The following is a 115343-nucleotide window of genomic DNA, read 5'->3' as shown; positions in this document are numbered from 1 at the left end:
GTGTATTGCAATAATAAGTTTGGGCTTTCCGCAGAAGAAACCCTTAAAATCGCCCAGCAACTTTACGAACAAAAGGTAATCACCTATCCAAGGGTTGACACCATATTTTTACCAAATGACATCTACCCCAAAGCACCTGGAATCTTACAAAAGCTAACCAATTATCAACCGTTGACTCAAGCGATTTTGGGTAAAAAACTGAAAAAGTCATCCAAAGTTTTCAATGATAAAAAGGTAACCGATCACCATGCCATTATTCCTACAGGAATGCAGGAGAATTTGCGCGGAAATCACCAAAAAGTCTATGACATTATTGCCAGGAGATTCATCGCCGTGTTTTATGATGATTGCTCGGTGGCCAATACCACAGTTTTAGGAAAAGTAGATACCGTTCCTTTTAAAACAACCGGGAAAGTAATTTTAGAAAAAGGCTGGAGAGTTGTTTTTGAAACGGCTGATGGCAAAGAAAAAAAGGAAAAAGATGAGCTCCCGCTCTTTAAGAAGGGAGAAAAAGGACCACATGAGCCTTCTTTTACAGAGAAAGAAACCAAAGCACCAAAACACTTTACAGAAGCGACTTTGCTGAGAGGTATGGAAACTGCCGGCAAACAGGTGGACGATGAAGAGTTGCGGGAATTGATGAAAGAGAATGGCATCGGTCGACCTTCTACCCGCGCGAATATCATAGAAACGCTTTTTAAACGTCAGTACATTGAGCGGAATAAAAAGCAGATTTTGCCTACCGAAACAGGGATTCAATTGATCGATATCATAAAAAATGACCTGCTGACCTCCGCAGAATTGACAGGACAGTGGGAAAAGCAATTGAAGGAAATAGAAAAAGGGAATTTTCACGCAGGGTCTTTTGTGAAAAACATGAAGAATATGGTGAATCATTTGGTGTATGAAGTGATTCGTGAGCAAAGCCATACGATCATATCCCAGCCGAGTGAAACCAAAGTCCCGGAAAAAGAAAAATCATCCGCTCCTACAAGCGTTGTGGGTTCGTCTTGTCCAAAATGCAAGAAAGGATCCCTTCTAAAAGGCAAAGCCAGTTATGGCTGTAGCTCCTATAAAAATGGATGCGACTTTTTACTTCCTTTTTCCTTTGAAGGAAAGACCATCTCGGAGAATCAGTATTTGCGATTGTTACAGAAAGGATCTACGGTCAATTTGAAGGGATTTAAAACCTCCTCTGGAGATCAGGAAGGATTAGTCCGATTCAATGATGCTTACCAATTGGTTTTGGAAGAAAAGAAAAAATCCAGTTCCTCGGAATCCAAAAAAACTCCTCGGGTCATTCCTTGTCCCTTATGTCAAAAAGGAAGCATCATCAGAGGTAAAACAGCTTATGGATGCAGTGCTTATAAAGAGGGATGTGACTTCCGTTATTCATTTGAAACCCTAAGGGAAAAAGCGAACAACAAACCATTAACTGAGGAGTTGGTGATATCCTTGTTTAAAGAGAGTGTGGGAGTTTGAAATCGCATGAATTAATAGATTTGGGGCCCATTCTTTCTCCTTATTAAAGGCTAACTACCTTCTCTGTTTTTTTCTCAAGTTCATTCAATTTCGAATACTATTTATTGGCATTCTATACTTATTAAAATGAAGAGATGCAGGATAGAGCAATTTTAAGAATAAATCCATTGATTAAAATATTGGTCATTTTTTCGATGACTTTTTTTATCTTTTTCGATGAGTAATTGATTTTAACAGGTAACATTTCAAATGATTAGACTCTTTTTCCTGCCTTTACTTTTTTTTGCAAGCACAGTTTTGGGACAAACCAAGGACAGGAAGGCCAGTTGGGAAGAAATGATTGAAACTGGCTCCCATCAAACTGCCTTGGCAGAAATCGAAGAATTTACCCAGAGTCTGATTAATCAAAAACAGTACGATAGTTTACCTGAATACCTGGAGATTTATGGTCGGATTCTACTTGCAAATTCCCCAGAGAAAGATGCATCTGATCAGCTCCTAAATACCTACCAAACATGGGAGAATTTATCGAAAAGCCCCAAGTTCCAGCGCTTGCTGGTCAAGAGTCTGGCCGATTGGTATGAGTATGTAGGAAATCCCACTGCAGCCTATAAGCATACACTTACGGCACTGGAATGGGCCAAAAAAGAATCCCCTAAATCAGAAGAAGTTTTCAGTAACCTGTACCTCAATCTAGGAGGTTTGGCCATTCAAAACATGGATTTGCCTGCCGCAAAGAAACATCTGAATGATTTCCTGAGTTTGGACCTGTCACAGGCTGATCCTGAAAACACCTATTTTGCCAACAGCTATTTGGGAAACATTTCCTATTTCAATTCCAACTTGGACTCTGCGGGATTCTACTATCAAAAATCTATCGAAGCTATAGATAAGCTTGAACCTACCCCTAGAAATCAATTTTATCGCAAGAGTATAATTCTAAATAACCTAGCCGGTGTTCAGATGGCTCAGAGTGATTTTGATGCAGCAGAGCAGTCCATGAACCTGACGATTTCCTATCAGGAAAAATACCTTGCTGCTGATTTAGAAGAGCTGGAGAAACAAAAAGTATTGCAAGGCTATTTCAGGTCTATGGACAATCTGGCCGGATTATATAGGCAGTTGGGCTCCTATCATCGGGCCAAGCAACTTTTGGAATTTTCCTTTCAAAGAAAGTCTGAAGAGTTTGGGAATCAGGATTTGGAAACAGCCAAATCCCGGATACTTCTGGGACAGGTTTACTATGATATGATTCAAATGGAGCAGTCAAGGGAATTTCTTTTGGAAGGACTCAAGCAAATGCAGGAACTGGAGGAGGAGAGCAGTTATTGGCAGGCAGACGCCATCAATACTTTGGCCAGAATGGAGGATTATTTACAAAATGAAGAACTGGCAGATTCTCTATACAGAAAAGCTAAAACCATTTTTGACCAAGAAGTCCAAGGAGATTATGATGTGATTTACCTGGATTTCTTAAAAAACTTCAGCAAGTTTCTGGCGGAAAACAAGAAGATGGATGAGGCCATCCAATTATCTACTCTAGCAAGAAATTACCTTGCGGATGTGGGTTCTGAAAATCTCTATCTCGACTATAATCAAACCATCAATCAAGCTTCCATTTATGAGTTGGGGCAGAATTATCAAATGGCCTTAAAATACACTTCGGATGCCTTAAGCCAAATTGATCTTTTGATAGCACGCAGTAAAAGCCCGAAGGATTCTATACAGGCAATGTTTCTAAAGTCCCAGCCTATTTTGATCAGGAATCGTAGCAGATACTATTTGGAAGAGGTAGATGAAGCTTTATTAAAATCCATTGAGAAAGAACTCAGGGAAGGATTAAAAATCATTGACTCCCAGTCAGACTTTTTATTTGAACCCTCAGATGTAAGCATACAGCTCGACGTAAATCGGGAATATTTTGAGTTTCTTGAACTAATAGAACTGGAACTCTATCAATTAAGTGGTGAAGAGAGCTATTTGGATCGGCTGCTTGCCTATCATGAGCATGCGAGATATCGTAAGATCAGATCCCGACTTCAGAAAAATCAACAGGTACATTTTGGTGGTTTGCCAGCAGAGATTCTAAATCGGGAAGAAGAACTTAAAGAGCAGCTCCGGCAATCTTTACAGGCCGAGGTGACAGACTTATCAGCCTATGCAAAGGCAAATAGCGAGTGGAAAGCCTTTTTGGATACGCTTAAGATCAATTACCCCAACTATTTTCAACTTCACTTTGAAACCAGTGAGAGCGTTTTGGCCAGAGTGTTTTCAAAACTGAATCCAGAAATCACCTACCTCCGATACTTGAATGTGGGAGAAAAATGGATGCTCCTGATCATTCAGGAAAATGAAAAAAAGTTAATTTCTCTGAGCCCAATTCCTTTGACAAGAACCTTGGAAACGCTGGCTGAGCAATCCTCTAAAAACAAAATCCAGCCAGCCATCCTTCACGAACTCTATAATCTTTTGTGGAAACCGGCAGAACCATTTATCCGAACACAAAGAATTGCTGTCATTCCAGAAGGCTTATTGTTTAACCTGAGTTTCGAAACCCTGACGAAAGTCCCTGTTTCTGATTGGGCAGATTTAGCTGATCATTTTTTACTTCTAGAACATAGCTTTTCCTATCAATACAGCCTTTTATTTCTTGAGGAGCAAGCTACTAGTAAGTATGAAGATCAGTTGGTTGCTTTCGCACCGGGCTTTTTTGATGGTATGAAAAAGACCTATAGTGCATCATTTATGGATCAGCAATTCTTGGATATTGATTATCTAAAGCTTCTCCCCCAGCCTTTTACCCGGCGGCTGGTGGAACAGATTTCTTCAAAATTTGAGGCAAAGACTTATTTGGAACACGGCTCTACCCTGATGAATTTTAAGAATGAGGCAGGACAGTCGCGGATCATTCACATTGGCACACATGCTATCTCCAGCAATGTGAATCCAGGCGATTCCAGACTGGTATTTGCAAAATCAGCCGAGAACCCATTAGATCCCAATGAGCTTTTTGCCAGTGAAATTTACGAACTGGACCTGAGTTCGGAGCTTGCAGTCCTACTTGCCTGTGAATCCGGCAAACCCAGCTATTCTCCTGGAGAAGGAATGATCTCCCTAGCTCACGCATTCAATTATTCCGGGACCAAATCCTTATTGATGGGACTTTGGAAAATCGATGAGCAGGCCAGTGTCAGCATAGCTGCTGATTTTTATGATTTTTTGGAAGATGGCTTACCTAAAGATGAAGCTCTAAGAAAGGCCAAACTAAATTACCTAGCCAAAGCCAAAGGAAGAGCTCTCGACCCTTCATTTTGGTCCGGGTTGATTCTCCTGGGGAATCCTGAGCCTGTCACACTGGAAACTAAGCAATCTTTTTGGCCACTTTATGCAGCCTTACTACTTGGCATTGTTTTCCTTGCTTGGTTCTTTAAAAAGAAATTTTCCGGCAATTGATGACTTTTGAGCATTCATCCGATGTGAAGTAAAGAACCATAAACTTCCATTGATATGAAAAACAAATTTCTTACAATTTCCAGATTTTTACTTGTTTCACTTTTAGCCTTCCAGTTTTCCTGTTCAGAAGATTCTGACCCCACACCCCAACCTCAGAATCCTGCTCAGCAAGAAGATATAAATGCAGTGGACAGCCAAATAGAAAGTTTCATTTCGCAGTATAACATTCCCGGAGCCAGCTTGGCAATAGCCAAAAACGGCAAATTGGTCTATCAGAAAGCCTATGGGCTAGCAGATGAAGCACAGGGAAAAGCCATGGAAACTAAAACTCAAATGCGGGTGGCAAGTGTTTCCAAATCCTTTACTGGTATGGCAATCATGTTACTAGTCCAAGGCGGGGAAATCAGTCTGGATGATAAGGTATTTGGAGAAGGTGGTATACTAGGTACAACTTATGGAACCAAAAACTACTCTGATCGGGTGAAGCAGGTGACTGTAAAAAATCTGCTGCAGATGACTACCGGTGGATGGGTAGTCAATGGAGATCGTGATGCGATAGACTATGAGCAGCAAAGAACCAATGAAGGCTTCTTTAACTGGATGATGGATAATGCAACTTTGACCTTTAACCCAGGGAGCCAATACTGGTATATCAACACCAATTATTTCGTGGCTGCCCGTATCGTAGAAAAAGTATCAGGCAAGAGCTATGCACAGTTTATCAAAGAACGGATCACCGATCCGCTGGAGATGAGTGCAACTGTTCTCGGTAAAAACGGAACACAAGGCAGACAGCCGAATGAAGCCATCTATTATGGTCAAGGCGGCACCAAAGGCTACGAATACAATTTCAATCTGGAGCGAAGGGATGGTGATGCGGGTATCGTAACTACTGCCCCGGATCTGCTTCGTTTTGTGATGGCGATTGACGGTAGCTCTTCCAATCCCGATTTATTGCAGGCAGCTACTTATAATCAATTTATTCAGGGATCTTCTGTAAATCCAGGTTTCGCCAACGGAATCGCTATTTCCAACCAGTTCAAGTTCTTCTACGGAGCATTGCCCGGAACCCGTTCTGCCTATATGTTTCACTCGAACGGCATGGCGGCAGCATTGATATTTAATGGAAACGCAGATTATACACAATCCAATTATAACACCTTTGCCAATGCCCATGATGCCTTGATGGTAAACCTACTGACTAAGAATATTGATGCTTATCAGGATATTGATCAATTCTAGCAACAATAAGTGTAGGAAGAGGCTTGGGATAAAATAGATTTACTAGTATCTTTTTGGCAACTAGCCAAGTATGCCAGAAGATTCGATCAGTCATTTATCACAGGAGCAACTCATCCAGGGTATCAAGGAGAACCAAAGGGATGTGATGTCGGCCTTATATCTGGAAGTCTTTCCAAAGGTAAGGAGCTTTGTAATTCAAAACAGCGGTGATGAGGATCAGGCAAAAGACATCTTTCAAGAGGCTTTTCTGGTCGCCTGGCAAAAAGTAAAAAACGGAGATTTCCAGCCTCAAAACGCCACGGCGATGCAAGGATTTCTATTTCAGGTTTCTAAAAACAAGTGGTTGGATTGGCTTCGGTCAAGTCGATTTAAGATGGAAAGCTCTATGGGAGCCATCTCCATTGAAGTGGCAGATTCGGAAGATGAAATTCTTTTAGAAGAAAGGCTGAGCTATCTTGAAGAGGCTTTTCAACAGTTGGGAGAAAGCTGCAGGGAATTACTGAAGCGATTTTATTTTGAAAAAGAGTCGCTGGAGGAGCTGGCAGAAAGATTTGGATGGACCAATCAAACTGCCAAAAACAACAAATATCGCTGCATGGAAAAGCTTCGAAAATTGATTAAACGCTAATGTCCAAGGAATTAAATATAAGCCCAATAGAGTACGAACTCATCGAAGCAAAGCTTGATGGGACGCTCAACGAAGAGCAGCTTCAGGCATTGCGCGAATTGGAAGCGCAGGATGCCGATTGGAGCCTGAAGGTGGAAGAGGTAAAAACCCTCCGTCAGGATCTGGAATCCTATTTAGTAAAAGCGGAGTTGGACAAAATCCATGAAGAGGCTTATCCAGAAAAAACACCTAAAACAAGAAAGCTTCCTCAATGGATATATGCCGTGGCTGCTTCGATTACATTAATTTTGGTGGGATGGATCAGTTTTCAATTTCTTTTTGTCGAATCAAACGAAAAACTGTTTACCACTTATTATGAAACCGACCCAGGCTTGATAACTGCCATGTCCGGAACTGATTCCTATGAATTTGACCGGGGCATGGTGGATTTCAAGGAAGGAAAATACGAAGAGGCTTTAGCACTATGGCAGCCATTATTGGAGGAAAACCCTACCGGGGACACTTTGCTCTATTTCGTTGCCATGGCAAATTTGGAGTTGGAAAACTATACCGAAAGTCAGGAGAATTTAGAATTGATTATAAAAGGAAATCCCTCCGAATTTAAGCAAGATGCTGAATGGTATTTGGGTTTGATTTATCTTAGAAATGGGCAAACTGAAAAGGCAAAAGGCCTCTTCAGCAACTCCAGCAAACCAGAGGCAAAAGAAATTTTAGAAAAGTTGGAATAATTTTTTTCCAAAGCATGATGACCTTCTGAGTTGAGTACGATGAGTAATTGAACCACTTATCGTACTCAATATGAAAAAGCTGCTATTTTTATTCTTGGTGATGATGACTCTTTCTTGTCAAGATGACACTGAACCTCAAACACCTACCAATCCGCAAAATCCAGAAAAGAATTTTACACTTCAGGATGTTCAAATTCAATTGCCCGAGGGCAGTAGTTTAGACTTAACCGGTTCAGAATTGCTGTCTTTCGGCGAAAGCTTCCCTGTGGAAAACGATGGTAAAACCAAAGCTATTGCGATCCCAAACGTAGGTCAGATTGCTTATTTATTTAACTCTGAAGGCCAATTGCTATTAGCAGGATACCTGAGTGAGGATCAAAAAGCCTTAAGTCCAGTCACCACAGCAAATTACCTGATTTATCTGGCCTCTGGCTATTGGCTGAGTGAAGCAGACCTTGCCAGTCCATTTTTTAAAAACATAGGAAACTACGAAGAAGTAATAGCCTGGCAAGACGAATTTGAGGAAATGTGGAAAACTGATCCCAAACTATTATCAGGAGATTCCTATCAAGCACCACTTCAGGAATTGATGAAGAAACTTTCCCCTAAACCCAATGAGCTTGATATCAGAAGCAGAATTGCCGAGCAAGCTAGGGTTTCCGATATCGCCATAGATGAATCGGACATCAAAAGCGGAATTCAGGTATTCGAAAAAGAACTTGGGAAAATTGCCATCAGCAACTATTACCGAAGAAGAGCACATGCATTTTTTTATAAGATGAAGACCAAAAAAACCGACGGTTCGGTTGTCGAACATTTGAATAATATAGGAAAAGGCACTGGTTCAGAATTGGATTTTCCTGTCAATGCCACTACCGGATATACCACTGCCACAGGAGCTATGGGAGCTGCAATAGAAGGTAGCGTTGAAGCTGGAGATGTGGTGACTACTGATCCCAAGTCTCTTTCCCTTGCCGATAATGAAGATGAGAAAACCTACAAAGTACGTGTAGTCGGAGCAGGAGGTGTCAATAATTCCATTCAGCTCACTGATCAGGAGCAGATCAAGCAGATCAGACTTTCTATGGAAACCTTCGTTTTGGATTTTTTCCTGCCAATAGGCATGCAAATGGTGAGTTGGAAAGGTGAGCTTAACTCCGCGGGATTCAATGTAGGAGACGGACCTTTGGTATCATTTATCGACCAAATGGAAGTCATTATTAACGCCAGCCCTGCCACCTATGACAAAATTAAAGAGGGAGATTATAAAGGGGCTCTCACCACTTTTCTGAAATACATTGCTTTTGAGGGAGCAGGAAATAAATACTTTGAACAAGTATTAGGTGGAGTTATCAATGTGACAAAATACATTGCTTCCAAACAGAACATAGATATTGAGGGAGTTTCCGAAAACCTGGACACCAAAGCCATCAGCAAGTTTGCCAATATTCTAAAAATTGTGAACTCAGCCATGGCCTTTCAAGATCTTTCCAGAGTTTCTTTCGGCATAAGCATGTCAAAGAATATTGAAGAATGGACCATTCATGCCCGTTCTGCAAAAGTCAGTCTGCTTCCTGCCGAGGCTACAGTTTCCAGCCGGGGCAATAAAGAAATCAAAGCAGAGATCAAAAATCTTGAAGAAGAAGGTGGAGATAACTTCCCCTATTTCAAATGGAGCACTTCTGGGAAATTCGGCTACATCCAAGACCGAAAAGGCAACAAAGGCAAAAGTTTTGACAGTTCAGATAAAGAGATTATTTATTATTCAGAAACCAGCGCAGCAGATTTACCGGAGGAAAATAACTTCGAATATGTTTACGTAGAGGCCTATTATAAAAATGAACTTATCGGTCGGGACACTACTGTCTTGAATCTCAAAAAGAGCAGTTATATGCTCAAGCCCGGTGGATTGGTTCTTTCAGGAAAAGAAGATCAGATCAGCTCGGCAAAACTATATATAGAGCCAGTTAACCTGAGGGATGCGGATTTTTCAGGAAAAAAAGTGGTTTGGTCAACAGAAGGAAAACATGGTCGACTGGTGAATTTTGCAGAAAATTCGACAGTCATCACCACTTACGAAACCAATTCCATACGCTACCTCTGTACGGATGAGGATACAGAAAAAGGTAAAGAAACTGTTAAGGCTAGGATCTATGAAAAATCAGCCGTTGACGGGGAATATTTCCTATATGAAGAATTAACCCTGGAAATCGAAATTGACAATTCGGATAATATCAAAATCATCACGGTCGATCTTTCACTAACTAGCTTTGAAAATGATACAGATAAATATTTCACCTGTGGATCCAGATTGCAGTTTCTGGTCGAGCCAGAGCCAAATGCCATTTCCTACACGGCAAAAATCATTGATTTGACACCAGGAGGGAATTTTTTAGGAAATACAGCTTCATGGAACGCAAGTAAAACTCCTGAGGAGAATGGAAAATACCGTGCGTTTATCGTAGCCTACAAAACACAGAGTCGACCGAAAAATCTCGGCCCACCACCTTGCGGGGCGATTGCGGCAGAAGTAGCCTCCAAATTTGTAGGCAAAGCCCAAGTGGTCATCCGTCTAAAAGATCCTGGATAAAAACACTGGAATTCTACCCTTCATCCTATGATAGTCCTCGGTTCAAGTTGAATCGAGGATTTTTTTTAAAAAAAAACTAAAAATCTTGATGACTATAAGAAATTCAATCGATGTGTAATAAAACCACGCATCGTATGACTTCGAGCTTGACTAAGCAAACTTTTCAACAAGCTAGATTCCATATGACTTTTAAAAGACAAAGTATAAACATATGAAAAAGCTATTCTTATTATTCTTGGGGATTTGTTTCAGTTTTTCCTCCTTTTCTCAGACTTCTTATTACTATCCTCCAGGATACTTTGGACTGTTAAACAATCAATCAACCAGCGCCCGGGCTCAGGGAATGGGGTTCACGACACTTACCAAGTCAGGAATCGAAAACTCATTTTACAACCCTGCTTCGATTCGAAGTTCCACCGCTCCTATTCAGGCCTACGCCAATTACGCAAATGGACATTCCTATCGACCAAAGTCCCGATATTACTTTGCCGGAGGAGCGTTTAAAGTAAAAGACAAATTTACAGTAGGTCTCTCCTATTTTAGCTATCAAAATCCTGATCCTTTATGGACCACCATCATAGGCTGGCAGACTTTTGATACAGATTACTTTTCGCAGCGAGCCATATCCGTACTGGCAGCATATGAAATCATGGAAGGATTGCATGCTGGGCTCAGCGCCAATATGATGCAGGAAAATGGAGTCAATGGAGAGAAAACCAATTCCGATTTTGTCCCAAGCCTTGGCCTCCAATATGAGAAGTCCATTCAACTCTTCAAATCTGAAAAAATCCAAAACCAACAGTTGTTTGGAGCTATGTCGCTCTACAATTTCTTATTTAAAGGTGAGACTACCCAAAGCTACCAAGATGCTGTAGATGAAAGCTATTTGCCTATTATATTACGTTTAGGGGCAGGCTATGCTTTTGAAATCCCATTAAAATCCAACCTGACCCAAGGCAAAGCATATTTCGAAAACACAGCCCAAGCAGTGGATCTTCGCCTGGACTTACAGTTTCAGGATTACCTTCCTGGAGGCCCAGACCACATCACAGATCATGAATTGAATACCGCTTTTGGTGTTGGAGCAGAGGCTTGGTTTTTTGAACGACTGGCATTTCGAATGGGATATTTTACTGAAAAAGGTCCTTCTGGCACACAAGAAGATGGAGACCTATGGGTAACTGGCAATCGTGCTGGCTTCACTTGGGGCTATGGTACGTTGATTCCTACCAATCAATTGACTAAAGGAAAAATGCCTTTTGATCTGGAAGTCAATCTGGTTACGGGAAAGAAAGTCTCTTCTTTGAATGAAAAGATTTATACCCATCCAAATGTATTTACCGAAAACAGCTTCCAGTTTGCTTTTGGGCTCAATTTGCTTTGGAGATAAGACTTTCCTTCCTCATTAAATACTTTATATCATGAAAAATAGCATCTTTTACTGCTTTATTTTTGCCTCATTCCTTTGCCTTTCCTGCAATACTGAAGATGATACCCTTCCCAATAAGCCTGACAATTCGGATCCTTTGGCAGGACTGGAGACCTTCAGCGTGAATGTGGAGTTTCCTGAAGGAAATCAACCCGATTTGACAGATGCCACTATTTGGTCTTGGGATAAATCCAGTGTGCTAGATGACCAAAATTCCGGAAAAGTGATGAAATTTCCTTCCGAATCATCCTTTGCTTACCTGATGGATAGGCAAGATCGATTGCTTTTAGTTGGAGTGATTGACGCAAATCAGCAAAAACTGGATCTGTCCTCCACTGCCAAAACCTTGCTTTATTGGGGCTTGGGGGGACCATTTTTCGAACCCGAACTTGCACCAAAATTCTTTGCAGAAGTGGAATCTTTCCCTATTTGGACGGAGTGGAAATCCCTAGTGGATCAGGCATTTGAAAAAGACCCTTATTTCCTTTCCGATCCAACTATTGGGCAAAAATTCGGGGAGCTAATAAAAGGCATGGAGCCCAACTTTCCCCAAGCTAGAACCAACGAAGATACAAAGGCCTCGGACCTGCTGGTGAATGGGGATATTAAAAGCGGGCTCCAAGTATACCAGACAGGCCTGAGTCAGTTTGAAGTGGCCAATACCTTCCGAAGACGGGTCACGGGATTTCTTTACAAAACCAAAAAAGTGAATGAAGCCGGGCAAGAGGAAGGGATCAATGAATTTCCGGCCTCGAGCAATTCAAAAGATCCAGATCAGATCATCGAAATTCCTGTCGTCACCGGTATCACCAGCTTCTCCGGTACCGTTTACGAATACCTTTTGGGAAATACCGAAAAGTCTTTTCGTATCAATACCGAACCAATCGAGATTCCATTGAATCTAAATGAAAAAGAAGCTACCTGGCAACTTCATGCTATCGGTATGGGCAAAGGAGGGCAAAATCTCAATCAGGCTGAAATCTCCGAAAGAACCAAACTTATGATGTTGACCTTTACGCTGGATTTTGTGGTGCCTTTGATCGCAGATGGACTTACTGCTAAAGCTACTGCTGCCAAAAATACCGGCGCGCCTAAAACGCAGCAAGACTTTTGGGAGGCTATGATCATTGCCACTACAGGCTATGTAGATCAGATGCCAAGCGTGAGCAAAAAGGTACAAGACGGTGAACTGGCGGAGGCAGTGAAAGATTTTTTTAACATTGGATACAATCAGTTTGGCTCCATTTTTCTCGAAGATTTAGCCAGAGTAGCTGCAGAGACCATTTGGGAAAATGCACCTGCGAACCTACCTAAACCGAGTTTGGAGGATTTCAGTAAAAGCGCCGTCAGAAAAGCAAAAATCCTCACTACAATTGATCTGATGCTCAAAGGATCAGATTACGCAAGAAAAGTCCATGATATTAAAAATTCCAAAAGTTTGGAGGTCTTTGAAATCAAGGCACGTGAGATCGAAATCAACCTAGAACCTAGAGAATCCAAAGTAGCTCCAGAAAACACCAAGGAGCTTACTGTTTTTATCAAATCATCTGTAGCCGATGGGCAGGTCATAGAATATGAATGGTCAACTACAGGAAAATATGGATACCTATTTGATGATATTCATGAAGGAAAAAGCTTCTCAAGCTCCAAAAATAAGGTCAAGTATTTTGCCTCAGTGAAAGTCGGCAGCGTACCTGAAGATGCCGTTGATACAGTCCGGGTGAGTACCTACATAAAGCAGGGACAAAACAGAACCAAGATTGGGCAGGATCAGGCCATCATTCAGATCCAGGATAAAATCCAGTTTATTGTAGGTTGGGAAATCTTTGTACCTGTTAACGAAAGGGAGACGCCCATTTCTCCGACTGGAGTTGAATACACCATATCAAATGGTGGCTTTGAGGCCAAATTCACCACTGATGTAGAACCCGCAGGGTTTCAATTTCAGGTAATACGTCAGGATGGAACCCGTGGGAATATCGTCAGCAAAAGCGCTGATGAAGTTGGTAGAGAGGATGGCGCGTATGTGTATAAAGTTGGGGTCGGAAGTATTCGCGTAGTACATACCTATAGCGAAGAGGTAAAGGATGAATGGCTGAAAAAATTCACCGAGGAGCTGGAAGCAAGAAGAAATGTTTACCATTCACTGGAAGTCACAGTCATCCCCAAAGAATAGTATTATGATTGCCTTTATTGCCACCAAATCTACCGATAAACCATTCGTTATGAAGCAGTGAAATATTTCTGGCTATGAAACAAAACAGGCAGTCCATAATGAAATGTCTTTCTCCATATTGTACTGCCTGTTCAGCTACCTCAAAAAGATAAGCAGGCCAACTGAATGACCATTTAATTCCAGTATAGGAACCGTTTAAGATTACTTGTGATCGCTTTGCTCTGCCCGATAAAAAACATCCTGCAAAGCTTCCCGAATATGTAAACCATACAATTTCTGATGGTCTCTGGAAGGATAAACCCTGTTGGAAAGGAAAATATATGTGATTTTATTGATAGGATCCGCCCAAACGAAAGTTCCGGTAAAGCCTGAGTGCCCAAAACTTTCTGGACTCACCAATGGAGAAGGATATGCTTCGCCTAAAGGAAGTTCTGAATTGTTCAACAAAGGTTTATCAAAACCCAGTCCTCGGCGGTTTTCATTTTCTGGATATTGTACTTTAGTGAATTCTTTGACTGTTTCGGTAGAAATTAACTGTTTGCCATTTACATTTCCATAATGTTGATATAAAAGCATCAATTTAGCCAGGTCATCTGCTGTGGCAAACAATCCAGCATTTCCAGATATGCCCCCTTTCAGTGCCGCGTTTTCGTCATGTACCCATCCTTTTACCAAGGATTTACGAAAAAGGGAATCCACTTCTGTTGGAACTATGTCATTATCAAAATTCTTCTGAGACGGAAGGTATCCTAATGTTTTTGCACCTATAGGTTTGTAGAAATTCTCTTCCAAATAGGTTTGATAGTCAGTACCAGTGATTTGTTCGATTAATCTAGGATAAATCAAAAAAGTAAGTCCCGAATACAGGTATTTCTTATCATCCGATACTTCTGAGCGGTTTATGATTCGGTTCATTTTTCGCTCAAATCGATCATTGATATAAATCCTATCGTATGCTTGACCCTGAAATCGTTTATTGGTTGATTCATGTACAAACCTTCTTTTGACTTTTCCATTTTCCTTTATCACCTCATTCAAAAACACGATGTAGGGAACCAAACCGGCCTGATGGGCCAAAATCTCCCGAAGTGTCAGATCCTTTTTGTCTTTTCTGTGTCTCCATGGCTTCCAATAGTTGCTAAAGGGCTTATCCAGATCCAACTTTCCTTCATCCACCAATTTCATCAAAGCAGGTAAAGGCCCGGTAATTTTGGTCACCGACGCTAAATCGTATAAGTCATTCAAAGCAACAGCTTGCTTCTTGTCATAGGTATGATATCCATAGGCTTTATGAAAAATCACTGTATCGTTTTTAACTACCAAAACCTGCGCTCCCGGAAAAGCCAAACTGTCAATGCCCATTTGCATGATAGAATCCACTTTCTGATTAATGTAAGCTTCATCAAAACCAAGTGCAGATGGCTTTGCATGCACCAATTCTCTTTGGGCAAATCCTATTTGAACTAGGGTAGTAAAAAATAAAAACGTAAAGACTATATTTTTCATTATTGCAAAATTTGAAGCGTTCTTTTAAAGATAGTTTTCCTTGAATTGGATAAAGCAGCTAAATTTCAAATGATTTTATAAAATCAATATCAGTTAGTTAAATAATTTTTCATCTCAAAATTCATCTAATTGGAAAATCTATTACAAGTAAACAGCCTTGATTAGGTTGACTTTCTATTGAAAAGGTACCGTTGAGCATTTGGACTTTTGTCTCTATTCCCAACAGTCCCATCCCCCACTGCTCCCGGTCTTTTTGAATACCTATCCCATTATCTTCGAGGGTAATATTCAAAAAATCTTGATGGTTGATCAATTGAAGCCTTAACTGATCTGCTTGGCTATGTTTGATAATATTTTGAAGTAGCTCTTGGCAAATTCTATATATTGTCAATTCAATTTGCTCTTCCAGTCGATTTTCAAATCCCAAGACTTGAAGTTCTGTTTTGATATTCGTGGATTCATGAATGTCTTCAAGTAATGACTGAAGTGCCGAACTAAGACCAAATTTGCGTAAGGAAACCGGAGACATATGATGAGCAATTCTTCTAACTTCCGCGATAGCAACATCCAATTTATACAAGGCATCATTTCCTTCTTTTAAAAAATTGGATGCTCCATTTTTCTCAAATAAATTCGCCAAACGAATTTTAACCGTCGAAAGTTGCGAGCCCAGACTATCATGTAGATCTCCCGCAATCCGCTCTCTTTCATACTCTTGTACTTTGAAGAGATCTTTGAAATGGGTGTTTTTCTGCTGCTCCAAAAGTGCCATCAACTCTTGCTTTTTCTTCACTTCAAGCCGTACTTCCTCATTAAGGAAAAGACTTTTTTCATATATCCTTGCATTTTCCAGAATGATCCCGCCTTGGCTAGAAATGATCCTTACCCATCGAACTATTTCATCTGAATAGTTTCCCTCCACAAATCTGTTTTCAAGGTAAATTAACATTGAAAGGGACTCTGAAATAGAAACAGGGAAAACCATCAAAGATTTTACACCTTTCTCTTTCAAGATTTTTAATTCCGGGAATCCTGTATCATTTGTGATTTTATTAAAAATCAAAGGAGATTTAGTCCTGAAAGCCATCAGAAAAAGACCAGTAAGATCAGTTGGGCTTTTTAAATCTCCATCATTTTTATCAAGGTCCAAAAGCTGCAATTCTTTGAGGTGAACCAATTGTCCTTGATTTTCCACCAGTTGAATGGTGGCTCCACTTGATGCCGTGACTCTGATAACTATGGTTAAAAGCTTTTTGATTATGAGAGAAACATCCATATCACCACCCAACTCACGAAGGATGTTTTCAATGTCAATCGGATTTTTAGCTTTGATCTCATTATCGAACAGGAAAGAATATTGACGGACCAATTGACGCACTTTTCTCTTTGCTTCCCATCGCTCGTAAAAAATTACAGAGACTCCAAAGTGATCCTTGGCAGCAGATAAATTATTACCCCTTAAATAGAATTTGCCAAAAATCTCATGACAAAGCGCCGTCTGGTAAAGATTTTCTCCCGCACTTTCTATGGAGGATTGAAAATGACTTATAATCTCATGATCAGGTTGCCCTGTAATCCTACTGAATTCTGCCATTAAAAGCCAATAATCCGATCCATAGTTTGTTGGCGCATTATTCCTCCAAACACTCAAATTTCTAATTGCCATTTCCAGATCCGAAATGCATTCTGCCTTTTCTTCCGGGTTGATATTTGGCCAATTCTGGGTAATGGAGAGACTTTGAATAAGTGTATTTACAGGAACTAGAGGAGACCCTTGCTGAAGTTTTTTATTCTGATCGGCAGTTCGAGCACAGTTCCTGGCCTGTTCAAAATATCCAAATAAAAAGTAGTATCGAGCCAGAATATAGTTTCTATAAAACAACTCTTCCTGAAGAGTAAGTTTCGCTGCTAAGCCTCCAGGTTCTTGTTTAGGTAGAGCCAAAAATGGACTCTCGGTCATAAGATACTTTATCAGTTCTTTTTGGTAATGAGTGATATAATAGGTCAACTCCATTCCTGGATAAGTCTCTTTAAACTGATACTTCAACAATTCCGAAAGTGGCTTTCCACTAATAAAGTGAAGGTTGAATAAATGAGTCTTAAGTATATATAAACCAATTACATCACCTGACTTTCTTCCCGCTTCCATTCCTTCCATTAGCAGTGTACTACTTTCTTCAAATGGCAGTTTCCAAGGTTGAATATAAAATGCAAACACCCCTAAAACCCTGCATCGAAAATGCAGATCTTTTAGCGAGGAATTAATCTCAATTCCTTTTTTCCCGAAATCAAAGCCTCCACTGATATTACCTGCAATAATCTGCATTCTGCCATAACTGACATAACCAATCGCACTTACATTTGGTTGATCAAAATACCTTGATCGAATAATTAGCTGCAGCGCAGCCCAAGTAATCAAGGTTTCTGAAGTATGATGTAAAGCCATCCCTCCAACATACAGCAATCTTAAAATGGCTTCCTGAAATTCAACTTTCTGGTCTAGAAACAATGCATTTGGAATAGCTTCATTACCAGCCACATGTAATTGGAGGTTTTGTATCTCATTCTGTAATTCTAATTCCTCAAAAGGAATTTCCAGACCCAAGTCCAGTAAAATTTCCTGAAGAATAGCAACCGCCTTCCTATATCTACCTAAGTGGTTATTGATAATTATTTTCAGCTCAAACGCTTCCGCACGTTGTCTATGAGATATTAGATTTTCGATCAGGAAATCAATTTTGATTTCAGCTAAATCATATTCACCCAAAAAATACTCTACTCTTGCACTTTCCAAATGAGCTTGAAAAAGCACCGAATTAGCCTCGTCCCATCTGAGGCCTTTCAATATAGTTAAGGCAGCATTTACAAAGATTTTGGATTGGCTGTAAGCATGCTCACTTTTCTGAATTTTGGCTACTTCAAGAATTAATTCCGCAAATCTAATTTTTTCGGAAGGCTCTGAAATGCTTTCTGAGGCACGATTTAAATGATGTGCCAAGATCACTTTTTCAGAATTACTAAGCAGGAAAAAGTCGCTCTTTAGCAGCTCTTTAGCTATCTGAAAATGCATTTTTGACTTCTGAGAAGAGGGTATTTTCGAGTAAATAAACTCTCCAAAATTGCTTTCAACAAACTCCATTTCACCTTCTTTTCTAACCAAGACACCATCTGAAATTAGCGATTCAATGACTGAATTAGGTTCTGGGATGGAACTACAAAGGGAAACAAGATCCTTTTCAGTTAAGATCTCGGCACAAGCCAGCCATTCTAATACATTTATTTTAATGGAAGTTTTTGAATTTAACCTCTCCTGATAAAACTTTGAACTATTAACACCCTGAAATCGACCCTCTATTTCAGTCAAATTGCCAATCCAAACACCCTTTTCACTTTTCATTAATCCTTCCTGTACCAATGCCTCAACAAGGTTATTTAGAAGGGCTGGATTCCCTTGACCAAGCTTATGGATTAAAGCTAAAGTATTTGTTTCACAGATTCCATCCAGGCACATTTCTATAAATTGCTTGCTCTGGGATAAATTGAATTCACCTAATTCTATTCGCTGGATGTGTTTTTGATCGAAACCCAAACTTCGAATCAACTGATCTACCTGTCCCAAATCCTCTTTTGAATCACGTACAGCTCCGATCCAAATCAGTTTAGATGGAGGCAGTTGGGAAAGTAAATATTGAAGAAGGCTGGCGCTGGAACCATCTACCCACTGTAAATCATCCATAAACAAAATTTGAACCCTTTCAGAAAAATCACTGAAGTATTCAAAAAGAATCTTAAAGTGGATATATAACTGATTTTCTATTTTGGTAACCCGATGATCTGGACTGGGAATGCTTCTACCCTGAAGTAATTTCAATTCTGGGATATATTCAGAAAGCAAATTATAATCCTCTCCCAATGCCTTGGAAAGCCCTTCAGAGAACTTGGTGAATTCTTGAGAATCCATTTCTTTAAATTTCAACCTCAGGTAATTACCAATAGCCAGTTTCAATCCAGCATAGGGAACATTCTGAAGCTGTTGGGATTGGTTGCTGATCAACACATCACACGGGATGTTTTTCAGATAATTTTGAATTAAAAAAGTCTTGCCAGCACCTGTTTTGCCCACCACCACTGCACCTGTCCATAGGGTATTTGTGGGATGAAGCATTTTCTTGATATATCCGTCCAATTCATCCAACAGCAAGTGATGGTAGGAAATTTCTTTCCCTTCCTTGGAATATTTTATAGATGAATTGAACATATAAAATTAAAACTCAAATCCTCAAATAGCTATCCATTACAAAATGCTAAAATTTAAGAAAGAACTTTTCTTCTATTTTATAATTGATTCAAATAAGCTATCCAGAGGATTTACTCTTTCTTGAATTGCTGGATTGCAGCATAAACAGAACCATGCTTTGCCAATAAATCCGCTGCTTGACCATAAGTCAATTCAGGGATTTCCGAAAGTACCATTCTGATTCCCCGATCCAATAACTTATTATTACTCAGCTGCATATAAACCATCATGTTTCCTTTGACTTTTCCCATTTGAATCATCAAGCTCGTGCTGATCATGTTGAGGATCATTTTCTGAGCAGTACCGGATTTCATCCTAGTGCTACCAGTGACAAACTCAGGCCCAACTTCCACTTCGATCGGAAAATCTGCAAATTCAGAGATTTTAGCCTCAAGATTACATGAAATTCCGGCAGTAAGTAATCCATTTTGCTTAGCCTGTTCTAAACCTCCGAGTACATATGGTGTTTTTCCAGAAGCGGCAATACCGATTACTGTATCACTTTTATTTGGTTTGTAGATGGTAAGGTCCTTCCAAGCTTGAGAATAATTGTCTTCTGCACCTTCTACAGCAGATCGGATTGCAGAATCTCCCCCAGCGATCAATCCTATCACAAGATCCGGTGAAGAACCAAAAGTCGGAGGAATTTCCGAGGCATCTAATATCCCAAGTCTTCCTGAAGTACCAGCGCCGATATAAAATAAACGTCCTCCTTTTTGAAATCTTTCCACAATTTGGTTTACCAATTTTTCCAATTGTGGTAAGACTTTTTGAACAGCTAAAGCTACTTTCAGATCCTCTCGATTAATCGCCTCAAGCAACTCTCCAATGGGCATTGATTCTAGATTATCATACGTAGAAGAAGATTCGGTAGCTAGTTTCATGAAATTAACTGAGAAATGTAAGGTGGATAGATTTGTTTAGAAGCTTGCAAAAGTATGGCTATGATAATTTTTCAATCCTTCCATTGGGCTTTGCTCGATAAGTTCTATGATTTCACTATATTCTTGAGCCACAATAGAAAGATGCTCAGCAAAATGAAATGCAACCGAACCCGTAAACTTCAAAGACAAAGTCGGATTGGATTTTCTTAATGGAAGGATATAGAAATCAAAAAACTGTCTGAAATTTTGGTAAATAATTCTATGAATGACAGGATTTGAAGCATGTTTCAATAGAAAAGGCGTAAATGAAGCCAAAAATCGATTAGGTCTTGGCTGATTATAAATTTTATCCAAAATTTCCCGTTGATCCAACTGATAGGTTTCAAAAAACTCCTCTCTCAAATCAGAATTGTTGTTACTTTGTAACAATTCTCGAATAAGATCCCTCCCCAACACAGTCCCACTACCTTGATCCCCTAAGATAAATCCAAGAGAAGGAACTGTTCCTATGATGTTTTTGCCATCATAAAGACAGGAATTGGACCCCGTGCCCAAAATGCAGGCAATCCCAGGTTCATGCTGGTGCAAACTTCTTGCAGCACCTAAAATATCCCCGTTGACTTCAGATGAGTTTTCTGTAGGGAAAACTTCATTAAGAACTTGAGCTAATTCGGCCGCTTTAACTGGATGTCCACAACCGGCTCCATAAAAGACTACTTTATTTACGTTTGATATATGGCCTTTTATTTTTTCCAAAAGGACATGTTTGATATCCTTAGGTTGGAGAAAATAAGGATTTAGACCTTTGGATTTTAGGGAAACCAAGCAATCACCTGACTTATCAATCAATCTCCAATCGGTCTTAGTCGACCCGCTATCTGCTATTAAAAGCATTTATTTTCAGTTTAAAAGGAAAGAGCTCTTGCTAAACCCTATTTACAGGGAGTACAAATATGTTTTGAAAGAGACAGTAAGACATCCCTGAAAATAGGGATTTATTATAATCACTATTCGCAATTATTTCTGAATGGATTAGGGCATTTCTCCATTTCATGGGATATTTTCCAATTGTCTTCTAGTCCGCAATAGATTAGTAATGCTTTTAAACTTAATTAAAAAAATAAAATATCGCTTTAGAATTTAATGAAATTATTGAAATACTACAACCTTAAATTGTAGTTTATATAATCAAAAATTGTTTTTGCAATCATGATCCAATCTACAATTTAAATTAATAATCTAATCTACCTAGTTTATTAAACCTCTTTTGTAAGCATTATTAACCAGTTCGGCCGTATTTTTAGCTTTAAGTTTATACAGAAGGTTTTTTCGATGAGTTTCCACTGTATTCTTACTTATAAAGAGTTTTTCCCCAATTTCTAAAGTTGTCAACCCAATCGCGATACAGTCCAACACTTCTGACTCCCTTTCCGAAAGTCTTTCTTTCACTTCATATTTTGAAGAATCCTTCAAAAAACTAGCCAATAGAATTTTATTGACTTCCTCACTAACATAGGTTTCCCCTTTATAAAGAGAATAGATCGCATCCAAAAGATCCTTTTTTCCTGTGTTTTTCAGAATATAGCCATTGGCCCCACTTTTCAGCATGTCAGAAATAAAATGTCTATCACGATGCATGGATAACCCCAAAACCTTCAATTTTTTATTGGTTTTAAAAAGTTCCTTGGTTGCCTCCACACCATCCATTTCAGGCATATTCACATCCATGATCACTATATCCACTTGATTTTCTCGGCAATGAATAATAGCTTCTTTTCCATTGCATGCTTCTCCCACCACCTTTATTCCTGGGATATCTTGAAGTAAAGCTCTTATTCCATCAATAAACATTTGATGGTCATCTGCTATTAAGACATTGATCATTGGTAAAAATTTATTTTAAATTAACTGAGTTCGAAAGATGCTATTAAATAATAGGATTGACAGCTAATATTCCATCGGTGGAAAAAACTCCAAACTGCCCCCTAACTTTTATCAAAATCAAACTACACCTAAGACCTTCTTAAGATACAAAATCATGTTCTAATTAGCATTAGTGATTTATCAATATCCCTGTTTTCAGGGATTGAATTAGATCCATTTTTAGAAAGATTTGACAGTGAAAAAGTAAGGATGAATTAGAGTCATACAAATTGTCATGTTTGGAAATGCTCCATAAAGCCTTGTAACTGGTTCATAAAATCACTATTCAAATCTTTAATTAATTATTTAACATGAAAAAACTTCTACATTGTTCGTTTGCTGCAATGTGTTTTCTCCTGTTCCAGATTCAGGTAAATGCCCAGACCCTCCAGGTTTCGGGAACAGTTACCAGTTCAGAAGATGGAATGACATTACCTGGAGCAAGCATTTTAGTAAAAGGAACAACACGGGGTGTCACCTCCGACATCGATGGAAAATATCAGATTTCTGCTGAAAAAGGTCAGGTTCTGGTATTTAGTTTTATAGGTATGATCACTCAGGAACACACCGTCAACGACAATAAAGTAATAGACATTGTATTTGAACCTGATGCACAGTCGTTAGAAGAATTTGTTGTTGTGGGTTATGGAACCCAAAAGCGAAGTGACTTGACCGGTGCCGTTTCTTCAGTAGACACCAAGGTCCTGGAGTCCAGACCCATTACAGACGTGGCAAGAGGTCTTCAGGGAACCACACCTGGTCTTACCATCACCACCCCAAGTGGTCAAATTGGACAAAATCCTACTATTAGACTTCGTGGATCTATTGGAACTTTAAGTAATTCCGGGGGAGCACAGCCTTTGATTTTAGTAGACAATGTAGAAATCCCCAATCTACAATTGATAAACCCAGAAGACATTGAGTCCATATCGGTCTTGAAAGATGCTGCTTCTTCTTCCATTTATGGTGCTCGAGGAGCTTGGGGTGTAATTTTAATTACTACTAAAAAGGGTAAAAAAGGTGAAGCTCCTAAGGTGAATTATTCCAACAACTTTTCATTTGCTACCCCAACAATCACTCCTAGTATTGCCAATACTGCCGATGGTGCGGAAATGGCTTTTAGAGCTTTGCAGCGTACTAACCCTTCTACTAATGTATTTGGTGTTGTGGGGATGTATTTTGATGAAACAGGTATTCAGAAGATGCGTGACTGGGAAGCTCAATACGGTGGACAGCAGCTTGGAAACGAAATGGTACTTGGTAGAGATTTCGAAATCAGAGATGGGCGATTGTTCTTCTACAGACCATGGGAAGCTGGTGATATGTTTATGAAAAACTGGACTCCACAGCAAAAGCATGATATCTCTGTAGCTGGAGGAAGCGAAAAAACCACCTATCGCCTCGGAGTTGGTTATTTGGGACAAAATGGAGTTTTAAAAGTAAATCCAGATGAATTCAACAGATACACCGCAGATCTGAACGTCAGCACCCAAGCCACGGATTGGATGGAAGTAAGAGGCGGCATTTTATACAGTAACACCAAATTTACACGACCTTTCTATTTTTCCAGTGAGACGTATGATCCATGGTATTATTTATTAAGATGGCCTAAAAACTATCCTTATGGAACTTATGAAGGGTATCCTTTCAGAAGTGCTGTAACAGAAGTGCAGCAGGCAAAAATGAATGAGCAGAACACTTCTTTGACCCGACTAAACCTTGGCACGACCATCACGCCCATAGATGGCTTATCGATAGTTGCAAATTATACGTATGATTCCCAGAACTTTCATGACCACCAAACAGGTGGTGTGGTATCGGCTTATAACTTCTGGTCTACTGGAGCAAACCTTCAGTATGCTCCTTATACCAGTGCTGCTTACAACCGGGTTCAATACGCCTCTTCCTGGAGTAACAGAAACGTAGGAAAAGTATTTGCTACCTATGAGAAAATGTTTGGAGACCATTCTTTAAAAGCTATGGTCGGTGGAGACATAGAAGCTTACGAATACTGGTATCATAGCTCACAGAGAAGAGATTTGATGGATTTAGACAGAGGTGAATTGGATCTTGCATCAGGAGATCAATTTGTTGATGGATCAAGAAACCAATGGTCAACAGCAGGTGCATTTAGCCGTTTGAACTACAATTACAAAGGAAAATACTTCTTGGAATTAAACGGAAGATATGATGGTTCGTCCAGATTATCACCTACTGAAAGATGGGCTTTCTTCCCTTCTATGTCTGCAGGTTACGTGATTTCTGAGGAATCATTCTTTGAGCCGGTAACTTCAGTTATGTCCTTCTTTAAACTCCGTGGTTCATGGGGTGCAATCGGAAATCAAAACGCATACTTGAGTGATATTTATAGAATCATGAGCTCATATTCTTCAGGATGGTTAATTGGCGGAAATAACCAATTAACATTCGGTACACCTGGAGCATTACCTTCTTCTCTTACTTGGGAAACTATTACAACTCTTGATTTAGGGTTTGATGCTAGATTCTTCCAAGATAGATTCGGGATAGTATTCGATTGGTATAACCGTACCACAAGCGACATGCATAGTGCAGGAGAAGTTCTTCCAGCGTCCAATGGAACAGGTGCTACCAAACAAAATTTCGGAGAACTTCAGACAAAAGGATGGGAGCTTGCCTTGGATTACAACCACAGTTTTTCAAATGGCTTAAGATTAAATACCACCTTCGTTTTATCTGACTACAGAGAAACCATTACAGAATTTGCTGATAATCAAAGTATCTACTCAAACAGACCCGGAAAAGTAATCGGTGATATCTGGGGATATGAAACAGATAGATTATTTACCGAAGATGATTTTGCCCAGGATAGTAATGGTGAATTGGTTTTAGAAAATGGCAAATACGTTTTGAATGATGGAATTCCATCCCAAGAATTATATGAAAGCGGTTGGTTCTATTATGGTCCAGGCGATGTGAAATATAAAGATCTGAATGGTGATGGAGAAATCACTTTTGGGGAAAACACCGAGGAAGATCACGGAGATCTAAAAGTGATCGGAAATTCTACTCCAAGATATCAGTATGGCCTTAGAGTGGGAATGGATTTTAAAGGAATCGACCTCAGCTTCTTTGTTCAGGGAGTTGGGAAAAGAGATTATTGGGCAAATGGTCCGATCATGATTCCTGGTTACCGTCCTGGTGAAGCTTGGTTCCAACATCAATTGGACTATTGGACTCCTGAAAATCCAGATGCTTTCTATCCTCGTCCTACGGATGCTGGTCAGTCAAACAACTCAAGAAACTTCCTTCCACAGACTCGCTACCTGCTAGACATGTCCTACTTAAGAATGAAGAATATCACATTGGGCTATTCACTTCCAGCTTCCTTGATTTCAAAAGTAAATCTGGATAAAGTGAGAGTTTATTTCAGTGGAGAGAATTTATTTGAATTTACCAACCTGGATCTTCCACTGGATCCTGAGGTAGATTATACTACAGCAGGAAACAATGACTCGAATACATTCGGTCGGGTTTATCCTTATAGTAGATCCCTGTCATTTGGTTTACAGGTAACATTTTAAATTGAAAGAACGATGAAACTAAGAATAATAGCACTCGCTCTCAGTCTATTTACAATTTCTGGATGTGATGATTATTTGGAAAAGCCACCTTTGGACAGTCTTACAGATGAGACGTATTGGACTAGTGAAAGCAACGTAAGAAGTTTTTCATGGGGATTTTACACCTCCTATTTCAGTGGGTATGGCTCAGGCTACACTTGGGGAAAATTCTTTTCCTCCCAGACTTTAAACGATGATTTTGCTCCGTCCAGTCCTACCCAGTTCCGAAGAACAGTACCTACAGCAGCTACCAATAGCTATTGGACCTTTTCTTACGTAAGAAAAGCCAATATTTTCCTAGATAGGATCCAAACTGTTCCTATGTCCGATGAAGCAATCCAACACTGGTCTGGTGTAGCAAGATTCTTCAGAGCCATGGAATACCACGATTTGGTAAAACAATTTGGGGATGTACCTTGGTACGAATCTGAATTGGATCAAACTAATACGGAAGAACTGTTTAGACCTAGAGACAGCAGAGAATTTGTGATGGACAGGGTTTTGGAAGACTTTGAGTTCGCCATAAACAATGTCCGAATAAAAGATGGAAATGATGGTTTGACCGTGAATAGAGCAGTAGTTATAGCTTACATGTCCAGAATTTTCCTTTTCGAAGGAACTTGGCAGAAATACCATAACGGAAACAGTGAAAAGGCAAAAGAGTATTTGGAAGCCTCTAAAAATGCAGCTTTGACACTGATTAATATGGGTGAATATTCTTTAGGAAACTATAGAGAAGTATTCAATTCCTTAAACCTAGCTGGAAATCCTGAAGTAATTCTTTATAGACATTATGAACCAGGCATCTTGACACATGCTTTAAATTCTTACAATAATATGGAGCCACAAACTGGTGTTTCTAAAGATGCAATAGATGCATATTTGGCTGAAGACGGACTTCCGATTAGCATTTCTCCATTGTATAAAGGAGATAAGGGTATAGAAAATGTCATGGCAAATAGAGACCCAAGAATGTACGCAACACTAGTCTCCAATGAATTAAGACTTAACGGAATTGCTTCCAATTACAGCACCACTGGCTTTGCTACCCATAAATTCTTAAATGAAGTGATCAAAGATGAGCCAGAAGGAAGTTCCAATTTAAATTACACTGACTCGCCAGTAATGAGATATGGAGAGGTATTGATGAACTATGCCGAGGCAGCAGCTGAACTGGCAACTGTAGGAGGACCGGTACTTTCACAAGCGGATTTGGATTTATCCATCAATGTGCTTCGCGATCGTCCTGGAGTAATGCTCCCCCACCTAGAAGTATCCGGTGAATCTGTAGCAGTCAATGGAATGTCTTATGATGATCCGGCTAGGGATCCTGAAATTTCTTCTATTATTTGGGAAATCAGAAGAGAAAGAAGAATTGAGTTGATGATGGAAGGTTTCAGGACAGATGATTTGAAGCGTTGGAAAAAACTGGAATATTCTGATACTCAAGCAAATTCTGACATCAATAAAGGAGCTTGGATTCGGAGAATTGATTATCCTGAATTACAGAGCAGTGTCACCCTTTCTGAAGGGGAAGAAGGTTATATAATACCGGCTACTGCTGCTGTTTCCCAACGCTTGTTTGAAGACCCAAAAGTTTATTTAGATCCAGTTCCATTGGATCAAATCACACTTTATGAGCAAAATGGTGTTACATTAACACAAAACCCCGGCTGGTAATTAACTAGTCAAACCAATAATGTCCTTCTTTCCTCTTTAGAAAGAAGGACATTTTTTTGAATTTAATAGCACATCAATATCATCCACCAATGAAAAAAACCCTTCTCATTTTATTTATCCTAAAACTTGGAATTAGTCCTGCACAGAATTTTAAATTTGCTTTCATTACGGATACTCATATCGGTTCTCCAAACGGAGTGGCAGAAGAAGATCTCCAAAAGACTGTTTTAGATATCAATTCCTTGGAGGCAATAGATTTTGCATTAGTGACTGGAGATATAACAGAAATGGGAACAGATGAAGAAATCAGAAAAGCGAAGCAGTTACTTGACGGGCTGACCATCCCCTACTATGTGGTACCAGGCAACCATGACACAGGATGGTCTGAATCTGGCGGTGTGAGTTTTATCAATACGTTTGGCTATGACAAATTTGTCTTTGAGCATAAAGGATTTAAATTTATAGGAACTGCTTCAGGACCTCATGTAAGGATGTCAGATGGGCATATTCCCAGAGATGCGGTAGTTTGGTTGGATTCCGTTTTAAATGCCACTCCCTCAGAACAACCGATAATCAATGTCAATCACTATCCTTTGGACGACAGTCTGGACAATTGGTTTGAACTGACCGATCGGTTGAAAAAACAAAATACTCAGTTTTCCATTTGTGGCCACGGTCATACTAACAAGGAATATGATTTTGAGGGAATTCCGGGAACGATGGGCAGATCCAATTTGCGGGCAAAAGAAGAGGTTGGCGGTTATACCCTCGTAGAAATCACGAATGAAATGGCCTATTTTTCGGAGAGGACACCAGGAGGTATCACTCATGAACCATGGAGAGAGATTCCTATTGAACTAAGAGATTATTCTAAATCACCCAATTTTCCTAAACCTGACTATGGCATAAATGCACAATATCCTCAAGTAACAGCAAAATGGAGTTATCATTCTTCAGCCAATGTAATCTCAACTCCCATGGTAGCTTCAGGGAAAGTATTCTTTGGAAACAGCTTGGGAAAATTCGAGGCACTAGACTCGAGTTCAGGTAAACTGTTATGGGAATATCAGACTAATGGAGGAATTTTCTCCTCCCCAGTTTCATTTAAAAATTTAGTTATTTTTGGTTCTGGAGATGGAAATATCTATGCCTTGAATGCTGAAAATGGAAAGCTAGAATGGAGAACCAAAGCCGAGGCAGCAGTTTTGGGATCTCCAATCGTAGAAGGAAGCCAAGTATTTATTGGCTCTAGTGACGGCAAGTTTAGAGCATTAAATGCATCGAATGGAAAAATCATTTGGGAATTTGAAGGCCTAAAGGGGCCAGTAGTCAGTAAACCTCTTATTGTAAAAGGCTCGGTTATTTTTGGAGCTTGGGATAAAAACCTTTACTCTTTAGACTTGAAAGATGGGAATTTAAAATGGAGCTGGAATAACGGTTCTACTAACCGAATGTTTTCACCTGCCATGTGTATTCCCGTTGAAGCAGAAGGAATGGTTTTCATCGTTGCTCCAGACCGATACCTCACAGCATTTGATCTCGAATCTGGAGAGGAATTATGGCGTAGCAATGAAGCGACTGTCAGAGAATCAATCGGAATTTCAGAGGATAAAAAGTTGATCTATGGAAAAACCATGAATGATGAAATTGTGGCCTTTCCTGTCAGTAGAGAAAAATCACCTTTGGCTTGGCGAATGGACGTTGGTTTTGGTTACGAGCATGTTCCATCTATGCTAATTGAGAAAAATGGACATGTTTATTTTGGTACAAAAAACAGCACTGTTTATAGTATCAATCCAATAAAAAAAGAAATCAATTGGGCACATAAGATTGATAATTCCATGGCCAATACAGTAAATGTCATTGACGAACATTCATTAGTAGTCGCAACCATGGATGGCAAAATAGAATGGCTCAGTTTTTAATCAAATTTATGATTTATTCAGCACCTAATTTCTTCAATAACTCATTCACAACTACCTTCCATTTGGCATCGTTGGTTGCTGTTTCCACTGTTAGGATATTCTTGTTCGTCTCATTGAAATTTCCAGTTTGCTGATATTGAAACATTTCTGTTTGCTCCCAGCCGCATGGTAGCAATTCAATAAAAAATAGCTTTTTCGTCGGTCCAAACTTCTTTAGAGCCAATGGGACTTCCACCTTCATGATATATTCTGTAGCCAAAAAATCGGGGCTTAGCATAAAAATGATCAAATCAGAACGGTTCATTTCTTCTTTTATACTATCATCCCAGCGCGTACCAGCTTCAATCATTCGGTCATACCATGGATCGATCTTTCCTTTGTTTTTCAAAACTTCCAAATGGGTAACAAACCGTTTGACAAAACTTGAGTTTTTCGAGCTATAGGAAATAAAAAGCTTTTTGGGAAGGTTTTCAAAGTTTTCAATTTCCTTAAAATCATTGACGGAAAATACTTTTTGGGGAACATCCATTGGGGTCTTTCCAGAAAGCTTTGATTCCCATTTTGTCCATTCTTTCAAGTCGCAATTATCATAGTCAAGCGTGTGTGTAAATGAAAACTGTTTATTGATGACTTGTTTTTTGATTTTATCCACATCGAAAAAATGAATACCATCAGATGACATTTGTTTTTCTACAGTCCAATCTTGATTGAGTTCATCCAAGGTTTCCACAATTTCCTTTTCGAGGCCATTCTTATTGTAGGGTTGCATGGTCTTGATATTGACCAAACCAAACCTTTCATTTTTTGAAAATTCCACAAATACCATCTCCAAAGGACTGGTAATTCCATCTCCTTTTTTGACAATTATTCCATTTCTCCAAAAAGGAAAACTTCTCACACCTAAAGTGGTATCAATATTTTCTTTTTGTAGAAATTTTGCAAACAAATTAAGAATCAGTGTTTTATGGAAAAATGCTTTGTAAACAAACCTCACTTGGGTATATGTAAATCCAGTTAGAAAAAACTCAATGGAAGTATCAGGTTTCACGGGCAAAAATTGTGGCGCCAGAAATTCCTGATCATTGATCTCGATAATGGAATTATTTCTGATCAAAAGCCCTATCACCTGTTCATAATTTTTGATACCCTTGATCTGCTTTCTATTGAAAATTCCTTTCTGATTTCCATCTTTGGCAAGTTCCATCACCTCTTTTACAAGCATGTTGAGCTCCTGCACATTGGTGTAAATCCATCCTCCATCTTGAATTTTCTCAAACAACAACAATCCGGAATTGCTTAGAATTTGGGCTAAAATAATGGCATTATCCAAATTAAAGTTGATCGCAGGATCGTTGATTATTTTCAGACAAAGGGCATAGAATTCATCCAAAGAAAGAATTTCCAAAGGCTTTTCTTCCTTCAAAAAATGTCGGATTACCTCCATTTCATATGTGACTATCTTCCTTCCAGAAAGATTTAAGGACCAGAAATAGTCACTTAGAAGCTCATTAAGTACTGCCGTTCTTTTATTTTTTGCCAGTGAAACATTAAAATATCCCCAAATCATGGGATAATCATTGCAAAGCAGCTGTTGATCCAATTTCCCCTCCAGAAGATCTATTTTATTCTGTAAAATCAACACAGGTGGCAAAATCCGGTCTTTCTTTTCCTTGCTGCTTATACCATCTTCATCCAAGTATATAGATTGGGATTTATCTCTCAGATTATACCTGATGGACTCCAACCAATATTCTAATGGGAAATTTTCAAATTGTAAAACTTCACCAGAATTAGTAGTCTTCTCTTCTATCTTTTCGTATTTGTTAGAAATAGCATCCCAAATCAACACGTATGCCGTATCATGGCTGTAGTATAAGCGATGGGAATCATGATAATAATCCTGTCCTCCGAAATCAAATATTGCTACACGTGTAAGTTTATTATTAGCAGATTTTAAAAATGGAGCTTCCCAGGCTTGGATATCCAACAAATGAGTACTCTTGCTTTTCAGATCGATTTTCCCTGATCTCAAGAACTGGCTAAAATTAGTCTTTCCCACACGGCTGTTTCCCACCAAAATCATTTTGATCAGCTCCAATTTTTCAATTCCGTATTGATCTGCATCCGAAAAATACTTTAGAATAGATTCTCTGCCTTGCTGAATAACCTCCAAAGACGGTTCTGAGAGCGAAGTATTGTCCTTTATAAAAATCCCTGGATTACTTTCATCAAAATCATACTCATAAACCACATTCAAACCGTTCTTAATATGACCAAGCAAAGGTTTAATTGATGAAATTTGATTGCTTGTCAATACAATCCTTTGAAGCTTATCAAGCTGCTCCAAAGCATCTACTTCCTTGATTTGATTATAAGATGCATATAAAACTGAAAGACTTTTCAGACTCTGAACCCCTTCTAATTCAGAAAGTTGATTATTCGAAACACCTAAAATTTCCAATGATTTTATCGAATTAAGGCCATTTAGTTTTTTGATCTGATTATGCCGCAATTCAAGTCTTTTCAATTCAGCTAAACCATTAAGGTTCTCTATTTTGGAAATTTGGTTTTCGGTAAGGTTCAGCTCTTTTAAGTGGATCAGGTGATCCAAATTCTCGATTTTTTCAATTCGGTTTTTTTCAAATGAAACATGCTCCAGATTGGTGAGATTTTCCAGGTATTCAATTCTGGAAATCTGATTTCGATCCATTTTTAGAGTTTTCAACCAATCCATATCATATATATCAACTGGGATATATAGCAGTCCTAAATCGGATAAATTCAAGGCTCCTGATTCTTTGCTTTTTTCTGTTTCGATTAGTTCCAAAGCCTGGGGGTTAGCGATCAAATCCAAAATAGAACGAGTAGCTCTGACAATATCCTCCAAAGCCTTGGGAACATTTGAAAAACTAAAAAGCGGTTTATCGTTAAGGGGTAATTTTAAATAAGGAGCAAAAGGGGAATTTTCCCAAGGGCAGTCATCGAGTAAGATAGGAATTACCCTTTTCCCTTCTTTTTTGGCCATTTCCAGGTTATAATAAACATCTTCCTGAGAATTTGATATGCTGCTTTGCTTAGAAGAAAATTGATTCCCGATCTCAATTGCCTCAAAATAGGCCTTACTAAGAAGAATGAAAATAATATCTGCCTGAAATGCCCAATCTCTAAAAACCATCAATTCGGTTCCCCGTCTTGCCTTGGTATCACCGATAATTTGGACTTCCTTTTCCAGCTGAACCTGAATAGATCTAATCAGTTCATATTTGATTTTTTCATCAGCAAGTGTGAAAGAGATAAAAATTGAAAATTGCCTATTCATCATATCTAAGGAAATTAATCACAAAAAACTTCGAAAAATCTATTTCCTTCTAAGATACGAATACAGGCAATTAACTCAATTTCAATCAAGAGTTTTATGATGTCATTTGAACATTCCAGAATTCTATTTCATCATTTAAATAGATATTAGAAGAAAGGCAGCTCCTCTCGCGTTTTAATATTAGTTAAACAATAGCGGTGCAAACTTATACAGGTTGTTTCTCCATACCGGCCAAGTATGGCCTCCTGGGTACTCTGAATAGGTATAATCCACCCCTAGTTCGTCAAACTTCTTCATCATAATCTGGCAATTTTCGTAGGCTATATCTTCCTTTCCGCCCATGGCTATCCAAAATGACTTTAGATTTTGGTTGATTTTAGAAGCATTTTCTTTCATATAGGCATATTGTGCATCCACAATTTCTGTCTGTCTAGATGCAATCCAACCAGAACTGAAAACTCCCAAATAAGAAAACAAATCGGTATTGTTTACGCCTGCATACAAAGTCTGAATTCCGCCCATGGAAAGTCCAGCCAAAGCACGATCTGAAGCACTTGATTTCGCTCTGTAATTTTTCTCAACATAAGGAATCAAGCTTTCTTTAAGCTCTCGCTCAAATTGCTTCAGACCATTTTCAGTAAAAGCACTTGCTGGCATGTTTCCGTCTGCCATCACCACCAACATCTTTTTAGCCTTGCCTTCCGCAATAAGATTATCCAGAATCAAATCAGTTTTTCCTTGCCTTGCCCAGCCTGTCTCATCTTCTCCTCCCCCATGATAGATATACAAGGTTGGATAGGTTTCAGCAGTATTGGTGTCATATCCGGGAGGTGTGTAAATAAAAAACTGTCTCCATGATCGTAAAGCTGTCGATAAGTATCTTACTCTTCTGACTTCCCCATGCGGCACATCTTTCAATTGATAGTATCCATCTCCTTTGAAAGGAACCTCGATGCCACTGGCATATCGACCCATTCCATAAAATGCTTCACTGGATGGATCCACTACTGCCACCCCATCAATGATCATTGAGTAATAATGAAAACCTTCACTCAAAGAATCTGTCATCACTTCCCAAAAACCGTCCTCACCTTTAATCATGTTATACTTTCTTCCCAAGTCGAGTTGGATTTTTCCAGCATCTGGAGCTTTGATTCTGAACTTGGCTCTGTGATCCGGATAAATCTGTGGGTATTTGGAGTTTCTGATATTAGTTGCAGCAGGAGTTCCAAGGGAACTATATTGATTAAATTTTGATTGGTCCACTGGCTTAAATAAAAGCTGGGAAAACATATACAAACCATTTTTCCAAACCTTGAAATCATGCCCGCCTGTCTCCAAATAGTAGATATGCGGTACATCTTTCTCAACCAAATACTCATGGGTACGGGAGGAGAATCCCAACAAGCCATCTTCATCACCACAGGAAATCCAGAGTACCTTCAGCAATTCTTTTGCTTTTTCGGGATCAGGAATAAGTTCCTCAGGAACTTTGGTGTTTGGAGCAGAGGAAAATCCACCTACCCAGGCAAACATATCCAGATTACCCAAACCAAAGTTTAATGATTGACCTCCGCCCATTGAAAGTCCGGCAATTGCCCGGTTTTCTCTATCAGTAAGAACTGGGAAATTCTTTTCCACATATGGAATCAGATCATTTAGCAAGTCTTGCTCAAATGTCGCAAAGGCCTGTACTTTATCTGGAGCCATGATATTTCCCACTGCACGATCATCCTTCATGGCTCTGCCATTTGGCATGACCACAATCATAGGTTCCAGTTTACCATCTGCATAAAGGTTATCTAAAATCACTTCTGGATGTCCACCAAAAAGCCATTCTTTTTCATCTCCACCGATCCCATGAAGTAAGTATAGAACAGGGTATTTTTTACTTTTTAAGAAGCCTGGAGGAGTATAAACCAAGGCTCTTCGATCATTGCCTACAGTTTCAGAGGAATATGTGACCGTATCGATTTTTCCATGGGAAATCCCCTCTCTAACTTGATCAAAACCAGCTGGAGCTTCTTTTTCGATTTGCTGAGCATTGATTTGCCCCACTAAGAGAAAAAACAGGAGTAATAGGTATTTTGAGCGGTTCATAGGTTATAGGTTATTTTGTGTTTAAAAAGATTGAGTACAAGACTTAGAATTTATTGTTTCGATAGCAATTGGGCCATTTTATCACCATAGCGATATCCCAATAATCGGTAACCTGCTGCAGAGAAATGCAATCCATCTGCAATAGCCTCGCAATCCGCTGAGGAGATCACATAAGCATTTGGAATAACATCAGGTAGAGTAGCAATGATTGGATTCATACTGGCACACTTCCCTCCTTGTTCGGCACTTACCAATTCCCCCGCCAAAAGCGGAACAGAATCCGGATCTAAACCGATATCGCTTAACAAGTTATCATACACTCCTTTCACTTTCTTAGGCCAGGATTGGTCTCCCGTATTGGACTCACCTTGATGCAATAGAATTCCTTTTATAACCCCATCTTCCTGGGCTAGCTTGGCCAATTCAACCAATCTCCCATAGGGATTTCCATCATATTGGGCTATCATGCCTTTCATCCAGCCCGGAGCTGTTTCAGAATAGGACTCGTAATTATCTTTCTCGAAAAGCTCGATTTTGCATCCTCCCACCGAGACATTGATAATTCCGATTTTGATGCTATCGGGGAGGCTTTCAGCCAAAGTTTTCCCAAAATAATCTCCTGGGGTAAGCCCGGTATTGCAGCGACTCAAAGGAGGAACTGCCGGATACCATTTACCCATTTCTCTGTTTAAATCAGGGCAATCAACCGCCTGAAGTACCTTAAATCTTTCATTGGCAACTGTGTCCTGCGGTTCAAACTTAGCATTCCCCTCCATATTAGACTGGCCAAAGCTGAGGAAAATGTAAAAATTAGGGTCTTGAGAATACCCTTTCAGAGTATTCATAAAAAGTAAACAAAGAAGAAGGAAAATAGGCTTTTTCATTTTGGGTATGATTAGGGTTCAGAGTGAAAATAAGGCCATTTGAATATTATTTAATGACAAATTCATAGGTTTCCCCTGCCTCAGTTTTCAAATCATAGACTTTGGTTTCACCAAGATCTGGAAGCTCAATTTTCGCTGCTGGAGAAATAATGGGTTCGGCAGTAACTGGCACTTTATAAAATGGATTAGGATTTTCTCCTTTAGCAATATTTAGATTCTTACTACTTTTTAGATTGACAGCATTTGGAACTCGGATTCTTAGATTTCCACCAATAGTCGATTTTATAACCGCTTTTTCGATCTTTCCATCTTTCCACTTTAGCTCTACTATTTCAAAACCACCTTTGGCACGAATTCCAGTAATGCTTCCATCCTGCCAAACATCAGGTAATGCAGGCAACAAATGAATTTCTCCATTGGCACTTTGGACCAGCATTTCGGTGATTCCTGAAGTACATCCAAAATTCCCATCAATCTGGAAAGGTGGATGTGCATCAAAGAGATTGTTGTAGGAACCACCACCTTCGCCACGCTTAGCGCCTACAGGAGAAAGCTGATTTTGGATCAATTTATAGGCATGATTACCATCCAACATTCTCGCCCACCAATTGACTTTCCAGCCCATACTCCAGCCAGTTGATACATCTCCACGCTGAATCAAGGTGTTTTTTGAAGCAGAATAAAGCTCTGGCGTACGAAGTGGGGAAATCTGATTGGATGGGAATAAACCATATAAATGGGAAATATGTCTGTGATGATCATTAGGATCGTCAATATCATCCAACCATTCCTGGAGTTGCCCATGCTTCCCGATGTGCATTGGAGGCAATTGATCTCGCATGGATCGCAAAGTGTCAGCAAAACTTTGATCTTTCCCTAACATTTCTGAAGCCTGAATGACCGCACTGAAAGCGTCAAAAACCAATTGATTATCCATGGTGGTTCCTGCATCCAAAGATGAACCTTCATGTGCAGCAGGGGCATTTTCAGGAGAAGTTCCTGGGTTGACCACCAGCCAAGGTTTATCTGGATGTTCTACCAAAAAGTCTACATAGAACATGGCAGCTCCTTTTAAGATAGGATAGATAGACTTCAGATAATCCATATCGCCACTATACTGGAAATGATCCCAAAGATGCTGACTCGTCCAAGCTCCGCCTCCACTCCAGATTCCCCAGAATATCGCATCCACAGGACCTGTGATTCTCCAGATATCGGTATTATGATGAGCCATCCAACCTCTCGCTCCATACATCACTTTAGCCGTCTCTTTTCCTGCTTCAGACATTTCAGATACCATTTTCAGGAATGGTTCATGAAGCTCAGCCAGATTCGTTTTCTCTGCTGGCCAATAGTTCATCTGCGCATTGATATTGATCGTGTATTTGCTATCCCATGGTGGGGACATTTCTTTGTTCCAGATTCCCTGAAGGTTTGCCGGTTGTCCACCCGGTTGGGAAGAAGAAATCAATAGATACCTTCCGTATTGATAATAAAGTGTGACCAATTGAGGATCGTTGGAATTTCTAAAATTCTTAAGACGCTCATCTGTTGGGAGTTTTGAAGATTCACTTTCACCCAAATCAAGACTTACACGATCAAAATACATTCGATAATCCTCGATGTTTTTCTCTAGTAATTCTTCAAATGTTTTAGAAGATCCCTTCGCCAAAAATGATTCAGCCCTTGCATTTTCATCTCCAGAAAGATCTAAGTAATTATTAAAATTGGTTGAAACGGAAATATAAATCGTGGCTTCATCGGCATTCTGAACAGTTACCGAATTATTTGAAGCAGCCATGGATCCGCCTTGATTTTTGATTTTAGCTAAGCTTTTGAATTCAATCTGCCCCTTTACTCCTTCATGGTCCGTGGTGGTACCAGCAATCGTTAATTCATTATCAGAATTAAGCGCAATCGTAGCATTCGGCTGAGGAGTAGCCATGGATGCGGTAAAAGAAATCATCCCAGGTTTGCTAGCCGTGAGGTGAATCGCGATAACATTATCTGCAAATGAGGCTATAGCTTCTCGTGTATAGCTAACTCCCTCTACCTCATAAGTCACTTTGGAGATCGCATGCTCAATATCTAATTCTCTTCTATAATTTGTGAAGCCAGAATGGCCATCAAAAGCGATATTCAGATCTCCCACCGGCTGGAATTTCTGCCCATTGGATTTTTTGGTCTGGATAGTTTTAGCGGCCAATTGCTCAGCTTCTTTTTGTTTTCCTTCGAAAATCAATCGTCTGATTTCTGGCAAAGCTGCCAAGGCATCAGGATTATCATTTCTATTTGGACCGCCAGACCAGACCGTATGTTCATTCAATTGAATCAGCTCCTTTTCTACGTTTCCATAGATCATAGCTCCAAGCCGACCATTTCCTATTGGCAATGCATCTGTCCAAACATCAGCTGCTGGCTGTTTATACCAAAGAGTCAAAGGAGAATTTTCCTGCGCGTAAGTCTGAATTGACAGGAAAACTAAAAAGTAAAACATCACATTTTTCATGAGATTAAATTTTGGGTTTTGAAAATTCTTTCTTTTCCTAGAAAGGACATTTAAGTCAGCTTTATTACTATTTAAGGCACTGGAAATCATCAATATATTTTTAACATCAATTATTTGGAGTTTAAAATTCTCCTTCAAAAACCTCGGATTCTCCATTTGAAGATTGGATTGAAACTTTGAAAGAAAGATTGTTACCTAATGGAATAAACTTATCATAAGGAAGATCTATTTTTACTCCTTCAAAAGGCTTGATTCCTTTGATTTTCTTGGTGGAAATGAAAGCACTTTTCCCATCTTCAATAATCTCCACTGAAACCACTGCTTTTTTGGAATTCACCTGTGCAAAATTTTCTACTTGGACACTGACAATCCCATTCTCTTTGAAAATCTCAGGCTTCTTAGCAGATAGAATAGCCTCATTATAATCCACCCAAGGAAGTCTGGAGTAACCAAAAATCATTTCTCCGTTTCGGTCTTTTCCAAGCATTTTCCCCGCAAAATTATTTTCCTTGAAACCATTCCCTTGACCTTCAAAAGTGATCTCCAGATCATTTCCTTTAGCTTTGGAACTCAACACTTTTGCCCCTCTGCCAAAATTCACTTTTTCTGAAGCTCCATATCGTAAAGAAGAAAGATCCAAGTCCTTCTGAGGATCGAAACCTGGCTCAGCCTTTACCAATACTTTTATCTTCTTGGTACTTGCTGTTATCTGCCTTTTATTAAGCAAATCCAGTTGCAATCCTACTTTTAAAGGGATTCCAATATTTTTAGAACTGTGGAAATCATTGGGTTTATCCTCATTTTTCAGCGTATCTATTACAGCAAAATTTGCTTGGACCGCCCTTCCTAACTTATCCTGCAAAATCTTGATTCGCTCATATTTAAACCAATCTTCCTTGGCCCCATCTTCATAAATAGTGATTCCCGGCATATAAGCTTCTCCTGGATCGGTCTTCCAATGAACACCATCTTTGGATCTCTGATAAAATGCAATTCTTCCCAACCAATCATTGACAATCAAATGGTACTGTACATTATCTTTCCAAATCACAGGATCTTCAAATCTGCCATCCACGGGCGGATATACCCTTTCGTTTGAAACCTGGTTAAAAGTATCCAGACCATCTTTGCTAAACCAAACTCCACCTCCCCTACAAACCATCAAAAAGGAACCATCCTCTCTCCGTACGAAAGTCAAATTTGATAGGCCTTCTATGATTGACCTGTCTCTTTGATCAAATTCAAATTTGCCATATTCCCAAGGACCATTAAGGCTATTTGACTTGTAAAACCCATCTATGACATAAATTACATACTTACCCTCAGCTGTCTTATATGCTTCCGGATTATGACCTTTTCCTACTTCATCCAGTACTTTAAAAGGCCCCATGGAATTATCCGAAACTGCATGAACCACAATGGAATTCGGCCATTCATGATGCCCTTTTTGAGAATCTTCTCTCCACCGACAAACGAATAGATGAAATTGCCCATCCTCTCCTTCCAAAATGTTACCACCCCAATAGGACCAATCCTGATCCTCTATGCCATTATCCACATATCTTGGCTTTACTGTGGCTGTTCCCCAGGTTTCTGAAGTAAGCTGGCCAATCGGTGCTATAGGTTGAAATAAATCTATAAACTTTCCTCCTGGAACGAGATTTTTCCACTCTGCTGGCCTGGCTCGTTCTTCAATTTGAGCCCAGCTTTTCGAAGTCGTATAGAAACATACTGCAACAAAAAATATTAAAAACAACCTTGTAAAATTAATCTGGCGCATTTTAATAGTTGATTATAATTCTACTACGGCTTTGATCACTCCGGTTTCTGGTTTCAACCAAGACTGAAAATCATTCTTCACCTGATCAAATTTGACTTTATGGGTGATGTACTTTTCTATCGACAATTGACCGGAAGTCATCGCTTCCAAAACCTGATCAAAATCTTCTCTTGTTGCGTTTCTGCTACTCATTAAAGTTGCTTCCCGTTTATGAAATTCGGGATGAGAAAAAGCAATTTCTCCTTTTTGTAAACCTACCAAAACATATGCCCCTCCATGGGCTATGAATTGAAAACCAGCGTTGATCGCTGCCAAGCTACCCGTCGCATCGATCACCACATCGCAGAAATCATTATTGGTGATTTCCTGAATCTGCTCATGCGCAGAACTTCCAGCTTTGACTACATGGGGAATATTCCAAGCATCTTTACAAAACTGTAATCGCTGCTCATTGATATCCATCGCAATCACCTTGGCACCTGCTATTCTGGCAAATTCCATCACTCCCAATCCAATCGGACCAGCACCAATCACCAATACAGTTTGCCCAGGCTTCACTCCTGCTCTCCGAACCCCATGAGCGCCGATGGCAAACGGTTCTGCGAGTGCAAGTTGATCTAAGTTTAATCCCTCTTTCTTGACCAAAGAAGTAAGTGGAACTGAGACAAACTCTCGCATTCCTCCATCCTCATGAACTCCAAAAACAGAGATTTTTTGGCAGCAATTCGGTTTTCCATTTCTACAGGCTATACATGTTCCACAGCTGAAATAAGGAATCACAGTTACCTGATCTCCTTTGGAGATTTCATTATTCTCCTCGATATCCACGACTTCACCGGCAAGCTCATGTCCTAAAATTCTTGGGTAAGAAAAATATGGTTGGGTTCCTTCAAATGCATGCAAATCCGTCCCACAGATCCCGATTCTCTTAATTTTGACAATGGCTTTTCCTTTAGAGACTTTCGGCATTTCCGCCTCTTGGTATTCAAATTCTCCAGGAGATAAACAGGATAATAATTTCATTCTGCTTTATTTAATTTAAAATCTAATACATAATCGGCGATCAAGCCTTGTTCCTTACAGGAAATCCAGAATTCATTTGAAATTGGAGTTTCACAAAATTTGGCATTTGCCTGAATTCTTCTGCTAGAGGTAGAATTCAGTGCCAAAGAATTTACACCCGGAAGTTGAAGTGCAAACTGGATGCAAGCATGGGCAGGGTCAATTTCTGAAGCTTTGCAAAGCGCAAATAACTGTTCCCTCCATTTAAATTTCTTCTGACTTTCGGCATCATCCAAACTCAGTTTTTGATAATCAAAATGCTCTCCTCCCACCAAAAATCCAGAATGAAATACTGCTGAGTTGACAATCCCCACTCCTTCTTTTTCTAACTGCTTCATATACTCAAAAAGCTCAACAGGATGATCGTAAATCGTCATGCTATTAGCGATCATCACCCAATCCAGCTTGAAATGAGAATGGATTTTCTGGATTACTTCCCAACTTTTAGAACCTACTCCTATGGCTTTCACCTTGCCGGCTTGCTTCAGTTCATCCAATGCTGCATAGCCTTCCAAAATATCCTGAAAGCACTTTTCGTAATCTTTTGGTGAAGAAGCTTGATCCAAATACTCATCAGGATCATGGATAGAAACCAATTGACTCTCAAAACCTTTTAGAAGTGAATTGCCTTCTTCAAAGCATTGTAAAATGCCCTGATAGCTAATATCCTGAACGGCATCGTATTTCAAATCCTTCCAGACATCTTTCTCAAAAGTAGGTTCCTTACCGATTAAAGGAGCTCTCCTCCAAGCCAGTTTATTACTGATTAGTATGTTGTCTTTAGATACATTCAAATCATGTAATGCTTGCCCCAAGGTTTCCAAAGCCAATCCTGCCCCATATTTCCCGGCCGAATCAAGCACTGCCCCATTCGGAAAGCATTCTATGCTTGTTCGGACCAAATCCAATTTTTGTTCATAGGACCTAGCTTCATAGAGATTCCCCAGAGAACTCGTCCCAAAAACCATGGTAGGTACCTGTAAGCCTGTTTTTCCTAATTTCATTCTTATTTCTTGACCAAAATTTGTTTGGCCCAAATCAAGTTTATCAAAACAATAAACCAATATCATAAAAATGATGAACAGTATATTGGTCAAACGTTTGACCTAAACTAGAACCGTTCATTTGAAATAAGATCCTGAATACATGCATTTCTGCTAATTTAGAATTGAGGTTAAGCCTTTGTCCCAAAAATGAAAAAGAAAAGAACCAGCATCACAGATATTGCCAATACACTTCAGGTAACGCCATCCACGGTTTCCCGAGCGCTAAATGGTGGCGGAAAAGTCTCTGAGAAAAAAAGGCTAGAAATCATTTCTTTGGCAAAAAAACTAGGGTACAGACCTAATCCTATCGCTAAAAGTCTTTTGGAAAACCGCACCAATACAATCGGATTGATTATCCCGGAATTCACCCATCATTTTTATAGCCGCATGCTTTCCGGAATAGAAAGTGTCACTTCTAAAGCCGGATATCAATTGCTGATTTGTACTTCCAATGAAGACCAGAATCAGGAAATAAAATCCATTCATACGCTTTTGGATGCACGGGTAGACGGGATTATTGCCACTATCTCCAAGATGAATGACAAGTTTGAGCATCTTCAGGAAGTGATGGATAATGATACTCCTTTGGTTTTGGTGGATAGATTTTCGGAGGAAATTGAAACTCCTTACGTGATCTCGGATGATTTCAAGGGAGCATTCTCAGCAGTGGATCATTTATGTCAAATTGGATGCAGAAAGATCATGCATATCAAGGGCCCTGATAACCTGTCAACTACCTTCAACCGCTTTATGGGCTATAAGGAAGCTCTTCGAAAGCATGAAATAGAATTGGATGAAAGGTTAATCCTGGAGGGAAGTAATCCTGACCTTGTCGAAAAAATAAAATCCTGTTTAGAGAATAATTGGGTAGATGGTGCATTTGCTTATAGTGATTACCTAGCTTTTGAAATTTACAAAGCAGCAAGTCAACTCACTATTCCTATTCCCGGTCAATTGTCTGTGATTGGCTATGCTGATGAACCTATCTCCACTTACATCAACCCTACCCTAAGCACGGTAAATCAGCAACCCTTTGAAATGGGTGTAACCGGAGCCAAGTACCTGCTGAACAAAATCAACGACCCAGAAATCGCCTTAGAGATTAAAAATCTGGAAACCAAGTTGGTGATTAGGGAGTCTTGTAGGAGGCTGGAGGGGTGAGAGAGGTTTGATATTGAAAAAATAGAATGAGAGAGGATGAATATTAACGTTTAAATAAAAACCGTTTTCAATAGGTTTTATTTGGTGTTATCATTTAGTTTTTTCTCTTGTTAAGAGATTCCAGTATTCGTTTTTTCTATAAGAATCCATTTATATATTATCCAGATGTATTTAGAATCCCAACCTGCACCATATTCCTTTGCAAATTCGCCTTCATTTATTGAATTTATTGTGAAAGGATTCTTAGTTTCGAAGTCAAACCAATAGAGATAAAAGAATTCCGTTTCTTGCAAGTCAGAACAATCAAATATTGATTTGCAAATCGTTAAATTATATGGTTCAAACTCCTTAAAACTTTCTATCACTTTTTCCTTCGTTAGTTCGAGCTCAGAAATAACACCGATGTCTTTAATTTTATTTTCTTCGAATTGTAAAACATAACTTTCATAGTTGCTCCCAATTTCCTTTACTAAGAAACTTTCAGATATAGTATAAAAAGTTATTGTTTGAATAGTGATTAAAACTATCAAAACTATTCCTATTCTTTTTAATACAATCATTTGTTCAGTTTTTTATTAAATAATGATAAAGGTTTGGAAATGGTGCAAGTCCCGAAGGCATGATTTTTTAACGATTTTTGTACTGTTTTTTAAAATGTTTTTGCGATTTGAGCCAGTATCCAAATTCCTTTCCTATTCCAATTGTCAATTCTGAAAAAGAGTCTAGTTGGTAAAAGTTCACAAAGAGTTCAACATGCTTAGTAAAAAAGGTGGCTTGACCTACGATCTCAGTTCGACCGTTGTAAAAAGCCGCTTTCCCTGTTAGCAAGGTTTGGACAGAAACTGTGTTTATCCAAGTTCCTAATCCAATCAAAGGAGCTGATAAATTTTCGGTAGTACTTGATAATTTATTTTCAAAGTTAAGATTACTGTATCCAGCAGTTAATCTTAAGTTACCATAGTTGAAGTTGGTTTCAAAAGAGTTTGTTGATGACCTGAATTCGGTGAAGTTCACTCGTCTATAATACCAGTTAAGATCAAAATCGAAATCACAGTTGAAGATGAAGTGTTTGTATTCGAGTTTCCCTTTAATGAACCTTTTGTCATTCAGATCAGATTGAAGAGAAAAGCCAGTAATTAGTGTACCAGAGCTAAAGTTTGGAAATGCAAAGTCAACTTGTCCACCGATTGGGTTGTTAATGATTCCACTTAAGGCGTAGATACTCACACTTTGGGAATCAAAGAAATCCCTATTGCAATCAACCTTTAATGTGGTTGAAATCGAGTCTTGGCCTTTTAATTCAAGTTGTTTAGTGATGAATCCAACAAAGGAGATTTCCAATGTTGCGTTCAAGTCATTTACTGTTAATCGAAAGTTTCCATCCAAATTGGTTGTAGTTCCGTTCTGGGTTCCAAATTCTACAACTTTCGCCCCGGGCAGACCTAAACCATCTTCGCCTGAGATTACAGTTCCCGTAATTTCAATTTGAGCGTTACAAATTTGAGCGATAAAAAGGAAGAATAAGAGAGTTAATAATCTGTTCACAAAAATCTACAATCTGAAGGAAATGAAGCAAATACTTTTGGTTACATCGCTCTCTTTACACTATTATGTCTAATCGCTAATATCCACAAGTCTCCTTAAGTTCTGCAGAATCCAAATTAAGGATTTCGTCGAGGGGAATTGTGCAGGAGATGGAATTTATTTTTTGGAAAAGAAAAAAGGGTTTCAACAGATCATATATCTTCTGAAAAAATCAAAGTCCTTGATTATTGAATTTTCAAATTCAAGTTTAAAAACCCAAATCAATTTTTGATCTGAAATCACCTTTTCAAATAGATCCCTTTGGCCATTGCCCATTTTGAAATAAATAGTCAAATTGAACGCTAGAAAACAAAATCTATTTAGATTTTAACTTACATAGCTGCTTTATTCGCACTACATGATCACCATAGAATACCTCCCCTACATATTTTTCATTATCGCATTGTTTTACAGTTCGGTAGGTTTTGGTGGAGGCTCTAGCTATCTCGCGATCATGAGTTTATTCCTCACCAATTTCTATGAAATCAGATCCACTGCCTTGATTTTAAATATCTGCGTGGTGACCATTGGAACACTGATTTTTATCCGGAATAAGGTTTTCGACCTAAAAACGTTTTGGCCATTTCTGGTCTCAAGTATCCCTCTCGCCTATCTGGGAGCACAATTAAAGCTCTCCCAACAGGTTTTCTTTTTAATTCTAGGCTCATCATTGATCCTTTCCGGCATCGCCATGATGCTTCGATATATTCAAGCCAAGCTTGTTTCGCATGAATTTAGCCTGATCAAAAAGCTAGGACTTGGAGGAAGCGTGGGCTTACTTGCCGGAGTTTCGGGGATCGGTGGAGGAATTTTTCTAAGTCCTACCCTCAACTTATTGAATTGGGCAAACCCCAGAACCGTCGCTTCTTTGGCTTCAGTTTTTATTCTTGTCAATTCTATTTCCGGTTTAGTAGGTCTGACTGTGGCGGATACTTTTCAAGTGGATCTGGATTTAATCTGGAAACTGATTTTGGCAGTAGTGCTTGGAGGAAGTATTGGATCTTACCTTTCCAATAAGAAATTTAATCTCAGGTTTTTGGGTGGATTAACCGCTGTTTTGGTGATTTACGTGGGGTTAAGATTGGTTTTGATCCATGGATTTGGCATCAACATTTAATCATTGAGATTTACCTAAAGCGATCGGCGTTTGGTTTAACATTTCCTATTAAGGTCTTTTTGAAATTAGTAAAAGCCTGTAAGAATTATAGCATCCTTTTTTATTTAAAAGTAAAAGCTCAACTCATAGGATAAGATCAGTCGTTACCCTTTTCTCGTTCTTGGGAAATCGAAACAATAAAGGCTAAAAACGATTGTCTTTAAGAATGATCATTTGATTTTCATAAGGATTCAATTTTTATAATTCCTTATCTTAGAAACAAATACAGAAAAAGATGGCACAATATAAATTATCGATTAACGGAAAATCCCTGAGCGTTGACGTAGACCCGAATACACCCATGCTTTGGGTTCTTCGAGATCATCTGGATTTGGTGGGCACCAAATTCGGTTGTGGAATTGCGCAATGTGGCGCCTGCACGATCCATATGAATGGTACAGCTGTTCGCTCCTGTCAACTCCCGGTTTCTGCCGCTATTGATGCGCAGATTACCACGATCGAGGGAATCTCAGAAAATGGTGATCATCCAGTGCAAAAAGCATGGCTGGAACATGATGTGCCGCAATGTGGCTATTGCCAAGCCGGACAAATCATGTCCGCAGTAGCTCTTTTAAAAGAAAACCCAAGTCCCAGCGATGAAGATATAGACAATGCAATGAATGGAAATATCTGTCGCTGTGGAACATATACGAGGATCAAAGCAGCCATCAAAACTGCAGCTAAAACAGCCTAACCCAAGAGATCATGACATTAGTAGATAAAAAATTAAATAGAAGATCCTTCCTGAAAGTGTCCACGCTGGCGGGAGGAGGAATGATGCTGAGTTTTAGCTGGCTGGCAGGTTGTAAGCCTACTCCTGAGGAAGTTTTGACCATGCCCAAAGAGTGGTTTGAATTAAACAGTTACATCAAAATCGGTGAAAACGGTGCCGTCACCTTATTCAATCCAAACCCGGAATTCGGTTCGAATGTGAAAACTTCACTACCAATGATTCTGGCAGATGAACTGGATGTGGAATGGAAAAACGTCTTTGTCGAGCAAGCTGATTTTTATCCTGAGCGTTTTGATCGTCAATTTACCGGAGGTAGTCAGGGGATCCGATCAGGTTGGATGCCATTAAGAACAGCAGGTGCCACTGCTAGACAATTAATTGTAAATGCTGCAGCCCAAACATGGAATGTACCCGCTGAGGAAATCAGTACAAATGCAGGATTTGTAGAGCATCAAACTTCCGGAAAGAGAGCTAGTTATGGTGAAATGGCTTCTTTAGCAGGGACATTAGAAGCCCCAGATCCTGAGACAGTTAAATTAAAGGATATTTCAGATTTTAAAATCATCGGAAACTCCAAAAAGAATGTGGATGGTACGAAGATAGTTACCGGAAAACCCATGTTTGGAATAGACCATAAAGTGGAAGGAATGAAGTATGCGGCGATCGTACAACCTCCGGCTTTTGGGATGCAATTGAAGTCATTTGATAAAAGTTCGGTGACTTCTATGCCAGGAATTCAGGATGCATTCGAAGTGAAAATCTTCAAGGATGATTACGGAAGAAACTTTTTTGATACGACCACATTCCCTACAATAATTGCGATCGTAGGAAATTCTACCTGGGAAGTTATGCAGGCGAAGAAGAACTTGAAGGCAGAATGGGAAGAAGCTCCTGATTCAACTTTCCCAATGGCAGGAAGAGGTGGCCAAAACATGGATATCAAAGTTCCGGGAGGATTGGAAAATTCCGAAACGCATAAAGTGAAAATGGCAGAATACATCTCCAAGCCAGGAAATGTGCTTAGAAAAGATGGAGATCCAGAAGGAGCGTTCAAAAAGGCTGCAAAGGTGCTGGAAAGAACCTATACTGCTCCCTTCTTGGCTCATAATACCATGGAGCCGATGAATTGCTTTGCCGATGTAAAAGGCGACAAAGCGGTAATTTATGGCCCAACTCAAGCTCCTGAATTGATTAGACAAACCATTGCTGCGAGTTTGGGGATTCCTCAGGAAAATATTCAGATCAACCTAGCCAGAATGGGTGGAGGTTTTGGAAGAAGAGCTTATAGCCATCATATGACTGAAGCTGCTTTGATTTCACAGAAAATACAAGCCCCAGTTAAAATGGTTTATACCCGTGAAGATGATATGAGTGCAGGTGTATATCGCCCAACTTACTCAGCTACTTACCGAGCAGCTTTGGATGATAACAACAACCTACTTGCGCTGCATGTGAAAGCTGGAGGTATTCCAGAGTCTCCAATTCATGCCAATAGATTCCCTGCTGGAGCAATTGACAATTATTTAGCTGAAGGCTGGCAAATTGAATCCAATATTACAATCGGAGCTTTCCGTGCGCCACGATCCAACTTTATCGCAGGTGCTGAACAAAGCTTCCTGGATGAATTGGCAGAAGAAATGGGCAAGGATCCGATTGAATTCAGATTGGAATTGCTGAAACGAGCAGAAACCAATCCAGTGGGTGAAAACAACGATTATGACCCGAAAAGATATGCTGGGGTTTTGGAATTGGTGAGAGAGAAATCCAACTGGTCAAATGTACCAGCAGGAATTTCCCGAGGGGTTTCGGCCTATTTCTGTCATAATTCCTACGTGGCTGAGGTGGTGGACATTACCATCAAAGACAAGCAACCAGTCGTAGAGAATGTATATGCTGCAGTAGATTGCGGCATTGTGGTAAATCCAGATGCTGCCGCCAATATGGGCGAAGGAGCTATTGTAGATGGAATTGGAAATGCATTTTATGGGGAAATGGCATTCGAAAATGGAGCACCAACCAAGAGGAACTTTGATACTTATCGAATGATCAGACATAAGGAAGCTCCAAAGAAAATTGAAGTGCATTTTGTACAAAACAACGAAGCACCAACAGGTTTGGGAGAACCTCTCTTCCCTCCTGTATTCGCAGCTTTGGGTAATTCACTTTACAAAGCAACTGGAAAACGTTTGTACGAACAGCCTTTTCAGCCACAGCTTTTGGAGATGGAAAATTTGAAAATGTGATTTAATTCCACCAACTAATTGAGCCAGCTGCAGTTTTGTAGCTGGCTTTTTTTATGCCTGCTTTTGACTTATGTCATTGGTTTTAAATGTATATACAATAAATACAAAAACATTGAACTTTTATTAAGGCCTTTGCATTTAGCTTCATGTAACAATGATTTTAAAAAACTAAACCAATATAAATTCATTTATCATGGCACTATTAAAAGACCTAGAGTGGAGATACGCCACTAAAAAATACGATCCGAATAAGAAGGTATCCCAAGAAGATGTAGATAAGATTGTGGAAGCGGCAAGATTAGCTCCTACCTCATCTGGAATGCAACAATTCAGAGTTTTTGTGATTTCTAACCAAGAGATTAAAGACAAGTTGGTCGCAATTTCAAACGGACAACAAATCGTCTCTGATGCCTCCCACGTGTTGGTTTTTGCTGCTTGGAATAAGTATACAGAAGAAAGAATTGACTCAATTTTTAAATTGACCACCAAAGAAAGAGGTCTACCAGCAGATAGATTTGTAGATTATACCAACCGTCTTAAAGCTGTTTATCTGAAGCAGACTCCTGAGGAAAATTTCGCGCATACCGCAAGACAGGCTTACATCGGATTTGGATTGTCAATCGCACAAGCTGCAGAGTTGAAAATTGATGCTACTCCAATGGAAGGCTTTAATTCAGAACAACTTGATAAACTTCTTGACTTGGATTCAAAAGGACTGAAATCTGTTTTGATGTTGCCGATCGGCTATAGAGACGAGGAAGGCGATTGGCTTCTTCCAATGAAAAAAGTCAGAAATCCTAAAGAGGAATTTGCTGTGGAAATTTAAAAAATGAGGCTGTCTAATAATTGATTTTTGTCACTCTGAGCACTTGAGAGACGGGAGTCTCGAAATCGAAATGTCGCCAATTTCGCTTCAAAAGACCTTTGATATACGCGACTTTTGTCGCTCAAGTGCTACCAAAGACAGATTGATATAATGGCATGGTATGCGTGTCAGTCCGAGCACTTGAGAGACGGTAGTCTCGAAATCGAGGACCCTTCGACTCCGCTCAGGGTGACCCAAATCCCGTTTTTAAGGCCAACTTCTGTCATTTCCTTTTTGTCTGTTTGAAGAATTTTTAAGACTCAGGGTGACAAATTTTAGACTTTTGAGACTACCTCATTTTATTTTATACAGATGATTCATCTACCAAAACATGAACATTGGGATGTAGCCAAAGAAAAGATACCGGAAGCTGTGTATTGATTTCCTTGTTCTGAAGCTTCTCAAAAGCCTCTTTCTTACCTTTCCCGGTAATAAAAAGGAGGATCATTTTCGAGTCAAGAATCGCTTTCATTCCCAAGGTCATTCCGTATTCCAATGGAACCCCTACTTTTTCAATCATTCCACTTCCCAAAGTCTGATCGGTCAATTTCGCTACGTGGCAATCTATCTGAAGTTTATCAGCAGGTTCATTTAGTGCTATATGTCCATTTTGACCTAAGCCCAAAATACAGATATCAATATTCCCTTCTTCCTGCAGCGCAGCATCCACTCGTTTGCATTCTTTTTCCGGATCTTCGGCCTGATCATTAAATGCCAAATACCTCTCATCTGGAATTTCTATTTTCTGAAGAAGCTTGTTTTGCACATCCTTTTCAGAGGAAAAATCTGATCCGGCCGGTAATCCAACCCATTCATCCAGTTTCACTACTCTCATCCTGTTAAAAAATCCTGGATGCTTTTCATGCTTTTGATGCATCAACTTGTACAATCCTGCCGGGGAACCACCACTAGCTACACAAAAAAGCAAACTGGGGTTTTTAGCTACTTCCAGATGTACATAATCTGCACCTTTTTGACTCATAGATTCAAAATCAGGACAAAATTCAAATTTCATAAGGTTGGTTTTTGGGTTAATAATGCCTGCTCAATTTTAGAATTTACAGGTAATTGAAAATATAAATTTCTAAGCGATTTAAGCTTTTTTATAAGTCAAATTATACGAATTTAATTTTCCATGATCGAAAATTGACCTCCTTAAACCTTGGTATTCAATCAATTATTACAGAAATTAAGGAGGCATTTTTTGCATCATTCAGTAAAAAAAACAGCATGAAAAATTGAATTTTTCTAATTCCAATTTTTAACAATCAATTCTATGGTAACTCACTACATTATCACAAACCGGGAAGTCACCTCCCGAAAAAGTAAAAGCTACATCTCTGTCAACGAAAAAGAATTTATGAGAATGGACGGAGATGAAGAAGCAAGACATAATCTCCGTTATGGAACCGTTTCTTTCGATCCCAAAAAAGCGAAAAAACTAAAAGACTTTAAAATCCAGATTATACCGGAAGTAGAGGAAGCGACATTGATGAAGTACACAGATGGAGCTCCAATAAGCAAGGCCAAATTCCCCTCTGGGCAGATTTTTGAAGAATTGTATAAAGCCGGTGCCAAGGCAAAATCGCGGGAAGACATCCTAGTTTTTGTCCATGGCTTCAAATCAAACTTGGAGACGGCAATGCAGACCTTAGCTGAATTGCATAAAAAATACGTGGAGCCGGAAGATTCTCCGATTTGTCATATTGTGTTATTCACCTGGCCAGCCAAAAAACAAATGCTGAAATACCGATCAGATGCTTACGATGCCTGTCAATCTGGATTTGCTTTGGCTCGGTCCATGGCAAGTCTTCGGGAATACTTCAAAGAAAAACTGGTCAAAGACAGACAACCTATGTGTGAGCAAAAGATTCATTTACTCTGCCATAGCATGGGAAACAGGGTTTTAGAAAGTATGATCACTGGATTGGCTGACATTGGTTTTGAGCTTCACTGTCTCTTTGGCGAGATAATCTTAGTCGGATCCGATATTGACTATGATGCGCTGGAAAAACCAAAACCCATGTATAAGATAATTGACCTTGGCGAAAGAGTCCATGTTTATTTCCATAATAAGGATCAGGCTTTGGGTGTGTCAGAAGTGACCAAAAATGCCTTTAACAGATTAGGTAGATGGGGTGCAAAAAATACTTTGAGTTTGCCAGATGATATTTACCAATGCGATGTGACAGACATAGAAGACGATAAAGGATTGCTTCATGATGTGGTTCACCATTGGTATTACACTAATTCTGATTCCGTAGTTAAAGACATTACTGCAGTCTTTTGGGGAGGAAAATCAACATTTAACTTTTAAGCCAAAGACATGAGATTTTCTGATTTGCATTGCCACAACCATATGAGGGCTCATTTTTGGATGCAGGAACAACGAAAACGCTTCGAAAGAAGAGGTGAATTCAGTCCCTGGACAGTTATCGCTTCTAATCGAAAGGGGTATTTAAAAGGGAAAATGGGTGCATCCTACAGCCAGACAGACCTTGTAAAAGCCTGGAATGCCAATCTTCGACTGACGTTCAACTCTCTTTATCCTTTGGAGAAATCTTTTGTAAAAGGCTTTAAGCCAAAGTTGGGCGATGATAAATGGACCCGATTTTTGATTTCTTTTGCGACCAGCCATAAACTCCCTTTCCGGGATTTTATCCAAACTGCCTACATGAGAATTCCTGATGAAGCGGTTGATTATTTCCAGTCCTCAGCCTATGATTATTGGGAATCATTAAATCGGGAAATGGAATTTGTCACCAAGGATTCTGGCAAAAGAATCAAGAAAAATGAGGTCTTCACTCCTGGGTTGGCAAGAAGAATTTTTGAATCTGAAAAAACCCGGAAAAGTAATTTCCCAAATGAAATGGTCGCGGTGGATGCCAGCTATAGAGTTCCTCTTTCCAAAGAAGAATTGAATTCATCAGTTGAAGATGATAATGAAATCACGATGGTTTTGACCATAGAGGGAGCTCATTCTTTGGGAACAGACAGAGCGACAATTGCAGAAGTTTCGCGTAGAGTAAAGCATATCAAAAAGGAATGGCCAACACCTGTTTTCTTCATCACCTTTGCCCATCATTTCAACAATAAATTATGTGGTCATGCCCATTCCATTCCAGATCAGGGAAAGGCATTATTGGATCAATCTGAGTTAATGAATGAAGGGTTTAACGATAATGGAAGGCGAATTCTAAGGGAATTTCTAGGCTTGAATAAAAAGTTGGAAAAGGATCCAGAACTAGGTTACAGGATTTTAATAGATGTAAAGCACATGAGTGCCAAATCTAGGAAAGAATATTATCAAGAGGTGGTTTTACCTTGCCTTGAAAAAGGGGATGTGATCCCTGTAATCGGCTCGCACTGTGGCTATTCAGGCATTCCTTCTTTAGATAAGCATATCGAAAGGATGGAAAATGAGGTAGATGATTACTGCGATGATTCAGGGTTATTCAACTCTTGGAATATCAACCTTTGCGATGAAGACATAGAAATAATCGTAAAAACAAAAGGTCTCTTTGGGCTATCATTTGACCAAAGAATCTTAGGAATCACTGATAAGGATAAAGACAGCAAAAGAAACGGAATTCAATTGCTTTGGGAGAATATCGAGGGGATTGTGAAAAGCGCCTATGGAAATAAAAATCTATCCGAGGAAGAAAAACCAAACATTTGGAAGTGTATCACTATTGGAACTGACCTCGAAGGATTAATTGATCCGGTAAGCCCCTATCCCACTGTTTTGGAATTTGAGGTATTTGCTGGAAACTTAATTTTTGAAATTGAGCAAGCTCGAAAAGGAAATGCTCCAAAACATCTGGCTCATCTAAAATCATTGGATGATGTAAGAAAAACGGTCGAGGATTTTTGCTTTAACAATGCCGCCAACTTTGTGAAGCTGCATTATCCAGATAAAACTTGAGGAGAAGTCGATTTACCTTTCCTGAGTGAGTGTGAAAATGTTTTCAGCGTCTACTCCTCTGACTTCATGCTCCACAGAAACCGGGATTTCATAGATATCAAATTCAGAAAACTCAAAAACCTTTCCCTCTATTTCAAATTCGATTTTTCCTTTTAGCATAGTCAAAAGAGTTGGAACCGTTGTATGATGTTTTTTAAGCATTTGACCTTTCACAAGAGCTATGGAAAAAAGATTGAGTTTATCAGTTTTATAAACTTGAAGGACTCCGGGTCTTTCTTCAGATAATTTGATGTTTTTGAGAATATTCATGGGTTCATTGATTTAAGACTGTCGGATTTCTATTTTTCCAATTTAAGAAAAGAAAATCCTACAGGCTAAAGTCTTTCCTTTCATGCTATTCAAACTAGTATTTACCAGGTGTGTCTTCGCCAAATATTTCTTTTACTACCCATCCTTTTCCCCACTCTTCTTTTTCTTGCTCAGTCCATAGTTCAGGATAGAAAATCACTTTTTGAAAACGCGGAGGCAAATACTTCTGCCAGTTGGTACCGCCAGTTGCTGCGATATCAACAGGGTCTTTTTGTAGGTATCTGACAGCGGATTTATAATGTGCCAAAGGCCAAAAAACATTTGCCTTTAAATCGAATTGCTTCATAGCTTCTATGAGTTCACCCGATTTATCAGGACAATCTATGTATTTCTGCCACAGATTTTTACGTCTATAGGATTCAATTATCTCTTTAAGCTTTTTCCCATACTTTAATTCAAAATTCTTCAGGGTCAAAGTCTTCTCTCCAGTTGCCAATTCAATAGCTCCCTGTTGCCAATAGAGATGCTCAAAAAGATCATCGGCAGGGCTATGGTAATCATGCTCTTCTCTGTTTTTCAAAGCGACCAAGTTAAAGGCATCAGCAGCCATCAATTCGATTTCTCTATACTGGGCAGACTGAAATCCACTGGACGGAAGAAGCGACATTCTGAATTTCAGGAATTGCTCCCTTTCCATCCCCTTCCACATCATCGCAAAAGAACTGATCAAATGATCAAAGTACATATTGATCCGTTCCAGCCTTGAAACAAAAAATTCGGATGTAATCGGTTCCTGAATAGAAATCTGCTCCATTTCAGAAATGATCAATTTGAAGTACAGTTCAGTAATCTGATGGTAAATGATAAAAATCTTCTCATCAGGAAAGGATGTTTTTGGTTGCTGAAGTGAAAGCAAAACGTCCAAATTGATGTATTCCCAATAAGTCAGATAGTCGGCATAAAGTAAGCCTTCCAGATAGGAAAGCATGTCTTGTCCAGATGCCTTGAACTTGCTCTGAAGCTGTTCTATCTTATCTAGAATTTTCGGATCAAATTCCTCTTGTTTCATCTGTAATTTATTTAAAAAAGATAGACTTTTAGGAAGCAATCTATTTACTTCGAGCAAGTCAGAATTTTGTTGACTTGACAAAAATCACTGATATATACTAATTAACCAAAATCCCTTAGAGGCAATGGCTACCCAAATATCCCAAAAGAAAGACCAGTTTGAAGGTGTTGATTTCCTGCAAATCGATGATTTATTGACAGATGAGCATCTTTTAATCCGCAGCTCCATGCGGGATTTCGTCAAAAAAGAAATTTCTCCTTATATCGAAGATTGGGCTCAAAATGCTCATTTTCCAAGTGAAATAGTTAAAAAATTTGGTGATGTTGGTGCTTTTGGTCCTCAAATCCCAGAGGAATATGGAGGTGGCGGACTGGATTATATTTCCTATGGATTGATCATGCAGGAAATAGAGCGTGGAGATTCAGGAATGCGATCTACTGCTTCTGTTCAAGGTTCCCTGGTCATGTACCCTATCTATAAATTCGGTTCAGAAGAACAACGGAAAAAATACCTTCCCAAATTAGCCTCAGGAGAATACCTCGGCTGTTTTGGACTGACAGAACCTGATCATGGATCCAATCCAAGTGGCATGGTTACCAACTTCAAGGATATGGGAGATCATTATCTTTTGAATGGAGCCAAAATGTGGATTTCAAATTCCCCTGAAGCAGATATCGCCGTAGTATGGGCAAAAAATGAGGAAGGAAGAATCCATGGATTAATCGTGGAACGAGGAATGGAAGGCTTCACTACTCCTACCACCCATAATAAATGGTCACTTCGGGCTTCCTGTACCGGTGAATTAGTATTTGACAATGTGAAAGTGCCAAAGGAAAATCTACTTCCTGGCAAATCAGGTTTAGGAGCTCCATTGATGTGTTTGGATTCAGCACGTTTTGGAATAGCCTGGGGAGCGATCGGCGCTGCGATGGACTGCTATGACTCTGCCAGAAGATATGCTGCAGAGAGAATTCAATTTGACAAGCCTATCGCTAGTTTCCAGCTGGTTCAAAAGAAATTATCAGAAATGCTCACCGAAATCACCAAAGCCCAGCTTTTGGCTTGGAAAGTAGGCAAGATGATGAATGAGGGCAAAGCAAAGACAGTTCATATTTCCATGGCAAAGCGAAACAATGTGGACATGGCGCTGAATATCGCCCGTGAAGCCAGACAAATTCATGGAGGAATGGGGATTACAGGTGAATACCCAATTATGCGTCATATGATGAATTTGGAGTCCGTGATTACCTATGAAGGAACCCATGATATTCACTTGCTGATTTTGGGTCAGGAGATTACTGGGATTCCGGCATTTAAGTAAAGGGGTATTTAACCGCAGAGAGCGCGGAGGAAAAAGTAGAGAGCGTGGAAGAGAGATTAAAATTTAGAGATAAATCCTTGTAAAAGAAAGATATATGAAAAATGTAAGTAAGAGGTTTTTTATTCAGACATGTTATCATCTATTGTAGGGAAAGACAAGGAATGAAAAAATACAGTAGAAAAATACCACTTGACAATTTGAAACTTCTATTAGCAAGAAGTGGAAATCAATGTGCCTTTTCAGATTGTTCACATCCAATTTTTGATGACGATAATTTATTTGTTGCTCAACTGTGTCATATAGAAGCTGTATCGCCTAAAGGTCAAAGATATAACCCAAATAAGACAAACAGAGAAATAAACTCAATTGACAATCTTTTATTTCTTTGTTATCGACACCATAAAGTAACAGACAATGTTGACTTATATACCGTTGAAAAACTGAAAAAGATAAAAGCCAATCACGAATTAAGATTCAAGGAACATTCATATGATTATCCAAAAGAAGTCTTGACAAATTTAGTATTGGAAATTGAAAACTTTTGGACGCAGGTAGACCAATTACATTCTGAACATATCGTTCCTGAATTAGCGGTTCCAATTGACTCAAAAAAGGATATTCTTGCTTTAATAACAGAAACACAAGAATATCTAGGGCATTTGGGAGAGGTAAATTCAGTTTTAATGAATGAATGTAAAAGAACACATTTTGAATATGTTTGCTTAGCCATGCCTAACTTAATAACAAGACTGAGTATTGCAATTGACCAAATAGAAATCAAATATTTAGAAGAGCAAATACTCAAAAAGCCTGACAGCGAAGAATTAATGAACAAACTAAAAAAAGTCAGAAAGGAATTTGAAAATATTGCTAAGCATGCTGGGCTTGCAGACTAAAATAAAATAACAACAAGTACTAACACGGGTATTGCATCAGGCGGAGTGACTTGCAAATCAGGAGCTTTGTGTAACTACTCAAGTTCAGTGTAGGTTGACAGTTTTGTACTTCGAAACCTGCCCGAACGCAAAGCCCGAAAACGTTAAGTGAACCTACCTAAAGCATAATGCCTAACCCCAAAACCAAACAAATTCTCCGAATCCTCTTTATTCTTGCAAGTATAGGTTCGCTGTATTTTGTTCCCTGGCCTTTGGTGAAAGCTTGGATCAGACCCCTACCCGACTCGGTTCAGGAACAATTGGAAGAAGGTATCGAGCAAGGCTTTGATGGAATGATTGTTTACGTGGATCAGGGAGGCAAACCTGCAGAATTCTATGCTGCGGGTTGGCATGATCGGGTAAAGAAAATACCTGCTTATCCGCAGGCATTGTTTAAGATTGCCAGCATTACCAAGCTCTATGTGGCTGTTTCCCTCGCTAAACTGGTGAAAGAAGGGCGTCTATCATTGGATAAAACATTGGCGGAGTATTTTCCGGAATTGGCTGGAAGAATTGAGAATTCAGATAGAATCACACTTAGAATGATGGCGCAGCATCGATCAGGCATTCCCAATTATGTAGATCATCCCGACTACTGGACAAACCCTCCAAGCAACAAACAGGAGACTCTGGATTACGCGCTGGATCTACCAGCTGATTTTGAACCGGGAGAAAGCTACGGTTATTCCAATACCAATTACATGCTGATCTCTGACCTGATCGACAAGACCGTTGGATATCCTCACCAGCAATATATCCAGGAAGAGATTCTGACTCCACTAGGGCTTAAAAACACCTACACTTCCCTGAGTGAAGTGGATATGGATGAAGTTATGAGTGGTTATTACGTGGGACTTGACCAGGATTTTAAAACAGAAAACAATGGCTTAATGCTTGCCACTGCTGAAGATGTGGGGATTTTCCTTCGGGCATTAAATGATGGTTCGGTTTTCAAAGAAGGCGAACAAGAAATCTATACAGACATTTATGTGTACGAGCACACCGGTTTGCTTCCTGGCTACCAAAGTATCGCCAAGTATCACAAAGACATTGATACAATCGTGATCCAGTTTAATAACACTGCTAATTTTACCGGATACGATTGGAATCTGGCAGAAATTATCTACAATCGAGTGGTAAAAATTGTGAGAAGAGCAAGAGAAGACTGAGCGGAATTCACACTCTTTAATCTTCAAATTCTTCTGGAAGCTTCATCCAAGTCGTTGCCAGGCCTTTAATCGATCCACCCGTGCATTCTCGACAGTTATTGGTTTGAGTTTGTTCTAATTTCCCGTTGATATAGATATTCACGGTTATATCTTCCGATTCCATTCTTTCTGTATCACCGCAAGTAGGGCAATCGGCTGTTCCATGGATAGTTACTATAATGGGTGAAATTTTTGGTTCAAATTCATATTTCCATCCACTCGGAAGAGTACTTGAGCCTAATTCAGTAGTGTTTATTCTTTGACCGTTTTCATCATCAAATTCTCCATACCATTCTGCTCCTCCACTGGTGATTACCTCGTAGGTAACTTTTACGACTGGTTTCTCATCTTCATTTTCACAGGAGAAAAGGAAAAAAGAACATAAGATTAAAATAAAAAAAGACTGCTTCATGGTTAGTTTATTTTGGGCCATAATGATTTGTAAATCAATACGTAAAACAGTATCAATTTGCTACAAAAAAGCCTTTTATTTTATTTTTAAGATTCTTCCAAGGAAGACTTGTTGATCTAAACCTTGAACTGAAATCAAATAAGTACCATTTGCAATAGCACTTACATCCAAAGTTATTTTCGTTGGACTTTCGCTTAACAAGTTGATGTTTTGCTTCAGCGCTTTTCCATTCATGTCAAATACTTCCCAAGTATTAGGAATAAATTCAAGGTCACCGGTAGATTCAATCGAAACTTCAGAGGATACAGGATTAGGGTAAATTTTTAACTCTCTGGATAAAACAGTTCCATTAATCAATCCAGAAATGGTTACTTCAACTGGCCCTAATTTGGTTTTACATCCAGCTTCATTTGTTAACTCAACAGTGTAAATACCCATTTGATTTAGAGTAATTGCTCTTTTTGTTTCACCTGGAATTAACTCCCCATTTCTAAACCATTGGTATTCAAAATCTCCTTCCGGTGCTCTCAAAATATTCCCATCTTCCACAATCTCTCCTTCCGGCTTTTCGAAGGCTTTCACTTCTAATTTTTCAGTTTCAAAAAGGCATCCGCCCTCATATCGGATCACTGCATGATAAACACCACCGGTTTCAATCGCTAGAGTTTTCCCAATTTGCCCTTCCAGTTCAACTCCATTTCTTCTCCATCTCACAACCTCAAATGCAGCATCACTGCTCAATTTGATCTCCCCATTTTCTCCTATACAAATGCTTTCGGGTCCAGAAATGGTTACAGGTTTAGTAACAAGGGATTTAACAGTAACAATCGCTGTTTTTTCTGTCACATTCCCAGCAATATCCACAGCTCTTAATTCCACTTGTACTTCCTTACCTATATGCTCGCAGTTCAAGGAAGTTTTATTGATCGTCAACTCTTTCACTTCGCAATTATCAGTGAGTTGACTCACGAAATCCTCAGCTTTTAAAGCCACCTCTCCTTTTGTTAAATCCAGTTCAACTTCAATGTTTTTGGTTACCAAAACCGGAGGTAAATTGTCTTCAACCTTGACAAGTATCGATTCTTCCCATGTGTTTCCTTTGGAGTCTTTGATAGTAACTTGAACAGTATTTTCTCCCAAGTCTTCACATTTGAAGACATTTTTACTCAAAGTGATAATAAGGTCGTTTGAGGGAGCACTGATGAAAATATTTCCTTTGGAAAGCTCAGCAAGGCCATTTTCATTTAGAGGAAGTTCGATCCTTTCTTTCAGATGAGGATATGGTTTTTCTCCTGTTCCAGGATCTTCTGTAAACTTGACTTCTTTGGAATCAGTAAAAACAGGACAACCATTTACGGGAAGTATCTGCGCAGAATAAATTCCTGACTCTGTTACTTTAAATGACTTTGAGGTACTGGTTGAAATTAAATCATCGCCTTTGTACCATCCCAAAACTGAATAAGAGAATTCAGAACCTAATTCCAATTGAATTTCGGATCCAATGACCCCAGAAGACGCCCCGTTGATACTGATTTTCTTGCTTTGGGCTTTTTCGATTCTGACAGTAGTTACTCCTGAGGTAGTATTTCCGGATTTATCTTTAACGGAAACTTCCACTTGGATTACTTCATTTAAATCTTCGCAACCAACGGTTTTGGGGCTAAAATTGATTTCTAAATCATTGCCACAATTATCAGAAAAACTGGAGATGATATGTTCTCTTAGAATCTCAAATTTATTGGATTGTGTCACATCCAGCGATCCAACAAATTCCTTAAGAACAAGAGTTGGCTTGATGTCGTCGAGGACATTGACCTTGACTGTTCCTTCCCACTTCACTACACCCTCCGATTTTATTTTAACCTGAACTTCATTCAAGCCTAAATCATCACAGGAGTAAGTTAGTGATCTCGAAAAATCATAAACATAATTCTCAGAATAGCCCGAAGTGAAATAGTCTGAAGCCTTGGAAATCACTTTCCCATCTGCATCAAGCTTCAAAGTCAATTCTTCTTTAAAGACTGGCGCTTCCTCTATTACTCTTAGAGGTATTTTGAGTTGGATTTCATCTTTATATACTCTTCTCTCTACCCTTAGCAGATTATAATTCTGGTCAAGAACTGGAAATGCATAAACCGGAGTAAATCTGATATTGGCAAATTGATTCTCTCCTTCGGTAACCTTTTCAAGATTCACCTCAAGATGACCATAATGCTTTCCTCCGTCTACCAGTACTGGATTGGTCCCCGTAGTATTCCAAATTTCGGCTTCACTTTGATCGGCAGTCCATTTTCTATATGGATTGTAATCCAAAGTATTCAATGGATTCCCTAACCAATCTCTTTTTTCTCCGCGCATTCCATCACCAGCTACACCGACATCGTAATACATGATACCTTTCCCATCTCCATCCTCATCGACAAAGCTTCTTTCGAATAGCTCATCGTGCCCAGAGAAAACAGCAATCACACCATATTGCTCCAGAAGAGGATTTAGGACTTGCAGAGGTGTTCCCACCTGTCCTATGGATAATTCATGATTCAGAGGAACTCCATGTTCGCCGGAAGAAAATGCGATATGATGATACTGGACAAAAATCAACTGACCTGCCTCGCTGGCTGCTTTCAGATTAGCTTCCAGCCAAAGGTATTGATCAGAACCGGGGCCAAAGCTGCTTAGGTCTTTACCTCCATTGCTTACATATTTGGAAGCTGTATAATTCTCCTGAGTATCCGTTCCAGGTTCGGTAAATTCTTTTCCCGTCAATTTTGTCTGACCATCAAAATCCGAAGGATGCTGATCTGGTGTTCCATTGCTTGAATCCAAAGTTAGAATTGTCACCGGGCCATAATCACTTCGATAATAGCTTTGTCTATGTTTTTGTAAAGGATCTGAGCTGGGTGTTTCAAAGTATGCATGAAATCTACTTCGGCCTAAAATTGGTAGATATGCTCCCCTCTCATTAAACTCATAACCTCCATTGATTGCTCCAAAAGATTCCCAATTTCCCAGTGCAGGAATGATGGCATATTGAGATAGTCCTTTGCCCAATTCTCCGGCATTTTGCCTAAAAAACTCATCCCAACCTGGTTGATATCCTGCGCCTTGCACCAAATCACCGGGCATAACAATAAAATCAGGAGAACGGTCATTGACTATTTTAAGGTTTTCTCTGTAACCTTTTTCCTCCGTAAGCATGTAATTTGGCAACTCAATTCCCTGCTCCACAGTGCTACCAAATTTCTGTTTCCATAATTCTGGAACAGTGGTAATTGGCCTAAATAATGGCGTACCGGGATACCAAGCCCGATTTGTAACTCTTCCTCTTGGATCCGTTTCCGAATCTGCCAAAGCAATAAATCTGATTTTATCCCAAGATTCTTTAGAGGGAGGAGAAATAAATTGTTCTGAAAAGGATTGTCCACCCAATTCAACTGTATAGCTGATGTTTTTTCCAGGAGGAAGGGAAATCTGAATTTGATACTTAAATGACTCCTCACTCCCTATCCAACTCCCCTGCTCCAATCCATTTAACACCTGATTTTTTTCTGCATTGGTATAATACAGTTCTGGCATTGATTTGCTTTCTACAGCTTGGTTCAATAAAGTTGAACCGGATTGATCTACGATTTTTATAGAACTGCTCGTAAGTGAATTGCTAAACCAGGTTATTTGGACTTTCCTCTCGCCATAAACTTGGATATAGGGATATATTCGGAATGGATTAACCTCAAAAAAATTCCAAGAAGTCCCAAGAACAAGGACCACGATGATTCCTAATAAAAACCTCTTTCTCATAACAATAAAAATTCCTGAAGTATCATTTAAAGCTACTCCCTATTCTTTATTCATCAAATAAAATTTCGGGAATTCAAAAAAATCATTTGATAAATTAAGCTATTCCACTCTGCTCTTTATAATAAACAACTGAACTGGATTTACAGGATCATTGCTGAATACATAAATATTCCTCTGATCAATTCCTTGACGGCCTTTAGGATCAAATGTTATGCGAAGATCTACTGTTTCTCCTGGATTTAATTCGGTTTTTGGAATTTCTAAAGTCAAACACTCACAATTCCCTTGAATTTTTCTGATTTCCAGAAGTCTTTGACCTTTGTTTGTAATACTAACTACCCTATTTTGAATAGTTTTTGAAGAAATTTCTTTCAGATCGATTTCTTTGGTTCCCAAAACTAATTGGGGAACGACGTGGAGTTCATCTTTCGAAAATGGCGGAAAATATTCGAATACTTCAGCAATCACCTGAATTGGAATTACGGATAAAGAATCCCAAGAAATAGCAAACTGATCTTCCACGTACCCCAATTCATTTTTGGCGGCTCCATCAAAGGAAACCTGAATCAAACCTCGCTCTTGAGATCTCACAAAATCCTGAACCTGAGAAATTTCAATATATTCAGGCACATTGAATTTTAAGCTATCTGCATAAAGCGTCTCGTCGCCGAAATTGTAAAATTCCAAAAACTTAATTTTCGGGACATTGGTAAAGACTTCTCCCATATTCAATTTTGGCAGTCTAAATCCAACATTCGCTATTTTTTGAGGATATATTTTATCCGGATTCTCTGGATAAGGGATTGCTGTTCCTTCTAAAAACAGAGTATCCTGAGTATCCTGAAGGTTCCCTTTGACGATAATCATCCGGTTAAAATATCCAGCTGCAGAAACTGGATCGAAAGATACCTGAAGCGTACCGGTACCTCCTACTGCAAGAGTATCACGGGTAAAATCTACAGTAGTACAACCACAATCTGTCCAAACATCCTGAATGTAAAAAAGAGAGTCCTGGGTATGCGTAAATTCAAATTCGGCGATTTGCTTTCCCTGCTCTTCAAAAACAGTCCCTAAATCAACTTTATTGACTTTCCATATCAGCTTTGGAATCACAGTTTCCTGAGCCTGAACGGATTGAATTAAAAACACTAAAACTAATACTAAAGGAAAGGGTAATCGATTTTTGATCATGCTGCAATTAACGTATAATTTCAAATGGATTATATCCTGTTTTACTTAATTTGCGCCAAAATTAAACAAATGGCACGAGTACTGACAGGCATACAGAGTAGCGGAAGACCCCATTTGGGAAATATCCTAGGGGCGATCGTTCCGGCTATTGAATTGATCAAACAGAACAAAGAGGAATCATTCATTTTTATTGCGGATCTCCATTCATTGACTAGTTCCAAAAATGGGGAACTGAGAAAGGAAAATACGCTCGCAGTAGCTGCTGCATGGCTTGCCTTTGGGTTGGATATCGATAAAACTGTCTTTTATAGACAATCCAGAAGACCTGAGGTGGCAGAATTAACCTGGTATCTGAGCTGCTTCACTCCTTTTCCAATGCTGGCAAACGCTCATAGTTTCAAGGATAAATCGGAAAGGCTTGCTGATGTAAATGCAGGATTGTTTACTTATCCTGTTCTGATGGCTTCAGACATTCTGCTTTACTCTGCAGATCTAGTTCCTGTAGGAAAGGATCAAATGCAACACCTGGAAATGACACGTGATATCGCTTCTACTTTCAACAGGATCATGGAGGAAGAAATTTTGACTATTCCTGAAGCTAGAATTGATGAGGTGGTCAAGACTATTCCTGGCACGGATGGTCAAAAAATGAGTAAGTCATATAATAATTACATTGATATCTTCCTGCCGGAAAAGCAGTTGAAGAAAAATGTAAATAGTATTATTACTGATAGCACTCCTCTAGAAGAACCAAAAGATCCTGACACTTGCAACGTCTATAAACTTTATAGCCTGATTGCCACAGAAGAGCAAACCCAGGAGATGAGAGGTAAATATCAAGGCGGTAATTATGGTTATGGTCACGCCAAAAAAGAGTTTATGGAATTGATCCTAGATAAATATTCAAAAGAGCGTGAGCTTTTTAATTATTACATGGAGCATCCTGAAGAAGTAGAAAAGAAGCTTTCTGCTGGTGAAGAAAAAGCCAAGTCTGTTGGCGAACCAATACTTGAAAAAATCCGAACCAAATTGGGATTCAGATAAAATAAAAAAGCTGCTTTAAAAAGCAGCTTTTTTTGATTTAAAGCGGTTTGACTTAGATAAACTCTTTGAAAACCACGCTGGCATTATGCCCTCCAAATCCAAAGGTATTACTCAGTGCAACCTTGACTTTTTTCTCCATTGCCTGCTGACAAACAATTTCCAAATCTGATGGAATCGCAGGATCAAGATTCTCGGTATTGATTGTTGGTGGGATCACTCCATCCGTGATGGCTTTAATGCTGAATATCGCCTCAATTGCGCCAGCAGCACCCAGCAAGTGACCTGTCATTGATTTCGTTGAGGAAAGATGCAAGTTTGTCTTCTCCCCATTGCTAAGCTTTGAAATAGCTTTGGTTTCTGAAACATCCCCTAAAGGTGTTGAAGTAGCATGTGCATTGATATAATCTACATCCTTAATAGTTAGACCAGCTTCTTCCAATGCGAATTTCATACAATGAAATGCTCCCAATCCTTCTGGATGTGTTGCAGTCATATGATAAGCATCTGCAGTCATAGCTGCTCCTACTACTTCTGCATAGATTTTAGCACCTCTTTTTTTAGCATGCTCATATTCCTCTAGAATTATTGCAGCTGCACCCTCTCCCATTACAAATCCATCTCTTTCTATATCAAAAGGCCTAGAAGCTTTTTGCGGTGCTTCATTTCTAGTGGAAAGTGCTTTCAACGCAGAAAATCCTCCAATAGATGCTTCTGATATTGGAGCCTCAGAACCTCCGGTTAAGATCACTTTTGCTTTTCCCCATTTGATGTAGTTAAAAGCATCCATGATCGCACTGTTTGAAGTGGCACAAGCAGATACCGGAGCATAATTGATTCCCATCATTCCGTACTTCATAGAAATCATTCCTGAAGCCATATTTCCAAGAAATTTCGGGATAAAAAATGGATTGAAACGTGGGTTGGAATCATTCTCCACAAACTCACGCATTTCCTTTTCGAAGGTATTCAAACCACCTTGGCTAGTACCCCAGATTACTCCAGCATCAAATGGTGAATCAAGTTTAGAAACCTCTAAACCAGAATCTTCCATAGCTTCGGAGGCTGCATAAAGACCGTATTGGGTATATAAATCAGATCTTTTCATTTCATTTCGATCCAATTTTAAACTCGGGTCAAAACCATCTAATTCGGCAGCAAACTGGGTTTTAAACTTTTCTGCATTAAAGTAAGTAATAGCAGAAGCCCCGCTTTTACCATTTTTGGCATTTTCCCAATTAGATCGAACATCCAAACCTAAAGCAGAAAGTGCTCCCAATCCGGTGATAACAACTCTTTTTGAATTCATAATTCAATTTAAAATCATTTGATAACAAAAGTAAATACAAAACCCGGCAAGAGCCGGGTTTCAAAACGTTTGATGTGCGTATTACCTACTTCTCCAAAGAACTTTCAGAGGATTTCCATTGATGATCATCAGGATTCTAACTGGATTTGGCACCAAAACCAATCTCACATCCTGTCTATCAAACTGATCTGATTCGATAGGAACTCCTTCTCTTCCCAAAACCTCATAGCTCACGATACCTCTCGCGTCTGGAAGTAAAGGTTTGTATTTATTAGCCAAATAGGCTGTAGGAAGCAATATATCCGTGTCGGATTTTAATACTTTATAGATTTTTTCAAATTCTGGTTCTAGAATCTCTTCGTAATCGGCATTGAAATCATCCTCCAAATCGTGAAGTTCTTCTTCCAAATCATCATAGTTGGCATCACTATAATCCATTTCTGCCAGGAGATTTCTTTTTTCTACTATTTCGGTGAGCTCTAAATCCAGCTTATCCCAATTCATTCCTTCTTGATTTTTTGTTAACGAAAACACAAAGATGGCTAATCCCTTTTTTTAAGAAGAACATATTTCAAAGAAATTAACTAATCAGTAGAATTTTTCCATTTCTACCAGGCTTATGATAGGCTTTTAGAGCCTCTTCAAACTGATCTAAGGTGAATTTACCGGCTATATCTATTTTGGAATCATCTTTCAGAAGAAAATCGAAAACTGTTTTGAAAGCCATTTTCCTCTTTTCAGCATCCGCATTGATAATCCAATCTGTCAACCAGAACCCTTCCATTCTTAAAGCTTTGAAGATCATTAGGCCACTATTCAGCGGGATATTCTCAAGACTCAATGCACCAAATACCATCAAAAGTCCACCTTTTCTCAGTGAAGAAAGGGCTTTGGCTCCCAAAATACCACTGACAGCATCAAAAGCTACATGCACTCCACCATCGGTATTTTCCTGAATGATTTTTTGAACTTTTTCCTTCTCAGAATTTATTACTAAATCAGCTCCTAAATCTGTTAATAACCCTTTCTGTTCCTCATGCCTTACAGTACATGCAACCCGGATTCCTTTAGCCTTTGCCATTTGTATAGCAAATTTCCCAAATGCGGATGCACCAGCTGTAATCAAAAGCCAATCTCCCTCTTTTAAACCTGACTTTTCTATCATGCAATAGGCCGTCATTGGATTTACAAAAGCCTGACAGGCGATTTCAAAGGACATGGCATCAGGAATGGGAATAATGGAAGAAACAGGAATGCAAACATAATCCTTCCAGGTGCCAGCAGCCGTAAACATGACCCTAGTGCCTTTTGGAAACTTCCCAGAATCATCAGGAACTTCTACGACCCCACTTGCTTCAAACCCCGCACTGGATGGCAACTTTGGCAAAATCCCATACCTCCCTTGAATAAACATCAAATCTGCAGGGTTGATATTTCTGGCTTTGACTTGAACCAAAACTTCTCCTGATTTTGGGCTGGGAACCGGAGAATCCACCAATTTAAGAACCTCTTCAGGCAATCCCGTTTTTTCAAAAATGATCTCTTTCATAGCATCCTATTAATTTCCAGAAACGTGAATTTTGAATAAAACTATCGATTTATTCCAGCTCATGGGTTCTCTCAGTACATTTTTTTATATCTTAAGGTTTACTCTCTTACCTCAAAAAATATGGATTTATCGAAAGTTTTTTCGCTGGATGGAAAAGTTGCACTAATCACCGGTGCAAGTAAAGGAATCGGATTGACCATCGCAGAATTTTTTGCAGCAGCCGGGGCAAAAGTGGTTCTAAGCAGTAGAAAACAAGAAACTTTAGATAATGAGGCCAACAGACTTCGCTCCAAAGGCTATGAAGCTACCGGCATTGCCTGTAATGTGGGAAATATGGAGGAGCTACCCGGTTTGGTAGAAAAGACCATTGAAATTTATGGACAACTCGATATTCTAGTTAATAATGCAGGGACAAATCCAGTGTTTGGACCAATCCATGAAACCAGTCTGGAGGCCTTTGATAAGATTATGGATGTCAATGTCAAAGCAGCTTTTGCCCTTTGTAATCTTTGCTTTCCTCATTTAAGAAAATCTTCTTCTGGTTCTGTTATCAATATCAGCTCCATTGGGGCAATTTCTCCTGAGCCAGGATTAGGCGTGTATAGTATCAGTAAGGCAGCATTAGTTTCCCTGACCAAAGTCTTTGCAAGAGAATGGGGAGATTCCAAAATTAGAGTAAACGCAATTTGCCCAGGAATTGTGAAAACCAAATTCTCCGAGGTATTATGGAGCAATGAAAAAATCCTTGCTTATATGCTCAAGCAATTGGCTATAAAACGCATCGGAACCACGGAAGAAATCGCTGCGCTGGCTTTATTTTTAGCTGCACCGGGCTCTTCTTACACCACTGGTGCAATTATGACTGCAGACGGTGGATTTACAATTTAAACAAGTCGAAAACATACTATTTACTAAAAGAAAAATTCAATTTTTTTCATTATTATCTATAGTAAGAGCATTTTTTTGAGGATAAATAAAAAATTAATTAATCCGATAACTTTCATGTTCTCGTAGGTGTTATCGATTTAGTTTTTCGCCCAACACCCACAATGAAACAAAATTCTTTATTCCTATTGCTAGGTTTAATCCTTGCATTATGCTCCTGTAATTCACAATTCAAAAAATCTGAATATCCAAAATCTCTTCATAGTCAGTCTGAAATTCTAAAATTGGGTCACCATAAGATTAGCTTCGATTCAATTACACAAGGTGCTCTAGAAAGCAGTTTCAAAAAACTCCCAAGTTCAAATTCTAATTTAGGTTTTACCGATTCAAATTTCTGGGTCAAATTTCCGATTGAGAATAACACATCTCAGGATCAAGAATTCTACTTAGAAGTTGCAAGACCAATTACGGATGTGGTCAACCGTTATAGTATTGATCCAAACGGTCAAGTTCAAACGCAGCTTAGTGGGGATTTAATCAAAGCTGAGGAACGACCGTTCAATCACCGAAAGATTATCTTTCCTATTAAGATTAAAGCAAATACTACCCTTTCCAATTTCCTTTATTTATCAAGCGACGGTGAGGTTATCAACCTGCCAATTTTGCTTCATGATGCGAATTCATTAATCCAGACATCTTATTTTGATCAATTGATTTTTGGTGCATTCTATGGATTTTTGGCTTTGGCAGGCATCACCTATTTATTTTTCTACTTCGGAATCAAAGAAAAGAGTTTCCTTCTTTACTCCCTTTACGTAGCATCCATTGCCCTACTCCATTCTTCTCTGGATGGCTTTATTTACCAATTCACCAATGGTGGTCAGGAATGGTTTTATGAAAGAAGCTTATTATTGATAGCAGCAACTTCCACTCTGATTTTCGGAAGATATGCCCAAATTTTCATCCAGCTTAAGCTGATCTCAAGAAAATTAAACACAATTTTTCAAGTGGCATTGATAGCCAATCTGCTTTTAATTCTTGGAATCATATTCTTGGATGCAGGAAGAACCTTCTACTATCCGGCTGCAAATGCCATTGGATTGATTTTAATTTTATTGTGCCTAATCGGTGTTATCGTCAGTTTCTTCACCAAATACCCAGTCGATTTATTCTTTGCAGCTGGGATAACATCTTTGATTGTCGGGTTTGTCATTTTTATTCTAAACAATTTCAGCCTGATAGAAAACTCATTTTTAACCGAAAATTCTGCGAAAATCGGCACAGGATTCGAAATTCTGTTTTTATCTCTTTCTATGGCGAATAGGATCAGAATTCTGAAATCAGAAAAAGAGCAGATGCAAGCGATCGCTCTTCAACAGTCAGAAGAGAGCAACCAGATCAAATCTTATTTCTTGTCTAACATGAGTCATGAATTGAGGACTCCATTGAATGCAATCATGGGATTGTCTCAAAGTATTATGAATGAAATCACAGATTCTAAAATCAGGGAAAATCTTGAAGTTATAAAATACTCCTCCGTTTCCTTACTTTCTAGTATCGAGGATATTCTGGATTACTCAAAAATCGAAAAAGGTGAATTGATTCTTGACCAGAAGCCATTTGACTTACATAAGTTAATTCAGGAGATCAAGGCATTTTCATATCAAAAAGCTCGCGACAAAGGACTCAAGTTTATTTATGAAGAAGAGGCTCCTTTGCCAAAAAGACTGATTGGAGATGCTGGTAGGTTTAGACAGATTATTGGCAATATTTTAGACAACTCCATAAAATTCACAGCCAGCGGGGAAGTGAAATTGAAATTCTCAGAAATCGTGGAGAAAGACGGTAGAATTGAACTCAAAATCGAAATAACAGATACGGGAGTTGGAATAGAAACTGGAAAACTGTCAAGGATTTATGAATCCTTTATCCAGGAACAAATCGATGATAAAAGGAAGTTTGGGGGGTTTGGCCTGGGGCTCTGCATAGTAAAAGCATTGGTCAATTTATATAAAGGGAAAATCCAAATTGAGAGTGCTCTTGGTGAGGGAACAAAGGTATCGCTTCATCTGGATTTTGAAAAAGTTGAAAAATCTACCGATAATTTGATTGAATTGGCAAAAAAAGATTCAGTAGAATTATTGAAAGGAAGAAATATCCTGGTGGTTGAAGACAACCCAGTCAATCAATTGGTAATCAAGTCTATGCTAAGAAAATGGAATGGGATTACCATGGATTTTGCCAATCACGGTTTAGAGGCCTTGGACAAACTCCAGTCCTCAAAATTTGATTTGATCTTGATGGATTTACAAATGCCAGAAATGGACGGATATGAAGCCACAGAAGCCATCCGAGCTGGAAAAGGAAGAGCCATACATCAGGAAATTCCAATCATTGCGGTTACAGCTGACACAACTGATCAGTCTAAAATTAAGGCTAGAACAGTTGGAATGGATGATTTCCTGACCAAACCTGTTGATCCGGAATTACTTTTGGAAAAGGTTTTGAATGCGCTTTATCTCCAACAGGTGCAAATGATTGAAATCAATTCTTAAACTGGAGTTTCAAGTATTTAATCTTTTCACCTTTTTCGGAAAACATCTTTTCATATCGGGTTTGGATTCCAAAATGATCATCCTTCCATTCAGATTGATAGAAGTCATGCGTGAATCCGATAAGATTGATATCTTCTCTGCTTTGAAACAGCTCCAAAGAATAGTCAAAAAGACCTGTATTATCAGTCTTAAAATGAACCGTTCCTCCAGTTTTCAATAAAGGCTTATACATCTCTAGGAAGCGTGGAGAGGTCAATCTGCGCTTTTCATCTCCATCCCTCGGAAAAGGATCAGGAAAAGTAATCCAAAGCTCACTGATTTCTCCTGTTGCAAAAAACTTATCTAACTGTTCAATTTGAGTTCGAAGAAATGCCACATTATGAATTCCTTCAGCAGTTGCGGTAGAGCTCCCCTTCCAGATTCTACTTCCTTTGATATCAACTCCGATAAAATTTTGATCTCTAAAAACTCTCCCAAGTCCTACTGTAAATTCCCCTCTCCCGCAGGCAAGTTCAACGACAATTGGATTCTCATTTTGAAATTGAGTTTCATTCCAGTTTCCTTTGATCGTTTCAAAAATTTCTTTTCCGTCCTGGATTACATTTGGGTTCTCTTCATTTTCCTTGAAGCGAACGAGTTTTTTTCTGCTCATTTATAGGTCATCGATTTCCGCGACCACAAAAGTACTTCCTCCTATAAATATCAAGTCATATTTTCCAGCATTTTTTCTGGCAAAGTTCAAAGCATCATTCACATTTGGTATGATTTCGCCCTTTATTCCTAACAAATCAGCCTTCTCAGCCATTTGCTCTGCCTTCAAGGCTCTTGGTATTTTCGCTTCGCAAAACACATAATTTGCCGACTTAGGGAGCAAAGACAACACTTTTGAAATATCCTTATCCTGTACCATTCCCAATACCATCCATAGTTTGGAAAACTGGTAGGTATTAATTTGCTCTAATATTTGAGCAATTCCGGATTCATTATGTCCCGTATCGCAAATAGTCAAAGGAGATTGACCTAGGATTTGCCATCTCCCTTTTAAACCTGTTCGAGTCGAGACATTCGCCAATCCCTCTAAAACATGGGAAGAGGAAATGATCCAACCCAATGCTCTCATTTGGTTTACAGTCTCAAGTATTCCAGGTAAATTATATTTTTGATAATCACCCAAAAGATCAATTTCAAGATCTATCACTTCCTTAGATGAAGAAGCCAAATAATGGGCATTTCCCTCACTTAAACCCAACTTTTCTATTTTCCAATTTTGGTCAGCAAAGACTATTGGAGCTTGGCAACTTTCAGCTTTTTTCAGAAAGACAGGCTTTGTTTCCACTTGTGTCTGTGAAATCACAACAGGAACAGAATTTTTGATGATACCGGCTTTTTCTCCTGCTATTTCAGGAAGAGTTTCTCCTAAAAACTGAACATGATCAAAGCCTATATTGGTAATTACTGAAACTTCTGGAACAACTACATTCGTACTATCAAATCTTCCACCCATTCCAACTTCAACTATAGATATATCCACTTGGCTTTCAGCAAAATACCAAAAAGCCATCCCAACAGTCATCTCGAAAAAACTAGGCTTTAATTCTTCCAGAAATTCCTTGTTTTCCGCAACAAATTGAATCACTTTTTCCTCTGGAATTTCAATCCCATTGATTCGGATTCTTTCTGTGAAAGACTTGAGATGAGGAGAAGTATAAAGAGCAGTTTTATAGCCTGCTGCCTGAAAAATAGAAGCCAATGAATGGGAAGTACTTCCCTTTCCATTCGTTCCAGCCACATGTACTGATTTGAATTTCTTTTCTGGATGACCTAAATGAGCACACAAAGCAATGGTGTTACTCAAATCCTTTTTAAATGCAGGTGCTCCTACCCTTTGAAACATGGGCAAAGCATTATACAGGTAGTCCAGCGTCTCCTGGTAATTCATGGATTAATCCACTTTAATAATGAATGTAATTTTACCGGAGGAAAAATCGGCTGCCGCCCCTCCTTGTTTTTTGAATGAGATCTGGTTCACTACCTGACGATAATAAGCCAAAACTTCATTAGAAACGTTGTATTCCAATGGAACGGCCTGCACTACTCTACCTGCGTCATCCACTGTAATTTTGAAAACAATACGACCATTTCTTGTCGAAACTCGGTCATTGATATTAGGTCTATTGGCAAAATCCCATCCCGCCAAGTCCAGACTTACTCCATTTCCTGAGTTGGTTCCTTTACCAGATCCAGTTCCCATGATCGCACGTCCATCGACAGTACCTTTTGGATCACCTTCATCTCCTTTTTCATTGGAAGATCCCTGAGCACCACCTGACGGTGGCGTGGTGCTTTTACCTGAAGTTCCCCCAGCACCGAAGATTGCTCTTTGGTCTACTTTTGGTTTTTCAGGAGCTTTTTGGGTAGTTTCTTCAGCTTCAGATTTGGCAGGAGTTGTGACAGTTTTTGCTGGTTCTGTTTTAGCTGGTTCTGGCTTTTTAGAAGGCTCAGTTGCTTTCTCTTCTCCTTTTATAGGCGAAGGCTTTGTCGTTACAGCTTTATTAACTGCAGGCTGAGTCTGTGCTTTTGGTTTGGCAACTTCAGTTTTCGGGCTTGGTGTAGGAGTAGCTGGTTGAGTAACCGCTTTTTCAGTCACTTCACCAGGAGCTGCAGCTTCTTGTACTGGAGTTGGCTTTTCAGAGGGAGCATTTGGACTGTTTCTATCACCTGAACCTGTCGGTGTAAAACCTAAATTCAATTCTAGACCAAAGGTCGGCAATGGCGGAACTGGCTGTTTCCAGACCACAATAAAATAGAATGCAAGCAATAACAGAGCATTAAAAATGATCGTAATGATCCATGCCCGTTTTTTACTTTGTGATTCTTCCTTATCTGCGTCCCAGTACTGCATGATTAATAGGGTTTAGTTGCAATGGACACATTTGCCTCTAATCCAGCTGCAATGCCTCCAATTTCTACTAAATATTCTACAGGAACTTCTTTATCAATATGTAGCACCACTTGACCTTTTTTATCCGCCAAGAGTGTCGTCAATTCAGCTTTGATATTCTCTCTCGGAACGATTTTATCATTTACCGAGTATTTAAAGTCCTTAGTAATTGTAACGGAAACTTCCTGCATAACGATATCCGAAGTCTCACTGGAAGGTAAATTGACCGGAAGACCTGAAGGAGTAATGAAGGAAGAAGTAAGCATAAAGAAGATCAATAACAGAAAGATAATATCTGTCATCGATGACATACTAAATGCAGGATCTACCTTATTTTTTGCCTGTAATCCCATCTTATTTATCTTGAAGTAAATCGATGAATTCTACCGTCGTATATTCCATATTATGAACCAACTTTGACACCTGAGAAACCAGGTAGTTGTACCCTAGATAAGCAATAATACCTACTACAAGTCCTGCAGCTGTTGTAATCATCGCCTCGTAAATACCTTCGGAAAGCAATTTTGGAGAAACCATTCCCTCCTCCTGAGCAATTGCAATAAATGCCTGAATCATACCGGCAACTGTACCCAAGAAACCGATCATAGGAGCTGCACCTGAAACTGTTGCAAGAAGATTGAGATTTTTCTCCAGTTTATAGATTTCTATTTTTCCGACATTTTCAATAGAAACTTCAATGTTTTTTAAAGGACTTCCTATTCTTTCAATTCCTTTAGCGATCATATTGGCCACCGGTGTGTTTTCTCCCGCACAAAGCATTTTTGCTTTTTCGATCTTTCCGCTTTGTACCAAAACACGGATCTGATCCATGAGTGATGAGGAAGTTTTCGATGCTTTTTTGAGCGTAATGAGTCGCTCAAAGAAAATGAAGATTGCAAGAATAAAAAGCAAGTATAAAGGGACCATCATGTAGCCACCTTTGATCAGAAGATCTAATAAACCAATACTTTCTTTTGTGGCGCCTTCAGCAAGGCTGTCTGCTGCTGCCAGTGAATCGGCAACAGAAAGGGTTTGAAGAAGAATCATATTAATATTTCAAAATCCATAAAGCTTCTGTGTATTGATCTTTGATCAGATCAAGCTCCTCACTAGCTTTTCTAAAGCTGGTGTAGGTTCCTATTGCCAAACGATAGTTTTTCACATCTTCGTATGGCAAAATCAGATAAACTGAACTTGCTCTGTCAAAGTATTGAGCTGACTCAGAAATCGCCATTTTTTCATTTGGCAAACTTCCCACCACAATGAAATATTGTGGTCGATCTGATTTACTCTCTACCCGGATCAAAGTCTCAGCACCTGTTCGATCAATAGTTGTACCAGTTTGCTGAGTTTCCACAGGTTCTTCTAAAGAAGAATTGGATTTAGGAATAGAATCTTGATTTTCAGAGGATTGTATTTCCTCAGTTGGTGTATTTTCCACAGCCGGCTGAGCAGCTTGCGGTTTTGAAATTGGTGTTTCTAATTCTGCTGTCGCATTTTCATTAATCTGCGGCTCATTTCCCTGACTCATAAGCTGCCAAACGATCACCGATATGATCATCACAGCTAAAATCAGCACGATTGCAACCCAAGAATTACTCTTTTTCTCCTCTTTAATTTGAGGTTTAATCTCTTCTGATTTTGGAGCTGAAGCTTCTACTTGAACTAGTTCAGATTTAACCTCAGTAGACTCAGAGATAGGTTCTGGTATACTATCCTCTTTTGTATCGATTTTAGCTTCGCTTTCAACTTCTGTCACCAATGGCGTTACTTCTACCACAGGATCAATAACTGGCTCAACCTTAGGCTGCTCCTGTACCACATCTTCCTGAGCAACAGGGCGAAGTGGAGTGACTTCTACATAAGGAAGCCCATAGTCTTTTGGGTCTGGCCAATGCTTTATTTCAGAAGGATTTTTAGGCATAATAAAATCAGGAGCTACGAAACTAAAAGAAATGAGGCTAAACCCCAACCCTCAATGAAAACATTCTTAGAATTTCATTGAAACTCCTCCAATTAATTGAATTCCTCTAACTGGATAATTCAACCATCTGGTGTTTCTTCCATTCAAAATATTATTTCCTTCCGCAAAGACAGCAAATCGATTAGATATCTGATAGTCAGCTTTTAATTGTAAATCTGCAATAGTTTTCAGTTTAACGACCTGATAAGGACCCGATTGTCCAAAAATATCGTTTAAATCATGTCCCCTGGCTTTTAAGCCTCCCATAAAGTTCAAGTTGGCCTGAACCAATAATCCCTCAATAGGAGTCACTTGGTTATTCACTCTGAATTCCCAAGTAGGCTTATGCCAAGCTTCCTGCTGCGTTCCCATATCATATTGATACAAGTCTAGTCTTGTTCCCATGGTATACACATCCGAGAACTTAAAGCCCAATTCTCCATTGATGTTGAACACGGTAGTTTTATCGTCATACACTAGGGAAAATCTAGTAGAATCAACTCCTGGAGTTGGGAATGGAAAGGAATTGACAAAGAAGCTCATGTTATTGTAGCGACTTACATTGACTGCTGCTCGGTAATGAAATGCTTCCTGAAACTGTCCTTCTATCCCACCTTCAACTTTATAATTCTGAATTGTATTCAAGAGTTGTTCACTTGGTCCTAAGTAAGGGTTTTCCTGCACAAAGCTGTAATAGGTATTTCTTTCAACATCCCCGGAAAACTCACCAAAGAAGCCAAATTCTTCAGCAAATTGGTAGGAAGCTTTCAAGTTTGGGAAAATTCTGAAATCACTCGATTTATCCTGAATTGAATCATTTTCAGAAACCAAATTCAAACCAGCCGAGAATCGAAATTCACCCAATTGGTAAGCTAATTCAGGCCTGATCGCGAAATATGTTCTGGTTTTGGAATAGCCCAAATCCTCAGGATTCGTAGTAAAATAACTTATCCCAACTTGACCTTTCCAATCATCATTTGGTCTGAATTTACCTTTTGCAGACAAGCCAATTTCATTTTCTTTGGCCATATAGCTGTCCTTGAAATTTCTAAAGCTTACTTGGCCTTCATAAGAAAATGGACCTACTTTTTCGATTTCACGAATTCCAGCTTTGATAGTAAAAGCACTCAAAACATTATCAGAAACCTCAAAATCCGGATTCTCGAAATTGATTGGATCAACTCCATAAAATGCATATCTATCCTGATTCCAGTCTACGCCTCCAAAAACTTCAAATAAATCAGCAAAATAACTTACATCTCCACCGAAAGTAGTATGAGCCTCACTGGACTGCTCACCCTGCACAGGACCTTTTCCAAAACTTTGATGTCCTAAGTGAAGAGAATAATTCACCAAATCAGCTTCTGTTGCCATATATCTGGCTTCCAAAAGAGGAGATTCAAAATTACCATATCCAACTCTCAAAAATCCTGGAAACAAATCCAATTGTGGTGCTCTGAATGGCTTGGTGATCGGAGTAGTTTCTAACTCCAATGGCTTCAAGGTCAGCAGATATCTGTTTACCATGTAATTAAAATCCGCCAAGCCTTTTGGTTGAGGTAAAACTGGTAGCTTTTCAAAAACCCGAGGCTGCACCGGTACCGTCAAGACCCTATCTTTTCGGATAATAAATTCCTGATCTGTGACTTCTCCTCTGGATTGTGTCTGTGCATAAATCACACCTGTGGTCAAACCAAACAATCCGCTTAAAAGAATAGATTTTACTAGCTTTTTCATGGTTTATTTTAAGGTTTGAAGTTTAGTTTGAGACATTGATTTAATTTCTTCATTGGTAGATTTCTCTACGATGGATTCCAAAGTTGCTTTTGCCTGGAAGTCCTCTCCACTGTTGATGTAATTATCTGCAAGCAGTAGGAACATTCGACCGTACCAATAATCAAAGTCGACGAACGGTCCAGAGAAATCAAAAATCGTTTCGTTGGATTGAGCGATATCACCCTTTTCCTGCATGGAGAATGCCAACCAATAAAGTCCTTCAGCACCTTGGACTGTTTTGTATTCATTGACCAAAGTCATCAAGGTTGTCTCAGCCTCTGCTTTTCTGTTCATTTCCCTTTGAGCTTTCGCCTTAGTCAAAAGAGCCTTCGGAGTAGATTCAGGCAGAATTCCATCCAAATTCAATAAACGATCCGCATTGGTGATAGCTAAATTATATTTCCTGGTTTCGAAATTGGCTACCATCAAACCTTGTACAGCTTCCGCTTCTTCCACTTTATTTCTGGCATTTTCTGCTGATGTCTGTAAGTATGGAATAGCTTGTTCATAATTGCCGTTTTCCATTTCAATGGTCCCAATTCTCTGCATGGCACGAAGCCTTTGCGGAGAAGCAGGTTCACGTTCCAGTGCTTTAAATTGTACCAAAGCTTGTTCTTTATTTCCTAATTGGAAATAAGAATCACCCAAGAAGTAAAGCGCATCAGCTTTCTGCGCGGATTGAGGATAATTTCTCAAATAGTTTTCCAGAGCTCTAGATGCTTGCTGATAATTTTTATCAAAGTACATGCTCTTCGCAGATTCAAATTCTAAAGACTGAACACTGGAGCTTGATGGATTTGAACCCTTGTATTTGGCTAGGTATTCTGAGAATTCACCAGATCTACCTTGCAAGGCAAGAGTTTCCTGAAGTCCTTTTAATGCAGTTTCAGAATTTTGAGCATTTGGATGGCGATCCAAAATAGTTTTGTAATCCTGAATCGTCTGATCATAATTCTGCATAGAGAAATTGGCAACTGCCCTTCCCTCTAGTGCATAAGGAACAAAAGGAGAATTAGGCTTACCATTGATCAAATCTGAAAATGCTCTGGAAGCCTCAGAATAAGCCGTTTCTTCCATATTGATCTGACCTTTTTGGTAAAGCGCATCCTCGTAATATAAACTATTTGGATACCTCGAAATCAATGTATTCAATTGAGCCAAAGCCTCTTGATTTCTCGTCTGGAAGTTTTGAACAACAGCTAGTCTATAGTAAGCATAATCAATTCCTGAATTTCCTTCATTGATTGCCTGTTGGAAAACTGCAGCAGCTTCTGAAAACCTCTTCTGTACATAATAACAATCTCCCAATCGGAGCATTGCATCATCATAGTTTTCTTTATTATCCCTACCTCTCAAGCGATCGGTATAGGTTTTAAAATGCGTTTCTGCCTGAGGATATTTCTGAGAATTGAAATATGCATAACCCAATCCATAAAGGCTTTTGGTTAAGTAGGCACTTGAAGTAGTTCTACCTAAAGAAATTGCCTGGTCGTAAGATTTAATGGCCGAGTTAAGATTTCCAGCAGCAGAATAGGCCTCACCTTTCCAGAAATGGGATTCCAAAACAATGGTTTTATCAACCGGGTAGGCAAGAGACTTATCTAAATACGAAATTGCTCCATCCCATCGCTGATCTCTGAAATAGACCATTGCTTGATAAAAAGCCACTTTTTGATAAGCAGCCTGGATTCTTGGAGACTTATTTGGTATCCGATCCATCTGCTCGATGGCTCTCAGATAATCATTTGTATTGACAAGGGCTTCGGAAAGCAAAGTCTCAATTTCGGATTTGTGCTTTCCATTCGGATACTTTTCTAAATATTCATCAAGAGCGGTGATTGCTACCTGAAAACTTCCTTTTTGAAGGTTTACTTTGGCATAATTTACCAAAGCATCTTCTTGGATAGTTTTATTAAAATCAGCTTTGGCAGCTGCCGCAAAACTTGTGGAAGCAAATTGATAATTCTCTTGCTTCAGATAAGAATGACCTAGGTAATAACTACTTGCCTGACCCAATTCATCATTAGCTGAAGCAGAATTCTTTAAATATTCCGCAGCGCGGCCATAGTTTTGAATTTCAAAAAGGGAAATCCCAGCCTTATAAATTTCCTCTCTGGAAAGTGTTCCTTTTCTGGAATTGATATAGGACTCGTAGTGCTTGGAGGCATTGGCAAAATTTTGCTTTGCATAATATGCCTCTGCCAGATAAAGATGGATGATTTCAGGTTTGTCAAGTTGCTGACCAGTTCCCAACTTCGGCTCAGCATAGCTGATCAATTGATCGTAATTTCCTTGATTGTAATACAAAGCTGCAATCAGGTAAGGGACTTTTCCTGAATAAAAAACATCTTGTGCAGCAGTTTGAAGATCAGAAATCGCTTTTGCATTATCGCCGTTTTCTAAAGCAATATATCCACTATAATAATATGCATCTGGAGCTACTGAGGTATTTAATACTTTTGCCTGATCAAAAAATGGAGCGGCCTGTCCATAATTTTTCATTTGAAAATGAGCAAAGCCCTGCTTAAAATATAAATCTGCTCTATTCTCCTCTCCCAAATTATTTGGGTTTACCAAGCCGTAACTTTCAAGCGCTTCTGTATAATTTCTTTTGTAAAAAAAATGGTCGCCTAGATATAAACCTGCGGAAGTGACAGAAGGATGGTTTCCATTTTCATAAATGTAGGACTTCATTAACCCCGGTCCATCTGGACTTTCAAGTTGCAAGGCCGACATAGCCCGATGAAGTTCTGCAGATTTCTTTTGTTCGTTGGTCAGATCCTCATTGAGAAGTCTTGTGTTATCGTACAAGGCAGCGGAGAAAAGTTGCTTATCAAAAAGCTCCAGCTGGTGATCTAGAGGATACTGAGGACTGGTCTGATAAAGAGTAGATTGCGAAAAAGCATCCATACTCAATCCCAATCCAGCTAATAGTACCAGGTAATATTTCATAGATTATAGTTGGTTTTGATGCCAAAAAAATCTGAAATCAATCACTTCCAACCCAAAACAAGTCTAGCCGGAAGAAACTGAAAACAGACAATTTCTTCAGGCAAATTGAAATTGGCTTAGGTAATCAGTGTAATATCTTATAAACGAGTTCTCTGAGGATTTCAGCATCTGTCATACTTCCGGAATCAACTCCCTTAGAACGAAGATCTGCCTCTTTGATGTATGTAAACACATCAATTACCTTGCCCAATTTGTAGTTGCGGGCGGATTGTAAATACTCTTTTGCCACAAATCTCGGTACTCCGATCAATGCCGCAACCTGATCCTCAGAAGCTCCTCTGGCTTGGTGGATCAAAGCCAATTTTGAAAAATAATTGTACATCAGCGCAAAAAGAGGAATCAGCGGATGTGATTTAGGGTTTTGGATGAAATAATGAATAATCTGATTTGACTTGACCGCATCTCTCACACCGATAGCTTTCAGCAATTCAAAATTATTGTAGTCTTTATTGATACCGATATACTTAGATATATCAGCAATGGTAAACTTGGTAGGTTCTTGGAAATTGATCAGCATTTTGCCCACCTCATTGGTCATTACCTCCAAATTATTACCGATGGCATCAGCCAGGAATTGAGCCGCTCTTGGCTCAATATCATGAGAAATATCTTTAAAATACTGCAGCACCCATTCCGTCAATTTATAATCAGGAATCTTGTCAGAAGTAACGTAGACCGTATTTTTCTGTAATTCTTTGGATAAAGCAGTTCTTTTATCCAGCTTTTTATACTTATGGGCAAATACCAGAATCGTACTTGGCAATGGGTTTTGAGCATAGGAAATCAAAAGCTTCTGAGCTTCCTCTTTACCCAAATCCGGCAAACTCTGAGCTTCTTTGATGATAACCACCTGACGCTCGGCCATCATTGGGAATTTTCTCGCATTATTGATAATCAAACCCATGTTGCTGTCTTTTCCATACAGCACCACCTGGTTGAAGCCACGCTCATGCTCAGCGATCGCATTTTTTTCTATAAACTCGGTAATCTGGTCTATATAAAAAGGCTCGTCTCCTTCCAGAAAATAGATTGGGGCAAACTTCTTCTCCTTTAATTCTTTAAGTACAACTTGGGGTGATTGGGCCATGAATGATGCGAACTATAAAGCTTAAAGATAATAGGGGGAATGGTTTGGGTGCAAAAACATCAGAAAGATTATTTGGTAAACTATTCCTGCCTTACCTTTGTATTACTTATAAAAATAGGAAGAATGACTTTTGAAGCAGGAATAGAACTTTACAAAACCGGAAAATTTGAAGAGGCACTCTCAATATTTAACCAACTGATTTCCAAATTGCCGGACAACCCGGAGCTTCTCATTTATAGAGGTAGGATTCTATCTAGAATGGGCAAAACGGAAGATGCACTACTGGATTTTGACCGGATTGTTGAGTTAGATCCTTACAATACAAATTACATTTCTGATCGGGCTGTGGTGCTTCATTTGTTAAAAAAAGATGAGGAAGCATTGGTAGAGTTTGACCGAGCGGCAAATCTAGATCCCAAAAACCCTTATCGATATAGCAGTAGAGCGTATTTCAAAGACCGGATTGGTGATCTGAAAGGGTCAATTGAAGATTATGAAAAAGCGATTGAGTTAGATCCTGAAGATGCAGTATCCTTTAACAATAAGGGTTTGGTTGAGGAAAAGCTAGGTTATAAAGAGCGATCTAAAAAAAGCTTTGAAAAAGCAGATGATCTGGTTGGTTATAAACCAAATAGCCAAGAAACACCTCCAGCTCCCAAAGCGGAGCAAACCCAAGAACCCTCTGCAGAAATGAAAAAAGAGGAAAAATTGACTACCAACTTTTATTTTAAAACTTTGGGTTCTCTATTTAAGGATCCAAAGGCAAGACAAGAGTTTAAGAATTTTCTAAAGGGATTCTTCTCAAAGAAATAATCAAAATGACTTGATGACCCATAATGGCTTATTAATAAAATAGGCCATTTTTTTTGAGAGATTTTTTGAAAATATCTGATCAAAAAATGACTTCTTTTTACTTAATGTGACTAAGATATCCCCTTTCGAAGTTTGGAGGTAATTTTCCAAACCAAGAGCCAGATCATCCCGATAGGCTTTCAACACATAACTGACTTTGTCATATTTCACAAAGGGAGAAATCTCATTGACCATTTCCTCGTGAAGGGATTTATCTATTGCTTTGTGGGTGCTACTGACGTGCACAATATCGATCTCAGATTTAAAAAAGGAAGCTAATTCAATCAACTTTTGAATGGCTAATTTATCCTCCTCTAGGTAATCCGAAGCATAAACCAATTTTCTGGGCCTTTTGAAAAACACTTTTCTAGGAACTACAAAAACATCAATATCAGCTTCTTCCACAATTTTTGAGGTTTTGGAACCGATAATATGTTCCCTTAGATCGTTCGTTCCTTCCGTACCCATCACGATCATATTCGCTTTGATACTTTTAGCCTCTTCCAAAGTTGTCTTTACAATCTTTCCATCCTTAAAGGAAATCTGACAGCTATTCAACCCTTTTGGTTTACTTTCATTAAGAACTGCCTGCTGAAGATTTTCGAGTTTTTCTTTGATAAATTCTTCCTGATGATAACCCTTGGTGTCAAGAGGTGATAGTTTTTCATAATCTGTCTTATTTAGAACATGAAAAAGCATCAGGTCTGCCTTATACAATTCCCCCAATTTTGCTGCATACTCAATGGCATTCAGAGAACATTCGGAAAAATCTGTGGGACATAAAATTGTAAAAGTGCTGCTCATAATAAAAAATTTTAATAACCTCTTCGACGAATAACGAGATTGTTTAATGGTTGGTTGGCTCTTATTCTATGGATATTTTCAATGACCTGAGGAGCTGCGGCTTTAGGATTGGTAACGCTTGCAATATGAGGTGTCATCATGATGTTTTTCTCATCCCAAAATGGATGATCTTTAGGCAAAGGTTCTTTTCTATAAACATCCAAAAGAGCTCCTGACAAATAGCCTTTCTCCAAAGCCACAATGAGATCTTCTTCGACCAAATGTTTTCCTCTGGCAACATTGATTAAATAAGAACCTGGAACACATTGAGAAAACAACTCCAAATTCAAAATATTCTCAGTATCAGGAGTTAATGGCAATAAACAGACAATCACATTTACTGAGGAAAGAAATTCTTTCAACTCATTTTTGGAGTAATATGGATAAGGAAAGTCCTTTTTCTCTGAGAATCCATAACCTGCAACTTCGAATCCCATAAATGAAAGCTTTTCCAAAACATCGCCTCCTAAAGCGCCTACTCCCATCACTCCTACTTTAATATCAATTTCAGGATTACTCATATCCCAAACATGATTTGCCTTATCTTTTTGATACCGGGTAATCTGACGATGAAAATTCAAAACTCCCATGATCACATAATTGGTCATAGAAAAAGTAAGCTTTTCATCTACTATCCTGACAATAGGAATCTCTTCTGGGACTGAATCATCATTTAGGATATGATCCACTCCGGCTCCCATGGAACTAATCAATTTCAAATTCGGGAAAGTCTTCAGAATTCCTTTGGGATGATTCCAAAGCATTACTACTTCTACCTCTTGCGGGTCTTTAATGTCAGGGTAAACCTGAATCTTTAAATCTGGATCTTCACTGTTTAATACTTTGATCCAAGGTTCTACGTTTTTCCCTGGACTAATAATTGCTAAGCTCATAAGAATCGAAAAATATTAAACCCCAAAAATGGGAAATTATAGATTGTCAAAATAAAGACAAAAATCTTGCTAACCTGCCATCCAAAATGCAGGAAATTATATGAATTTACATGATTTTTGTAAACTAAATCAAGTCAAATCCGATTTAATTGGAATACAAAACAAAAAAATGGTTATGAAAACACATTCCTTACCTTTATACTTCTCTTTAATTTTATTTCTATTTGGTTATCAATCATTTGCGCAACAAATAGATATGCCTCAAGCATCACCCTCTGCAAAAATTGCACAAAAGGTAGGCTTAACAGATGTCACGGTTTCCTATAGCAGGCCAAGTACTAAAGGAAGGAAGATCTTTGGGGAATTGGTCCCTTATGGGGTGATTTGGAGAACAGGAGCAAACGGCGCAACAGTTATTGATTTCTCGACAGATGTTAAAATAGAGGGACAAAATGTACCGAAAGGACAGTATGCGATTTACTCCATCCCAAATAAAAACAGCTGGACCATTATTTTGTCCAAAAACACCAAGCTTTGGGGGGCTATTGGATACAATCCTGAGGAAGATTTGATGAGATTTCAGGTTACCCCATCTAAAACCAGCAGAAAGTACGAGACCTTCGAAATAAACTTCAACAATATGACTGATACCGGAGCAGATTTATCCATGAAATGGGAACAAACCAGAGCTGAATTCCATATTTCTATGGATGCTGACCCTATCGTCATGGCTCAAATAAAAGAGTATGTTTTGGATCAGGACACAGACAATCCAAACCTGCTTTATGAGGCATCAAGTTATTATCTAACTACCGGAAGAGATTTAAACAAAGCTTATGAGTGGATTCAGGAATCTGTAGAAAACGATCCTAAATTCTGGGCTTATCATCTAAAAGCGAAAATTGAAGTAGCTCTTGGCCTTAAGACTGAAGCGATTGAGTCGGCTAAAGAATCAATCGAACTGGCTGAAGAAGCGCAAAATCCGGATTATGTGGGATTGAATGAAAGGTTGATTAAATCTTTGAAATAAATCGAAATCAATAAAATTCAATTGATTTTTGAATTAAAAAATAAGCCTTCCAAAATGAGATTTTGGAAGGCTTATTTCATTTTACTTCTTTAGGGTTGCTTGAAGAATTGTTGCAAAGAGCATCACTGCTAAGCAGCCAATGGCATTATACCAGAGGAAACCTATGTTCCAAACGAAGTCAAACATTCCTACGCCATTTCTAAAATGAATTAATAAAATAAGCGCCTGGGAACACAATGCCGCAATAAAAACTGCCCTACCTTTGATCCATTTCATGAAAAATCCTACGATAAAAATACCCAGGATTGTACCGTAGAATAAGGAACCCAATAAGTTTACTGCTTGGATTAAATTTTCAAATAGCGAAGCATAGGTGGCAAATAGAATAGCTCCTACACCCCAAAATGCTGTGAAGAATTTAGAAGATCTTAAATAGTGTAAATCAGTTGCATCTTTTTTAATAGAGCGTTTGTAGAGATCTATCGTGCTGGTCGATCCTAGGGAATTTAGCTCTGATGCACTTGATGACATTGCCGCAGAAAAGATCACAGCAAACAACAACCCGATAATTCCCTTTGGCAAATTATCCATGACAAAGCGCATGAATACGTAATCTGTATCCCGTGTCTCAGCCACAGGGTCATTGGTTACAATCAAAGCCTTAACTTCTTCCCTGATTTGATTTTGTTCTGCCTTCAAAGATTGAATATCCTCCTTAACTATCTTTTCAGCTGATTGATCATTTTGATCTATTGCTTCTAGCATTTTCAGGTAGGAAGCTTTACTCTCTTCAAAATTTGCAGTGTATTTCTCCTCTAGTTTTTCAAAATCCTCAGCATATTCACTTTCACGTAACTTATCCGTCTGGACTTTATTAAAAACTACCGGTGGCTGATAAAACTGGTAAAAAACGAAAACCATTACTCCTATAAACAGAATCACAAACTGCATCGGAATTTTCAAAAATCCATTCATAATCAACCCCATTCTACTTTGGGAAAGAGTCTGACCTGAAAGATATCTTTGAACTTGACTTTGATCGGTTCCAAAATATGAGAGAAATAAGAATACCGCCGCTGTCATCCCAGACCATACATTGTAGCGGTCAGCCAGATCAAATTCAAAATTGACCATATTCAGCTTTTCCATTTTTCCAGCGACATGTAAAGCCTCTTGAAATGAAATTGGAAGCATTTGAATCACAATGATCCCAGCGAGGATCATCCCTCCCATCATTACAGCCATTTGTTGTTTCTGGGTGATAGAAACCGCTTCAGTTCCTCCAGACACTGTATAAGCAATTACTAAAGTCCCTATCAGGACATTGGTCCAGGTCAAATTCCACCCTAAAAGAGTAGAAAGAATAATCGCTGGTGCATAGATGGTAATTCCAGCTGCAAGCCCTCTTTGTATGATAAACAATAAGGCAGCCAAAGTCCTGGTTTTTAGGTCAAACCTATTCTCCAGATACTCATAAGCAGTATAAACTTTTAGCTTGTAATAAATAGGAATAAAACTGACTGAAATGATAATCATTGCAATCGGTAAACCAAAATAGAATTGAATGAAGCGCATCCCATCCTCATAAGCCTGTCCAGGTGTACTCAAAAAAGTAATTGCTGAGGCTTGTGTTGCCATGATAGAAAGACCAATGGTCCACCAATTCATGGAGTTTTTGCCTCTTAGGTATGAGTCAAGACTGCTTTGCTTGTAGGTTTTATAAACACCATAGGCAGCAATAGTCCCAAGTGTTCCAAATAATACTATCCAATCAATTACACTCATGCATAGGCATTTTGAAGCCAGGAGAAAAAGGCGATGATTAACACTAAACTAGCAATTAAACCTAGGTAAAGGTTTTTCCAGTGTATTTTTTTCTCTTCCAAAACTATTGCTCTATAAGGTTAATAAATAACTTGATGGCACCAGGAACACCCGCAGGAAGTTCTCTAAAGAAAGAAATACTAGTATAAACGTAGTTTCCCTTTCCATACTTTGTATAAATCAAAGATCCATTCAGGAAATCCTCATCTGGATCCTGAAACTGCAATGGCGTACTGTATTCTTTAGAAATATCTGTCACGAAATATAATCCTCTTTCCTGAACCCATCCATCAAAATCCTCAGCAACAAGTTGATTGGGAGTTGACAATACAGGATGATTGTAATCTGCTTTAAATGGAGAGTTTTCTACTGTAACTCGGTCTCTACTTAGACTAAATGGATATGGTCCCATATCTGAGGATTTTAAACCACCAGTGGTATTGTATTGAACTACCACATTTCCACCTTCCTTCACGTAATCCATCAAAACCTGTTGGTTTTCAATAAGACTAAGGTTGGTATTATAAGCACGGATCCCAACTACCACCGCTTTAAATTGACTTAAATAAGCCTGATTAAAATCATTTGGACCAATTTCTACTACTTCATAGCCCAAAGCTGATAAGACACTTGGCACATCGTCACCAGCACCAGGTACATACCCGATTTTAGCACCTGAAATTTTCCAATCAGCCTTGATCAAATTGACCGAAGCTGGGCTAAAGTAGGTTAGGTTAGGAATGTGGGAATAAATAATTCTATTGGTAGACTGATCAAAAACTTCCCCGTTTGTAGTCGTATAGGTTGCTGTTACAGTTCTTTTTTGATTGGCATCCAAAGAAAACTCTACCTCATAAAGCTTTTGTTTATTGGCTTCATTGGTAGATTCAGAGACAATTTTATACTGACTTGAAGTTAGATTTTCGAAACCAAGTTTCCCATCTAACATTTCATTGGCAAAATTTACAGTAACAGTAAGTTTTGGATCGACACCCTCTACTAAAAATACATTTTCTTTTGAAACTACTAAATCGACTTCCGTAACTACTGTAAATGGCTGCTTCACTTCTCCATCTACCGGACTATTATATTTAAACATCAAAGGAAGCTCTAAAGCAATTTCTTCTCCTTCATAAGAAAGATTCAATATCCCTTTAATCTGATCATTTTCGAAAGGTTTTCCGATCAGCAATTGATTTCTAACATGATATAAGGCTCCGTCTGAAGGGTCCTTCAGCCAATAAGGCTGGGAAAGAGGAGTATCTTTAGGAAGAATTAATTCTTGAGAGATCGACTCCAATTTATTCTGTCCAAGAGTTTGGTTTATAGAAGATTGTTGACCTAAAAAACCAAAAGTCTTTAACTCCAACTTATTATCTGTTGGGTTGGTAATTTCTAAAGTGGTTTCAACACTTTCCCCTGCATAACCAAGTTCTTTCCTTACAATCCATTCTGCTTCTACCCCCAAGGACTCCAAAATTAATTCATCTATTTTGGCCTTTTTCTCTTCCACCCACATTGCTTTTGCATCCAACTGATCAAGTTTTTCCTTGATTTGCAATAAACTGGAAATGTTATTTTCGGGGTGAGTAAAATCAAAGTTTTTTAAGGTTTGATCTATTAAAGCCTCCACTTCTTTCCCCCCATCTATGGTTTCCCAACGGTTTTTCACTCCATCAAACTCTGAATTCACGGCTGCCTCACCTTCCACAAATTGAATATAATCAGTTGCTTCCCCATTAGTAGCAGTGCTTCCAAATCCCTGAGATTTATGCATGGTGCGACTATCAGCAGCGATTTGGCTGTAAGTTTCTCCTAAAAGTGGATTATAGTCACCTGTCGGAAATTCAAAATATTGAATCCCCTCTTCTTTTTTAAATTCCCCTCGGAAATTATACGTGTTCCAGAATACTCTTTTAGGTTTCCAAGGATCAACATATTTTAATTGTTCTGGAAAAACTTTTGGATCTCCAGATACTCGCATTGCTTCACCCGCCATAATTGCAGAAGTAGTATGCTGGCCGTGATTTCCACCTCCAGGAGTGGTGTTAAATCTGGTGATGATGATATCCGGTTGGAAATTTCTGATTACCCAGACTACGTCTGAAAGTATCTTCTCTCTATCCCAATTCTGAAAAGTCTCATCTGGAGTTTTCGTGTAACCAAAATCAATCGCTCTGGAAAAGAATTGCCTTCCTCCATCGGTCTTTCTGGCTTGAAGTAATTCCTGAGTTCTGATCTGACCTAATTTTTCACTGAGTTCTTTCCCAATGAGATTCTGTCCTCCATCTCCTCTTGTCAAACTGAGATAGGCAACCTGAAGGTTTTCACCATTTGCGAGGTAAGAAATTAACCTAGTGTTTTCATCATCAGGGTGAGCAGCCACATATAAAACTCTTCGGGTTTCCTTTAATTGAAGTAATTTCTGATACAACTTTGATGAAGGAACCGATTGCGCTAAGGTTAAATTAAAGACAAAAAGGCCTGCTAAGATCGAAACAGTAGCGAATATTTTAGATTTGGTCATAAAAGGGCATAAATAATCAGTACAAGCTAAAATAAGCTTGTTGCAAATAAAAATATTTTGTGATCAATGGGTGATCAATCTACTTTCCCGGTCGTATATATTTGATTTTTCCGGGAATCGTATAACCAAATGTAAATTCAAAAAAGTCAGCTTTTGCCTTGTGTGCTTTGATTTGAATACCAGTGAATATGTTATTATCAAACCTGTATCTTACCCCTACTCTTTCGTAAAACCAAGACACTTCTTGATTGAATTCCGATTGGTTGAAATATACTCCAAACGCCACAGGAGCATATAAGTGTTCGTTAATTTTCCATTCCCAAGACCCTACTAATGCAAAGGAATTGGCGTCAAAAAACCCGGTATTTTGATCTGGCCAACGCTCTTTGATGCCTGCTCCATAAAACCAATCTATTCCCAAACCCACTCTATATTTATAAGATGCCTCCCATAAATAATTAATTCCCAATCCTCCTCTAAAATAAGTCGGGTCTCCGATTTCATAACTTTTGGCTCCGAGGTATAGAGCTAAATTCCAAAATCCTCTTTTCTCCAAGTCTGGATAAGTGACTCTTTCGGTAGGCAATTGTTCAATTCTCCCTAGTTTGGTTTTAATTCCAAATCCTATTGGAGCATAATTGATACCTGCATTAGGCTTTTTAGATGAGCCATTAGAAAAATGTTTTAGACCAATGGTACCGAGAACACTTACCCTATCAGTAATCTGATAATTTGCCTTAAAACCTAAATGGATATAACTATTCAGATTTGATCCTACAAAGAGATTCAGGGGATTTGTCTCAGGATCATAGGGTTTGATATGAAAGCCCAAACCTATTTGAGCGAAATAGCTTAAATAAAACTTCTGATGTATTCCTTTTCTGGAAAAAGGCATTTCTACGAAGCCATAAACTCCCATTGGCCTTCCCAGTTGTTCTGAATAATGGGCTAATGAACTTAAGCCAAAACCCATGCTGGGATACCTATAAAGGAAATTATAAAAGGTATTTTCAACTTTCCTCCATTCAAATCTGACATCAATTCCATTGTAATGTTCAGATTGACGAATCTCATCTGCCCAGTCTTTTCCATTGCCCAAAAGCGGGCCATTTTCATAGCTAACAACTATTGATTTTTGAAACTTTGACTGGGCAAAGGTCTGGAAAGCGAAAATTGATATTAAAACAGTAAGGGCAACTGCTTTTAAAGTCACTGGCATCGTAAAACTAACAGATGAATTACAAAGATAAGAGGAATAAAAAAAGAACGATGCATTTCCGCTAAAACAAGTCCAGGATTAAAATTTTTAACATAAAAAAAGCCAGCACGAATGCTGGCTTTAATAATTTATTGAGAGCTATTAATTTCCTCCATCCATCCAGTTAGGACCGACTAGTTCGATAAGCTTTTTGTTGTATTTATCAGCTTCAGCCTCATTTTTAAGTCTAGTATGCACTTGGAAAAGGATCTCCATTACATCAGTATTTTCAGGTCTGATTTCAAGAACTTTAGTAAAGTAAGGAATAGATTCTTTGTAATAATTATCAGCTTCTTTACCCATAGCTTCAGATCTCTTTTCCCACTCATCGTCAGAAAGACCATTCAATTCAGCCAAAATTTCTCTAGCTCTATCAAGCATCAATGCTCCCGTGTAGAAGTTCCCATCATAGAAATCAGGATCAACCTCAACTGATCTTTTATAATCAGCCATCGCACCATCTAAATCACCAGACTTCTCTTTTAAGAAACCAGATCTTAACAAGATAGAAGCATTATTTGGATCATTTTTCAATGCCTCGTTGATAGAAGCCATTGCTTCATCCATTTTATTCAACTGAAGCAATAATTGGATTTCATACTCTGCAAGAATTTTATCTTCTGGATAATCTTCTCTTGCAGCCATTACCATATCATAAGCAGCTTCAGGATTAGACTCAGCTCCACTTAGGATTTGAACCATGAAGTAATAAGTATTTAACTTATCATATTCTTCCACATCCAAAAGCAAGTTGAAGTGCTTCTTAGCTTCTTCATACATTTCTAAATCATTTGCCAAGAAACCAGCATTGTAATGAATAGTAGTATCTGCAGGGTCGATTTCTCCGGCAAGGTCAAAGAAATAGTAAGCCATTTCTTGATCACCTTCATTATATCTATCGATGGCTTTATCGAAAGAAGTGTTTTTCAAGGTATTGATAGAATAAGGTCTTAAGTTATCTGGAACTCCAGTAACATCATCTTCCCAAACTTCTTCTCCTATACCTGAAGTTTTATCTGATCCACCCATTTCAAAGGTCTTCATGTAAGTAGCAAGCGCAGCCTGTCCTACCTCATAAGTTTGCATGGTATTGGAAGAATCGGAACCAAACATTTTAGTTTCGATTTTTGCCTTAAGTAAATAGGTTTCTGGGTCAGAACCTGTTTCCGGGTCATTAGTTGCAGCTTCAACTTCCGATAAAGCTGTCTGAAGATCACCTGATTTGAAGTTTTTCTCAGCAGATCTTACCACTTTTTTTTGTCCAAAGGCCAAGGTTGTTGCACCAATTAAGGCCAATGATAGAATTAGCTTCTTCATTATTAGCGTTTACTTTTTTTTGTTTGGTTATTCATTTGGTTCATCTCCTGCGGCATCAGGAGATTCATTATTTACTTCAGGAGAATCTTCAGTAGTTTCTGAATCTATTACTTCTTCATCCTCCTCTTTTGTGATTTTTTCTACTGACGAAATGCTATCTTCCTCGCCTACTTTTATCAATCTTACTCCTTGAGTAGCTCTACCCATAATCCGTAGAGTATCCATAGAAATCCGAATGATAATTCCAGACTTGTTAATAATCATTAAGTCATCAGAATCAGCCACTTCCTTGATCGCAACTAAAGCTCCGGTTTTATCCGTAACATTCATTGCTTTCACGCCTTTACCGCCTCTATTAGTGATCCTGTATTCGTCTAGATTAGAACGTTTTCCATATCCATTTTCAGAAACCACCAATAAAGTAGCTGATTCATCAGAGGCACAAACCATGCCAATCACGAAGTCATCTTTGCCTTGTAAAGTAATTGCTTTAACCCCAGTTGCTGTTCTACCCATCGGTCTAACCGCAGTTTCCGGGAAGTGAATTGCTCTTCCTGATTTGGCTGCAATCACGATATGCTGAGAACCATTGGTCATATCTACTCTTACCAATTGGTCATCTTCTCTGATATTCAATGCAATAATACCATTTGACCTAGGTCGGCTATATTGCTCTAAGGTAGTTTTCTTAATAATACCTTGCTTCGTCACCATGATCAAGAAATGATTGTTGATGTAATCTTCATCATTCAAATCATCTACCTGAATAATAGATCTGATCTTGTCATCCGACTCAATATTGATCAAATTCTGAATAGGTCTTCCTTTGGAAGTTTTAGATCCCTCAGGAATTGCATAAGTCTTTAACCAGAATAATTTCCCTTTATCTGTGAAGATCAACAGGTAATTATGTGTGGAAGCCGTGAAAAGATATTCCGTGAAATCATCTTCTTTGGTACTTACACCTCTTGAGCCTACTCCACCTCTTCCTTGAGTTCTATACTCAGTCAAAGCCGTACGCTTTACATATCCCTGATGAGAAACGGTGATCACCACTTCTTCATTTGGAATCATATCTTCATAACTGAAATCTTCTGCATTGTGCTCAATTTCAGTTCTTCTGTCATCAGAATAACGGTCCTTCATCTCGGTCAGTTCCTCCTTGATGATTTCCATTCTCTTATCCTCGTTTTCAAGAATAAACTTCAGCTCTTCGATCAAAGCCATGATTTCCTTGTATTCCTGGATAATTTTATCTCTTTCCATTCCGGTCAATCGCTGCAATCTCATATCGAGAATCGCTCTTGCCTGAATTTCACTTAACTCAAACCTTTCGATCAATCCATTTCTTGCAGTTTCAGGATCAGCAGAATTTCTGATCAATGAAATCACTTCATCCAGATGATCTAAAGCAATCAAATATCCTTGAAGGATATGTGCTCTTTTTTCAGCTTCTCTTAACTCATATTCTGTTCTTCTGACGATTACCTCATGTCTATGATCGACATAGTGAACAATCAGATCTTTCAGATTCAATGTATAAGGTCTTCCTTTTACAAGGGCAACATTATTGACTGAGAATGAAGTCTGAAGCTGAGTATGCTTATAGAGGTTGTTTAGAATTACTGAAGGAATTGCATCTCTCTTTAATTCATAAACAATTCGCATCCCCGATCTATCGGATTCATCACGAATAGCAGAAATCCCATCGATTTTTTTCTCATTGATCAACTGAGCGGTCTTTTCAACCATATTGGCTTTATTGACCATGTAAGGAATCTCCGTGATGACAATCATCTCTTTGTTTCCTCCATCTTTGGTCTCCACATTGGCTTTACCTCTCATGACAATTCTGCCTCGGCCGGTTTCGAAAGCTGCTTTTACACCATTGTAACCATAGATAATTCCTCCTGTAGGAAAATCCGGTGCAATGATGTGTTCCATCAATTCAGATACAGTGATTTCTCTGTTGTCGATATAGGCAATAATCCCAGAAATAACTTCTCCAAGATTATGAGGAGCCATATTAGTAGCCATACCTACCGCAATCCCAGAAGCACCGTTTAATAACAATGCAGGAACTTTTGCCGGAAGAACTACTGGCTCTTTTAATGAATCGTCAAAGTTGAATTGGTAATCTACCGTCTCCTTATTGATATCTACTAACAGCTCCTCTGCAATACGCTTCAACCTTGCTTCGGTATAACGCATCGCCGCTGGATTATCTCCATCTATGGAACCAAAGTTCCCTTGTCCATCCACTAAAGGATATCGAAGAGACCAAGGCTGTGCCATACGAACCATGGTATCGTAGACAGCAGAATCACCGTGAGGGTGGTACTTACCTAGTACTTCCCCTACGATTCTCGCAGATTTCTTATAAGGTTTGTTGTGTAATACGCCTAGTTCCTGCATCCCGTAGAGGATCCTTCTATGAACTGGCTTCATGCCGTCACGCACGTCTGGAAGTGCCCTGGAAACAATAACCGACATCGAATAATCGATGTAGGCTCCGCGCATTTCCTCTTCAATGTTAATGGGTATGATGTTCTCGTTTTCTCCTTGAGCCATATAATGCTTTTGTAGGGTCGATTATTAAGCTGCAAGATAGTAAAAACCCAATGGTTTTGAAAAGAGAAAATTAAGTCTACTTAAACCCCAAAAAACTTAATACCACTGGCCCACTTTTCTGTTCTGATAATTAAAAATCCCACTACCTCTATACTCGATTCCATTATGCATGTGCTTCATTACGACACCACATCCACCAATTTTACATCTTTTGGTGCCTGGAAATCGCACTGCAAAACCTACCTGCATTCCATACAGCGTCTGTTTAAGATCTTGAACTTCAGAGAAATCGGAGGCTGAGTATGTAAAATCTCTGAACTCTGCACCTCCCTTTATAAACATCTTTGTGTACTCGGAAAAATCCCTTTCAACTCTCAATGCAATACCCATATAAGGCTTATCTCCTACAGCTAGTTTTGGCTCATAATTAGGAACATCCATCATAGTTGTTTGCTCATAAAAATTTTTGATTTTTAATTGGCCAAATTCTCCTTCCAAAATAAATCTCCAAGGATACACTTGTCTGGATCGCTGTGTAAGCTCAGATTGCATGTAATAATTAGCTGAAGCATATTTTCTATACTTCCATCTTAAAAATGCCTGCCTCCTTTTGGCATCATACAGTACCAAACCTACTGTTCCATAAAGTTTACTTGCCTGATAAGAACCTCCTTCAAAAGCAAATTCGAAATCTCCACCTCTCATTGTTGACATATTTCCCCATTCCTGACCGTATCCACCACCGATGGTAAGTAGGTTAAATAAATTAATCCGTAATCCAGCATTCAAAAGCGGGAAAGTCCAATCGCTACTTTTCATTTCCAAAGGGTTCTCTTCAGAAATATCGAGTGGAGTGTCAAAATTTTGGAATTGGGTGAAGTTGGGATATAGACTGGGATTAGCAGAATAAAAACTGGTAGCAAATTGATTATAAGCAGCCCCTCCGGAAATCTCTACACTAAACATTTCCAAGACATTTCTTGCGACATTCCCTACTGCACTTTCGCTCTTAGGGTTTTTGGCTTTTTCAGAAATACCGAAGACATCTTCATCCTGAGCAAAAGCAATAATTGATAAAAAAGTAAAAACTAATGATAGAAATGGCTTTTTTGATATCATAAGTAGCTAACGAAAATTTGTATCTCTTGGTGTGAAATTAAAAAAAAAGCCTCCAACTAGGAGGCTTAATAGGTATGATTATTTCAAATTATTTTCCATCACCTTCTGAACCATCTTCCTCTTCAGCTTCATTTTTAGCCTTCAATTCCGAAATCAATGCATCAAGCTTTTCTTTAACAGCAGGATCAGATTTCTGAGCACCGTTTACTTTATTGTAGGTAGAAGCTCCCAAAATAGAATCATTCATAATCAATTCAGTTTTGTATTCTTTTACTACATCCTGAAGAGAATTCTGAAAATCCTGTACCGCCTGATATGCAGCTTTTTCTTCTTCAGTAACTTCAGCCTCAGTCATTTTTGCTTCATCGCCCCAAGCCGCTTTTATTTCATTGTATCTAGCCCCTCCTTTGAAAATTTCATTTTCCAAAATCATAGCTCTTAACTCTTCAGTCTTAGAATCTACATACTCGGAAGTCATCACCTCGACATTAGCAAATTTGGTAAGCTCCTCATTCGTAACTTCTTCCGCTGCTTCCTGCGCAAATCCAGTCATTCCTATACATGCGAAAAACGCTCCAAACAACAATACTTTTTTCATAATCTTCTCTGATTTTAGTTTTCGTAATATGTTCAATAAATAAATCATATTCCAAAAAATCAAGAATTTTAGGGTTTATTAAGGTATTTTGGGATGAACGGTTGCCAATAATCCTATACCGTATAAATAGATTTCAATTCTTTGATTGTTTCAATAGGTCTGGGTGAATTAAAGACAAAACTACCTGCTACCAAAACATCTGCTCCAGCGGTTACTAGTTTTGGAGCATTCTGGATGTTCACTCCCCCATCAATTTCGATTTTAGTTTCTGCTCCTTTCGAAAGAATCAATTCCTTCAATCTAGAAATCTTATCGTAAGTATTTTCAATGAATTTTTGCCCCCCAAAACCTGGATTTACAGACATCATACAAACCAAGTCAATATCCTGAATCACTTCTTTCAGCAAGTCAATAGGAGTATGTGGATTTATAGCCACACCAGCTTTGGCTCCCAAAGCTTTGATCGCCTGTAAGGATCTATGCAAATGAGGACATGCCTCATAGTGAATCGAAATAATATCCGCTCCAGCATCTCTGAAAGCCTCCAGATATCTATCCGGCTCCACGATCATCAAATGCACGTCCAGAGGCTTCTTTGCATGCTTCTTGATCGCTTGGGTGACTGGTATTCCAAAAGAAATATTTGGTACAAAAGCCCCATCCATGATATCCACATGAATAAAATCAGCTTGCGAGGAATTAAGCATTTCTACTTCCTTTTGAAGATTTGCAAAATCAGCGGCAAGAATAGATGGAGCAATAAGAGGTGACATTAGTATGATGATTGAATTTTACTTGATTTAAATTACTGTCTGAAAAGCTTGGTTCGCTTTAGGTTGATTCCATCCTGCATTTGCACCATATAGAATCCAGCTTTCAAGCCTTGCAAGGATGTTCGGAAAGGATCTTTTGGACTATTTCTGATAAGAACAGCTGATTGAATGGTTTTCCCGTTCATATCAATTATTGAAAATTCGGCACTTAGCCCTTGACCAAAATAAATTGTTAGATCATCCGTAGCCAATGGGTTTGGGAAAACTTTCCAAGGAATTTGTTCTTCTCCAGTCACGGCCAAAATCTCACCATAATAGGCATCGTAAAAATTAGGAATTCCATATCCCAGTAAGTTATCTTTTGCCTCAGCTTGGGTAGCGCTTCTGATAAGATTTTCTACCAGTTCAACTCTTGTCCATTCTGGTTTTGCCTGCCATAGGCCTGCGGCCAAAGCTGCAATTTGTGGTGCGGAAAACGAAGTGCCATTTGAGTAACCAAGGTTTCCATTAGATCGGATCAAAGCAACTCCATTACCATATGTAGCCAAATCCGGCTTGATTCTACCATCTCCTGTAGGCCCGCGTGAGCTGAAATTTGAAACATTTAACTCTTTATCGACAGCTCCAATCGCCAAAACCATTTCGGAATCCGAAGGCGAAACTAGAGAACTTTCTTTCGGACCATTATTCCCAACACTATTCACAATCAAAATTCCTCTTTGGGCAGCGATATTTGCACCTTTCGCAATCACCGTGGTTTTTCCATCAAGCTCATCGAAAGAATAGTTCATTGTAGGATCATCAAAATCATAATAGCCAACGGAGCTATTGATAATATCCACTCCTAAGCTATCAGCGACTTCAGCTGCCCTCACCCAGTTGTATTCCTCCACTATATATTCTGTAGCATCTTCCTCAGTAATTGCCAAAAAATAATCAGCATCAGGAGCACCTGAGACTAAGATTCCTTCTTCATTCGCCGCTATCAGAGAAAGCACATTGGTACCATGTTGATTGGCGGTAAATACATTATCAGACCATGGCTTTACAAGGTTTTTGGTAGCCAAAATCTGATTATTATCAAAAAGATGTGAAAGAGCAGATGCTTCATCAGTTCCCGGAAAACCAGCATCAAAAACTGCTACAGTTATCCCTTTACCTGTGAATCCTTCCTCATGCATTTCAGGAATTCTCAACAAACTGTTTTGGAAGTCGTAGGGATTTTCGTTTGTGCCCAATTTTCGATGATTGACAGGCAAACAAATTTTCAAGGTTGTCGATGCAAATATTTTCCTACCCACTCTGGCATTTGGGCTTGGCACAAAATCCAAAGCCACCATTTCCACCCTATCCACAAAAGGTAAAGACTCCATTTCTGAAGCACCAGCTTCGTCGGTCACTAAGAGTAAAGCGTTAAACCATTTGCTAGGATAAAGCACATAATTGGCCATCCCTGTTAGTTCATCGATGTATTTCTGTGAAACTGGTAAATCAAGTGAATCCGCCTGAATTCCCTCTCTCAACCGTCTATCCAAAGCCTTTTGGCTTAAATACTGATTGGGATTATTTAAGGTGTAAGTGTCCTGCGGTTTGTATTTAAAAAAGACAGCATAGCGATCTTGAGCTTTGGATTTTAATCCAAACCCCATAAAAATCAGCGCTAATACCAAAAATTTATAATTCCCCATATTCGGTCATTTTCAAATAGGTTTTACTTCCTCCATCTATTAACTGATCTCCTAAACAATCGTTTCGTGAGCAATAGGTCAACACCTCTTCATAATCCTCCACTAAGCCCACTCCTTTCTCAAAAATCTCATAACGGATATCTCTATAAGTAACCAAATCATCCTCATCGGACTGATTCACTTGTAAAAGTCCAGAATTTTCAGATTCGTAGGTGATTACAAATTCGTCTTCAGGTGAATCCCTATAACTATTTGAATTCCAAGAAACACCATCCTTAGGAGGAAAAACCAATGCAACTAAGCTTTGGTTCTGAATGGTACGGATCAAAACATTTTCCCGAAGCAGCAAAGTATAATTTTCAACAGGTTCCCAACTGGACAAATCATCTGATTTACTCCTTTCTACTACAAAAGCCTGTTCATTTTCCTCATTGATATAGGAAGTATAAATATGGTCTTGAAAGTAAAATTCATACTCTTCAGAATCATTTTCACCAAAGTAAATCGTCTGATTTACCTCATAAATCCAATAGTAACCAACTGCTAAAGGCTGATAATCAAAGCCAAAATCCACAGGATTTTCATCCAATTTTCTTTCACAGCCAAAAAGCATCATGAAAACCAACGAAAGTGCAGCGGGTAGCAGTTTCTTCATCTTTAACTTTTGAACTTAAAAATACACTTAATTTCTTATTTAACCTTTTTCCAAATTTCTGATATTATCCCTTTTTCTTTTTCCTAGCACGATCATCATGATTACCTTTACATCATCAAAAATCAAGAAATGGCTTTAAGAACTTTTGTTAAAATCAGCGGGATCACCAATCTCAGTGATGCCAGATATTGTGCAGGAATGTACGTAAATCTGATTGGCTTTGCTTTGGAAGAAAGCTCTGAAAAATACGTAAAACCAACTCAATTTGAGGAAATTACAGGATGGGTTTCCGGATTGGAGTTTGTAGGGGAATTTGATCATTATTCTGAAAAGGATATCCTCGAAACTTTAAAGCAATATCCAGCCATCACTTGGGTAGAGCATGTCAGAATCGATGAATTAATCGCCCTGAAAGCAGCTGGATATCAAGTGATTTACAAAAAAGATCTCGCAGAGGTGAGACATATGGAAACAGATGTGGCCAAGATTCTGAGCAAAGAAGGGATACTTTTCCATATAACATCCAATGATGATCCTTTGACTGAAAAAGATATTGAAGTCATCACCATTTTGTCAGAACATTGTGATGTCATCTTAGGAGCAGGATTATCTGCAGAAAATGTCAACGAATTAGTCGACTCACTCAATCTAAAGGGAATTGTTTTGGAAGGTGGAGAAGAAATCAAACCAGGTTTAAAAGACTTCGATGAACTTGCCGATATATTGGAAGTTCTTGAAATTGAAGAATAAAAAAATAGCCCGGTAATCGGGCATTTTTTTTTATTCAAATAAGTCTGAAAGTTTATAGGGACTCTCGGCACCAGTAAAAAAACTGCCGTCAATAAATCGAAATTCTATTCCGATGTCGTCTAATTCCATCATATCACTTTGATCTAATTTGATCTTTGCTGACTGCAAATTTTCTTTGATCCTTCCCTGATTTACGGATTTTGGTATTACCGAGATATCTCTCGCAACTGACCAAGCAATAAGAATTTGACCGATCGTTGCTCCATGTTTTTTAGCGATCAATTCTACAACTGGATCTTTCAGCAAAACAGGATCATTTTTATGTGATTCATTTCTCGAGTCCGGAGAACCCAAAGGTGAATAAGCGGTCATTAAAATTCCATGCTCAATACAAAAGGATACCAAAGCTTTTTGTGGCAAAAAGGGATGCATTTCGACTTGATTCAATTCTGGAATTTGACCACCAATTTCTATAACTTCCCGAAGCTTGTCCTGATTAAAATTGGCAACGCCAATATGTCTGGTAAGTCCAGCATTTTTAACAGCCTGCATTCCTTCCCAAGTTTGTGTCAAAGGCACATCCAAATAGGTATAAAAATCATCTCTGCTTTTTGGAAAACCAACTCCCCTTTTGAAAGAAATCGGCCAATGGATCAAATAGAGATCCACATATTCCAATCCCAAATCCGAAAGAGTCTTTTCTAATGCTGGCTGAACATCCTCGTATCGATGAGAATTGTTCCATAATTTAGAGGTTATAAACAGCTCCTCTCTTTTCACAAGACCTGCATCAATCGCTGCTTTTAATCCTTCCCCTACTTCCTTTTCGTTTTGATAAACTGCAGCACAATCAAGATGGCGATATCCAGCTTCAATAGCCCAAAAAACAGCTTGTTTTACTTCTCCCGGTTTACTTTTCCAAGTTCCAAGTCCTATAATCGGCAATTTATCACCGTTTGCAAAAGTTAAATTCTTCATAATTAAAATGTGGTTTTACCCTCTGATAGTTAAAATAATCGGTTGTTATGGATGTATAAGATTTACGTTTTCAAACATCAAATGGATGATAGAAATTCCGTTAAGTAGAATTTTAAGAGCGAAACTCTTACCTCATTGATAACTTAACCGAAAAAAAAGCCTCATGTTTCAGAGGCTTTATTAATTATTGAGCAATTTCAAATGCTTTTGTAGTCGTATAATATTTTACGATCATATTAGGAACTTCCCAATCAGGCATTTCACCAGCCTTAAAGAATTTTAAATAGTTCTCTGTTACCTGGGCAAAATGAGCTTCATGGCCTACAGAATAGCTTTCTGGAACTTCCACTTTGTATTCGCCATTATCCAGTTTTGTAAGAGAAATACCAGGATATTTTGACTGCAAGGTAGTTTCAATGGCTTCTTTTAAAGCTTCATCCTGTCCATCTAATAACTTCACATACAAAACAGGTTTGTAGTTTTCCTCTTGCCCTTGACGAATAATCAAATTCGCTTTCGTCCCCCTCATGATGCTATAATGAGTATCGGCTGTTCCTTCCGGAGCTTGAAAAGCCCAAATCACTGAAACTTTTGCATGTATGCCTTTTAGAGTATAATTCATCTCTCCATTGGCCAAAACATCCAAGGTCTCTCCCTCTTGGAAAGGAGGAGTTTTACCCGTCACCTGCTGATATTGCTCATAATTCAATGAAGTCGGCAACAACTCAGCTTCAAGCATTTCCACATCAGTTGTATCCAAAACAACTCCAGGAAAAGCTTCCCATTGCACCAGGTCTACCAAGTGAGTGGTTACATCTACCAATCCTGACCCTTCGATTTTCGTATCAAAAAACCACTCAGGTCTAATCAATGGAGCTCCCGAAACATATTTAAAGAAATGATGCACCGACTCTTTGGTGATTGCAGGGTTTTCCAGACTCCCCTTTTCTATCGTTCCAAAAACCTTGGGAATCATCGATAATTCCTTTTGGAGAATCGTGGATATTTCAAAACGCTCAGTCATGATATCATAAAAGAGCAAGTTTTTTTCTCCAGCTATTTCAAAGGCTTTTTTCAACTTTTGAAAACCCGCAGGATCTATCACCAATGGTTTATCTGCATAGACGTTCATGCCATTTTCTAACGCTGCTAAAATGTAATCGATCTTACGGTCATTTTTCCCAGCCACTACCATGACATTTCCAGACTTCTCTTTGATCATTTCCTGAAGAAAATCATCACCAGTGTATGTCTCGATATTCCAAGCTGTCGGGTTTTCAGGTCTCTCGTTATAGCCTGCAATCCTCTTTAAATAATCCCTAAGCTCCTCTCCTTCCGGTGCATAGACATGAATCGTAGAATCTACTTCAGGATACATGCTTTTATGAATCAAACCCGCATGGAAATGCCCTGGGTCTAGACTTACGATTTGAATTGGTGCTTTTGACTTTGGTTCATCCATCGATTCCTCAGGTGAATCACAGTTTTGGAAAAAGGAAATTGCGACAATAGATGCTGCAACTTTAATAAAATTTTTACTTCTAAACTTTAACATAATTTGTACCGTATGGTGCTCTTTGATCTCTGCTCAAATAAGTATTTGCTTCGTCATCATTTACAAATCTCTCTGCTACCGGATCCCATTCTAACCTTCTTCCCAATTGCATGGCGATATGGCTTACTAAGCAAACTGAACAAGCTCTGTGACCGATTTCAACTGGAGAAAGTAATTCATTTTCATCTTTTATGGCTCCTAACCAATTCCCGTGATGCTCGTTACTTTTTTGAAGATGGATTTCATCTGGACCTATCACTGATTTTAGGATATTCGGATCAGAGGCATCCAATGCTTTTGCACTTTCACCCTGGGCAACAGGATCGGAAGAAGATGCCACGTAATTCCCTCTGGAAACCCAAATCCAACCTTCTGTTCCCTCGTATTTTATTCCATTTGGATAGCCTCCACTAGTATACATGTGGATTCCATTATCGTATTCAGCTTTTACCATAAAATCTCCATGCACATTCCAAAGTCCAGATCTTGGAAATTCGGCTACAGCTTCAATAAAACGAGGACCGGTTAATTCTGTGTCCATACCCCAAGCTGCAGAGTCAAAATGATGCTGTCCCCAACCTGTAATCATCCCTGCACCAAATTGATTTAATCTTAACCAACCTGGACGACCATATCCCTCTTGAGGATGAACACCAATTTCGGTATAGGGTACTTCAGGAGTAGATCCTAGCCACATGTCGTAATTAAGATTTTTAGGAACAGGCATTTCCGGTGCATCTGGTCCTGAAGGATCTCCAGGCAAACCAATTCTAACTGTATGAAGTTGGCCTATTCTACCATTTCGGACCAATTCTGCTGCAATTCTAAATTGTTCACTAGATCGCTGTTGAGTGCCTAACTGAAGTTTAACGCCTGTTTTATTCACTACATCAGCCAATTGCCTTCCTTCTTTTAAGGTCAAAGAAGTAGGCTTTTGTAAATAAACATGCTTTCCAGCTAAAGCTGCCTCCATAGCAGGTTGAGAATGCCAATGGTCAGGCGTACTGATGACTACAGCATCAATTTCCTTATTCAAAAGCATTTCACGGTAATCACCATATTGCTTGATATCTACGGCTGATTCTCCTTCTTTGGAAGCATAATATTTCTCGATGTGGGCTTTGCCCTCCATCATTCTTTTAGAGTCCAAATCTGAAATAGCTATATATTTAGCTTGAGCATGTCGCCAAGTGCCGGGCATGTCATGATCCCTTGCGATTCGTCCACATCCAATTTGAGCTATTTGAATTCTATTACTTGGAGCATTTTTCCCGAACACGGAGGAAGGAACGATTGTGGGAATCCCAAATGCAGCGGCGGCAAGTCCTGAGTTTTTGATAAATGTTCTTCTTTTCATTTCGGTTATTTGAATTTAACCTCGGTCAATGAGTCATTTCCAAGGCATAGGGTTTATTGATTTTTTTAAGAGCCAATTATTTTACAAAAGCTCTCCAGTAATTTTCTGCTTCTTCAGCTGTCATGTCTCCATCAAACACGATCATTCTATATTTTAAAGAATACCGCTGGTTTGGTAAAATCTCCCAAGACTCATGACGGATAGGAGTAAATTCCACAAAGACATTTCCCTGACGATTATAATTTTCTTCAGGCCAGACACGAAGTGGTTCCGGATGTGCTTTATTGGTATTGTGACTAAGAATTAAAAGGCCGCTTTGACCTTGAGGGGATTTTGATTCCCCTTTGACAATAATCCATTTAGCATCTGTACCATCGGCAGTTTTACGATCCTTTCCCTCTGAAGTCAACACCGTGCTATTATCAGATCCCCAAACTTCGGTAGCTCTATATCCAAGTCCTCCTCCATATCGGTAGGCATCTAACAGGATTCCATCTTTTAATTTTGTGGAGATATTGGAGGTATAATCAACCATATATCTTCCCTTATCAGCGGGCATTACTTTTATCACCAAATCTTCCTGAATTGCCAACTTATTTTCTTCCGAGGCACCTAAGTCTATGTGGTTTTGTCTAACTGTAAGTTCAGCTACTCCGCCTGCTTCTTTTTTGGCAATGACGTGATCGAAATCCACTCTCCCTTTATGATCTGCCAAATTCCAAAAGTCAACCATCCTGCCATCTATTGTAGCTCTGGTCCAAGGTCCCCAGATTCCATAATGATGGTAGTGATCTTTTGGTTGAATCCGAGTAAGAACATGACCAGATGGAGAAGCTAGAGGATGGATAAAACCGGATTTTGCATAGTCAGATTTTACACCTTCAGGAACAGGTTCAATGGCAGTTTGGTAAGTCAAAACAGGCTGATCGCCAAGTAGAAAGTCTATTCCTTTCTCTGTTTCTCTTAAAGTTACTTTCTGGGCAAAAACCCCCACAGAAAGAACCATTGACATTATTAGGGGAAATAATATTCTTTTGATAATCATAGAAAAATCGAGTTATTGGGCTTCAATTTTAAAGATATTGAAATCTAATCTAATGCCTATTCACCAATACCCCAATTACCTATGAACAAGAGTATTTTTTACGCAATCGTTTTCATGTCCTTTTTAGGGTCTGTCAAAGCTCAAAGCATGCAAGAAGTAGAATTGACAGAAGCATGGAAAGATAAAATCTATGAATTAGCACCTGAGAAAGCGACTTTTCCTTTTAAAGAAAAAAAGAAAGTACTTATATTCTCACTTCATACCGGATTTTGGCATTGGGTCAATCCTCATACAGAAGCCATGTTTGAAATTTTAGGAGAAAAGAGCGGCGCTTTTGAGGTGACAGGAAGTACGGACATCGCCATGATGGAAAAAGACCAGTTAAGTAAGTACGACCTTGTTGTATTCAACAATACTAATTCAAAACCTACTTATAGAAATCTATTCGTGGATAAATTGAGTGAGGATGGATCCATGGACAGTGTGGCTGTTTGGAAAAAAGCGGCTCAACTAGAAAACAACGTTCTCAATTATGTCAAAAAAGGAGGAGGTTTGTTTGTCATCCACGGAGGAAATACGACCCTCAATAATTCTATGGCTTTTTCGAAATTAATTGGAGGTAGTTTTGATTACCACCCGAAACAGCAGCCAATTCATGTTCGCCTTGTAGATCCAAAGCATCCTTTGGTTCAGGCATTTCCTACTGATGGATTTGTCCATACAGATGAACCTTATTTCTATAAAAATGCATATGCAGAGCTTGATTTTAAACCTCTGCTATATTTCAATAATGCGGAAATAGAAGGACAAAAGAAAGGTCAGGAATTGACCGAAGGAGTTACCTATGTGGCCTGGATCAGAAAAGATGGCAAAGGTCGCGTTTTATATAGTTCGCCTTCCCACAACGCACAAAGTTTTGAAAATCCTGATCTATTGCAGTTCTTCTTAGATGGAATGCAATACTTGGCAGGAGATGTAAAAGTGGACGAAACCCCGATTGGGAAATAATAAGTACCTAACGGGAAATACGAAGTGGGAAATACGAAGTACGAAGTTGAAATAAATCGTACTTCGTATTTCGTATTTCGTCAAGCTTTCTTCACAAACTCACTTTTTAGCGCCATCGAGCCAAATCCGTCGATTTTACAGTCGATATTGTGGTCACCTTCGACTAATCGGATGCTCTTCACTTTTGTACCCGCTTTGATAGGTTTTGGAGCCCCTTTTACCGGCAAATCTTTTACGATAGTTACAGAGTCACCATCATTCAAGATTGTTCCATTTGCGTCTTTTACTACAAGTCCTTCTTCTACAACTTCCTCTTCAGGCTTCCATTCAAAACCACATTCAGGACAAACGAATTTATCTTCCATCTCATAGCCATATGGGGACTTACAAGAAGGACAAGGGGGTATATTTTCCATGCCGCAAAAATACCCCTTTTATTTAATCTGGACTTTAATGTATTCCAAAAGTCCCAACTTAAAGCTGAAGAAAGGGAATAATTAATGTGTCGGAGTGTAACTCAATACAACTGACTCAGCCACTAAACGACCGGATGTCAAAGCGGCATTTATAGATCCATTCAATAAATAATCTCCTCCAAGGAAAACATGATCTGTAATTTTACACTCTGTAATCGGAATACTTGCCTTCAAATCATCAATAGTCGGCAGTGCATACCGGATGTAATAGGATTTTAAAAACTTGAAAAAATCTGATTTTATACCTGAAATATGTTCCAATTCTTCTTGAACCTTTTTGATCAATTCTTTCTCATCCAGCTCAGTTTCCAATACAGAAACCGAAAGCAGAGAGCGATCCGAGCTAGAATAGGCAGATGAAACATCATCCATAAAAACCAAATTATTGATCAAATGACCTTCTCCTGGAATCAAACCCAACATTGGTCTTGCCATAAAAGATTTTTGTAAGGAAAAGTAAAGATTGATAACCTGCTTTGGATTAGAAAACTGGCCTTGCATCTGTGGCATCACTTTATCCGGCTGGGTACAGATTAATATACGATCAGCTTCCAACGTCTCCCCATTTTTAAGGCTTATCAAATTTCCTTCAATCTTTTCCACAGGAGTATTGAAATAAATTTGAGTAGTGCCTAACTGTTGTCTAAGCATGTTAGGGATTTCCTGCATGCCTTTTTCGGGAATTGCTGCATGCCCGATCGAAAACATCTTGAAAACATATTCAAACATTCTCGAAGAAGTATTCAGGTGTTTTTCCAAGAAAATCCCACGGAAAAATGGTTTAAAGAAATTGGAGATAATCTGGTCCGAAAACCCATAATTCTTTAAATATTGAAGGGTTGGTAAACTTGGCTCGTTAAAAATATCCTCGATAGATTTTTTCTTTAACTCCTGAGTCAGGGTAAACATTTTCACTTTATCCAGAAAAGTGCCTACTCTTGAAAAAGCCATTCCCACTACTTTCAGAGGGTTTCTCAATGGATCAGAAATGATGTAAGAATCCTTCTCGTCAAAAATTACAGCTCCAGGATCAAAGGTCTTTAAATTAAGTGCAGGTAGATTTAAATACTTTTTAACCTCAGGATATGAGGTAAGGAGAACCTGAAAACCATGATCCAGTAAAAATCCATCTACTTGATCCGTCTTCATCCTACCTCCTACTTTGTCAGTACTTTCTAAAATAATGGGAGAAAATCCAGATTTCTCCAATTCCAATGCAGCTACTAAGCCGGAAAGTCCGGCTCCGATAATGTAAATTTTCTGATCTTTCATTTGTGTTGGGGCATTAAAAAAGCTTCCATTTCCCCCTCATGCAAAAAAACAAAGCTTTTCATTAGTAACTTACCTTTGGTAAAAGTGTTTTTATAAATCTCACGAATAAAACGCATTTTTATCCAATTCTTTGAATATCATCCAATTTAGTTTGAACCACCAATTTATGAAAATCTCAAAAGCTGCCTTTTTCTGTTGTTTTCTTCTTTTGTCAGAACTTTCAGCTCAAACCTATTTTCCTTCAAAAGGAAACTGGGAAAGAAAATCTCCATCAGATATAGGCCTTGATGCCGGTAAAATCAAGGATGCTGTAGATTTTGCCATCGCACACGAAAGTCAGGAAAACCCCAATTTGAAAATAGCGCATTACGAAGGAGGTTTTGGAAGAGAGCCATTTGGATATCCGATTGGACCGATGAAAAAGCGAGGGCCGGCAACAGGTTTGATTATTTACAAAGGTTATGTTGTCGCCCAATGGGGAAATCCGGATCGGGTAGATTTGACTTTTTCAGTTGCCAAAAGTTTCCTCTCCACGACGGCTGGACTTGCGATTGAGGAAGGTTTGATTCAATCAGAGCAGGACTTGGTATATCCTTATATGGCTCCGATCTATCCCTACGAACCTGCACAGTTGATGGTTAACAAGGCAGATCATTTTGAAGATGAGGATACATTTGAATTATTTGATACAGAACATAACAGAACCATCACTTGGGATCATCTCTTAAGACAAACTTCGGATTGGGAAGGATCGCTTTGGGGAAAACCAGACTGGGCTGATAGACCAAGAGAAGGTGCAAAAGAAAAACGAGCAAGACCACAAAATGCTCCCGGATCAGTTTATGAGTACAATGATACCCGAGTAAATGTCCTGGCTTTGGCATTGATAAATGTTTGGAGAAAACCTCTACCAGTAGTATTAAAAGAGAAAATAATGGATCCAATTGGGGCGGGTGACAGATGGAGATGGACTGGCTATGAAAATTCATTTGTCATTATAGATGGTCAAATCATGCAATCAGTTTCTGGTGGTTCACACTGGGGAGGCGGCATGATGTTAACGGCTTGGGATCAGGCTAGATTTGGATATTTGACTTTAAATGACGGCAACTGGAATGGAAAACAATTAATCCCTAAAACCTGGATAGAAAAATCAAAAACACCGACACCGGCAAATCCAGGCTATGGCTTTATGAATTACTTTTTGAATAATGACCAGGAATTTATCCCGGCAGCCCCGAAAACTGCTTTTGCACATATCGGAGCAGGCACCAATATGGTTTACGTGGATCAGGAAAATGATTTGGTGATTGTGGCAAGATGGATTCCAAACGGAGATAAAAATGAATTGGTGAGGTTGGTGTTGGAAGCAATTGAATAAATAAAATTGAACATACCTATGAAAGAGATTTTTAAAATCAAGGGCATTGTATTTTTTGGAATTTTACTTCTGAATTTGCCTGCATGTAATCCTAAATCTGAAACCCAATCTGTTGAAGAAACTGTAGCTGAGATTAAGCCAGAATCTTTAACCATGAATTATTTGGGGAATTATGTTTCTGACTCATATGATAAAAGAGATGAAGGATTTGATTGGGTGGCAGTGACAGTTTCCCAAGAGCAGGAGGATCAAATACAAATAAAAGTACGTTCTCGAGCTGACAAGAAAAGACCTACCTGCACTTTTGACGCAACGGCCTATCCGATGGATGAAAGTACTTTTCAAACTTCCATCAATGGGGAAACTATACTTTTTTCTTTCAGTGAAAACAGTATTGAAATAAAGGGAGGATCGGAAAATTCCGAAAGTGTTTTAGCTTTTTATTGTTCCGGAGGCGGAAGCCTAGCTGGAACCTATCAAAAAATTAATGAGCCCCTTGACAGTTCCCAGATTGACCCAACAAAATTTAGCCAAGTCCTGAATTTACAAGGTATAGGATTTAATGTTACTTCTATTGATAAAGAAGGAAAGAGACTAGTTACAGTTCAACCATTTGGGCTTGAAATTAGCAATCTGTCAGTTACTCTTGAAGTCAATGGGATAATAAAAATGGCTGAAGTAGAAGATCTCAATTCTGATGGTTCACCAGAGCTTTTGATCTACTCTAGAACAGAAGATGAAAACCAATATGGGAATGTCATTGCTTTTTCGACAAATAATAAAAAATCCATGAGCATTGTCTATTTCCCTCCGACGGCAGAAAATGAAAAGATCAATGAAGGATATCAGGGACATGATGAGTTTTCATTGGTTGAAAGAACTTTAATTCAAAGATTTCCAATTTTTAATAATGGAAATAAGACCGGGAAAACAAGACAGATTTCATACAAAATGATTGATGGGGAAGCGTTGAGAAGTTTTGAAATTGATCAGATTTCTGAATTGGATTAATTTCTCTTTTGAGGATTTTTTCCTTCTACAAAACCACACAAGATTGGCGATTCAATTATTAATAGATACTGTTTAAAGTCTATTAAAACTTGATCAGAAGTCGTTTATTCCAAGCCCCAAATACAAAAAGGATGAATGACTAACATTCAATATTTAGTATATTGGATAGAGAATAATGGTTAAAATAAACTTCCAAAATGGCCTACATAGACTATTATAAAACTCTTGGCATACCAAAAACTGCGACAGAAAAGGAAATCAAGGATGCCTACAGAAAATTAGCCAGAAAATATCACCCAGATTTAAATCCAGATAATAAGGAGGCAGAATCAAAGTTCAAGGAAATCAACGAGGCGAATGAGGTTTTAAGCAATCCAGAAAATCGAAAGAAATACGATAAGTATGGTGAGAACTGGAAGCATGGAGAAGAATTTGAAAAGGCTCAGAAACAACGACAGCAACAAAGCCAGTATTCCGGCCAAGGTGGTTTCTCCGGCCAACAGGGATTTTCAGGAGAGGATTATTCTGACTTTTTTGAATCAATGTTTGGGGCTGGCGGTAGAAGAACTTCAGGTAGAAGCCATAGTCCAAAATTCAAAGGGCAGGATTATCACGCAGAATTACACCTTGATCTAAAGGATGTTTACACCACTCAAAAACAGGTTTTGACGGTCAATGATAAAAAGATCAGATTGACAATTCCTGCAGGTGTAGAAAACGAGCAACTCATCAAAATAAAAGGAAATGGTGGTGAAGGTTATAATGGAGGTCCAAATGGGGATTTGTATATCAAGTTCATAATTTCCAACCAAACTTACTTCAAACGTGAAGGCAACAATCTATACAAAGATGTGGACCTGGATCTGTATACCTCTATTCTTGGAGGTGAAATTCTGGTCGACACATTTGATGGAAAAGTGAAACTGAAAGTTCAGCCAGAAACTAAAAACCATACGAAAGTCAAGCTAAAGGGAAAAGGCTTTCCGGTTTATAAAAAAGAAGGAGAGTTCGGCGATTTGATTCTTACTTACCAAGTCAAAATTCCGACAAATCTATCTGCAAAAGAGAAAGAGTTATTCCAGGAACTGAAAAAATTAAGACATCATGATTGAGGCACATTTCATATCGGCAAAAACCATTTGCACGCAATACGGAATTGAAATTTCATTTGTGCATGAATTGGTGGAATTTGGATTGATTACACTGGAATTTCAGGAAGAAGAAGCCTTTATTCATCAGGATCAAATCGGTGACTTAGAAAAAATCCTCAGACTTCAGCAAGATTTAAATCTGAATCTAGAAGCAATAGATGTGATTTTTAATCTGTTAAGAAAAGAAAAAGCACTTAAAGAGGAATTGGCAATTCTTAGAAATAGACTGAAGCTTTATGAATAAGCCGAATTTGTATTCCTTAATAATCAAATGAAATCCAACCTTCTCCTTTTTCTATTTCTTAGTTTCTTTTGGAGTACCGGAGCTCAGGCTCAGAATTCACCTTCGGATTATCTAAGTGAAACCAAATCAAACCTCAAAAAGGAATGGCCTAATAACCGAACCGTGAATTTGGTTTTTCATGGACACAGCGTTCCGGCGGGATATTTCAAAACTCCTGATGTAAAAACCCTGGACTCCTACCCTTTTCTGGTTTTGAAAACACTCAAGGAAGATTATCCTTTTGCTGTGATCAATGTGATAAACACCTCTATCGGAGGAGAAAATTCTGAATCTGGTTCAAGACGTTTTAAGAAAGAAGTGCTAATTCATCAACCCGATATTTTGTTTATTGATTATGCACTTAATGATCGAAGAATTGGATTGGAAGCTTCCAAAAAGGCTTGGGAAAAAATGATCAGGAAAGCCTTAAAGAAAAACATCAAAGTAATTCTACTAACGCCATCACCTGATTTAAAAGTTGACCTCACTGAGGAAGGGAACGAGCTAGACCTTCATAGGAAACAGATTATTGCCTTGGCAGAAAAATATCAATTGGGATTGGCTGACAGTTACAGCCTGTTTCAAAACTTACAGGAAACCTGTGATTGTGTGAAGGATTACATGTCTCAGGGAAATCATCCAAATAAAAAAGGTCATGAGTTGATTGCTTCAGAGATTCTGAAATTTTTCTAATTGAATTCTAACCCTATGTCGGACTTAAACAGAATTTTCAAGGTACATTTCAAAGTGTAATTTTCTGATTTCGGAAGAATAAAAACTGTTTTGAAATTCCTCATCAATGAAACTTCTCTTTAATTTTTTATAAACAAAAACCGCATATTGTCTATTAATTATTCTATTTTGTATCAATAAAAATTAATTTTTAACTAAATATTTGTCAAAATGAAAAATATTATTTTGTCGGGACTTATAGTTTTTTCCATCATTTTTTTAGGCTTTATTTTATTTAAGGATAACCCTGCTACAAAATTCCTGAATTCATTAAATCAAAGTCAAAAAGATAAAGCGATGTTTTCTTTTAGTGACTCCACCAAAACCCGATGGCATTATGTACCGGGATCTATGTTCCAAAGAGCTGGAATTTCATTAGCTGAATTGGATGGAGAACAGAAAAGATTATTTGAAGAGCTACTCCAGTCTTCACTTTCGGAAACAGGCTATCTCAAAACCAAAAAAATCATCGATTTGGAAAATGTCCTTCGGGAAATTTCAGGTGATTCGGTGATGAGAGATCCGGAAAATTATTATGTAGCATTTTATGGAAATCCAGATTTAGATAGTCTTTGGTCCTGGTCATTTGAGGGGCATCATATTTCATTGAATTTTAGTGTTCTAAACGATGTCCAATCCATTGCCCCAAGATTTTTCGGAGCAAACCCGGCCATAATACCTTTTGGTCCTAGAAAAGGAGAAAAGACTCTGGAAAAAGAAGAGGAACTTGGTTTTCAATTAATTAACTCGATGAATCCAGATCAAAGAAAAATGGCAATTTTCCAGGAAAATTCAATCAATGAGATTGTGACCAGAAACTCCATTGAAGTGGATCCATTATCACCAGTAGGAATCAAGTTTCATGATTTAAATCCCAGTCAAAAAGAGCTCTTTTTAAGTCTAATTGATGAATATTTAATTTCAATGCCCGAAGAACTAGCCAAAAAACGAATGAAAAGTATTGAGGCAGAGGAATTAGGAGAAATCCGTTTTGGATGGGCTGGAGCTACTAGTTCAGGAAAAGGCCATTATTACCGAATTCAGGGAAAGTCTTTTTTAATTGAATTTGATAACACGCAAACCAACGCGAACCATATTCATACTGTTTGGAGAGATTTTGATGGGGATTTCGGAAAAGACTTGATTAAAGAACATTATGCAAATTCAGACCATCATAAATAATTCTCCTTCTCTAAATCTCAAACCCCCAAATAAATAGCTAAATACAATCTTTAAAAAATAGCCCAACATTATGTTTGCCAGATCGATTCTGATTCTTTGTTTCTTTTGTTCAACTTTTCAAATTGGTTTTGCGCAGGAACTAATTCTGTACAAAGAAGTCGACACCACCAAATTGTATATGGAAGTCATCTATCCGGAAAACATGCATGAAAAAGAAAGCTATCCTGCGCTTGTTTTCTTTTTTGGCGGTGGGTGGATTGGAGGTAGTAGAGATCAATTCAAACCTCAAGCTGAATATTTCGCTAAACGAGGAATGGTTTGTTTTTTAGTGGATTATAGACTCAAAAACATCCATCAAACTTCTCCATTTGAATCCCTTAAAGATGCCAAATCAGCCATAAGATTTGTCAGAGCACAAGCTTCTGACTTCCAAATTGACCCGCATAAAATTATTGCAGCTGGAGGATCTGCCGGAGGTCATTTGGCGGCAGCCACCGCATTGAGTCCCGGCTTCGACGAAGGCACAGACGATTTTGCTGTGAGTGCTGTTCCCAATGCATTGATTCTATTTAATCCTGTGATTGATAATGGACCAGGAGGATATGGATTTGAAAGAATAGGTGAAGCATATACTCGTTTTTCACCACTTCACAATATAAAAGCAGGAGCTCCCCCCACCCTTTTTATGCTTGGGACAAAGGACAGGTTGATTCCAGTTATCACAGGAGAGTATTATAATATGGTGATGGAAAAGGTTGGAAGCAGGTGCGATTTGATTTTGTACGAAGACCAACCTCATGGATTCTTCAATTATTCAAATTTTGAAAATTATAAAAAGACCTTGCTGGCTTCGGATGAGTTTTTACAATCCTTAGGATACTTAAAAAAGGAACCTGTTATTGAGATTGAGTAAAAAAGCATCAAAATACTTCAAAAAAAGC

General features: G+C 38.8%; 85 protein-coding genes (1 of these 85 cut by a window edge). 35 read left to right on the top strand and 50 right to left on the bottom strand.

Annotated features, from left to right (window positions below; all coding sequences use genetic code 11):
- The 8 genes from FHS59_RS06975 to FHS59_RS06940 all read left to right on the top strand — a co-directional run.
- On the top strand, nt 1–1482 hold the 3' portion of the coding sequence (locus tag FHS59_RS06975) for a DNA topoisomerase 3 (RefSeq protein ID WP_184494311.1). 828 nt of this gene lie to the left of the window's left edge; the window shows 1482 of its 2310 coding nt (coding positions 829–2310); its start codon lies off the left edge, out of view; it ends in the stop codon at nt 1480–1482.
- Nucleotides 1483–1731: 249 nt separating this feature from the next.
- A complete protein-coding gene (locus FHS59_RS06970; protein WP_184494309.1) occupies nt 1732–4935 on the top strand; it encodes a CHAT domain-containing protein in 3204 nt (1067 codons plus the stop codon).
- Between the two features lie 54 nt (nt 4936–4989).
- Nucleotides 4990–6177 (top strand): serine hydrolase domain-containing protein, encoded by a 1188-nt coding sequence (locus FHS59_RS06965; RefSeq protein ID WP_184494307.1) that lies wholly within the window; start codon nt 4990–4992, stop codon nt 6175–6177.
- A gap of 70 nt (nt 6178–6247) precedes the next feature.
- On the top strand, nt 6248–6805 hold the full coding sequence (locus tag FHS59_RS06960) for an RNA polymerase sigma factor (RefSeq protein ID WP_184494305.1): 558 nt from the start codon (nt 6248–6250) through the stop codon (nt 6803–6805).
- Nucleotides 6805–7533, top strand: a complete 729-nt coding sequence (locus FHS59_RS06955) for a tetratricopeptide repeat protein (protein ID WP_184494303.1) — start codon at nt 6805–6807, stop codon at nt 7531–7533. Before FHS59_RS06960 ends, FHS59_RS06955 begins: the two co-directional genes overlap by 1 nt.
- A 70-nt stretch (nt 7534–7603) precedes the next feature.
- A complete protein-coding gene (locus tag FHS59_RS06950) occupies nt 7604–10123 on the top strand; it encodes a hypothetical protein (protein WP_184494301.1) in 2520 nt (839 codons plus the stop codon).
- A 211-nt stretch (nt 10124–10334) separates the two neighbouring features.
- Entirely contained in the window at nt 10335–11513 is a 1179-nt protein-coding gene (locus FHS59_RS06945; RefSeq protein ID WP_184494299.1) for a PorV/PorQ family protein, read from the top strand.
- 31 nt (nt 11514–11544) lie between these two features.
- On the top strand, nt 11545–13728 hold the full coding sequence (locus tag FHS59_RS06940) for a hypothetical protein (RefSeq protein ID WP_184494297.1): 2184 nt from the start codon (nt 11545–11547) through the stop codon (nt 13726–13728).
- Between the two features lie 201 nt (nt 13729–13929).
- Here the strand turns inward: FHS59_RS06940 and FHS59_RS06935 are convergent, their stop codons facing one another.
- From FHS59_RS06935 to FHS59_RS06915, 5 genes are all read right to left on the bottom strand, one after another.
- The gene (locus FHS59_RS06935) at nt 13930–15234 is read right to left on the bottom strand and encodes a serine hydrolase domain-containing protein (protein WP_184494295.1); all 1305 of its coding nucleotides are present in this window, start codon (nt 15232–15234) and stop codon (nt 13930–13932) included.
- 121 nt (nt 15235–15355) lie between these two features.
- Nucleotides 15356–19492 (bottom strand): AAA family ATPase, encoded by a 4137-nt coding sequence (locus FHS59_RS06930; RefSeq protein WP_184494293.1) that lies wholly within the window; start codon nt 19490–19492, stop codon nt 15356–15358.
- 110 nt (nt 19493–19602) lie between these two features.
- On the bottom strand, nt 19603–20415 hold the full coding sequence (gene murQ, locus FHS59_RS06925) for an N-acetylmuramic acid 6-phosphate etherase (RefSeq protein WP_184494291.1): 813 nt from the start codon (nt 20413–20415) through the stop codon (nt 19603–19605).
- Nucleotides 20416–20451: 36 nt separating this feature from the next.
- Nucleotides 20452–21309 carry an N-acetylglucosamine kinase gene (locus FHS59_RS06920; RefSeq protein WP_184494289.1) on the bottom strand — a complete coding sequence of 286 codons (858 nt, stop codon included), beginning with the start codon at nt 21307–21309 and terminating at the stop codon, nt 20452–20454.
- A 354-nt stretch (nt 21310–21663) separates the two neighbouring features.
- A complete protein-coding gene (locus FHS59_RS06915) occupies nt 21664–22299 on the bottom strand; it encodes a response regulator (RefSeq protein ID WP_184494287.1) in 636 nt (211 codons plus the stop codon).
- Nucleotides 22300–22649: 350 nt separating this feature from the next.
- Between FHS59_RS06915 and FHS59_RS06910 the strand changes: the two genes are divergently transcribed.
- The 3 genes from FHS59_RS06910 to FHS59_RS06900 all read left to right on the top strand — a co-directional run bounded on the left by FHS59_RS06910 (nt 22650) and on the right by FHS59_RS06900 (nt 29545).
- Nucleotides 22650–25901 carry a SusC/RagA family TonB-linked outer membrane protein gene (locus FHS59_RS06910; protein WP_221444446.1) on the top strand — a complete coding sequence of 1084 codons (3252 nt, stop codon included), beginning with the start codon at nt 22650–22652 and terminating at the stop codon, nt 25899–25901.
- A 12-nt stretch (nt 25902–25913) separates the two neighbouring features.
- A complete protein-coding gene (locus FHS59_RS06905; protein WP_184494285.1) occupies nt 25914–27620 on the top strand; it encodes a RagB/SusD family nutrient uptake outer membrane protein in 1707 nt (568 codons plus the stop codon).
- A gap of 89 nt (nt 27621–27709) precedes the next feature.
- Nucleotides 27710–29545 carry an outer membrane protein assembly factor BamB family protein gene (locus FHS59_RS06900; protein WP_184494283.1) on the top strand — a complete coding sequence of 612 codons (1836 nt, stop codon included), beginning with the start codon at nt 27710–27712 and terminating at the stop codon, nt 29543–29545.
- A gap of 13 nt (nt 29546–29558) precedes the next feature.
- On the opposite strand, the gene FHS59_RS06895 is transcribed toward FHS59_RS06900, so the two are convergent.
- From FHS59_RS06895 to FHS59_RS06865, 7 genes are all read right to left on the bottom strand, one after another.
- Nucleotides 29559–32867 carry a leucine-rich repeat domain-containing protein gene (locus FHS59_RS06895; protein WP_184494281.1) on the bottom strand — a complete coding sequence of 1103 codons (3309 nt, stop codon included), beginning with the start codon at nt 32865–32867 and terminating at the stop codon, nt 29559–29561.
- Nucleotides 32868–33044: 177 nt separating this feature from the next.
- Nucleotides 33045–34964: an alpha/beta hydrolase-fold protein gene (locus FHS59_RS06890; protein ID WP_184494279.1), complete on the bottom strand. Its 1920-nt coding sequence runs from the start codon at nt 34962–34964 to the stop codon at nt 33045–33047.
- Between the two features lie 50 nt (nt 34965–35014).
- Nucleotides 35015–35848: a sialate O-acetylesterase gene (locus FHS59_RS06885; RefSeq protein WP_184494277.1), complete on the bottom strand. Its 834-nt coding sequence runs from the start codon at nt 35846–35848 to the stop codon at nt 35015–35017.
- 46 nt (nt 35849–35894) lie between these two features.
- A complete protein-coding gene (locus FHS59_RS06880) occupies nt 35895–38357 on the bottom strand; it encodes a glycoside hydrolase family 95 protein (RefSeq protein WP_184494275.1) in 2463 nt (820 codons plus the stop codon).
- 121 nt (nt 38358–38478) lie between these two features.
- Complete coding sequence (locus FHS59_RS06875; RefSeq protein WP_184494273.1) at nt 38479–40137, bottom strand: glycoside hydrolase family protein; 1659 nt, start codon at nt 40135–40137, stop codon at nt 38479–38481.
- Between the two features lie 12 nt (nt 40138–40149).
- Nucleotides 40150–41160, bottom strand: coding sequence for a zinc-binding alcohol dehydrogenase family protein (locus tag FHS59_RS06870; RefSeq protein ID WP_184494271.1), 1011 nt, complete (start codon nt 41158–41160; stop codon nt 40150–40152).
- Nucleotides 41157–42203 carry an aldo/keto reductase gene (locus tag FHS59_RS06865; RefSeq protein ID WP_184494269.1) on the bottom strand — a complete coding sequence of 349 codons (1047 nt, stop codon included), beginning with the start codon at nt 42201–42203 and terminating at the stop codon, nt 41157–41159. Before FHS59_RS06865 ends, FHS59_RS06870 begins: the two co-directional genes overlap by 4 nt.
- A gap of 189 nt (nt 42204–42392) precedes the next feature.
- Here FHS59_RS06865 and FHS59_RS06860 point away from each other — a divergent pair, with 189 nt between their 5' ends.
- Nucleotides 42393–43406 (top strand): LacI family DNA-binding transcriptional regulator, encoded by a 1014-nt coding sequence (locus FHS59_RS06860; protein ID WP_184494267.1) that lies wholly within the window; start codon nt 42393–42395, stop codon nt 43404–43406.
- A gap of 110 nt (nt 43407–43516) precedes the next feature.
- Here the strand turns inward: FHS59_RS06860 and FHS59_RS06855 are convergent, their stop codons facing one another.
- Complete coding sequence (locus FHS59_RS06855) at nt 43517–43966, bottom strand: hypothetical protein (RefSeq protein ID WP_184494265.1); 450 nt, start codon at nt 43964–43966, stop codon at nt 43517–43519.
- Between the two features lie 67 nt (nt 43967–44033).
- Nucleotides 44034–44951, bottom strand: coding sequence for a carboxypeptidase-like regulatory domain-containing protein (locus FHS59_RS06850; RefSeq protein WP_184494263.1), 918 nt, complete (start codon nt 44949–44951; stop codon nt 44034–44036).
- Between the two features lie 397 nt (nt 44952–45348).
- Between FHS59_RS06850 and FHS59_RS06845 the strand changes: the two genes are divergently transcribed.
- The 4 genes from FHS59_RS06845 to FHS59_RS06830 all read left to right on the top strand — a co-directional run bounded on the left by FHS59_RS06845 (nt 45349) and on the right by FHS59_RS06830 (nt 49948).
- Nucleotides 45349–46107: a sulfite exporter TauE/SafE family protein gene (locus FHS59_RS06845; RefSeq protein ID WP_184494261.1), complete on the top strand. Its 759-nt coding sequence runs from the start codon at nt 45349–45351 to the stop codon at nt 46105–46107.
- A 274-nt stretch (nt 46108–46381) separates the two neighbouring features.
- Nucleotides 46382–46840: a (2Fe-2S)-binding protein gene (locus FHS59_RS06840; protein WP_184494259.1), complete on the top strand. Its 459-nt coding sequence runs from the start codon at nt 46382–46384 to the stop codon at nt 46838–46840.
- A gap of 11 nt (nt 46841–46851) precedes the next feature.
- On the top strand, nt 46852–49122 hold the full coding sequence (locus tag FHS59_RS06835; protein WP_184494257.1) for a xanthine dehydrogenase family protein molybdopterin-binding subunit: 2271 nt from the start codon (nt 46852–46854) through the stop codon (nt 49120–49122).
- 193 nt (nt 49123–49315) lie between these two features.
- Nucleotides 49316–49948: an NAD(P)H-dependent oxidoreductase gene (locus tag FHS59_RS06830; protein WP_184494255.1), complete on the top strand. Its 633-nt coding sequence runs from the start codon at nt 49316–49318 to the stop codon at nt 49946–49948.
- A gap of 343 nt (nt 49949–50291) precedes the next feature.
- Here FHS59_RS06830 and FHS59_RS06825 read toward each other — a convergent pair whose 3' ends face one another.
- The gene (locus FHS59_RS06825) at nt 50292–51002 is read right to left on the bottom strand and encodes a 6-phosphogluconolactonase (protein ID WP_184494253.1); all 711 of its coding nucleotides are present in this window, start codon (nt 51000–51002) and stop codon (nt 50292–50294) included.
- A 261-nt stretch (nt 51003–51263) separates the two neighbouring features.
- Here FHS59_RS06825 and FHS59_RS06820 point away from each other — a divergent pair, with 261 nt between their 5' ends.
- Both FHS59_RS06820 and FHS59_RS06815 read left to right on the top strand, forming a co-directional pair.
- Complete coding sequence (locus tag FHS59_RS06820) at nt 51264–52304, top strand: alpha/beta hydrolase (RefSeq protein WP_184494251.1); 1041 nt, start codon at nt 51264–51266, stop codon at nt 52302–52304.
- Between the two features lie 42 nt (nt 52305–52346).
- Entirely contained in the window at nt 52347–53912 is a 1566-nt protein-coding gene (locus FHS59_RS06815; RefSeq protein WP_184494249.1) for an amidohydrolase family protein, read from the top strand.
- Nucleotides 53913–53924: 12 nt separating this feature from the next.
- On the opposite strand, the gene FHS59_RS06810 is transcribed toward FHS59_RS06815, so the two are convergent.
- Both FHS59_RS06810 and FHS59_RS06805 read right to left on the bottom strand, forming a co-directional pair.
- Nucleotides 53925–54221, bottom strand: a complete 297-nt coding sequence (locus tag FHS59_RS06810; RefSeq protein WP_184494247.1) for a cupin domain-containing protein — start codon at nt 54219–54221, stop codon at nt 53925–53927.
- A gap of 94 nt (nt 54222–54315) precedes the next feature.
- Entirely contained in the window at nt 54316–55290 is a 975-nt protein-coding gene (locus FHS59_RS06805) for a tryptophan 2,3-dioxygenase family protein (protein ID WP_184494245.1), read from the bottom strand.
- A gap of 124 nt (nt 55291–55414) precedes the next feature.
- Between FHS59_RS06805 and FHS59_RS06800 the strand changes: the two genes are divergently transcribed.
- From FHS59_RS06800 to FHS59_RS06790, 3 genes are all read left to right on the top strand, one after another.
- Nucleotides 55415–56611, top strand: a complete 1197-nt coding sequence (locus FHS59_RS06800; protein WP_184494243.1) for an acyl-CoA dehydrogenase family protein — start codon at nt 55415–55417, stop codon at nt 56609–56611.
- A 161-nt stretch (nt 56612–56772) separates the two neighbouring features.
- Nucleotides 56773–57507: an HNH endonuclease gene (locus tag FHS59_RS06795; protein ID WP_184494241.1), complete on the top strand. Its 735-nt coding sequence runs from the start codon at nt 56773–56775 to the stop codon at nt 57505–57507.
- Nucleotides 57508–57674: 167 nt separating this feature from the next.
- A complete protein-coding gene (locus tag FHS59_RS06790) occupies nt 57675–58715 on the top strand; it encodes a serine hydrolase domain-containing protein (protein ID WP_184494240.1) in 1041 nt (346 codons plus the stop codon).
- A gap of 16 nt (nt 58716–58731) precedes the next feature.
- On the opposite strand, the gene FHS59_RS06785 is transcribed toward FHS59_RS06790, so the two are convergent.
- From FHS59_RS06785 to FHS59_RS06775, 3 genes are all read right to left on the bottom strand, one after another.
- Complete coding sequence (locus FHS59_RS06785; RefSeq protein ID WP_184494238.1) at nt 58732–59166, bottom strand: hypothetical protein; 435 nt, start codon at nt 59164–59166, stop codon at nt 58732–58734.
- Between the two features lie 75 nt (nt 59167–59241).
- Nucleotides 59242–62964, bottom strand: a complete 3723-nt coding sequence (locus FHS59_RS06780; protein WP_184494236.1) for a T9SS type A sorting domain-containing protein — start codon at nt 62962–62964, stop codon at nt 59242–59244.
- A gap of 99 nt (nt 62965–63063) precedes the next feature.
- A complete protein-coding gene (locus FHS59_RS06775) occupies nt 63064–64155 on the bottom strand; it encodes a DUF1573 domain-containing protein (RefSeq protein ID WP_184494234.1) in 1092 nt (363 codons plus the stop codon).
- Nucleotides 64156–64224: 69 nt separating this feature from the next.
- Between FHS59_RS06775 and trpS the strand changes: the two genes are divergently transcribed.
- Complete coding sequence (trpS, locus tag FHS59_RS06770; RefSeq protein WP_184494232.1) at nt 64225–65199, top strand: tryptophan--tRNA ligase; 975 nt, start codon at nt 64225–64227, stop codon at nt 65197–65199.
- Between the two features lie 52 nt (nt 65200–65251).
- On the opposite strand, the gene fabF is transcribed toward trpS, so the two are convergent.
- From fabF to FHS59_RS06755, 3 genes are all read right to left on the bottom strand, one after another.
- Nucleotides 65252–66505 (bottom strand): beta-ketoacyl-ACP synthase II, encoded by a 1254-nt coding sequence (gene fabF / locus FHS59_RS06765; RefSeq protein ID WP_184494230.1) that lies wholly within the window; start codon nt 66503–66505, stop codon nt 65252–65254.
- Nucleotides 66506–66586: 81 nt separating this feature from the next.
- Complete coding sequence (locus FHS59_RS06760; protein WP_184494228.1) at nt 66587–67009, bottom strand: hypothetical protein; 423 nt, start codon at nt 67007–67009, stop codon at nt 66587–66589.
- Nucleotides 67010–67085: 76 nt separating this feature from the next.
- Nucleotides 67086–68054 (bottom strand): zinc-dependent alcohol dehydrogenase family protein, encoded by a 969-nt coding sequence (locus tag FHS59_RS06755; protein WP_184494226.1) that lies wholly within the window; start codon nt 68052–68054, stop codon nt 67086–67088.
- A 120-nt stretch (nt 68055–68174) separates the two neighbouring features.
- On the opposite strand from FHS59_RS06755, the gene FHS59_RS06750 reads away from it, so the two are divergent.
- Together FHS59_RS06750 and FHS59_RS06745 are read left to right on the top strand one after the other, a co-directional pair.
- Nucleotides 68175–68942, top strand: coding sequence for an SDR family NAD(P)-dependent oxidoreductase (locus FHS59_RS06750; RefSeq protein WP_184494224.1), 768 nt, complete (start codon nt 68175–68177; stop codon nt 68940–68942).
- A gap of 161 nt (nt 68943–69103) precedes the next feature.
- Nucleotides 69104–71494 (top strand): hybrid sensor histidine kinase/response regulator, encoded by a 2391-nt coding sequence (locus FHS59_RS06745; protein WP_184494222.1) that lies wholly within the window; start codon nt 69104–69106, stop codon nt 71492–71494.
- On the opposite strand, the gene trmB is transcribed toward FHS59_RS06745, so the two are convergent.
- The 9 genes from trmB to holA form a co-directional block, all read right to left on the bottom strand.
- Entirely contained in the window at nt 71484–72146 is a 663-nt protein-coding gene (trmB, locus tag FHS59_RS06740) for a tRNA (guanosine(46)-N7)-methyltransferase TrmB (protein WP_184494220.1), read from the bottom strand. The two genes, FHS59_RS06745 and trmB, sit on opposite strands and share 11 nt — an antisense overlap.
- Complete coding sequence (locus FHS59_RS06735; RefSeq protein WP_184494218.1) at nt 72147–73433, bottom strand: bifunctional folylpolyglutamate synthase/dihydrofolate synthase; 1287 nt, start codon at nt 73431–73433, stop codon at nt 72147–72149.
- A 3-nt stretch (nt 73434–73436) separates the two neighbouring features.
- The gene (locus FHS59_RS06730) at nt 73437–74396 is read right to left on the bottom strand and encodes an energy transducer TonB (RefSeq protein WP_184494216.1); all 960 of its coding nucleotides are present in this window, start codon (nt 74394–74396) and stop codon (nt 73437–73439) included.
- A gap of 2 nt (nt 74397–74398) precedes the next feature.
- The gene (locus tag FHS59_RS06725; RefSeq protein ID WP_184494214.1) at nt 74399–74788 is read right to left on the bottom strand and encodes an ExbD/TolR family protein; all 390 of its coding nucleotides are present in this window, start codon (nt 74786–74788) and stop codon (nt 74399–74401) included.
- Nucleotide 74789: 1 nt separating this feature from the next.
- The gene (locus FHS59_RS06720) at nt 74790–75482 is read right to left on the bottom strand and encodes a MotA/TolQ/ExbB proton channel family protein (protein ID WP_184494212.1); all 693 of its coding nucleotides are present in this window, start codon (nt 75480–75482) and stop codon (nt 74790–74792) included.
- A gap of 1 nt (nt 75483) precedes the next feature.
- Entirely contained in the window at nt 75484–76359 is an 876-nt protein-coding gene (locus tag FHS59_RS06715) for a hypothetical protein (protein WP_184494210.1), read from the bottom strand.
- 66 nt (nt 76360–76425) lie between these two features.
- Complete coding sequence (locus FHS59_RS06710; protein WP_184494208.1) at nt 76426–78135, bottom strand: TonB-dependent receptor; 1710 nt, start codon at nt 78133–78135, stop codon at nt 76426–76428.
- A gap of 3 nt (nt 78136–78138) precedes the next feature.
- The gene (locus tag FHS59_RS06705; protein ID WP_184494206.1) at nt 78139–81126 is read right to left on the bottom strand and encodes a tetratricopeptide repeat protein; all 2988 of its coding nucleotides are present in this window, start codon (nt 81124–81126) and stop codon (nt 78139–78141) included.
- A 124-nt stretch (nt 81127–81250) separates the two neighbouring features.
- On the bottom strand, nt 81251–82273 hold the full coding sequence (holA, locus tag FHS59_RS06700; protein ID WP_184494204.1) for a DNA polymerase III subunit delta: 1023 nt from the start codon (nt 82271–82273) through the stop codon (nt 81251–81253).
- A 123-nt stretch (nt 82274–82396) separates the two neighbouring features.
- Between holA and FHS59_RS06695 the strand changes: the two genes are divergently transcribed.
- Complete coding sequence (locus FHS59_RS06695; RefSeq protein ID WP_184494202.1) at nt 82397–83086, top strand: tetratricopeptide repeat protein; 690 nt, start codon at nt 82397–82399, stop codon at nt 83084–83086.
- Here the strand turns inward: FHS59_RS06695 and FHS59_RS06690 are convergent, their stop codons facing one another.
- Together FHS59_RS06690 and FHS59_RS06685 are read right to left on the bottom strand one after the other, a co-directional pair.
- Nucleotides 83087–83929: a universal stress protein gene (locus FHS59_RS06690; RefSeq protein WP_184494200.1), complete on the bottom strand. Its 843-nt coding sequence runs from the start codon at nt 83927–83929 to the stop codon at nt 83087–83089.
- An 11-nt stretch (nt 83930–83940) separates the two neighbouring features.
- On the bottom strand, nt 83941–84861 hold the full coding sequence (locus FHS59_RS06685) for a 2-hydroxyacid dehydrogenase (RefSeq protein ID WP_184494198.1): 921 nt from the start codon (nt 84859–84861) through the stop codon (nt 83941–83943).
- Nucleotides 84862–85036: 175 nt separating this feature from the next.
- Here FHS59_RS06685 and FHS59_RS06680 point away from each other — a divergent pair, with 175 nt between their 5' ends.
- Nucleotides 85037–85891, top strand: coding sequence for a DUF2911 domain-containing protein (locus FHS59_RS06680; protein ID WP_184494196.1), 855 nt, complete (start codon nt 85037–85039; stop codon nt 85889–85891).
- An 81-nt stretch (nt 85892–85972) separates the two neighbouring features.
- Here FHS59_RS06680 and FHS59_RS06675 read toward each other — a convergent pair whose 3' ends face one another.
- From FHS59_RS06675 to FHS59_RS06630, 10 genes are all read right to left on the bottom strand, one after another.
- Nucleotides 85973–87676: a sodium:solute symporter gene (locus FHS59_RS06675; protein WP_184494193.1), complete on the bottom strand. Its 1704-nt coding sequence runs from the start codon at nt 87674–87676 to the stop codon at nt 85973–85975.
- 103 nt (nt 87677–87779) lie between these two features.
- Complete coding sequence (locus FHS59_RS06670; protein WP_184494191.1) at nt 87780–90242, bottom strand: PIG-L family deacetylase; 2463 nt, start codon at nt 90240–90242, stop codon at nt 87780–87782.
- A 79-nt stretch (nt 90243–90321) separates the two neighbouring features.
- A complete protein-coding gene (locus tag FHS59_RS06665) occupies nt 90322–91461 on the bottom strand; it encodes an acyloxyacyl hydrolase (RefSeq protein WP_184494189.1) in 1140 nt (379 codons plus the stop codon).
- Nucleotides 91462–91602: 141 nt separating this feature from the next.
- A complete protein-coding gene (locus tag FHS59_RS06660) occupies nt 91603–92817 on the bottom strand; it encodes a tetratricopeptide repeat protein (protein WP_184494187.1) in 1215 nt (404 codons plus the stop codon).
- A gap of 27 nt (nt 92818–92844) precedes the next feature.
- Entirely contained in the window at nt 92845–95388 is a 2544-nt protein-coding gene (gyrA, locus tag FHS59_RS06655) for a DNA gyrase subunit A (RefSeq protein WP_184494185.1), read from the bottom strand.
- A 96-nt stretch (nt 95389–95484) separates the two neighbouring features.
- Nucleotides 95485–96507 carry a hypothetical protein gene (locus FHS59_RS06650; protein WP_184494183.1) on the bottom strand — a complete coding sequence of 341 codons (1023 nt, stop codon included), beginning with the start codon at nt 96505–96507 and terminating at the stop codon, nt 95485–95487.
- An 88-nt stretch (nt 96508–96595) separates the two neighbouring features.
- Nucleotides 96596–97105 carry a hypothetical protein gene (locus FHS59_RS06645; protein ID WP_246388327.1) on the bottom strand — a complete coding sequence of 170 codons (510 nt, stop codon included), beginning with the start codon at nt 97103–97105 and terminating at the stop codon, nt 96596–96598.
- A gap of 113 nt (nt 97106–97218) precedes the next feature.
- Nucleotides 97219–97878 carry a ribulose-phosphate 3-epimerase gene (gene rpe / locus FHS59_RS06640; RefSeq protein WP_184494179.1) on the bottom strand — a complete coding sequence of 220 codons (660 nt, stop codon included), beginning with the start codon at nt 97876–97878 and terminating at the stop codon, nt 97219–97221.
- A gap of 32 nt (nt 97879–97910) precedes the next feature.
- Nucleotides 97911–99566, bottom strand: a complete 1656-nt coding sequence (locus tag FHS59_RS06635; protein ID WP_184494177.1) for a S8 family serine peptidase — start codon at nt 99564–99566, stop codon at nt 97911–97913.
- Complete coding sequence (locus FHS59_RS06630) at nt 99553–100221, bottom strand: hypothetical protein (RefSeq protein ID WP_246388324.1); 669 nt, start codon at nt 100219–100221, stop codon at nt 99553–99555. Before FHS59_RS06630 ends, FHS59_RS06635 begins: the two co-directional genes overlap by 14 nt.
- 129 nt (nt 100222–100350) lie before the next feature.
- Here FHS59_RS06630 and trpF point away from each other — a divergent pair, with 129 nt between their 5' ends.
- Nucleotides 100351–100971 (top strand): phosphoribosylanthranilate isomerase, encoded by a 621-nt coding sequence (gene trpF / locus FHS59_RS06625; RefSeq protein ID WP_184494175.1) that lies wholly within the window; start codon nt 100351–100353, stop codon nt 100969–100971.
- Nucleotides 100972–101001: 30 nt separating this feature from the next.
- On the opposite strand, the gene FHS59_RS06620 is transcribed toward trpF, so the two are convergent.
- The 4 genes from FHS59_RS06620 to FHS59_RS06605 form a co-directional block, all read right to left on the bottom strand.
- Nucleotides 101002–101949, bottom strand: coding sequence for an aldo/keto reductase (locus FHS59_RS06620; RefSeq protein ID WP_184494173.1), 948 nt, complete (start codon nt 101947–101949; stop codon nt 101002–101004).
- 184 nt (nt 101950–102133) lie between these two features.
- Entirely contained in the window at nt 102134–103504 is a 1371-nt protein-coding gene (locus tag FHS59_RS06615; protein WP_184494171.1) for a putative oxidoreductase C-terminal domain-containing protein, read from the bottom strand.
- Nucleotides 103491–104861 (bottom strand): Gfo/Idh/MocA family protein, encoded by a 1371-nt coding sequence (locus tag FHS59_RS06610; protein ID WP_184494169.1) that lies wholly within the window; start codon nt 104859–104861, stop codon nt 103491–103493. Before FHS59_RS06610 ends, FHS59_RS06615 begins: the two co-directional genes overlap by 14 nt.
- Nucleotides 104862–104937: 76 nt before the next feature.
- Entirely contained in the window at nt 104938–105873 is a 936-nt protein-coding gene (locus FHS59_RS06605; RefSeq protein WP_246388323.1) for a DUF6807 domain-containing protein, read from the bottom strand.
- A gap of 114 nt (nt 105874–105987) precedes the next feature.
- Between FHS59_RS06605 and FHS59_RS06600 the strand changes: the two genes are divergently transcribed.
- Nucleotides 105988–106914 (top strand): ThuA domain-containing protein, encoded by a 927-nt coding sequence (locus tag FHS59_RS06600; RefSeq protein WP_184494165.1) that lies wholly within the window; start codon nt 105988–105990, stop codon nt 106912–106914.
- An 80-nt stretch (nt 106915–106994) separates the two neighbouring features.
- On the opposite strand, the gene FHS59_RS06595 is transcribed toward FHS59_RS06600, so the two are convergent.
- Nucleotides 106995–107330: a zinc ribbon domain-containing protein YjdM gene (locus FHS59_RS06595; RefSeq protein WP_184494163.1), complete on the bottom strand. Its 336-nt coding sequence runs from the start codon at nt 107328–107330 to the stop codon at nt 106995–106997.
- 81 nt (nt 107331–107411) lie between these two features.
- Nucleotides 107412–108662, bottom strand: coding sequence for an NAD(P)/FAD-dependent oxidoreductase (locus FHS59_RS06590; protein ID WP_184494161.1), 1251 nt, complete (start codon nt 108660–108662; stop codon nt 107412–107414).
- 166 nt (nt 108663–108828) lie between these two features.
- Here FHS59_RS06590 and FHS59_RS06585 point away from each other — a divergent pair, with 166 nt between their 5' ends.
- The 7 genes from FHS59_RS06585 to FHS59_RS06555 all read left to right on the top strand — a co-directional run bounded on the left by FHS59_RS06585 (nt 108829) and on the right by FHS59_RS06555 (nt 115315).
- Nucleotides 108829–110043 carry a serine hydrolase domain-containing protein gene (locus FHS59_RS06585; RefSeq protein WP_184494159.1) on the top strand — a complete coding sequence of 405 codons (1215 nt, stop codon included), beginning with the start codon at nt 108829–108831 and terminating at the stop codon, nt 110041–110043.
- A gap of 18 nt (nt 110044–110061) precedes the next feature.
- Entirely contained in the window at nt 110062–111054 is a 993-nt protein-coding gene (locus FHS59_RS06580; RefSeq protein ID WP_184494157.1) for a hypothetical protein, read from the top strand.
- A 197-nt stretch (nt 111055–111251) separates the two neighbouring features.
- Entirely contained in the window at nt 111252–112166 is a 915-nt protein-coding gene (locus FHS59_RS06575) for a DnaJ C-terminal domain-containing protein (protein ID WP_184494155.1), read from the top strand.
- Complete coding sequence (locus FHS59_RS06570; protein ID WP_184494153.1) at nt 112159–112449, top strand: chaperone modulator CbpM; 291 nt, start codon at nt 112159–112161, stop codon at nt 112447–112449. Before FHS59_RS06575 ends, FHS59_RS06570 begins: the two co-directional genes overlap by 8 nt.
- Nucleotides 112450–112476: 27 nt before the next feature.
- On the top strand, nt 112477–113181 hold the full coding sequence (locus tag FHS59_RS06565; protein WP_184494151.1) for an SGNH/GDSL hydrolase family protein: 705 nt from the start codon (nt 112477–112479) through the stop codon (nt 113179–113181).
- 210 nt (nt 113182–113391) lie between these two features.
- The gene (locus tag FHS59_RS06560) at nt 113392–114402 is read left to right on the top strand and encodes a DUF3500 domain-containing protein (RefSeq protein ID WP_184494149.1); all 1011 of its coding nucleotides are present in this window, start codon (nt 113392–113394) and stop codon (nt 114400–114402) included.
- A gap of 178 nt (nt 114403–114580) precedes the next feature.
- The gene (locus tag FHS59_RS06555) at nt 114581–115315 is read left to right on the top strand and encodes an alpha/beta hydrolase (protein WP_246388321.1); all 735 of its coding nucleotides are present in this window, start codon (nt 114581–114583) and stop codon (nt 115313–115315) included.
- The last annotated feature ends 28 nt before the right edge of the window (nt 115316–115343 follow it).

Source organism: Algoriphagus iocasae, assembly GCF_014206875.1.
GTDB lineage: Bacteria > Bacteroidota > Bacteroidia > Cytophagales > Cyclobacteriaceae > Algoriphagus > Algoriphagus iocasae.
The sequence above is the reverse complement of the archived record's forward strand: the minus strand, read 5'-3'. Positions and strand labels throughout refer to the sequence as shown.

Coding starts and splice junctions, on each gene's coding strand:
- FHS59_RS06750 (WP_184494224.1), top strand. CDS start 68,175: ATGGATTTATCGAAAGTTTTTTCGCTGGATGGAAAAGTTGCACTAATC.
- FHS59_RS06620 (WP_184494173.1), bottom strand. CDS start 101,949: ATGAAGAATTTAACTTTTGCAAACGGTGATAAATTGCCGATTATAGGA.
- FHS59_RS06960 (WP_184494305.1), top strand. CDS start 6,248: ATGCCAGAAGATTCGATCAGTCATTTATCACAGGAGCAACTCATCCAG.
- FHS59_RS06755 (WP_184494226.1), bottom strand. CDS start 68,054: ATGAAAGAGATCATTTTTGAAAAAACGGGATTGCCTGAAGAGGTTCTT.
- FHS59_RS06720 (WP_184494212.1), bottom strand. CDS start 75,482: ATGATTCTTCTTCAAACCCTTTCTGTTGCCGATTCACTGGCAGCAGCA.
- FHS59_RS06675 (WP_184494193.1), bottom strand. CDS start 87,676: ATGAGTGTAATTGATTGGATAGTATTATTTGGAACACTTGGGACTATT.
- FHS59_RS06955 (WP_184494303.1), top strand. CDS start 6,805: ATGTCCAAGGAATTAAATATAAGCCCAATAGAGTACGAACTCATCGAA.
- FHS59_RS06615 (WP_184494171.1), bottom strand. CDS start 103,504: ATGTTAAAGTTTAGAAGTAAAAATTTTATTAAAGTTGCAGCATCTATT.
- FHS59_RS06760 (WP_184494228.1), bottom strand. CDS start 67,009: ATGAATTGGGATAAGCTGGATTTAGAGCTCACCGAAATAGTAGAAAAA.
- FHS59_RS06900 (WP_184494283.1), top strand. CDS start 27,710: ATGAAAAAAACCCTTCTCATTTTATTTATCCTAAAACTTGGAATTAGT.
- FHS59_RS06965 (WP_184494307.1), top strand. CDS start 4,990: ATGAAAAACAAATTTCTTACAATTTCCAGATTTTTACTTGTTTCACTT.
- FHS59_RS06825 (WP_184494253.1), bottom strand. CDS start 51,002: ATGAAATTTGAATTTTGTCCTGATTTTGAATCTATGAGTCAAAAAGGT.
- FHS59_RS06875 (WP_184494273.1), bottom strand. CDS start 40,137: ATGCGCCAGATTAATTTTACAAGGTTGTTTTTAATATTTTTTGTTGCA.
- FHS59_RS06690 (WP_184494200.1), bottom strand. CDS start 83,929: ATGAGCAGCACTTTTACAATTTTATGTCCCACAGATTTTTCCGAATGT.
- FHS59_RS06725 (WP_184494214.1), bottom strand. CDS start 74,788: ATGGGATTACAGGCAAAAAATAAGGTAGATCCTGCATTTAGTATGTCA.
- FHS59_RS06630 (WP_246388324.1), bottom strand. CDS start 100,221: ATGAAGAAACTGCTACCCGCTGCACTTTCGTTGGTTTTCATGATGCTT.
- FHS59_RS06795 (WP_184494241.1), top strand. CDS start 56,773: ATGAAAAAATACAGTAGAAAAATACCACTTGACAATTTGAAACTTCTA.
- FHS59_RS06650 (WP_184494183.1), bottom strand. CDS start 96,507: ATGATATCAAAAAAGCCATTTCTATCATTAGTTTTTACTTTTTTATCA.
- FHS59_RS06595 (WP_184494163.1), bottom strand. CDS start 107,330: ATGGAAAATATACCCCCTTGTCCTTCTTGTAAGTCCCCATATGGCTAT.
- FHS59_RS06805 (WP_184494245.1), bottom strand. CDS start 55,290: ATGAAACAAGAGGAATTTGATCCGAAAATTCTAGATAAGATAGAACAG.
- FHS59_RS06915 (WP_184494287.1), bottom strand. CDS start 22,299: ATGATCAATGTCTTAATAGCAGATGACCATCAAATGTTTATTGATGGA.
- FHS59_RS06680 (WP_184494196.1), top strand. CDS start 85,037: ATGAAAACACATTCCTTACCTTTATACTTCTCTTTAATTTTATTTCTA.
- FHS59_RS06930 (WP_184494293.1), bottom strand. CDS start 19,492: ATGTTCAATTCATCTATAAAATATTCCAAGGAAGGGAAAGAAATTTCC.
- FHS59_RS06780 (WP_184494236.1), bottom strand. CDS start 62,964: ATGAGAAAGAGGTTTTTATTAGGAATCATCGTGGTCCTTGTTCTTGGG.
- FHS59_RS06920 (WP_184494289.1), bottom strand. CDS start 21,309: ATGCTTTTAATAGCAGATAGCGGGTCGACTAAGACCGATTGGAGATTG.
- FHS59_RS06870 (WP_184494271.1), bottom strand. CDS start 41,160: ATGAAATTATTATCCTGTTTATCTCCTGGAGAATTTGAATACCAAGAG.
- FHS59_RS06835 (WP_184494257.1), top strand. CDS start 46,852: ATGACATTAGTAGATAAAAAATTAAATAGAAGATCCTTCCTGAAAGTG.
- trpS (WP_184494232.1), top strand. CDS start 64,225: ATGGCACGAGTACTGACAGGCATACAGAGTAGCGGAAGACCCCATTTG.
- FHS59_RS06940 (WP_184494297.1), top strand. CDS start 11,545: ATGAAAAATAGCATCTTTTACTGCTTTATTTTTGCCTCATTCCTTTGC.
- FHS59_RS06810 (WP_184494247.1), bottom strand. CDS start 54,221: ATGAATATTCTCAAAAACATCAAATTATCTGAAGAAAGACCCGGAGTC.
- FHS59_RS06645 (WP_246388327.1), bottom strand. CDS start 97,105: ATGAAAAAAGTATTGTTGTTTGGAGCGTTTTTCGCATGTATAGGAATG.
- FHS59_RS06820 (WP_184494251.1), top strand. CDS start 51,264: ATGGTAACTCACTACATTATCACAAACCGGGAAGTCACCTCCCGAAAA.
- FHS59_RS06715 (WP_184494210.1), bottom strand. CDS start 76,359: ATGCCTAAAAATCCTTCTGAAATAAAGCATTGGCCAGACCCAAAAGAC.
- FHS59_RS06935 (WP_184494295.1), bottom strand. CDS start 15,234: ATGAAAAATATAGTCTTTACGTTTTTATTTTTTACTACCCTAGTTCAA.
- murQ (WP_184494291.1), bottom strand. CDS start 20,415: ATGAAACTAGCTACCGAATCTTCTTCTACGTATGATAATCTAGAATCA.
- FHS59_RS06660 (WP_184494187.1), bottom strand. CDS start 92,817: ATGAAGAAGCTAATTCTATCATTGGCCTTAATTGGTGCAACAACCTTG.
- FHS59_RS06800 (WP_184494243.1), top strand. CDS start 55,415: ATGGCTACCCAAATATCCCAAAAGAAAGACCAGTTTGAAGGTGTTGAT.
- FHS59_RS06610 (WP_184494169.1), bottom strand. CDS start 104,861: ATGAAAAGAAGAACATTTATCAAAAACTCAGGACTTGCCGCCGCTGCA.
- FHS59_RS06785 (WP_184494238.1), bottom strand. CDS start 59,166: ATGAAGCAGTCTTTTTTTATTTTAATCTTATGTTCTTTTTTCCTTTTC.
- FHS59_RS06670 (WP_184494191.1), bottom strand. CDS start 90,242: ATGACCAAATCTAAAATATTCGCTACTGTTTCGATCTTAGCAGGCCTT.
- FHS59_RS06575 (WP_184494155.1), top strand. CDS start 111,252: ATGGCCTACATAGACTATTATAAAACTCTTGGCATACCAAAAACTGCG.
- FHS59_RS06585 (WP_184494159.1), top strand. CDS start 108,829: ATGAAAATCTCAAAAGCTGCCTTTTTCTGTTGTTTTCTTCTTTTGTCA.
- FHS59_RS06745 (WP_184494222.1), top strand. CDS start 69,104: ATGAAACAAAATTCTTTATTCCTATTGCTAGGTTTAATCCTTGCATTA.
- FHS59_RS06830 (WP_184494255.1), top strand. CDS start 49,316: ATGGCACTATTAAAAGACCTAGAGTGGAGATACGCCACTAAAAAATAC.
- FHS59_RS06735 (WP_184494218.1), bottom strand. CDS start 73,433: ATGAATTACCAGGAGACGCTGGACTACCTGTATAATGCTTTGCCCATG.
- FHS59_RS06885 (WP_184494277.1), bottom strand. CDS start 35,848: ATGAAAAAGCCTATTTTCCTTCTTCTTTGTTTACTTTTTATGAATACT.
- FHS59_RS06605 (WP_246388323.1), bottom strand. CDS start 105,873: ATGTCAATGGTTCTTTCTGTGGGGGTTTTTGCCCAGAAAGTAACTTTA.
- rpe (WP_184494179.1), bottom strand. CDS start 97,878: ATGTCACCTCTTATTGCTCCATCTATTCTTGCCGCTGATTTTGCAAAT.
- trmB (WP_184494220.1), bottom strand. CDS start 72,146: ATGAGCAGAAAAAAACTCGTTCGCTTCAAGGAAAATGAAGAGAACCCA.
- FHS59_RS06685 (WP_184494198.1), bottom strand. CDS start 84,861: ATGAGCTTAGCAATTATTAGTCCAGGGAAAAACGTAGAACCTTGGATC.
- FHS59_RS06860 (WP_184494267.1), top strand. CDS start 42,393: ATGAAAAAGAAAAGAACCAGCATCACAGATATTGCCAATACACTTCAG.
- FHS59_RS06565 (WP_184494151.1), top strand. CDS start 112,477: ATGAAATCCAACCTTCTCCTTTTTCTATTTCTTAGTTTCTTTTGGAGT.
- FHS59_RS06905 (WP_184494285.1), top strand. CDS start 25,914: ATGAAACTAAGAATAATAGCACTCGCTCTCAGTCTATTTACAATTTCT.
- fabF (WP_184494230.1), bottom strand. CDS start 66,505: ATGAATTCAAAAAGAGTTGTTATCACCGGATTGGGAGCACTTTCTGCT.
- FHS59_RS06970 (WP_184494309.1), top strand. CDS start 1,732: ATGATTAGACTCTTTTTCCTGCCTTTACTTTTTTTTGCAAGCACAGTT.
- FHS59_RS06730 (WP_184494216.1), bottom strand. CDS start 74,396: ATGCAGTACTGGGACGCAGATAAGGAAGAATCACAAAGTAAAAAACGG.
- FHS59_RS06945 (WP_184494299.1), top strand. CDS start 10,335: ATGAAAAAGCTATTCTTATTATTCTTGGGGATTTGTTTCAGTTTTTCC.
- FHS59_RS06600 (WP_184494165.1), top strand. CDS start 105,988: ATGAACAAGAGTATTTTTTACGCAATCGTTTTCATGTCCTTTTTAGGG.
- FHS59_RS06855 (WP_184494265.1), bottom strand. CDS start 43,966: ATGATTGTATTAAAAAGAATAGGAATAGTTTTGATAGTTTTAATCACT.
- FHS59_RS06790 (WP_184494240.1), top strand. CDS start 57,675: ATGCCTAACCCCAAAACCAAACAAATTCTCCGAATCCTCTTTATTCTT.
- FHS59_RS06665 (WP_184494189.1), bottom strand. CDS start 91,461: ATGCCAGTGACTTTAAAAGCAGTTGCCCTTACTGTTTTAATATCAATT.
- gyrA (WP_184494185.1), bottom strand. CDS start 95,388: ATGGCTCAAGGAGAAAACGAGAACATCATACCCATTAACATTGAAGAG.
- FHS59_RS06845 (WP_184494261.1), top strand. CDS start 45,349: ATGATCACCATAGAATACCTCCCCTACATATTTTTCATTATCGCATTG.
- holA (WP_184494204.1), bottom strand. CDS start 82,273: ATGGCCCAATCACCCCAAGTTGTACTTAAAGAATTAAAGGAGAAGAAG.
- FHS59_RS06815 (WP_184494249.1), top strand. CDS start 52,347: ATGAGGGCTCATTTTTGGATGCAGGAACAACGAAAACGCTTCGAAAGA.
- FHS59_RS06895 (WP_184494281.1), bottom strand. CDS start 32,867: ATGATGAATAGGCAATTTTCAATTTTTATCTCTTTCACACTTGCTGAT.
- FHS59_RS06590 (WP_184494161.1), bottom strand. CDS start 108,662: ATGAAAGATCAGAAAATTTACATTATCGGAGCCGGACTTTCCGGCTTA.
- FHS59_RS06775 (WP_184494234.1), bottom strand. CDS start 64,155: ATGATCAAAAATCGATTACCCTTTCCTTTAGTATTAGTTTTAGTGTTT.
- trpF (WP_184494175.1), top strand. CDS start 100,351: ATGGCTTTAAGAACTTTTGTTAAAATCAGCGGGATCACCAATCTCAGT.
- FHS59_RS06555 (WP_246388321.1), top strand. CDS start 114,581: ATGGAAGTCATCTATCCGGAAAACATGCATGAAAAAGAAAGCTATCCT.
- FHS59_RS06635 (WP_184494177.1), bottom strand. CDS start 99,566: ATGGGGAATTATAAATTTTTGGTATTAGCGCTGATTTTTATGGGGTTT.
- FHS59_RS06910 (WP_221444446.1), top strand. CDS start 22,650: ATGAAAAAACTTCTACATTGTTCGTTTGCTGCAATGTGTTTTCTCCTG.
- FHS59_RS06865 (WP_184494269.1), bottom strand. CDS start 42,203: ATGAAATTAGGAAAAACAGGCTTACAGGTACCTACCATGGTTTTTGGG.
- FHS59_RS06880 (WP_184494275.1), bottom strand. CDS start 38,357: ATGAAAAATGTGATGTTTTACTTTTTAGTTTTCCTGTCAATTCAGACT.
- FHS59_RS06710 (WP_184494208.1), bottom strand. CDS start 78,135: ATGAAAAAGCTAGTAAAATCTATTCTTTTAAGCGGATTGTTTGGTTTG.
- FHS59_RS06695 (WP_184494202.1), top strand. CDS start 82,397: ATGACTTTTGAAGCAGGAATAGAACTTTACAAAACCGGAAAATTTGAA.
- FHS59_RS06560 (WP_184494149.1), top strand. CDS start 113,392: ATGAAAAATATTATTTTGTCGGGACTTATAGTTTTTTCCATCATTTTT.
- FHS59_RS06840 (WP_184494259.1), top strand. CDS start 46,382: ATGGCACAATATAAATTATCGATTAACGGAAAATCCCTGAGCGTTGAC.
- FHS59_RS06705 (WP_184494206.1), bottom strand. CDS start 81,126: ATGAAATATTACCTGGTACTATTAGCTGGATTGGGATTGAGTATGGAT.
- FHS59_RS06580 (WP_184494157.1), top strand. CDS start 110,062: ATGAAAGAGATTTTTAAAATCAAGGGCATTGTATTTTTTGGAATTTTA.
- FHS59_RS06570 (WP_184494153.1), top strand. CDS start 112,159: ATGATTGAGGCACATTTCATATCGGCAAAAACCATTTGCACGCAATAC.
- FHS59_RS06950 (WP_184494301.1), top strand. CDS start 7,604: ATGAAAAAGCTGCTATTTTTATTCTTGGTGATGATGACTCTTTCTTGT.
- FHS59_RS06890 (WP_184494279.1), bottom strand. CDS start 34,964: ATGAACCGCTCAAAATACCTATTACTCCTGTTTTTTCTCTTAGTGGGG.